This is a genomic window from Flavobacterium alvei (genome assembly GCF_002920895.1).
GTDB classification, from domain to species: Bacteria; Bacteroidota; Bacteroidia; order Flavobacteriales; family Flavobacteriaceae; genus Flavobacterium; species Flavobacterium alvei.
The window spans coordinates 173015-288357 of record NZ_PQVG01000006.1 but is presented as its reverse complement, the minus strand read 5'-3'; the positions used below and the strand labels follow the sequence as shown (position 1 = coordinate 288357).

Below are 115343 nucleotides of genomic sequence, written 5' to 3'. Positions count from 1 at the left end.
TATCGCTCTCGCAAGAAGCCGAGTGGGAGGAGTACTTCACGACAGAAGCCAAAAAAGTACTCGAAATCAAAACCCAAATCGACACCACCGACAAAGTCATAGACGCAATGGTTTATGAGTTGTATGGCTTGAGCAAGGATGAGATAGAAATTGTTGAAAAAAGTTAGTTATGGGTTGTGATATTTCCATATTAAGCAAACACAATTTGAATATTTCAAATGTAGAAACGTTAGCCATTGATTTATCAAACCGGTTTGGTTTCACTATCGAATATGGTTATTATGCCCGTACAGAATACAATCAATTGTTGCAAAATGGTTTAGAAGAAGATTTTATTTCATTAGGATTGATTGACAAACAGCCATTTGTAAAAAAGTACAAGTTGATAGATGAAAAATTTCAGCAAAAACAATTGTATAAAAAATTTGGAGAAAGCCTTTTTGATAAAAAAGAATATTGGTGGTGGTATGATGATGAAATGCCAAGCCAAGAAAGGATAACAGAAGAAAAAAAAGAGTTTCACATTACAAACTATTTTTTAGATATTCATTCTGAAACTGCAGAAAGTAGCTATTTGACCATTTATGATGAAATAGCTTCAAGCGATTTACATTATTATTCAAGATGGTGGCGTTTTTGTGATACGATACAATTACGAGATAATTTTGAAAATAGATATTTTCAAAATTTTAGAAAATCAGTAATGAAAGATACCTTGTTACTTGGTGGAGAAAAAGCCTATTTTGTAAATGACCAATGCAATCATTTAAAAGGAGTGGGGCAAGGAAGTGAAAACGAATACAATTGGCAAGAATTGGAAAATTATATCAATTCTATTGAAAGTTTAGAAGTGATTTCAATTTCAAGAACAGTTTTAGACCTCAATTACCAACTAAATGTAAGAAACAGAGAACAAAGAACACTCGCTTTTGTTGACGATTTCGAAGATTTACTTTAATCAAATAAGAAGAATTATGATAAAAGCAATAATAGGATTTTTTAAAAATCTGTATGAAAAAGAAATTGATTATGAATTTGAAATTGAATTTTCCATTTATGATGTAATAGCTGGAGTAGGAATAATAGTTTTTCTACTTTGGTTATTTTTAAAGTAAAATGTTAAACCATTTGTTTAATAACAAAAATGTTATTAATTTTGAAAAATCAAAATATGAATGATAAAGAACAATTCCAAATCGAGAAGAACAAAATTCAAAAAGATTTATTATTCTATCTGGAATTTTACAAAGAATTATCCAGTAGAAGTCCACAAATGAAAAAAGTGGTGGATTTAGAAATCAAAAAATTAGTTCAAAAACTAAAAGAACTTGGAAAGTAACATTACAATAATTTAAATGAGAAAGTTATGTTAGACGAAATCAAAAAATTAAAAGAAAAATATCAAAATACAGAAAACGAAAATGAAATCGCTGACATTCACAGTGAAATGAATTTGTTGTTTGCCGAAAATCCTGATACGTTTGCCGATTCATTATTGGAATGTATAAAAGAAAGCAATAAAAAAGCGGATGAATTGTTGTTAAAGCAAAAGTTAGAGGATATTTTGCCTGTAATATCAGTTTCTTATTTGGCTAAAAATTATTTCAAAAAAACACCACAATGGTTTTATCAAAGACTAAATGGTAATAATGTCAATGGCAAAGAAGCTCATTTTACGCACAAAGAATTAGAAACATTAGCCATTGCTTTAAAAGAAATAGGACAAAAATTAAGCACAACGGCATCACTCATACTCTGATAATTACAACTATAGATTCAAAATTTTAAAAGCTTTACTTCGGTAAGGCTTTTTTTATAGAACAAATTTTATAAAACGCTTAAATAATCTATATTTGTAATACAAAAAATAATCACACTAATTTTAGAATATGAAATTACTCGAAGGAAAAGTAGCCATCATCACTGGCGCAAGTCGCGGAATAGGAAGAGGAATCGCAGAAGTTTTTGCAAAACACGGTGCCAATGTGGCGTTTACTTACAGTTCATCTGTAGAATCGGCTCAAGCTTTGGAAAATGAATTGAATGCAATGGGTATCAAAGCTAAAGGATACCAATCCAATGCGGCCGATTTTAATGAAGCACAAACTTTTGTTGATGCCGTTTTGGCCGAATTTGGAACGGTAGATATTTTAATAAACAATGCCGGAATTACTAAAGACAATTTGCTAATGCGTATGTCCGAAGCTGATTTTGACCAAGTAATCAACGTGAATTTGAAATCGGTTTTCAATATGACCAAAGCTATTCAAAAAACGTTCTTGAAACAACGTGCTGGTTCCATCATTAATATTAGTTCGGTTGTTGGAGTTTCTGGAAACGCGGGTCAAACGAATTATGCCGCTTCCAAAGCAGGTGCCATCGGTTTTACTAAATCCGTAGCTTTGGAATTGGGTTCACGTAACATTCGTTGCAACGCTATCGCTCCAGGATTTATTGAAACTGAAATGACTGCAAAGTTAAGCGAAGAGGTGGTAAAAGGTTGGAGAGAAGGAATCCCGTTGAAACGTGGAGGAACGACTGAAGATGTTGCTAATGCTTGTCTTTTCTTGGCTTCGGATATGAGTGCTTATGTTACAGGACAAGTATTGAATGTTTGTGGAGGAATGCTTACTTAACAATTTAATGATTTTATGATTGAAAGATTTAAAGATTGTTGAAATTTTTAAATCTTTCAATTTTTCAATCTTTTAATCAAAAAAAATGACTACAAACACGATTCTATTACTATTGCTTTCTTTACTAATAGCAGGCGGTTTGTCGTTTTTTCAATATTATTACAAAGCCAAAACCAAGTCGAAAGTCAGCTTGGTTTTGGCTTTTTTGCGTTTTTTGTCCATTTTCGGACTATTATTGTTGTTGATAAATCCAATAATGAGTCGAAAAACATTGGAAACCATCAAAACACCATTGCCAATTGTGGTGGATAACTCCAGTTCAATTGTCGATTTGAAAGCCAAAGAAATGGCTTTAGAATTGTATAAAAAGCTTTCTGCCAACAAAGAATTACAGGAGAAATTCGAGGTTCAATCCTATCGATTTGACAGTGAATTTCAACAGTCAGACGAATTTGATTTCAAAGGAACTCAAACCAATTTAGATGAAGTAGCCAAAAGCCTGAAAAGCATCTATAAAAATACCGTTTTTCCAACGGTTTTGATAACTGATGGAAATCAAACCTCTGGAAATGATTATGTCTATTCTTTTGATGCTAATAATAAAATTTACCCTTTGATTGTTAGCGACACAACGACTTTTTTAGACTTAAAAGTAACACAGTTGAACGTCAATAAATATGCTTTTCACAAGAATAAATTTCCTGTGGAAGTATTTTTGAATTATTCTGGCAACAAAAACATCACGGCTGATTTTCGAATTTCGCAAGGGAATTCGGTTTTGGCAAAGCAAAGTATTTCTTTTTCTTCTTCGAAAAAAACGGCTATTGTAAACGTTTTGCTTCCTGCTGATAAAGTAGGTTTACAAGTTTTTAAGGCGACAATTTCTTCCAAAGAAAAAGAGAAAAATAGTTATAATAATACCAAGAATTTTGCCGTTGAAATCATAGACCAAAAAACGAATGTTGCTATAATTTCGGCAATAAATCATCCTGATATTGGAGCTTTGAAACGTGCGATTGAGTCTAATGCACAACGAAAAGTAACTGTTATTAAACCAAATTCAATCAATTCATTACAAGATTACAATGTTTTGATTTTGTATCAACCGACAAACGAATTTAAATCGTTTTTTGAAAAGAATAAAGTAGCTGGAATTAATACATTTATTGTAACAGGAAATAACACAGATTTCAATTTTTTAAACCAACAGCAACCCAATTTGGTTTTTAAAATGAGTGGTCAAAAAGAAGATTATTTGGCCGAATTTAATTCGCAATTCAATCTTTTTGCGATGGATGACATAGGTTTTGAAAATTTTCCGCCTTTGCAAAATCCTTTTGGAACGATAACCACAAACGGAAATGTTTCGACTTTGCTTTCGTCCAAAATCAGGAATATTAACACGAATGCTCCTTTATTGGCTTTTGCCGAAAATCAAGGCAAACGTTCGGCTTTTTTATTGGGAGAAAATGTTTGGAAATGGCGTTTACAAAGTCATATTGATCATCAATCTTTCGAAAAGTTTGATGTTTTTGTAGATAAGATCATCCAGTTTTTGGCTTCTAATGATTCCAAAAAATCGTTGGTGGTCAATCACGAAAGTTTTTATAATTCAGGAGAAGCCATCGAGATTTTAGCTTCTTATTTCAATAAAAATTACGAATTCGATGAGAAAGCGCGTTTGACTATTTCGGTAACGAATACCAAAACCAAGCAAGCCAAAAATTATGACTTGTTGAAAGGTAATAATTCGTTTAAGGTTAATTTAGACGGACTTTCGGCAGGTTCTTATAATTTTACGGTCAAAGAATTAATTTCAAAAACTAGTTATTCCAGTCATTTTGAAATTTTAGATTTTGATATTGAAAAGCAGTTCGTCAATCCTGATGTTCAAAAGTTAAACCAATTGGCTTCACAAACTCAAGGGAAAGTTTATTTTCCAGACCAAGTAGATTCTTTAATTAAAACACTTTTAGAAGATGAAAATTATAAAGCTCTTCAAAAAGAGATTAGTACCAAAACGCCTTTGATTGATTGGGTTTGGTTGTTGGTTTTGATAGCTATTATTTTGGCTGCCGAGTGGTTTTTGAGGAAATATAACGGGATGTTGTGATTAATTAATACAATATATTCAAGTTTTTTTCATTGTAGAAATAAACTAAAAGTCTAAATTATGAAAATTAAATTCTTATTTATTGCAGCAATTTTGACGGCTATTTTTTGTGCATTTTCATTTTCAAAGACAAATAATAGTGTCAAAAGCAATCTTTATGGGAATACCATCCAGCAACGTTTTCAGCCTCCAGTGGGATTTGTGAGACAAGCTGAATCTGAGTCTTCGTTTGGGCTTTTTTTGAGAAATCTTCCATTAAAACCTTTGGGATCTAACGTTTTGTATTTTGATGGAACAGAAAAATACAATCGAAATGTTTATGAAGCAGTAGTTAATTTACCCATTGGAAAACAGGATTTACACCAATGTGCCGATGCTGTAATGCGTCTAAGAGCGGATTATTTTTATAGTCAAAAGCAATATGACAAAATACATTTTAATTTCACAAATGGTTTTCGAGTTGATTTTAGCAAATGGGCGGCGGGTTATAGAATTGCTGTCAAAGGCAACAAAACGAGCTGGGTAAAAACGGCAAAACCGTCGGTTAGTTATGAAACGTATTGGAAATATTTAGAGACAGTTTTTATGTATGCAGGAACAGCTTCCTTAGAAAAAGAGCTAAAAGCAATTAAAGTTTCTGATGTGAAAATTGGTGATGTTTTTATAAAAGGAGGCTTTCCTGGTCATGCAGTTATTGTTGTTGATGTCGCCGTAAACCCTAAAACCAACCAAAAAGTGATGCTTTTGGCACAAAGTTATATGCCAGCACAGGAACTTCAAATATTGAAAAATCCCAATAACGTTTCAATAAATCCTTGGTATGATACCGATTTTGGTTCTACGTTGAAAACTCCAGAATGGACTTTCAATGCGTCACAATTAAAACGTTTTTAAATGAAACGATTCTTGATTTTACTCTTTATTTTCCAAAATGTTTTTCCGCAAGAAATTCCATTAAATGTACAAAAATTGATGAAAGTTTATCCGAATCAAATTGTTGGATATAAGGAAAACAAGATTATTTTTAGCGACAAATCCACTTTAATTTATGATGATTTTAAAAATAAAAATAATCAAGAATTAATCGACAATCCAGATATTGAGGATCAATTTAGGTTTGTTTACAGTAAAATAAACAAGAATTCAATGCCAAAAAAAGATCCAGGAAGAATTCGCAACGAAGTTTTTTTTAAGAAAATCTATGGAAATTCGAAATCCGAAGTAGAGTCGAAGTTGGTCGATATTATTTGGTGTCCCAAATTAGTTCATCAAAAAATAAAAGTAACTACGGTTAATGATATTGATAAAATTGTAACAAAACTATCGACTGAATTAGACCAACATCCAGAATTTCAAAAATACATTCAAAATATTGGAGGGACTTTTAATTGGAGAAAAATTTCAGGAACCAACCGATTGAGTATGCACAGTTTTGGAATGACTTTAGATATTAATATTAAAAAATCAAATTATTGGCAATGGGATTGTAAATGTACGAATGAAAATGCTACGCTTTCCTACCGCAATCAAATTCCTTTGAAGTTGGTCGCAATTTTCGAAAAGTATGGTTTTATTTGGGGTGGAAATTGGAAACATTATGATACAATGCATTTTGAATTTCGTCCTGAATTGTTGAATTAAAATTTGATAAGTCAATTATTTAAACGTTTTTCTCTTGATTAGATGAAACTTCAGACGCATATAATCATACCATTGTGCAATTAAGAGGAAGAAAGTAGCAATAAAAAGTGTTTTTATTTCCAGAAATTGGTAGATAATCCCACCCGAAAAACAGCCAATAAAAAAGAAGGTAATGATTGAAAAACGTAAAAATATACTAGATTTCAGTTTTTTAATTTCTTCTGGTTTTTTATAAAAAAACAATTGAGACAATTCGATTCCTAAATCAGTAAAAAGTCCTGTTAAGTGCGTGGTTCTAACTGTAGATCTTGAAATGTTGGTTACCAACGAATTTTGAATTCCCATTGCAAAAAGCATAAAAAAAGCAGTTAATTTACCTTCTAAAGTAAATAAACCAGTACTTGTTCCGAAGGCACCTACCGCAATCAAAATAATCATTTCTAGCGTAATGGGATATATATGAGACAAATCAGGATTTTTTATTGAAATAAATTCTTGTAAAAAACTAGAGAGAAACGAACCTAGGAGAAAGAAAACTGTAAAAACCAGAAAGGTAATTGCAGTAGCATAATTATGCTTCATTATTTCTTCGGCAAAAAAGGCAAAATGTCCCGTTACATTAGTTGTTAAAGTTTTCAAAGCCAAAACACCCGTAATATTGACTAATCCTGCTACAAAAGAAAGTAAAGTGGCCAATCTTAAATCGTGTGCAAAAGTTCTATTTTTACCTTTGTGCCGAAACATAATCTTTTTTGTTTGCGAATTCAAGTTATGAAACTAGACAAAATAGTAGTTTCTTGATGAATGTAAAATTACCTTATTTTTTTCAAAATTATGATTAACTATAGAAATAATAGTTGAATAAAATTAGCGTTTGTCAATTTATTTCAAACTTAATTTTGGCTTAATATTCTCTTTTAGAATTTTTGAAACACTTAATATAATAATTTTACGTTTCGAAATAGAACAATAATGGTGAAAATTTTAATAGTTGAAGACGAAATAGGAATAGCCAATTTTCTTAGACAAGGTTTGGAAGAAGAAGGATATTCTATTTTTGTTGCCAATGATGGAAAAACAGGTCTTGAATTGGCTTTAAGCCAAAAAGTAAATCTTATTCTTTTGGATTGGATTTTGCCACAAATGACTGGAATTGAAGTTTGCAATGCTATTAGAAAAACGGATGCCAAAACACCAATTATTTTTTTAACCGCCAAAGACACCGTTCAAGAAACCATCGAAGGACTCAAAGCAGGAGCCAACGATTACATCAAAAAACCATTTAGCTTTGATGAATTGGTCGAACGAATAAAAATACATTTCAGAAATCAATCTGAGTCAGAAATTCTAAAATTGGGTGGAATAGAAATTAATTTGACCAAACACCTAGTTACAGCTGGTGAAACAGAAGTTAATTTGACCCAACGCGAATTCGAATTGCTTAGTTATTTGATTCGAAACAAAGGAAAAGTGTGCACACGTAGCCAAATTATAGAAGATGTTTGGGACATTCATTTTGAATACGACACAGGCGTTATAGATGTTTTTATGAATGCTATTCGAAAAAAACTCAATCTCAACAAAGAAGAAGATTTAATCAAAACCATTCGTGGAGTTGGCTATATTGCGAATGATTTAAACTAATTGTATGTTTTCATTTTCCTTTAAAAACAGAATCGCTTTCAATTATATACTCAGTACCGCAATCTTAATTTCGGTGGTTTTTTTTGTGATTTATCAAATTACTTCTTTTAGCATCAACAAGCATATCAATGATGATATTTTAGAAGAATCGGAAGAATATTTGAAATTATTAGCCATTGACAGTAATAATTCTTTCTTGATTCAAGTAGATCAATGGCGAGAAAGAGACAATAATTCGGTAAAAGTGAATCCTGTTTTTGTCCAATTTTTTGATTACAACAATAAATTAATTGACAAATCTCCGAATCTGAAAGGGCTTCAACTTGAATTATACAGCGTTCAAAAAGACAATCAATTCGTAGATTCATTTTTGGATAAACAACCCATTAGGCAAATCCAAATTCCACTTTTAGCCAAAGGAAAAAAAGTGGGATACCTTTTTGTTGCAATGTCATTGGACGAGGCCACACTGATATTGACCAATTTGAGAACTACCCTTTATATTGCATTCCCGCTTATTTTAATTCTATTGTTCTTAATTGCGAGATTCATTGCGGGTAGAAGCATAAAACCCATCAAAATCATTACCCAAACTTCAAGCCAAATTACCAAAGATAATTTGAAAGAACGCATCGTTTTGCCTCAAAACAAAGACGAATTGTATGTTCTTTCGAAAACTATTAATGATTTATTGGATCGCATCGAAAATGCTGTAGAACGTGAAAAACAATTTACTTCGGATGCTTCACACGAATTAAGAACTCCACTGACCGTTTTGAAAGGAACCTTAGAAGTCTTGATTAGGAAACCCAGAACTCAGTCAGAATATGAAGAGAAAATTAGTTATGGAATTTCGGAAGTCAATAGATTAAATAATTTGGTTGATCAATTACTGTTATTGGCAAGATTCGAAAATCAGATTCAAAGTTTGAAAACCGAAAAAGTATATTTGAATGCCTTATTATTAGACATTTTAACAAGATATTCATTGAAGGCTAATGAAAAAAAGATTAGTATAAATCATCAATTTTTTGAAGAATATTATGTTCAATCAGATAGTTATTTAGTGTCAATTATTTTAAGTAATATCATTAGCAATGCCATCAAATATTCGAATGAAAATGGGGCGATTTCAATAACGCTTTCGCAAAATGAAACGACTACGATTTGCACCATTTCAGACAATGGAATCGGTATTTCGAAAGAAGATTTAGGTAAAATTGCAAATCCTTTTTATCGTTCGAACCCAACCAATCATCCTGAAATAAAAGGTTCAGGCCTAGGACTTTCCATCGTAAAGCGATTGGCAGAATTATTAAACATTCAATTTAAAATTCAAAGCGAAATCAATAAAGGAACTTCGGTAATTTTAAGTTTTAAATAATATAAAATAAGCATTATCTAAGTGTTAGTAGAATATTAATTAAATATTAAGGTTGTTTGTATTTTTGATTTGATTTAAATACCTATTTTTATAAATTATTAGTAAACTCCAGTTTTATATTATATAATGAAAAAAATAGACTTCCTTAAACCCATATTTAACTTCTTGTTTATTGGGTTATTCATTACCACTTTATCCCGAATTTTTTTATTCTTTCTATTTCAAGAAAGAGTATCACAAACTCCAAATTATTGGCATATTTTTCCTATTGGTTTGCGAATGGATTTGATTTTATTGTGTTACATTCTTTTTCTTCCAACGCTATTAATTTGCCTATTTCCGGATGCTTTATTGAAAAAAATAAGGGTGTTTTTTACTATTTATTTTGTTTTATTCTTGTCTTTGATTTTGTTTATGGAGTTGGCAACTCCCAATTTTATTGGACAATATGATACCAGACCTAATCAATTATTTATTGAATATCTAATTTATCCCAAAGAAGTTATTCAGTTGCTTTACAAAGGATATCTACTATCTATTATTGCTACTTTTATAATCATTACGGCATTTATTTATGTCTTGATAAAACGTAGAAAAAAACTTTTTGGGATAGTTCCAGCTGCATACAAAACCAAGTTGATTTTATTTCCTTTGATTGCTTTTTTATTGTTTTTTGGTGCTCGTTCTAGTCTAACTTCAAAAAGACCCATCAATTCCAGTAATGCCATATTTTCGACCGATCAATTGACGAATTGCATGGGATTGAATTCCTTTTATACGGTTGCTTTTGCTTTGTATTCAATTAAAAACGAAGGTAATAGTGATAAAGTTTATGGGAAAATGAATCCTGATGAAGCTATTGCTAGGGTCAAAAAATATATGAATGTTTCTGATAACGATTTTATTGATAAAGAATATCCTTTGCTACACAATCAATATTCGGATACTTTGGTTGCAAAACCGTATAATGTTGTTATTATTCTCGAAGAGAGTTTAGGTGCAGAATATGTTGGCTGTTTGGGTGGATTGCCTTTAACTCCTGAATTTGATAAATTGTCAAAAGAAGGTTTATTGTTTACTAATTTATATTGTACAGGAACCCGAAGTGTACGTGGAATTGAAGCTGTTGTTACAGGTTTTTTACCTTCGCCATCAGAAAGTGTTGTGAAATTAAGTAACTCACAAAGCGATTTTTATACTATTGCCAGCTTGTTAAAGTCAAAAGGTTATGATACTAGTTTTATTTATGGAGGTATGGATAATTTTGACAATATGGGGTCATTTTTTAACGGAAACGGATTCGATAATTTAATTGACGAAGAACATTTTGATCCAAAAAAATCAGTTTTTCATGCTACTTGGGGATGGTCTGATGAAGATGTAATGAAAAAGGCTAATGATTATTTTAGGTCATTAAAAACCAAACCTTTTGTTTCATTAATTTTTTCTTCCTCTAATCACGAACCTTTTGAATATCCAGAAGGAAGAATTAAATTGTATGACAAACAAAAAAATACGGTTAACAACGCAATGAAATATGCCGATTATTCTATTGGAAAGTTTTTTGAAATGGCCAAAAAAGAAGGGTATTATAAAAACACTATTTTCATTGTAATTGCTGACCACAATACTAGAACGTATGGAAAGCATTTGGTTCCGATTCACAAATTTCATATTCCAGCATTAATCATTGGACCAGGTTTTTCAAAAGGGGAAAAATACAGCAAATTATGCAGTCAAATTGATATGCAACCCACACTTTTAAGCAAGATTGGAATGAATGTTATTACACCAATGCCTGGAAGAAATTTGTTTCTCCTTCCTGAAAATACTAAAGGACGGGCAATAATGCAATTCAATGACATCAATGCTTTTAGAGTAGATAACCAAGTAATTATTATGCAACCCAACAAAGATCCTTTACAATTTAGGGTTGAAAAAGACACTATTTTTACTCCAGTAACTTTGAATAAAGAATTGGCAAAAGATGCTTTGGCACACGTGATTACCGCTTCTTATTTGTATAAAGAAAGAAAATACAATTTCAAAGAAAATAAGAAAAAATAGGCAGATTGCTGTATCTTTATAATGTATTCGAAATCAAAAAACCGTTGAATGAAACTACAATATTTTAAGTTTTTCGTAAGCATATCTTAAGTTGTTTTTAAGCATTTTGTCTTCTATTTCTCAATACTTTTGTGACATAAAATTAGAATTATATGTTGGAGAAAATTATCGCATTTAGCTTACGAAATAAACTAATCATTTTACTATTTACACTTTTGGTTATTGGATATGGGCTTTTTTCCATTACCCAAATTTCCATTGGCGCAGTTCCAGATGTAACCAACAATCAAGTGCAAGTAATCACGACTTCTCGCAATCTTTCGACCCAAGATATAGAGCAATTTATTACCTATCCTGTCGAAATTGAAATGGCTAATTTGCCTGGTGTCAAAGAAATCCGTTCCATATCAAAATTTGGGTTATCGGTAGTAACCATCGTTTTTGATGATGATTTGGGGACTTATCTTCCACGCCAACTTATTGCCGAAAAAATAAAATCGGCTTCCGAGAAAATACCTCAAGGTTTTGGAACCCCCGAAATGGGTCCCATTACTACTGGTTTGGGCGAAATATATCAATATACGCTGGAAGTAAAACCAGAATTCAAATCTCACTATTCCGTTACTGATTTGAGGACCATTCAAGACTGGGTAGTGAAAAGGCAATTATCTGGAATCAAAGGTGTTGTAGAAATCAATACTTGGGGTGGTTATCTCAAACAATATGAAATTGCCATCGTTCCCTCACGTTTAAAAGCAATGAATATCACAACTTTGGATGTATTTAATGCTTTAGAAAAAAACAACAGTATTGCAGGTGGTGCTTATATCGAAAAAACGAATCAAAGTTATTTCATTCGTGCCGAAGGAAAGGTAAAATCCATTCAAGACATCGAAAATATCGTGGTCAAAAACACAAATGGGTTGCCAGTTTATGTCAAAAATGTGGCCGAAGTTCGTTATGGAAATGCCAATCGTTTTGGTGCCATAACGGGTAATAGCGAAGGCGAAAAAGTTTTAGGTCAAGTGATGATGCTCAAAGGAGGAAACTCGAAACAAGTAATCACAGATGTCAAGAATAGGGTTGCCGAAATTCAAAAACGTTTACCAAAAGGCGTTTACATTAACGGTTTTTTGGAACGAAGCGAATTGGTTGGAAAAACTACTTTTACCGTAGCCGAGAACTTGATTTTAGGTTGTTTGATTGTTATTTTTGTAGTGGTTTTATTGTTAGGCAATTGGCGATCGGGTTTGGTTGTTGCATCGGTGATTCCGTTGTGTCTGCTTTTCGCTATTTCATTGATGAATATTTTTGGAATTGATGCTAATTTGATGAGTTTAGGCGCCATCGATTTTGGAATTATCATTGACGGAGCCGTAATTATAGTCGAGTTTATTGCATTCCAAATTGCTCACAAATCCAAAGGCTTGGAAGTTTTATCCAAACAAGATCGCCAGATAGAGATTGACCAAATCACTTATAATAGTGCTTCCAAAATGATGAATTCAGCCATTTTTGGGCAATTAATTATCCTGATTGTTTTTATACCAATTCTATCTTTGACGGGCATCGAAGGTAAAATGTTTAAACCAATGGGAATGACTTTTAGTTTTGCCTTATTGGGAGCGATGTTGTTTTGTTTTACCTATGTTCCCGTTGTTTCCTCACTATTTTTAAAACCAACCGAAGAAAATCCAAAGTCAATATCCAATAGATTAATTCAACTGATGCAATCTTGGTATTTGCCTGTAATTACTTGGGCTTTGGCCAATACCAAAAAGGTAATGTATGCAGCTGTAGGATTATTATTTATGGCTATGGGGTTGTTTGCAACAATGGGAGGAGAGTTTATTCCAACATTAGACGAAGGTGATTTTGTGATTCAACCCGTTTTAAAAACAGGAACTTCACTATCAAAAACTATTGCTACAACTACAAAAATTGAGCAAATTATTCTGAAAAACTTTCCCGAAGTGGAGCAAGTCGTGAGCAGAATTGGTGCTGCCGAAGTGCCAACCGATCCAATGAGTATGGAAGAAAGTGATATTATTGTCAAATTAAAACCCAAATCAGAATGGGTTTCCGCTTCTAGCAAAGACGAGTTGGCCGATAAAATAAAAACGGCTATTGCCAGACAAATTCCAAATATGGATATCGAATTTACGCAACCTATTGAAATGCGATTCAACGAATTGATTTCAGGAACACGTTCTGATGTGGCAGTGAAGATTTTTGGCGAGGATTTAGAAGTATTGGCTGAAAAAGCAAAAGAAATTAAAAAAGCCATTCAAAATATCGAAGGAGCATCGGATGTAATTATCGAAAAGACCGAAGGTTTACCTCAAATGGCAGTTAGTTATGACCGTTCTAAAATTGCTCGTTACGGTTTGAATATCGCCGATTTGAACGAAATAATTGCACTTGGTTTTGCTGGAAAAGCAGTTGGAAATGTGTTCGAAGGCGAAAAACGTTTCGATATGGTCATTCGTTTGGACAAAACCAATCGTCGAGATATTGAAGATTTACAAAATTTATATGTTTCGGTTCCAAATGGGGAACAAATTCCCTTGAGCGAATTGGCAAGTATCGAATATACTGAAGGTCCAGCAAAAATATCTAGAGACAATACCAATCGAAGAATTGTGGTGGGAATTAACGTGAGAAATCGAGATTTACAAAGTGTTGTTCTCGATATTCAGAATATTGTGGAAAATAAAATTAAACTCCCTGTTGGGTATTCTGTCAGTTATGGAGGTCAATTTGAAAACCTTCAAAGTGCCAAAGCTCGTTTGGCTATCGCCGTTCCAATAGCTTTGTTCTTGATTTTTATTTTGTTGTATTTTGCCTTTAGCAGCGTCAAAGAAGCCTTGATGGTGTATTCAGCAATTCCGCTTTCGGCGGTAGGTGGTGTGTTGTTTTTATGGTTGCGAGATTTACCGTTTAGTATCTCGGCAGGTGTTGGTTTTATTGCACTTTTCGGAATTGCAGTGCTCAACGGAATTGTACTTATTGAACATTTTAAAGAATTAAAACACAGCGGAATGGAAGATATGGACGAATTAATTTTAAAAGGAACAACCGATAGATTGCGACCCGTAATTTTGACAGCGGCAGCAGCAGCATTGGGATTTCTGCCAATGGCGATTTCATCATCGGCTGGTGCAGAAGTGCAACGTCCGCTGGCTACGGTGGTTATAGGAGGTTTGATTACAGCAACAATTTTAACGATGGTGGTTTTACCTATTTTGTACAAAGTTTTTGATGGAAAAGAATTCAAGAAAGCAAAATTTAAAATTCATAAAAAGAAAACTTTTCTTCTTATCGGATTGTTGTTTACTTCATTTGCTTTTTCTCAAAATGTAAGTTCAAATAGTGAACTCGACTCTTTGATTGCCAAGGCATTGGAAAATAGTAAAGGAATAAAAGCGGCTCAATTGCAAGTCGATAAAACAAAAGCGAACATCAATAATGCCTATTCGTTTGATAAAACCAATATTTATTACAGTTATGACCAAAATAATTTGGCTCAAAATAACGAACCTTTGAAGGTTTTTGGAATCCAACAACGTTTTGCTTTTCCAACGGTTTATGGAGCGCAAAAAAATGCCTTTACTGCCGAGTACGAGAAAGAAAAGGCTAGTTATGAAATCCAGAAAAACAGATTGACTCTTAATGTTTCCAATACATATTATCATATTGTGTATTTGCAACATCAAGAAAAATTGTATCGTTATTTGGATAGTTTGTACCAAAATTTCTCCAAAGCTAGCGATCGAAAATTTGAATTGGGAGAAACCAATTATCTTGAAAAAATTACGGCTCAAGCCAAGTTTAGAAAAATTAGCACCACGCTTTCACAAATTGAAAATGACAAAAAAGCGCAGTATGAAATCTTACAATCACTAGTACAATCAGAAGAAAAAGTAGTCATTTCAAGTCATAAAATTCAACCAATTGAAAAGATAACTAATGAAACAAGTAAGTTGTTGTATTCTTCTTATTTAGAAAGTGTTACTAAAAATTATAAAAACCAAATCAGTTTGCAAAAACAGCATTGGTTACCCGATTTAAACCTAGATTATTTTCAAGGAAAAAATAGTGGTTTATCCCAATCTATATATGGCTTTCAGGTTGGAGTTGGAATTCCACTGTTTTATTTTGGTAACAGAGCAAAATCGAAAGTTGCCCAATTGGAATTGCAATCTTGGGAGCAACAAAAGCAAAATGAAGAGCAAAAAATAGACAAATACATTAATCAAAAAATGAATGAATTGGCCAAGTTCCAAGAAGCGATTAATTATTACGATCAATATGGAAAAAAACTCTCGGAAGAAATTATCAAAGTGGGAAATAGAAGTTACCAACAAGGTGAAATAGATTTCTTTCAATACATTTTAAGCTTAGAAAACGCGACAGCCATTCAGGTGGATTATTTAGACAATGTGCTGCAATTCAACAAAACCCAACTGGATTTACAATACCTTAATTTTTAATATGTTACCTATGAGAAGAATCATATATAACTTCGCAATAATATCACTTTTATTTTCTTGTAAAGACGCTAAAACTGAAGAACCATTAACAAAAGATGGTGGGCTAACCACTGTTACAACCGCTCAATTTCAATCGTCGGGAATGGAAATTGCAAGTCCCGTTGAACAGGATTTTGATGTTGTTATCAACACTTCAGGAAGAATTGATGTGCCACCTCAAAATAGGGCAAAAGTGACTTCGTTTATTGGTGGATATGTCAAATCCACTACGCTTTTGGTTGGAGATAAAGTGACTAAAGGTCAGGCACTTTTAACGTTAGAAAATACTGAATATCTTGATATTCAAAAAGATTATCTAGAAGTAGCCGAGCAAATTAAATATTTAAAATCGGAATTCGAAAGACAAAAAACACTTTATGACGAAAAAATAAGTTCCCAAAAAAATTACCTCAAAGCGGAAAGTGATTATAGAAAAACTTTGGGAATATATCAAAGTTTAAGATCTAAACTGCAATTGTTGAACATCAATCCAAGCAATGTTGAGAAAGGAAAATTAACATCAATTGTTACTATTTATGCCCCAATTACGGGAGATATTGTCATTATGAATGCCAATGTTGGAATGCCAGTTGCTCCTTCGGATGTAATTTTGGAAATTGTAGATACCAATCATTTACATTTGGAATTAGCCGTATTTGAAAAGGACATTTTAAAGGTAAAAGAGAGGCAAAAGATTACTTTTACCGTTCCTGAAGCTACCAAAGAAGTTTTTGATGCAGAAGTACATTTGGTTGGAAAATCAATTGAAGGAAATGATAGAACCATCAATGTTCACGGACATTTAGATGATAAAATAAAACAAAAATTACTTACAGGAATGTTTGTTGAAGCCAAGATAAAAATCAATTCAAAACAAGGATTGGCGATTCCTGTAGATGCATTAATTATTGAGGGCAATAAAAACTTCGTACTTTTATTGGATAATGACAAAAACAATATTTATTCCTTTAAAAAAGTGGCTGTAACTGTTGGTGAAAAATCTGAAAAAACAATAGAAATTATTCCTGACGATCAAATTAATACTTCTTCAAAAATACTAGTAAAAGGCGTTTTTGATTTGGCAAACTAAAAATTATGCTTTTGAATTAAAGCGTTATAAACAGTAAAAAAATAACTTTAAATAAAAAATGATGAACGACGCACATTTACACATGGTAGTAAACCATTTTCCAATTATCGGGACGATTTTGGGATTAGGAATTTTAATTGCAAGTATTGTTTTTAAAAACAATTCGGTCAAAAACACGGCTTATGTTTTGTTTATTGTAGCAGCACTTTTTGCCGCATTTAGTATGGCAACAGGTGAAGGAGCAGAAGAAATGGTAGAAGATATGCCAAATGTTGGAAAACATATTATTCACGAACACGAAGAAATGGCAGAAAAAATGGCACTTGTATTGTATGTTTTGGGAATAATTTCACTCGCTGGATTATACTTGAACTATAAAAATCATGCTAAGGCAAAATTGGTTTCCTTCATAGCTTTGACCGTTGCTTTTATTGGAGTTTTTTTAGCGCAACAAACAGGAACAACTGGTGGAGAAATTCGTCACACTGAAATAAGAGCCAATTCAGTTTCAGCAGATGTTAAACAAAAATCGGTTAGTGGAGAAGAAGGAGAAAGCGAAGACAAGGAGTAAGAAATTATTTTTGTCAAGCAATAAATTATATGCAAAAAGAGAGGATAATATGAACTATCCTCTCTTTTTTATTTGAATTAGTTAGTTTTTTTTGATATTAGAAACAATATTCGTTTTCAGTTACTAATTTGGTTGTAATGGTTTCTCTTAAGCCAATGATATTAGGCATATTGGTGTATTTTGTAAAACGTCTTAATCCCATCAGCATCATTCGTTGTTCATCGCCTTCGGCAAAAGAAATAATGCTTTCTTTTCCTTTTTGAGTTATTACGTCAACAGCTTTATATAAATACAATTTAGCCATAGCTATTTGCTCTTGGACATTAGTTTCACCTTCTTTTTTAGCTAATTTTTCGGTTCTCAAAATGGTCGATTCTGCCATATAAATTTCGATCAAAATATCGGCAGCAGCCATCAATAATTGTTGGTGTCCCTCTAAATCGGGTCCGTATTTTTGAACGGCTCCACCAGCAACCATTAGGAACGCTTTTTTCAATTTAGCCAACATTTCTTTTTCTTCGGCAAATAATTCCGAATAATCAGGAGCGTCAAAAGACGGAATTCCCATTAATTCTTCTTGAACTTTAGTAGCTGGCCCTAATAAATCAACGTGACCTTTGAATGCCTTTTTAATCAACATTCCTACTGAAAGCATTCGGTTAATCTCGTTTGTACCTTCATAAATTCGGGCAATTCTGGCGTCACGCCAAGCACTTTCCATTGGGGTATCTTCAGAAAATCCCATTCCACCAAAAATTTGAATTCCTTCGTCAGCACAATTCTGAACATCTTCAGAAACCGCTACTTTTAGAATTGAACATTCGATAGCAAATTCTTCAACACCTTTCAATTCTGATTCTTGATGCGAAGTGCCTTCAGCTTCTCTAACGGCAATTCGATCTTCAATATCTTTGGCAGCTCTGTAAGTGGCACTTTCACCCGCATAACAAGAAGTTGCCATTTCGGCTAATTTCAACCGAATCGCTCCAAATTGAGCAATGGGCGTGTTGAATTGAATTCTCTCGTTGGCATATTTCACAGCACCCGAAGTTACTCTTCGTTGAGCGTCAAGACAAGCAGCTGCTAATTTAATACGACCTACATTCAACGCGTTCATTGCAATCTTGAACCCATTTCCTCTTTCAGAAAGCATATTTTCAACAGGGATTTTGGTTTCATTAAAGAAAACTTGACGAGTCGAAGAGGCACGAATTCCTAATTTGTGTTCTTCTTCTCCAAATGAAATTCCGTTATCCGTGGTGTTTTCTAGAATAAATCCTGTAATATTTTTATCATTTTCAATTCGTGCAAAAACGATAAATAAAGAACAAAATCCAGCATTGGAAATCCACATTTTTTGCCCCGTAATTTTATAATATGTTCCATCTTCGGACAAAACAGCTTTGGTTTTTCCAGAATTGGCATCGCTTCCAGCTCCAGGTTCAGTCAAGCAATAGGCTCCAAACCATTCTCCAGAAGCCAGTTTAGGAACGTATTTTTGCTTTTGTTCTTCGGTTCCATACAAAGTGATGGGCATTGTTCCAATTCCGGTATGAGCTCCAAAAGCAGTTGAAAACGAACCTGTAGCACCTGAAATATAGTCGCATACCAAAACGGTATTTACAAATCCCATTCCCATTCCGCCATAAGATTCAGGTACTGCCACACTCAGAAAGCCCATTTCTCCAGCTTTTTTCATAGTTTCTTCAGTAAAAGCATAATCTTTGCTTTCGAAACGATTTTTGTTAGGCCAAATTTCTTTGTCTACAAATTCTTTTACCGAATCACGCATCATAATTTGCTCTTCATTGAAATCTTCTGGAGTGAAGACATCTTCGCATTTTGTTTCTTTTACGATGAATTGACCACCGCGAGTTTTATCGTTCATATTTTTAGATTTAATGGTTGTTTAGATAAAAGGTGAAAGAATCAAGAAGAAAGATTGTTGTCTTACTTATTTATGAAACCTGTTGTCATCTTTTGAAATTCAATTATTTTGCTTTCTATTCCGGTTGTTTTTTCTTCTGATAGATAATTATTTTGAAAAGCAATCAACAATTGAGTTTGCAATTCAAATGATGAGCCTAAACTAATATTCAAATAATATTGAAAATGCTTATTTCCTCTATTTGAACCTTCTGCAATATTGGAAGGCATTGAAACCGAACAACGGTTCATTTAACTTGACAGACTATATACTTCAGATTTTGGAAAAGTTGAAGTTAGTTTGTAAATATCATTGGCAATATCCATAGCTAAAATCCAAATTTTCAAGTTCTTAAAATTATGCCTCATTTAAACTCTTGTTTCTTTATTCTTGTTTCTATTTTCTTGACTCTTTTTACAACAATTCATAAATCCCCGCACTGCCTTGTCCAGTTCCTACGCACATGCTCACTATTCCGTATTTATTATTTCTGCGTTTCATTTCGTCGAATAGTTGAACAGATAATTTTGCACCTGTACAGCCCAAAGGATGACCTAAGGCAATTGCACCACCATTAACGTTCACAATATCAGGATTGATGTTCAACTCCCGAATTACTGCTAATGATTGCGAGGCGAATGCTTCGTTCAATTCCACCAAATCAATGTCTTTCAATTCTAATCCAGCTTGTTTTAAGGCTTTCGGAATGGCTTTTACTGGACCAATTCCCATAATTCTGGGTTCAACTCCTGCGGACGCATAGCTAACCAAACGGGCAATAGGATTGAGGTTCAATTCTTTGACCATTTCTTCGTTCATAATCAAAACAAAAGCGGCTCCATCGCTCATTTGGGATGAAGTTCCTGCTGTTACACTTCCGTCAGCCGCAAAAACAGGTTTTAGTTTTGATAATACTTCCAATGAGGTATCTGCTCTTGGACCTTCGTCTTTATTGACTAGGTAGGTTTTCGTTTCTTTTTTACCATTTTCATTGATAAAAGTTTGCTCAATCGATATCGGAACAATTTGTGAATCAAATTTTCCTTCGGCTTGTGCTTTCAAGGCTTTTTTGTGGGAATTAAAAGCAAATTCATCTTGATCTTCTCTCGAAATGTTGAATTGTTTGGCCACGGCCTCTGCGGTCAATCCCATTCCCCAATAATAATCTTCGTTACCTGCTTTTGCGGCAGCGTAATCCGGTGTGGGTTTGTAACCACCCATTGGAATAAAGCTCATACTTTCAGCACCACCAGCAATAATACAATCTGCCATTCCCGATTGGATTTTAGCTGTTGCCATACCGATGGTTTCGATTCCTGAAGCACAATAACGGTTTACGGTCACGCCTGGAACATCAGTTACTTTTAATCCCATCAAGGAAATTAAGCGTCCCATATTCAATCCTTGTTCGGCTTCGGGCATTGCGTTTCCTACCATTACGTCATCGATTCTGGTTTTGTCGAAATCGGGCAATTGATTCATCATAAATTCGATGGTTTCTGCCGCCAATTCATCAGGTCTTTTGAAACGAAATACGCCTTTTGGGGCTTTTCCAACGGCTGTTCGGTAGGCTTTTACTATATAGGCTGTTTTCATAGTTTTTGTTTTTTAAGATGATAGACGAATAGATAATAGATTGATATACTTTTTGGAGTACAAATTTTGTCTATCATCTATACGTCTTTATATCTATTATCTAATTTCTTAAAGGTTTTCCTTTAGTCAACATAAATTGAATTCTTTCCAATGTCTTTCTTTCGGTGCACAAACTCAAAAACGCCTCTCTTTCTATATCCAATAAATATTGCTCACTTACCAATGTTGGTTCTGATAAATCGCCTCCAGCCATAACATAAGCTAGTTTGTTGGCGATTTTCTTGTCGTGTTCCGAGATGTATTTTCCAGCTTCCATTTGGTCAGTTCCAACTAAGAACATTCCTAAAGCTTGTTTTCCTAGAACTTTCACATCATTTCTTCGAATCGGTTGGGTGTAACCTGCTTCGGCTAGTAGCAATGCGTGTTTTTTGGCTTCTGCAATTTGGCGATCTTTATTGACAATGACAATGTCTTTTCCGTGTTGCAAAACGCCTAAATCAAAGGCTTCATAAGCCGAAGTCGAAACTTTTGCCATTGCCACGGTCAAGAAATATTCTTGCAACACATTCAATTCTACATCATTTTTGCGGAATAAATCCGATGCTCTCAAGGTCATTTCTTTTGACCCGCCGCCACCAGGAATTACGCCAACACCAAACTCCACCAACCCGATATAAGTTTCTGCAGCAGCAACGACTTTGTCAGCGTGCATACTCATTTCACAACCGCCACCCAAAGTCATCCCGTGAGGAGCAACCACAACTGGAATTCCTGAATAACGCACTCGCATCATCGTATCTTGGAACATCTTGATGGCCATATTCAATTCGTCGTATTCTTGTTCGACCGCCATCATAAATATCATTCCGATATTAGCACCCACAGAAAAATTAGCGCCTTGATTTCCAATAACCAAACCTTGGTATTCTTTTTCGGATAAATCAATGGCTTTATTGATAGCTTGCAAAACATCGCCACCAATGGTATTCATTTTCGATTGAAACTCTAAATTCAAAATTCCATCGCCTAAATCTTGTATGATGGCTCCACTATTACTCCAAACTTTTTTGCTTTCGCGAATGTTGTTCAGAATGATGAAGGCATCTTGTCCAGGAACTTTGGTTTGTGATTTATTCGGAATATTGTAGAAATAAGTAGCGCCTTCTTTAATAGAATAAAAGCTTGAAGTTCCAGAAGCTAACATATCAGTAACCCAAGTTGCTTGGGTTAATCCTTCGGCTTTCATTATTTCGATTCCGTCAGCAACACCAATGGCATCCCAGATTTCGAAAGGTCCATTTTCCCAACCGAAACCCGCCTTCATAGCATCATCGATTTTGTATAATTCATCTGAAATTTCAGGAACTCTATTGGAAACATAAGCAAATAATCCAGCGAAACTTTTTCTGTAAAATTCACCTGCTTTATCTTTTCCTTTTACCAATACTTTAAAACGATCAATAGGTTTATCAATAGTTTTGGTAAGTTCCAAAGTAGCAAAAGAAGCTTTTTTGGCAGGGCGATATTCTAATGTATCCAAGTCCAAAGAAAGAATGTCTTTGTCTACTTTTTTGTAAAAACCTTGTCCTGTTTTACTTCCGTACCATTTGTTTTCCATCATTTTGTTGATGAAATCTGGTAATTTGAAGAGTTCGTGAGCTTCGTCGTTCGGGCAGTTTTCATAAATTCCGTTGGCAACGTGTATCAAAGTATCTAAACCAACCACGTCAACCGTACGGAAAGTCGCTGATTTTGGTCTCCCAATAACTGGACCAGTCAATTTATCGACTTCTTCGATGGTCAATCCCATTTCTTTGACCAAGTGAAACAAACTTTGGATTCCGAAAATCCCGATTCTGTTTCCAATAAATGCCGGAGTATCTTTCGCCACAACCGAAGTTTTGCCTAAGAATTTTTCGCCATAAGTCGTTAAGAAATCCAATACTTCAACAGAAGTTTTTGGTCCTGGAATGATTTCGAATAATTTTAAATAACGAGCTGGATTAAAAAAGTGTGTACCGCAGAAATGTTGTTGAAAATCCTCGCATCTTCCTTCGCTCATAAAATGAATCGGGATTCCAGAAGTATTAGAAGTAATTAATGTTCCTGGTTTGCGGAATTTTTCTATTTGTTCGAAAACTAATTTTTTGATATCCAAACGTTCAACAACCACTTCGATAATCCAATCGACATTAGCAATTTTTGCTATATCGTCGGTAGTATTTCCAGTAGTGATTCGGCTAGCAAATTTTTGATGATAAATAGGCGATGGCTTTGATTTTAAGGCATTTTGGAGATGTTCATTCACCAAACGATTGCGAACTATTTTGTTTTCTAAAGTTAACCCTTTTTTGATTTCGGCTTCGGTGAGTTCGTTTGGAATTATATCCAAAAGCAATACTTCTACGCCAATATTGGCAAAATGACAAGCAATTCCCGAACCCATAATTCCGGATCCAATTACTGCAACTTTTTTGATAGATCGTTTCATTTTAAACGGTTTATGTTTTTTTTTGATTGTTGTGATTCTTGCAATTGACTTTTAAATAGGACAAGCGTTAATACACTTAAAATATTTTCTTTTCGATGATTAAGTCATTTATAATTTCTGAAACTTCCATAAAATGCTGCAATTTTTCAGCAGATACATTTTGTTTTACGGCTTCATTAAATTTCAACACGGTTTCCTTTGATAATTCTCTTTTTTCTTTTCCAAATTCGGTTAGATAAATCAATACACCTCGACCGTCAACAGGGTTGGGTTTTTTGTAAATCAGTCCTTTTTCTTCCATGTTTTTTAATGTTCTGGTTAGGCTCGTAGCTTCCATTCCCATCTTTGGCCCCAAGGCAGTTGATGGTGTTCCTTCCTCTTTGTCAATACTCAACAAGGCAAAACCAGTTGCCATTGTAGCACCGTATTTTGTAGCCTCTTCGTTGTACATTCTTGACACAGCTTGCCAAGTGGCACGAAGAACATAATCTATGGTTTTATCTTTCATATTTTTTTGGAATTTTCAAATGTAATAAAAAAATACTATGCACGCATAATAAATATGTTAATTTTTTAAAATTTGTTAATTTGGTATAAAAAACTCTTCAAAAATTGAAGAGTTTGAGTATTTAAATAATGATTAATTGTTTGAAAAAATAAAAATCATAAATGATAATACATACAATGCTAATTGTATATTTTATTATATAAATCAATATACTTTTCCATTACAATTTTCCGTCTAAGTTTTAGAGTAGGAGTGAGGTGCCCTCCGTCAATAGACCAAACATCTGGAGTTAATTCGAAACGTTTTATTTTTTCCCAATTTCCAAATTTTTCATTCAAAATATCCACTTCTTCCTGAATGCGTTCAATTACTTTTGGGTTTGAAATAATTTCTTCGTTGGTCGTACCCACTTGAATTCCGTGTAGTTTTTCCCAAGTCTTTACAAATTCAAAATTAGGCTGAATGAAAGCAGCTGGCATTTTTTGTCCATCGCCAATGACCATAATTTGTTCTATAAAACGGGATTGTTTCATAGCGTTTTCAAGTAATTGTGGCGAAATGTATTTTCCTCCCGAAGTTTTAAACATTTCTTTCTTTCGGTCGGTAATTTTAAGAAAACCTGCGCTGTCAATTTCGCCAATATCACCCGTGTGGAAATAGCCATCAACTAAGGCTTGTTTGGTCAATTCTTCGTCCTTGTAATAACCCAGCATTACATTGGGACCTTTGCAAAGAATTTCTCCGTCTTCAGCAATTTTGACTTCTACATTGTCGATTAATTTTCCAACAGTTCCCACCTTAAAACCAAAATTTCGCATATCATTCACAGCAATCACAGGAGAAGTTTCGGTTAATCCATACCCTTCTACTACAGGCATTTCGGCTGCGGCAAATACTCTGGCTAATCTTGGTTGAAGAGCAGCACTTCCTGAAACTAATAAATCTAAATTGCCTCCCAGACCTTCTTTCCATTTGCTGAAAATGAGTTTTCGGGCTATTTTTAATTGAAATTCATACCAAAAACCATTAGCTCCGTAAGGTTCATATTTTAATCCCAAATCTACAGCCCAAAAAAATAATTTTCTTTTTATTCCTTTTAACTCTAATCCTTTAGAGTAGATTTTGTCATATACTTTTTCAATAAGTCTTGGTACAGCCGTCATTACGGTTGGTCTTACTTCTTTGATGTTATCACTAATTTTATCAATCGATTCGCCAAAATATACCGAAACACCGTAAAACTGATAGATATATAAAACCATTCTTTCGAAAATATGGCAAATCGGTAAGAAGCTCATGGCTCTACTTTGGCCAGCTGTGAATGGAATTCTCGAAGCGCTATCCAACACATTAGAAACGATGTTTTTATGCGAAAGCATTACACCTTTTGGTTTGCCTGTAGTTCCAGAAGTATAAATTATAGTGGCTAAATCATCGGTTTGTATGCTATTTTTTCGTTCTTCGACAGCTTCTTGGTTGCTTTGGTCTTCGCCAAGAGTTAGTAGTTCTTTCCAGTTTTTGCAGCCTACAATTTCATCAAAAGAATAAACTCCTTTTAGATTAGGAAGATTAGGTAAAATGGAATTTACTTTTTCTAACACTTCAATATCCGATACAAAACAATATATCGAACCGGAATGATTTAGTATATATTCGTAATCTGTTTCAGATATAGTTGGATAAATGGGAACATTTTGTGCCCCAGTTTGCAATATTCCAATGTCCATAATATTCCATTCGGTTCTATTATTCGATGAAATTAAGGCAATTTTATCGTTTTTTTGAATTCCCATTTGCAATAAAGCTCTAGAAATTGTATTGGCTTTTGCGATGTATTCTTGGGTCGAAGTTTTTACCCAAACCCCATTATATTTGGTGACCAACGCATCCGAAATGTTATAATGCTCTAATTGGTAGTAAGGAAAATCAAATAATCGGGTGATTTTTTTCATTTGGAATAGTGTTTAATATTGCAAATTAGTAAAAAATATGATGTTTTTGTCTTTTTAACAAAAAAAAAGGAGTCGAAAAAAATCAACTCCTTAATGGAATAGTATTTATTTTTAGATTAATGCTTTTCAATCCACAATCTGGCATTTACAAAGGCTTCGTGCCAAGGCGTAACCTCGTCGTTTCTATCTTTTGGATAATTCGCCCAGTTCCATTGGAAAGTAGAACGCTCGATATGTGGCATCATTACCAAATGACGACCTGTTGTGTCGCAAAGCATTGCCGTATTAAAATCAGAACCATTCGGATTGGCTGGATAACTGTCGTAACCGTATTTTCCAACGATGTTGTAGTTTTCTTCGCCCATTGGCAAATTAAATTTTCCTTCTCCGTGCGAAACCCAAACTCCCAAAGTGCTTCCCGCCAAAGTCGATAACATCACCGATTTGTTTTCTTGAATTGTCACCGATGTAAAGATGCTTTCGTGTTTGTGGCTGTCGTTGTGCAACATTTTTCCGTGTACTTCGTGCTCTGGATTGATTTTTTCCAATTCCATCAACAATTGGCAACCGTTACAGATTCCCACAGAAAGCGTGTCTTCTCTTTTGAAAAAATTGTCCAAAGCGGTTTTGGCTTTCTCGTTGTATAAAAAGGCTCCTGCCCAACCTTTGGCAGAACCCAAAACATCGGAATTCGAGAATCCTCCAACAGCTCCAATGAATTGGATGTCTTCCAGATTTTCGCGTCCCGAAATCAAGTCGGTCATGTGGACGTCTTTAACGTCAAAACCAGCCAAGTACATTGAATTCGCCATTTCACGTTCCGAATTACTTCCTTTTTCACGAATGATGGCTGCTTTCGGTCTTGGTTTTGAGTTGTCAATAACAGGTGCTTTTCCAGTGAAATGTGTTGGGAATGTATAATTTAATGCTTGGTTTTTGTAATTGTCGAAACGTGCTTGGGCCGTTCCGTTTTTGGATTGTTTTTGATCCAACAAGAAAGAGGTTTTAAACCAAATGTCCCTGTATTTGGCAATATCCAATCCGCAAGGACCAAAGTCTAAAATACCATTGGTAGTGGCAGTCCCTAACTTGTAGAACGAAACGCCTTTGTTTTTCAGTACATTTTCTACTGATGCATCGTCTTTGGCTTGGAAAACCACCGCGATATTTTCGGAGAATAAATATTTGATGATGTCTTTTTCTTCGAAAACGGAGAAGTCAATTTTGGCTCCCAAATTATTATCAGCAAAACACATTTCCAATAATGTGGTAATCAAACCACCGCTTCCAATATCGTGACCAGCCAAGATTTGATTGTCCAAAATCAATTCTTGAATAGTATTAAATGCATTCTTGAAGAAAGCGGCATCTTTGATGGTTGGTGCTTCGTTTCCAATGGAATTCAAGGTTTGTGCCAAAGAAGAACCTCCCAATTTGAAATTGTCTTGCGACAAATTGATATAATAAATAGAACCACCGTCTTTTTGCAAAACAGGTTCTACCACTTTTCGAATGTCAGTACAATTTCCACCAGCCGAAATAATAACCGTTCCTGGCGCGATTACTTCGTCGTTTGGATATTTTTGTTTCATCGAAAGTGAATCTTTTCCGGTTGGAATATTGATTCCCAATTCGATGGCAAAGTCAGAACAAGCTTCAACAGCAGCATACAAACGAGCGTCTTCTCCTTCATTCTTGCAAGCCCACATCCAGTTGGCCGATAGGGAAATTCCTTTCAAACCGTCTTTAATCGGAGCCCAAACAATATTCGACAACGATTCGGCAATAGCTGTTCTGGTTCCCGCAACAGGATCAATCAAGGAGGCAATAGGCGAGTGTCCGATGGATGTGGCAATTCCTTCTTTTCCGGTATAATCCAAAGCGACCACACCACAATTGTTCAATGGCAATTGCAAAGGCCCTGCACATTGTTGTTTGGCCACTTTTCCGCCCACGCAACGATCGACTTTATTGGTCAACCAGTCTTTACAGGCCACGGCTTCTAATTGTAAAACTTGCTCTAAATAAGTAGAAATATTTTTTACGCTATATTCTAATGCTGGATAGTTGTAATCTACAGTTTTGTCCGTCATTACCGTTTTTGGTGAACTTCCGAAGAAATCTTCCAAAGCATAATCCATAGGTTTCAATCCGGTAGTTTTGGACTCGAATGTAAAACGGTGATCTGCTGTTACGTCACCCACTTGGTACATTGGAGAACGTTCCCTGTCAGCAATTTTTTGAAGCAAATCAATATCTTTTTGACCAATAACCAATCCCATTCTTTCTTGGGATTCGTTACCAATAATTTCTTTGGCCGAAAGGGTAGGGTCACCCACAGGCAATTTATCCAAATCAATCAAACCACCCGTTTCTTCCACCAATTCCGAAAGACAGTTCAAGTGTCCGCCGGCTCCGTGATCGTGAATGGAAACGATGGGGTTGTTGTCGCTTTCTACCAAACCACGAATGGCATTGGCAGCACGTTTTTGCATTTCAGGGTTTGAACGTTGCACGGCATTCAACTCGATTCCGGAACTCATCGCACCGGTATCGGCAGAGGAAACGGCAGCTCCACCCATTCCAATCCTGTAATTTTCTCCACCAAGGATAACAATTTTGTCGCCTTCTTGTGGCTTGTGTTTGATGGCTTGATCTAGTTTTCCGTAACCAATTCCTCCTGCTTGCATAATTACTTTGTCGTAACCCAACTTGCGGTTGTTTTCTTCGTGTTCGAAAGTCAAAACCGAACCCGTAATCAATGGTTGTCCAAATTTATTTCCAAAATCAGACGCTCCATTGGAGGCTTTTATCAAAATATCCATTGGCGTTTGATACAACCATTTTCTTTCGGCTACGGCATCTTCCCAAGGACGTTCTTCTTCCAATCTTGAATACGAAGTCATATAAACTGCAGTTCCCGCCATTGGTAATGAACCTTGTCCACCAGCTAATCTGTCTCTAATTTCTCCTCCCGAACCTGTTGCGGCTCCGTTGAAAGGCTCTACAGTAGTTGGGAAATTATGGGTTTCTGCTTTTAAAGAGATAACCGAATCAAATTCTTTTATTCCGTAAAAATCGGGTTTGTCGGCCGATTTTGGAGCAAATTGTTGCACTCTTGGCCCTTTCACGAAAGCCACGTTGTCTTTGTAAGCCGAAACAATATCGTTGGGATTTTCCTGCGATGTTTTTTTGATTAATTTGAAAAGAGAAGTTTCTTTTTCCACGCCGTCAATCACAAAAGTTCCGTTGAAAATCTTGTGGCGACAGTGTTCTGAATTGGCTTGGGAGAAAGCGAAAATCTCGGAATCAGTCAGTTTTCTGCCTAATTTGGTGGACAAATTATTCAAATATTCTACTTCTTCAACGCTTAATGACAATCCTTCCGATTGGTTGTAAGCAGCGATATCGCCAATGTTTAGTATGGCTTCCGGTTGAATGTGGATCGTGAAAATATCTTGATTCAACTCGGTATATTTTTGCGAAAGCATCGGGTCGAAATCAAAAGTTTCGTCAGTTGCTTTGTGAAATTCTTCAATTCGAATGATTCCGGAAATGCCCATATTTTGGGTAATCTCCACGGCATTGGTACTCCAAGGCGTAATCATTGTGGCGCGGGGACCAACAAAAAAATCCGACAATACGGATTTCTCTATTTTATGTGCGTCGGCAAAAAGCCAGTTGAGTTTTGAAATGTCTTCTGTCGAGATTTCGTTTTGTGTTTGAACTGCAAAAATAGTCTTGCTTTGGTTTTCAAAGAAATGGATCATTGTTGTGTAGTTTGTTGTATTGCGGTGCAAATTTAGGTAATTAAGACTTAAAAAAAAAGCGGCAAATTTGCCGCTTTAGATTTAGTTGATGATAATCTTTTCAGTCCTTGATTTGGAATCTTTAGTTACCTTTATCAAATAAGTGCCTTTTTGAAGATTGTTTACCAATATAGATGAGCCTTGCGTGTTGTTTTTTTCGAAAACTTTTTGTCCTAATAAAGAGAATATTTCAACAGAATGAGTACCATTGGAATCATCAAAAACAATATTAAAATCACCGTTTGATGGATTTGGATATATTTTAAAATCCTTTTGACTTAAACTTTCAAGCCCTAAACCAGAATAACAAGTCCAAGAGAGATCGTCGAAAGCAACACGATTTGTTGTTAGACTATTGTCTGTAATACTAATAACTACATCACCTGCAATATTGATTCCAGAAATGGTTGTGGTTGTTGATACACCTGTAGTGCTATATGGAATGGTTCCTACAATATTTCCATTAACACGAAGATTGAAAGTTCCGCTAGTTCCAGTAAATTTTAATTGAGTCGTAACGGTTAAACTTCCAATACCATCAGCTGATGTTGAAGCTGAAAGAGATCCGTTTTTTATACAAATGGCTTTTGTATTTAAAGTTTGATCAGTACGAGCATCTGTGGCAGTCCAATTTAAGCCAGAATCTCCAATCCAGGTTCTGGTAGCATAAGAGGAAGCCGTTGCGGGAATATTTTCAAAACTTTCGTTGGCACAAGAAGAAGTTAGTACTGTAGTCGTTCCGTTTATTGCATTACTTTGAAGGGAAGAATTTCCAGCAGCATCTTTAGCTACAACATAAAAAGAATAAGTAGTGGAGGGAGTAAGACCATTTACCAATGCAGTTGTTCCAGAAACTGTTGATTTGAAAACGGAGTTCACATAAACGTCATAGCTAGTTACTCCAACATTATCAGTACTGGCAGTCCAACTCAAAGAGACTGTACTTGAAGAACTTCCTGTAACGGCCAAATTGGTTGGTGCAGTTGGGTTTTGAGTATCAGGAATGGCAATCGTTGTTGTTCCATTTGCAGTATTACTCGCAGGAGATGAATTTACAGCAGCATCTTTTGCAATAACATAAAAAGAATAAGTTGTTGATGCTGTAAGTCCTGTTATTGTCGCTGTTAGATTTGAACTTGAAACCGAAGTTTTCAGAACGCTATTCATATAGATATCATAACTTGTTACAGCAACGTTATCAGTAGCGGCTGTCCAGCTCAAAGAAACCGTACTAGATGTAGTTCCTGTAACGGCTAAATTTGTAGCAGCGGTTGGCGCTACTGTATCGGCAGTTGGATTCCAAATTAATTGAACATATTCAGGATGATCAATAAATGGATTTCTATTGTTTTGACGGGCATAAATAGCATTGTTACGAGCAATTTCTCTTGCATTTACTGGGTCTTGTGCGTGCCAGGTCAATAACATACTTAAAAATTCTGGTGTAAAAACTTGATTACTTGTACCATTAAACATATCATAAGAATATCCAGCGACAGTATTTTCGTAACGAGTTGCAAAATAAAAATACATTCTCGCAATATCACCTTTGAATTCATCAATAGGTTCGAAAACAGTTCCTGAATATCCAGAAACACCACTAGTTCCTAGTTTGCTTCCGTTTAAAGTAGTTTTTGAAGCCGAAGCAACAATTCCGTGTGGATGATTACTTCTATAATTATTTACTATACCGTCTGTTGGCGTAATGGAATGTGCATCAGAAACCATTGGAGCATTTTTATTAAAAACAGATTGGGGGATGATGTGTTCTCTATTGTAGCAATCGCCTTCAGCAGAATAGCTACCACATCGCTGTGTAGATCCAGAAGAATAGTTATAAGGGTCAATTCCTGTTGGATTTTCAGAATACATATCTAAAACAGTTCCATCATTTTCATAATAATAATCCCTGTCCGAGGCTTGATAAGTCACATATAAACCATCATACCCATTGTCGGTGTGGCCTTTGATGATGTTGTATAAATTTGTCTTTAAAGTATAACCAGTTCCGGTTGCTGAATTGTAATATCCTGCGGGAATTTGTGCAAAGGAAAATAGTGAAAATAATAGTGAGGTAAAAAGTAATTTTAGTTTCATTGAATGCTATTTTATAGAATATTTTATTTTATTAAACGAAGTACAAACTTAGAAATAAGTCAGGGTTAAAAGATAATTCTGAAAGTTAATTTAACAACATTTATTTTGGAAAAGCTTTACTTTGATATGCTCCTATATCAGGTGTTAAAGACCTTGTAACTCCTAAAATATCTTTTGGTATACGATAGATAGTATTTCCTTTTTGGAAAGCTGCTGAAGTTTCATCAATATTTAATTGATTTAGATTGGCTTTATAAAACTTGGGGGTATTAATACCATCTTTACTTTTTATGTTTCCAGATTTTTCATTTCTTATAAAATCATAGAGTGCATAATTTGCTTCTCCAACTCTAATGTCATCGAACTTAATAAGACAATTATTGAATTGATACACAAAGCTAGCGTCAGGGTTTTTATCTAATATTAATTCATTCGAATACGAACCATAAATAATACAGTTATTGAAGGTGGCAGCTGTCAAATCTTTTACTTCTGGAACGGCACCAGTAAAATAATTATTCACCAAAAGTGCAACTTGATTCGAGCTATTCCAATTATTGTTGAAAGTACAATGTGTAAATTTATAATCTCCACCATAAGTACAAGCTAAACTGCCTAACCCTGCATTATTTATGACTAGATTTTCACCATTAATTTTGGCAGTTTGGGCAAGAATTCCATAATTAGACGAATTGTAAATTTGAGTATTTTTGATGTCAACTGTTGTCCCATTATTGTTTTGAATCAACAAACCAATCGCTGCATTTTTTATCGTTAAATGATTTATTTTATGATTAGTACTACCATCTGTGAGCCAAATTGCACCCCATTGTCCGGGAACATCTGCAAAATCAGGTTCTAATCGATCTCCTTCAAAAATTACTTCGTTCTCTAATTTATCGGTTGTCGAAACGCTTCCATTTACATTTATTGATGCGTTATTTGCTAAAATAAGTCCAGAATTGGCGTGAAAATGGACCCTTGCCCCAGGATCAAAAGTGACCGTTTTTCCAGACGGAACTGCTGCATAACCATAAATTACATAGGGTTTCTTATTGGTAAATTTCAGTTCGTTGCCATTTACAGGATCATTCGGGTCTAAATAAAAACCATAAATTTCTTCATCACCTATAGGAAGGGTTTCGGTGGTTCCATCACTATTTTTTTTGGGATAAAGAAAAACGGCATCCTGAATAAGTGTTACTAATTCTACCTTTTGAAGATTACTTCCTCCATCAAATTGAATTTGATCCGTATAAAGAAAATCGGTTGGGTTGGCATCGGCAATATTGGCGGTGGTTTCAATAAAAATATACAAACTATCTTTGGCCAAAAGATTCACATTATTAAATATTTTACCTTGATTGCCTTGCATTCCGTCAACTGTCATTCGGTATTTTGAAGCTAGTCCTTTTCCTAATTGAATGGTTGGAATTGTGATGTCATTTTTGCTATGATTGTACACTTTTAGCGTATAAGTACTCGAGCCAATGTTCGTAAAAACAGTATCTAAATAAATGGTGTCTTTTGAGAATTTTAAATCTCCTGTGCTTGGTATGGTTTCAAAATCTGTTCGGCATGAACTAAGAGAAATAAGGATTCCAATAAAAAAAAGAAAAGTAAACTGACGCATTTCGATTGAATTTTTTGTAAAAATAGCAAATTCTATTTGGAATAAAGAAGGTTTTTCAAATTTGAAGTTATAATAGCATTTGTTTTTACTCTCTTTTATCTAATTTTACACTTTAAAGCAAAATCAATGACATTCGACAAAGAAAAAATCCTTCATTATTGCAATTCAATTTCAGAAAATACTTTGATGCAAACGCTTAATATCAAATACACCGATGCTGGACCTGATTTTTTAGTAGCAACAATGCCTGTAAACCCTTCAGTTCATCAACCTATGGGATTGTTGCACGGCGGAGCTACGGTGGCTTTGGCAGAAAGTGTTGGGAGTGCGGCCTCTTTTTTATTTGTAAACGGAGAACAAAGCGAAGTTCGAGGAATTGAAATCTCGGCCAATCACGTCAAATCAAAACGAAATGGAATAGTTACGGCAACTGCTAGAATTATGCACAAAGGAAGCAGTATTCATCTTTGGGAAATTCGAATTACCGACGAAAATGAGTCTTTAATTTCTATTTGCAAATTGACTACTATGATACTTCCAAAGCGAAAAAGCAAAGATTTATAATGGAAAAAATTTTAGAAAAAGTCAAGACACATTATAATCAAAACTTACCTTTTGTAATCTACAACAAACCCAATACGGATAAGATTATAGGGCTTTTACAGCAAAACGATAACTTGTTCGAAGTTAAAGATTTCAACGAAAAAGGCTTTGTTTTTGCCTCTTTTGACGGAAACCAAACCTACATAATTCCTGAAAATCAGTCTGAAATTATTAGTGCTAATTTTCAAATTAAAGAAAACTCTATCACTAATATACAATTAAATTCACCTGATGCAACTGTTAAAAATCAGTTTGAAGATTTGGTTACCAAAGGAATTCAAGCCATAGCAAATAACGAATTCAAAAAAGTAGTTTTATCTCGAAAAGAAACCTTGAATTTGGTTGATTTTGATGTGATTGACACCTTTAAAAAATTGGTTCAAACCTATCCAACTACTTTTGTATATGGTTTTCATCATCCAAAAATAGGAACTTGGCTGGGTGCAACGCCCGAACAATTGTTGAAGGCCAATGAAGATGAATTTCATACTATGGCTTTGGCAGGAACGCAAAAAGATACAGGTTCCAATGAAGTTGTTTGGCCAAAAAAAGAACAAGAAGAACAACAATTCGTCACCGATTATATTGTAGATAAATTGAAAAGTGTGGCTTCGGAAGTATTAGTTTCAAAACCTTATAGTTTAAAAGCAGGAAGTATTTGGCATATAAAAACTGACATTTCTGGAACTTTAAAATCGAGTTCAAGTTTGCAACAAGTCATTCAATTATTGCATCCAACACCCGCCGTTTGTGGTTTGCCAAAACTTGAGTCTAAAAAATTTATCTTAGAAAACGAAAATTACTCCCGTACTTTTTACACTGGCTTTTTGGGAGAATTAAATATGAATAACAAAACCGATTTGTTTGTAAATTTGCGCTCAATGGAAATTAGCAATTCACAAGCTCATCTATTTATGGGATGCGGAATTACCAAAGATAGTATTCCTGAAAAAGAGTGGGAGGAAAGCATCAATAAATCGAGTACGATGAAAAAAGTTTTGTAAAATGGAACGCAGATAAAACGGATTTACTTCGTAAAGTCGCAGATAAAACGGATTTTAAAAATTATGTATGAGTTTAGTAACTATTAAAATCTGTTTCATCCGTATTTTCGCATAGCGAATCGGTGTTTATCCGTGTACTAATTAATATTAATAAAAAAAGAAATGAAATTAGATATATTAGCCTTCGGTGCACATCCAGATGATGTAGAATTAGGTTGTGGAGGAACATTAGCCAAAGAAATTTCGTTAGGGAAAATAGTGGGAATCATCGATTTGACTCGTGGTGAATTAGGAACTCGTGGTTCAGTTGAAATCAGGAATCAAGAAGCGGCGGATGCTGCAAAAATATTAGGCATTTCTATTCGGGAGAATCTGGATATGCGTGATGGTTTTTTTGTGAATGATGAAGCACACCAATTAAAAATTATTGAGATGATTCGCAAATACCAGCCTGAAATTGTAATTTGCAATGCCATTGATGACCGCCATATCGATCACGGAAAAGGAAGTCAATTGGTTTCAGACTCTTGTTTTTTGTCTGGATTAATGAAAATTGAAACGGAACACAAAGGTGATAAACAACAAGTTTGGCGACCTAAATTAGTCTATCATTACATTCAATGGAAAAATATAACACCCGATTTTGTAGTAGATATAACAGGGTTTAATGAGAAAAGAGTCGAAGCTATTTTGGCCTACGGTTCTCAGTTTTATAACCCCAATTCTAATGAACCCGAAACCTTGATTGCATCGAAAAACTTCTTGGAAAGTCTTAATTATCGCGCTCAGGATTTGGGAAGATTAATTGGTACTGATTTTGCCGAAGGTTTTACAGTCGAAAGATATTTGGCTGTCAATAGTTTAAGTGATTTGATGTAATTTTTTTATTTTTTTCTTTGCAAAAGCAAACTTAAGTATTATATTTGCACTCGTTAAAAAATGGTGGTTGTAGCTCAGCTGGTTAGAGTATTGGTTTGTGGTGCCGAGGGTCGCCGGTTCGAACCCGGTCAGCCACCCAGAACGCAAAAGCTTCGAAGAAATTCGAGGCTTTTTTTGTGGATTAAAGTTTATAAAAATGTTACTTATTTTTTATTCTTTGAATTTAGTATTGTTTTTTTATAATTTAGTAGCTGTAAGATATTTGCATTTCTAATTTTTGAGTAATAAATTAACAACAGATAAATTTTATGGGAACATTTTTAATTAGCAAAAGAAAAAACGATGAATTTCAATTCGTTTTAAAAGCAGGAAACGGACAAGTTATATTAGCAAGTGAAGGCTATACAACCAAAGCAGCTTGTGATAACGGAATAGAATCCGTTAAAAAGAATTCACAAGATGATGCTCGATTTGATAAATTAGAATCAAAAAACGGTAAATTTTATTTTAATTTGAAAGCTACTAATGGACAAATCATCGGCAATAGCGAAATGTATGAATCCATTGCAGCAAGAGATAACGGAATCGAATCGGTTAAGAAAAATGCCCCAGATGCGGATGTGAAAGAAGATTTGTAAAATATATTTCATTAAGAACAAAAGCCTCGGATAAAATTCGAGGCTTTTTTTTATTGAAGTAAGAATCCAAAAAGATTAATTTCCGCTTTTATCCACCACAGGACGATTTTCTCTATTAGCTAATTCCCAGGCTATTGCAAAGGCAAGTTGCGTTCTTTTGGCTAAAGCATCAAATTCAATTTTATCGACTTCGTCTGTAGGTTTGTGATAATCTGCATGAACACCATTAAAAAGAAAAACCGATGGAATACCGTGTTTGGCAAAATTGTAATGATCAGATCGGTAGTAAAAACGATTTGGATCGCTTCTGTCATTGAATTTATAATCTAAAAACAAATTGACATATTTTTTATTAACCTCTTCGCAAATGTTATACAAATCGGTCGAAAGATAATCGGAACCTATTACATACACATAATTATTTGAATCTTTATGCAAGTCATCACGGCGACCAATCATATCAATATTAATATCGGTTATGGTGTTTGCCAACGGAAATAAGGGGTTTTCAGAATAGAATCTAGAACCGTGAAGTCCGTGTTCTTCACCAGTTACATGAAGAATTAAGATAGAACGTTTGGGGCCGTGACCTTCTTTTTTAGCTTTGGCAAAGGTTTTAGCAATTGCTAATAAAGCTACAGTTCCCGATCCATCATCATCGGCTCCATTATATACTTCACCATTTTTCACGCCAACATGGTCATAATGTGCCGAAACAACGATTACTTCATTAGGTTTTTCTGATCCTTCGATATAAGCCCAAATGTTTTCGGAATCGGGCAAATTTTCGTTTTTCTTTGCATTCATAAAATCCGCAGGAACTTTTTGATAATAATCTTTGGCACCTTTTGGAAATGGAATTTTGAATGATTTATATTGATTGATAAGGTAATCTCCTGCTAATTTTTGACCAGCCGAACCCGTTTCGCGACCTTCCATTGCATCCGAAGCTATGACTTGAAGATACGTTTTTAAATCTGCTGATGTGATTTTATTTATATAATTAGTAGGTTCTACGGTACTAACTTTAGCTGTTTGACTCGAACAACTTATCGTCAAGAGTTGTAGGGTTGATAAAATAACAATTTGTTTTAAATAATTCATTTTGCTGAGTATTAAATTATAGTTTTGCTTTTATTTTTTGAGCACTTCATCCAAGAAAATTTTCAAATGTTCCCACGAACGTTGGGCAGCTTTTTCGTTATAAGCAGCACCTTTAGAATTGTCGTTTCCTGCTTCGGGATTGGTGAATGAATGCACAGCATTGGCATAATAAATCATTTGCCAATCGGCTTTGGTATCTCGCATTTCTTGTTGAAAAGTCGCAATTTCCTCTTTCGATTCATAGGGATCATCTGCTCCGTGACAAACTAAAACTTTTGCAGAGATGGGTTCTGCAACTCTTGTGCTATCTTTACCCAAACCACCATGAAAAGAAACAACACCTTTGACATTCAAATGAGCTCGTGCTACTTCAAGTGCGCCTGTTCCTCCAAAACAATAGCCAATAACTACTATGTTATCTGGATTGGCACCAGAAAGAATTAATTGTTCTAACGCTAACGAAATTCGTTTGTGATATTCTTTGTAATTGGTCTTGTAAAAACCTGCATTTTTGCCCGCATCTTTATAATCTTTTGGATAATTGCCTTCGCCATAAATATCAGCAACAAAAGCATAATAGCCTAGTTTAGATAAATTTTCGGCCGTATTTTTAGAAAGTTTGTCAATTCCCATCCAAGCCGGAAGAATCAATATTCCGGGTTTTTGAGTGCTTTTTTTCGATGGTTGAATGGCAAATCCGTTCAAAATTTGTGAACCATCCTTGTATTGAACAGGTTTCAATTGGGCAAACGAAACGCTAGAATAAGTTAGCATTGCCAAGAACAAATAGCTTATATTTTTCATAAATGAGATTGTTTTACACAAATATCTAAAATTAAACAGAATAGTTGGTTATAAACCACTGTTTTTTCAGAACAAAACTCAAGTTATTTAGTCACAGATTTGCTGAATTCTACTAAAAAGTGGGGTATAAAATGACCCAATTGGCATAATTACTCATAATTAGAATCTTTTGTTATCCAAAAAAAATAAAGAGAATAAGTTAAAATCAGCAAATCTGCGGCTATTTCAAAATTTTACATCTTTGACAGAATTGTTTCAGGGCATTCACTTTAAAAATTAGTTTTTCTTTTTACCACAAATTACGCAAATTTTCGCAAATCTGAGTTATTCCAACGCATTTACTCATTAATCATAACTAAACGGATGTCCTAATTTGTGGTTAATGTAATAATTAGTTATAAAGTTAAAGGCAAATGCCATGGGATTGTTTTTTATCTGATGCCAAAGTGAAAAAAAATAGTAATTTTGGAGTTCAAAATACTATCGAAAATTCAATTCCCATGAAACCAACAAATTCAACACTTTCTTCAAAATCAGAAGAAATGATAGCCAAAGAAAATCAATACGGAGCTCACAATTACCATCCTTTGCCGGTAGTTTTGAAAAGGGGAGAAGGTGTCTTTGTTTGGGATTTAGAAGACAAGAAATATTTCGATTTTCTGTCGGCTTATTCGGCGGTAAATCAAGGACATTGCCATCCCAAAATTGTGAATGCAATGATTCAACAAGCGCAAACCTTGACCTTGACTTCGCGTGCTTTTTATAATAACCAATTGGGAAATTATGAAGAATATGTAACTCATTATTTTGATTTTGATAAAGTATTGCCAATGAATACAGGAGCTGAGGCTGTGGAAACCGCTCTTAAATTATGTCGAAAATGGGCTTATGAAGTGAAAGGAATTCCTGAAAATCAAGCCCAAATTATTGTTTGCGAAAATAATTTCCACGGGAGAACTACCACTATTATTTCTTTTTCGAATGACGAAACGGCACGCAAGAGTTTTGGACCTTTTACTTCTGGATTTATCAAAATTCCGTATGACGATATCGAAGCTTTGGAAAATGCTTTGCAATCTACCCCAAATATTGCGGGTTTCTTGGTAGAACCTATTCAAGGTGAAGCGGGTGTTTACGTACCTTCCGACGGTTATTTGGCAAAAGCCAAAGCGCTGTGTGAGCAAAATAATGTTTTATTCATTGCCGACGAAGTGCAAACCGGAATTGCAAGAACCGGAAAATTATTGGCCGTGCATCACGAAAACGTACAACCCGATATTTTGATTTTAGGAAAAGCACTTTCGGGTGGCGTTTATCCTGTTTCGGCGGTTTTGGCCAATGATGCCATTATGAATGTTATTAAACCCGGACAACACGGTTCTACTTTTGGCGGAAACCCTATTGCTGCTGCTGTTGCCATTGCTGCGCTAGAAGTGATCAAAGTCGAAAAACTAGCCGAAAATGCAGAACGTTTAGGTATTATTCTCAGAAAAGGATTGAACGAAATTGCCCAACGCAATTCATTAATAACCTTAGTTCGTGGCAAAGGTCTGTTGAATGCCATTGTCATCAATTGCGACGAAGAATCCGATTTGGCTTGGGAAATTTGTATGAAATTCAGCGAATACGGATTATTAGCCAAACCCACTCACGGCAATAAAATTCGATTAGCACCACCATTGGTGATTACTGAAACCCAAATTCAGGAATGTTTGGTTATTATTGAGAAAGCATTGAATGATTTTAAATAATTTTAAATATTCAAATTTGACTAGTCCTGAATAATCGTTACAGATTATTTAGGACTAGCCTAAACATTTTTCTTAACTATTCAAAGGCTTCCAAAGTCCATAACCGCCATTCAGGTTTACTGAATAAATGTTGTGGTTCCTCAAGATGCGTTGAGCCAAATAACCTCTCAAACCAATTTGGCAATAAATCACATACTTCTTGTTTTTGTCAAAGAAATCCAAGTTGTCCCTCAATGTGTCCACATCCATATTGATAGCATTGGGAATCGCTCCATTTTCGAATTCGGTTTTGCTTCTCACGTCAATTAAAACCGCATTTTCATTCAACAGATAATCATCTAATTGGTCGTAATTGATGAATCTTACATCATCGTTCAGCATATTTTCGGCTACATAACCTAGAATATTCACAGGATCTTTGGCGGAATTGTAGGGTGGAGCATAGGCTATTTCTATTTCTTGCAAATCATAAATCGTCAAATTCCCTTTGATGGCAGTCGCAATCACATCGATGCGTTTGTCAACTCCTTCTTGTCCTAAAGCTTGTGCACCATAAATGGTTCCGTCTTCGCCAAAATTCATTTTCAAAACAATATTCGTGGCTCCGGGATAATAACTGGCGTGATTGCCTCGGGTAACAGTAACTGTTCTATACGGAATATTGTAGCGTTTCAATAATTTTTCGTTGAGTCCCGTAGCGGCAACCGTCAAATCAAAAAACTTAATGATGGACGTTCCCAAAGTTCCTTTATACGAAATTTTATTTCCTCGCGTAATATTGTCGGCCACAATTCTTCCTTGACGATTGGCAGGCCAAGCCAATGGAATCAATACTTTCGCCTGATTGATGTAATGAGAAACCTCGACAGCATCGCCTACTGCATAAATATTCGAATCGGAAGTTTGCATAAAATCATCTACAGTAATTCCACCAGTAACACCCAAATCCAATCCTGCGGATTTCGCCAAAGCATTTTCGGGCTTCACGCCAATGGCAAACACAACAGCATCAGCCAAAATAGTTGTGCCATTATTTAATTTCAATTCGATTTCATTTCCCTTTTCCTCAAAAGCTTCAACACCAGTATTTACGAGAATATTCAGGTTTTTGGCAGCAGCGTGATGTTGCACCATTTTGGCAAATTCATAATCCACGGGAGCCATCACCTGATTTCCCAATTCGATAACGGTGACATTCAAGCCTTTTTCGACCAAATTTTCTGCCACTTCCAAGCCAATGAAACCACCACCAACCACAGCAATATTTTTCAAATCCTTGGTTTTGGCAATAATTCGATCCATATCGGCCACGTTTCGCAATGTCATTATTTTATTCGAATTAATTCCGGGAATGTTGGGTCTGAAAGGTTCTGCCCCTGGAGACAACAACAATTTATCGTAGGATTCGGTGTATGTTTCTTTGGTAATCAGGTTGCTAACTTCGACTGTTTTTGCTTCTTTGTTGATTTTCAAAACTTCGTTAAAAACACGAACATCCAAGTTGAATCTTGTTTTCAGGGAAGTAGGTGTGTGCAACAACAATTTAGAGCGTTCTTCGATAACGCCACCAATATGATAGGGAAGTCCACAATTAGCAAAACTTACTTGTTCTCCTTTTTCAAAAATAATGATTTCATTTTCTTCACTCAGTCTTCTTAATCTTGCTGCAGCTGTTGCTCCTCCGGCAACTCCACCTATAATTAGTATTTTCATCTTTAGAATTGTATTTATTATGGGGCAAATTTCAGGAATAAGATTTTAACAATTTGTAGCTTTTGTTACATAAAGTGAAATGATTTTAAATAAAAATGATTCCATCAACCAAAAGATGTAAATAGTATGAGCTCAGACAAAGTGTTTGGTGTTTTATTGGTTAAAGTGGAAATTTTTAACGAATTTTACGTCCAATAAAATTCACAACCTAAATAATGAAAGAATTACTCCAACAAACTTACGGCTATCTATTTGAAGAAAAATTAATTGAAGAAATCGTAGCAACTTCTTTATTGAGAGATTTCAAAGAAGGAGATATTTTAATAGATTTTGGCGATTCGATTAGAAAGATGCCTTTGCTTATTTCAGGAGCTATCAAAATATTGCGTGAGGATTTTGATGAAGGAGAATTGTTGTTGTATTTTATTGAAAAAGGTGATACTTGTGCAATGACAATGGCTTGCTGTTTGGGTGAAACCAAAAGCGAAATTAGAGCCGTTGCCGAAACCAAAGGACAGTTAATTATGATTCCTGTCAACAAAATGGAAGAGTGGCTAGGCAAGTATAGCAGTTGGAGAAATTATGTTTTTAATAGTTATAACAATCGTTTAAAAGAAATGCTGTCAGCTATTGATAATCTGGCGTTTATGAATATGGACGAACGGTTATTGAATTACCTTTCAGAAAAATCAAAAGTGCTTAATTCTAATGAAATTCATTCTACTCATCAAGAGATTGCTTATGACTTGCATACGTCAAGAGTTGTGGTTTCTCGCTTACTAAAAGCATTAGAAAATAAGGGTAAAATTAGTTTGAATAGAGCTTCCATCGTAATGCTGAAATAAGTAACATTTGTTGCAAAAAGGGAAAAATTAATACTTTAATTTTGGGTTTATAAATTTTTATAAATGGAAATATCTCAACTTATTGGATATGTTTTAGCGGTATTTGTTGGGATGATACTCGGAATGTTAGGTAGTGGTGGTTCTATACTTTCAGTTCCAATTTTGGTCTATGTAATGGGAATCGAACCTACATTGGCAACAGCCTATTCCCTTTTTATTATAGGCACAACCTCATTAGTTGGTGGAATTCATAAAGCCAAAGAAAAATTAGTAGATTTCAATAAAGTGTTTTTGTTTGGTGTTCCTGCCGTAATTTCGGTTTTTGTTAGTCGAAAAATAATTATTCCAAACATTCCTGATATTTTGTTTTCGACCGATGATTTTACTTTGAGCAAATCGATTCTGATTATGGTTGTTTTTGCTATTGTGATGATTCTAGCTTCAGGTAGTATGATAAAACCTTTTAAAGAAAAAGTGATTTTTGAGAATGAAAAACTCAATTATTATAAACTAACATTTATGGGAATTTTTATCGGATTGCTTTCTGGATTTGTTGGGGCTGGCGGTGGTTTTTTGATTGTTCCAACCTTGTTGTTGTTCGCAAAAACACCAATAAAAATGGCTGTTGGAACTTCACTTTTTATAGTTTCATCCCAGTCATTAATTGGCTTTACAGGCGATGTTATGGGAAATCAAATCATTGATTGGGAGTTGTTGTTATTCTTTACTGCGGCATCAATTGTTGGTATTTTTATGGGGAATTTTATTTCCAAAAAGATAAAAGAAGAAAAACTTAAAATAGGTTTTGGTTGGTTTGTTTTGGCAATGGGAATCTTTATCATAACCAGAGAACTTTTCTGGTCTTAATAATTTCCTAAAATGTTGAAGTTGAAATTAGCTTCAATCAAAAAAAAAGATAATTTTACAGTATAAATACACTTTGGAAGATGAAAATAAAACAAATTTATACGGGTTGTTTGGCCCAAGGCGCTTATTATATCGAAAGTAAAGGAGAAGTCGCCATTATAGATCCATTGCGAGAAGTGCAGCCTTATATCGATAAAGCGAATAAAAATAACGCAAAAATCAAATATATTTTTGAAACGCATTTTCATGCCGATTTTGTAAGTGGTCATGTTACTTTGGCAGAGAAAACTGGAGCTCCAATCATTTACGGCCCTACAGCAGAAACCAAATTTAAGTCCCATATTGCTGCTGATGGCGATGTATTTAAATTGGGAGAAATCACTTTAACCGTTTTACACACTCCAGGACATACTCTAGAAAGTGTTTGCTATCTTTTGAAAGATAAAGACGGAAAAGATTATGCTCTTTTTAGCGGTGACACCTTATTTTTAGGTGATGTAGGACGTCCCGATTTAGCCCAGAAATTTGCTAATTTGAACAAAGAACAATTAGCAGGAATTTTATATGATAGTTTACGAACCAAGATAATGAACTTGGCTGACGATGTGATTGTTTATCCAGCACACGGAGCAGGAAGTGCATGTGGAAAAAATTTGAGCACCGAAACTGTGGGAACTATTGGCGAGCAAAAACGAGTCAATTATGCGCTTCGAGCCGATATGACCAAAGAAGAATTTATTCAAGAAGTGACCGATGGTTTATTGCCTCCACCGCTTTATTTCCCTTTAAATGCTCAGCTTAACCGAGAAGGCTATGAAAATGTAGAAGATATTATTCGAGATGCGATTGCCTATGATGTGAACACTTTTGAAATGGTGGCCAATAAAATTGACACGGTAATCTTGGATGTTCGCCATCAAGATGAATATGCCAAAGGTCACGTTCCTAGATCTATTTTTATTGGAATTGATGGAGATTTTGCCCCTTGGGTTGGAGCTTTGATTCCCGATATCAAACAACCAATATTACTGATAACACCTTTGGGCAGGGAAGAAGAAAGTATCTTGAGACTAGCAAGAGTAGGCTATGACAATACATTAGGATATCTAAAAGGAGGTTTCGATACTTGGAAAAATGAAGGTTTAGAATACGATACAGTCAATTCGGTTTCGGCTGTGATGTTAGAAGAAATTGTAGAAGAAGCCAAGGAAGAAAAAGAAAAAGTAATCATTTTTGATGTTAGAAAAGATTATGAGTATGAAAAAGAACATATTGAAGATGTTCCTTCAACGCCATTAGACAATATCAACGATCATTTAGCCGAATTTCCAAAGGAAGAAGAATTTTATTTGCATTGTGCTGGCGGTTATCGTTCTATGATAGCGGCTTCTATACTAAAAGCTCGTGGTTATCACAATTTAATTAACGTGGCTGGTGGATACAGTGCCATCAAAAAAACAGCCATCAAAACAATATACGGAATTCATCATTCTCTTTAAAAAAATGAAACAATTATTGTTTTCAAATTGGCATCTAATGCGTTGGGCTAGATTGGCTTTTGCGCTGTTTTTGTTCATTCAAGCTTACACAACCCGAGAGTGTTTTTTTATCGCTTTTGGTTTGTTCTTTTTGTTTCAAGCGATTTTTAATTTAGGCTGTGGTCCTAATGGCTGTACGGTTCCAAAGAATAAATATTCAAAAAAATGAGCACTAGTTTCGATACAATTATTCAATCTGACAAACCTGTTTTGATTGATTTTTTTGCTACTTGGTGTGGGCCTTGCAAAACACTTGCACCCATTTTGAAACAAGTAAAAGATAACTTAGGAGAAAGAATCACTATTCTAAAAATAGATGTCGATAAAAACCAACAATTGGCTTCGAAATATCAAGTTCGCGGCGTTCCAACAATGATTTTGTTTCAAAACGGAAAGCAATTGTGGCGTCAATCGGGTGTTATGTCAAAGGAAGAAATTGTAAAAACCATCGTAGAAAAAAGCAATTAAAATGACCAAAAAAGCACTAATTATTACGGGAATTGGAGTCGTTGTTGGAGCTATTGCTGGTTATCTCTATTATTTTTATGTAGGCTGTTCATCAGGAACTTGCGCTATAACTTCAAAACCATTAAATAGTAGTTTGTATGGTGCTGTTGTGGGCGGATTGCTTTTAAATATGTTCGTTAAATCATCCAAAAAATCTTAATTTGTAACCAATTAAATTCAAATAGTATGAAAAAAAACATGGGTTCGGCAGACAGAATTTCTCGTATTCTTTTTGCAATCGTTATTGGCGTTTTGTATTTTACAAAAGCTATAGAAGGTACAGCTGCGTTGGTTTTAGGTGCATTTGCAATTGTTTTTCTACTGACCAGTTTGATTAGTTTTTGTCCTTTGTATGTTCCGTTGGGAATTTCTACTTGCAAAAAGAAATAATAAATAATTGAAAACAAGATAAATAAAGGCCTGATATTAAGAGAACGATTTCATTTTATAATTGAAATGTTCTTTTTCATCAGTTCGTTTCTACTTTTTGTATTGGCGTTTTCAATTATTTCAAACATAAAAAAATGATCCACGATAGCGAAAAAAATATTAGTAATTATAAAATGGATTATGAGAAACAGTGAAAAAAGTTTAGACCAAGAATATTGGGAAAATCAATATAAAACCAAAGCTACTGGTTGGGATTTAGGCAAAGTTTCACCGCCCCTAAAAGAACATTTCGAAGTTATAGAAAATAAAGATTCTAGAATTTTAATTCCTGGTTGTGGCAATTCCTATGAGGCAGAATATCTGCTAAGCCAGGGGTTTACTGATATAACTGTTATTGATATTGCTCCAACTTTAATTGAAAGCCTTCAAGGTAAATTTGAAAACAATCCTAGTATTAAAATTATATTGGGCGACTTTTTCGAACATCAAGGCGAATATGATTTGATTATAGAACAAACTTTTTTTTGCGCATTACCGCCCAAAATGCGTGAAAATTATGTTTCGAAAATTCACCAGCTTTTATCTTCCAAAGGAAAACTTGTGGGACTATTGTTCAACAAAACATTTGAATCAGGACCACCTTTTGGCGGAAGCCAATCAGAATACGAGCAACTTTTTGAACCTCATTTCGAATTTTTACAAATGGATTTGTGTCAAAATTCAATCAAGCCACGAGCCAATTCCGAGTTGTTTATCGAGTTTCAAAAGAAAGATTTGAAATAATTCAAATAAATCACCAATTCATTTCACACAATTATTTCTTGTGTAACTTATGTTACCAACTGCTCTAAATCAATGAATTATATTTGGTAAAACAAATTATTCAATATGTCAAAAGTAGTTGTATTAGGCGCTGGAATTGCGGGTCATACTGCGGCCGCCCATTTAAGACGAAAGCTTTCCAAAGAACATCAAGTCGTGGTGGTTTCTCCCAATCGAAATTACCAATGGGTTCCTTCGAATATTTGGGTTGGAATTGGAAGAATGAAAGCTGAAGAAATATATTTTCCGCTGGAACCTCTCTACAAAAAGAAAGGAATTGGATACATTCAAGCCAAAGTCGTTTCTTTTCATCCCGAAGGCGATTCATTAGAAGACAAACCTTTTGTTTCGGTTGAATATCTTTACGGAGAAAAAGCTGGAACTCAAGAAAAAGTGACTTATGATTATCTTATCAATGCCACGGGACCAAAACTCGCTTTTGATTTGACCGAAGGATTAATTCCTGGCACCAACAAAGCTTTTTCGGTTTGTACCTACGATCACGCAGAACACGCTTGGCAGGGTTTGAAAGAGCTGATTGAAAAATTAGAATCTTCTAACGAAAAAGCGAAAATTCTTATTGGTACTGGACATTCAAAAGCGACTTGTCAAGGTGCTGCCTTTGAATATATTTTGAATGTAGAACAAGAACTTAATCGTCACAACGTTAGAGACAAAGTAGAGATTACCTGGATTTCGAATGAATACAAATTGGGCGATTTTGGAATGGACGGAATGTTGATGAGCGTTAGTGGAAAACCAATGCATTCCGATGAATTGGTAGAAATGGTTTTTGCTGACAGAGGCATAAAATGGATTTTGGGTGCCGGAGTTTCAAAAGTTGAAGATGGAAAAGCCCACTACGAAAATCTGGAAGGAGAATACAAAACTGAAGAATTTGATTTTGCAATGCTAATTCCAGCCTTTTCAGGTCACGGTTTCAAAGCTTTCGACAAAAGTAACAATGACATTACCGATAAATTATTCAAGGGTTTTATGATTGTCGATGCTGATTATACGCCAAGGCCTTATGATGAATGGACGGTTCAGGATTGGCCAGAAACCTATCAAAACCCTAGTTATCCGAATATTTTTGCGCCAGGAATTGCCTTTGCTCCACCACATTCTATTTCAAAACCTAGAAAAAGCAAAAATGGAACCGATATTTTCCCTGCACCACCACGAACAGGTATGCCATCGGGAATTACAGCAATAGTAGTTGCCGACAATATTATTGACAGCATAAAATCCGGAAAACCATCCTTACATCACAAAGGCTCAATGGGAAATATGGGTGCCGCTTGTATTGCTTCCTCTGGCTTTGGAATATTAAAAGGTAAAGGAATTAGTATAACCACTTATCCCATCGTTCCGGACTATGTTAAATATCCCAATTCTGGTGGTAGAGATTTGAATAAAACATTTGGAGCTTTAGGTCTGGGTGGACATTGGGTGAAATTAACCTTGCATTATGCTTTTCTTTACAAAGCTAAAATGAAACCTTTTTGGTGGTTAATTCCAGAATAAAACACAATATTATTAACCTAAAAATGAAATGAATCTCAAATAGTATAAAACACATATTATGGCAAAAAAAATCACGCGTTTTCAGAAATTTGTAATGCACAATCCGTTTATTCAGTTTTTTATGTTCTTGTATTTGAATATAAAGATATTGAGTGTCGTTGCTTTAAAGCACGGAGGAACAAGAGAAACTAACTATTAATTTTTTTATTTAAAGTATTTCTTGCAGGAATACTTTTTTTAGTTACCTTTGTCAACCAAATGGTTAAACCGTATGATTAAATAATATGGATAAAATGAAAACTGAAAATACAGAAACCGAAATATTAAATGCGGCAAAGGAAATTTTCCAGCAAAAAGGTATGGCTGGAGCCAGAATGCAGGAAATTGCAGATAAAGCCCAAATAAATAAAGCATTATTACATTATTATTATAGAAGCAAACAACTATTATTTGAGGCCGTTTTCAAAAGTGCTTTTATGCTATTAGCACCCCAATTAAACAAGGTATTAAATGATGACAGTGATTTATTTGAAAAAATACGAAGATTTACTGAAAATTATGTTTCGTTCGTAATCAAACATCCCTATTTGCCAAACTTTGTAATTCAAGAATTAAATAAAAACCCAGAATTTGTATTAAAACTTCAATCAGAAAAAAATTTTCCTTCTATTGATAAATTCAAGCTTCAAGTTAGTGATGCTGTCAAACAAGGAGTAATTATGCCAATTGAAGCAGAACAATTATTTATTAATATAATCTCTTTAAACATTTTTCCTTTTATAGGAGAACCTCTTTTAAAGGCTCTTGTTAATGTGGACAAAGAAAGCTACAATAAAATATTAGAAAATAGAAAAACTGAAGTGGCTGAGTTTATAATTAATTCTATAAAAAATAATAAAAATGAAAACTAAGTTAATCGTACTATTATTATTGCTTTTATCAATAAATTCAAATGCGCAACAAACTTTGACTTTGGAAGATTGCTACACATTAGTTGATAAAAATTATCCTTTATCAAAACAAGCTGCATTACTCCAACAAAAATCAAGTTATGAAATTGACGCGCTAAGCAAAGGCAAACTACCAAAAATTGATGTAAACGCTCAAGCAACCTATCAATCAGAAGTAATAGGATTACCTGCAACATTACCCGGAGTCCAATCTTTAAATAAAGACCAATATAGAGCGACTTTAGATGTGAATCAGTTACTTTATAATGGTGGAACAATTGATGCAAATTCTAAATTAAAAGAAGCACAAACTAAAACGCAACAACAACAAATTGAAGTCAGTTTATATCAATTAAAAACTCGGATAAATCAATATTTTTTTTCTGTTTTATTGCTTCAAGAAAAGACAGCATTGTTGTTGTCAAAAAAGGAGTCACTAACTACTAAAATTAAGGAGGTAAAATCAGGAGTGCAATTTGGTGCCATCCTCCCGTCATCAGAGCAGGTTTTAGAAGCTGAAATCATTAAAATTAATCAACAGTTAACGGAAATTAAATTTGAAAACAACAAATTATTAAATAACCTTTCAAAATTAACATTTTCAGAAATTGATACGGAAACAACTTTAATACAACCAATATCCTACTCAATTAATACCAATGTAACAAGACCTGAAATTGCTTTTTATGATTTACAAAAAGATCAACTAGAGTTTTCAAAAAATGTAATTTCCAAATCCATTCTCCCTAAAATAAATGCTTTTGGTCAAGCGGGCTACGGTAATCCGGGGTTAAATATGTTAGACAATTCTTTTCAAACCTTTTATATTGTTGGCTTAAAAGCGAATTGGAATGTTTTTGATTGGGGTAAAACCAAAACAGATAAAAAAGCATTGGATATTTCAAAAGATTTAGTTACAACTGAGAAAGAAACATTTGAATTGAACAACAAAATGCAATTAGAAGAGCAAGATTATGAAATAAAAAAAATAGAACAACTCTTGCTTTCTGATAGTGAAATAATTCAAATACGTGAAAAAGTTATTAAATCGTCGGATGCTCAATTAAAAAATGGGGTAATCACCACTTCAGAATATCTTGTAGAATTTACAAATCTATTTGAAGCTAAAAATATTTTAAAAATTCATCAGGTTCAATTAGCTGCCGCGAAATCAAATTACGAAATAATCAGAGGGAAATAAAAAAGTATAATAAAATTCTTTAAAAAATGAAAAAATTAAGCATTATAATTTTAGCAACAATAGGATTAATTTCCTGCAACAAAAACAACGACAAAGCCGATGGTTATGGGAATTTTGAAGCAACTGAAGTTACCATTTCGGCGGAAGCCAATGGAAATATCGAGTATTTAAAATTAGAAGAAGGTGATGTTCTAGAGCCAAATATTCAAGTGGGTTTGGTTGATACCACTCAATTGTATTTCAACAAACAACAATTAATTGCTTCAAAAAGCACCGTTTATTCCAAATCGGAAAACGTTTTGTCACAAATTAAAGTCTTGCAGGAACAACTCAAAACTACTTTAATTGAGAAAAAAAGAATTCAAAATATGTTTGCCGAAAATGCCGCGACCAAACGCCAAGTGGATGAAATTGACGGGAAAGTAAGCGTTATTCAAGAACAAATAAAAAGCGTTCAAACCCAGAATGCGCCGATCGTGAACGAAGTAAAATCAATCGATGTACAAATCGAAAAAATCAATGACCAAATCCAGAAAAGTAAAATCATCAACCCAATAAAAGGAACGGTTTTAGCGAAATATTCTGAACCAAACGAAGTGACCACTTTCGGAAAACCGCTTTATAAAATCGCCGATATTTCGGAAATGACACTTCGAGTTTACATCAGCGAAACTCAATTGTCCCAAATAAAAGTGGGTCAAAACGTTACCGTAAAAATTGATGCCGAAAAAGAAATGAAATCTTTTCCCGGAACGATTTCCTGGATAGCTTCATCTGCTGAATTTACGCCAAAAGTTGTCCAAACAAAGGAAGAACGTGTCAACCTGGTTTATGCCGTGAAAGTGAACGTAAAAAATGATGGTAGTTTAAAAATAGGAATGCCCGCCGAGATGTGGATTAAATAAATTAAGAAGTTAATGTGTTGTTAAATCTTTGTTTTACAGGGTTTTTTGTAATAAATGTTACACAGAATAAATGATTGTTTAAATAAGTTTATAGAATATAAATTCTAAAAATTAAAACGATGAAAAAAATTGTATTTGTTGCTTTTGTAACTGCAATAATGCTAAGCAACAGTTCCTATGTGAGCTATGACAAAGCTTTAGTTCCATTGAGTCAAGCGGAAATTAAAGATTTAAATTTTTTGAGGGAAGAAGAAAAACTGGCTCGTGACGTTTATTTGTATTCTTATGATAAATACCAATTAATGATTTTTGACAATATTTCGCAAAGTGAACAAAGACATATGAATAGTGTGCTGAATTTACTGAATAAATATGGAATTCCCGATTCAGCATCAACAGAAATTGGAGTTTTCAACAATCCGGATTTGCAAAAACTCTATAATAGTTTAACAAAACAAGCCGATATTTCATCAGTTGAAGCTTTAAAAGCTGGAGCAACTATTGAAGATTTAGATATAAATGACATAGATGATTTTACAGCAAATACTACTAAACCCGATTTATTGAATGTGTACGAAAATTTAAATTGTGGGTCAAAAAATCATATTCGTGCATTCACGAGATGGCTTGAAAACAATGAAGTTACTTATGCTCCACAATATATATCAGTTGAGGAATATACTATTATTTTGAGTAGTTCTAATGGCGGGTGTGGTAATAATAAATTAAGAAATTAAATATCAAATAGTATGAAAAAAATATTTTTTGCTGCTTTAACATTAATTATGTTCAGTAGCTGTTCCGACAATAATGAGAATGAAAACACTATTTTGCTTACTCAAGCAGAAAAAGATGATTTAATATTTTTAAGAGAAGAGGAAAAACTCGCTCGAGATGTATACATTTTTTCTTATAACAAATATCAAATTAGTGTTTTTAACAGTATTTCTAATAGTGAACAAAAACATATGGATAGTGTTTTGAGTTTGTTGAATAAATACGGAATTCCTGATCCAGCATCACCACAAGTTGGGGTTTTTGTAAACCAAGATTTACAATTATTATACAATGGTTTAACTGCTCAAGCTACTATTTCATCAATTGAAGCATTAAAAGTAGGCGCTACGATTGAAGATTTAGATATTAATGATATTGATCATTTTATTTCGAATACTACAAAAATAGATTTACTAAGTGTTTACGACAATTTGACTTGTGGCTCAAAAAACCATATTCGTTCCTTTACAAGTCAACTCACTTTAAATGGTGTTACATATGTTCCGCAATTTATTTCGGTTGAATATTATAATACTATTTTAAACTCACCAAGTGGAGGTTGCAATTAATAAATTAATATTATATCCAATGAAATCGCCATCATTCAAAAGCAAACATTAAAGAAGAATGACGATTACTAATTTAATAAATAAATAGTATAATCTAAAAATGAAAATAAATTCTATAATAATTGTATGTCTAGTTGTCCTCTTTACAAGTTGCAATAAACAAAAAACATCAGATAATTTTAATAAAGATGTAACCCAAAGTACTGAAGCTGATAATGCTGAAGGTCTAAAGTTATTCCAACAAAAATGTTATGCTTGCCATAGCGTTGCCACAAAATCCCACGATGAGATTATTGCTCCGCCAATGATAGCCGTAAAAAAGAGATATTCGATGCAATATGACAACAAAGAAGATTTTGTAAATGCCGTTGTTGCTTATGCAATTGATCCAAAAGCCGAAAATGCTTTGATGATTGGAGCCGTAAATCAATTTAAGGCGATGCCAAAACAAGCATTTTCCGAAGACGATTTAAAAAAGATTGCAACCTATATCTATGAGAATAAAATTGAAACACCGGAATGGTTTGAAGAACATTTCCAGCAAAATCATAAAAACGGTCAAGGAATGGGTCAAGGAATGGGCAAGGGAATGGGGAAAGCGCCAAATAATTAAAATACTATAATTTTGAAAAAATTACTTCCTTATTTGATCGCATTACCAATAGCCGCTTTTGGTTTGCTTACTTTGTTTTTAAGCACTTCCATTATTTTTGATTGGTTTGGCATCAGGGCTAAAGAAGGTAATTATGTATTATTTGTGGTTTGGGCAAATTTTATATGCAGTTTATTCTATCTTTTTTCAGCTTATGGATTTATAAAAGCCAAAAAATGGACTTTTTTGTTATTAGGTTTGGCTGCAATAGTACTGATAATAACCTTTGTCATTTTTAAAATTTATATTTATTCTGGTGGAATTTATGAAACTAAAACTGTTGAAGCCTTGATTTTTAGATTAATTGTAACATTGATTTTTGTAATTTTTGCCTATTTTACAATTGCCAAGAAATACAAAACCATTAAGATTAATTAGCAAGTATTTTAAATAGATAATCATTAAAAATTTGGGTTATGAATAAAATAAATGTATTCATTTTTATTGTATTGGGATTTTTAATTATCTCCTGCAACAAAAAACCGAAAGAGGAAACAACCGTAATTTCTAAAGATGTTAAAGAAACGCTTCAGAAATATGCGGTTGAGACCAAAGGAGTTTTAGGGAAGAATCTAATGAATGCCATCAATACTCAAGGCACCGAAAAAGCAATTGAGTTTTGCAGTACCAGAGCTATTGTACTAACGGATAGTATGGGTACAGCATTTAATGCAACACTAAAAAGAGTTTCGGACAAGCCAAGGAATCCTGTTAATAAGGCAAACGACAACGAAACAGCCTTCATCAATGAATTGAAACAAAAGATTTCGAAAGGCGAAAAAATGACACCAAAATTCTCGGAATCTGACGGCAAAATTACGGGATACTTTCCGATAGAAACCAATGCAATGTGCTTGCAATGCCACGGTTCAAAAGACTTGGACATAAAACCCAACGTGCTTAAAAAAATAGTCCAACTCTATCCAAATGATCAAGCCACAGGATATAAAGAAAATCAAATAAGAGGAATCTTTGTCGTAACCCAAAAACAGATAAAATGAATTTAAAAAACTTGCACACCGAAAGTAAACCCGTTCAAACTAAAGTATTATTTGAACCAACAGAATCTAAAGTAATTTCGTTGCAAATTGCGAAAGGCGAAACGCTCAAAGAACACGTTTCAAAAATTCCAGCATTGTTAGTTTGCATTTCGGGAAATGCTGTTTTTACTGACGAAAAAGGAACTGTAATAAACCTAACATCAGGTGTTTATGTTATGATTGAAGAAAACATAAAACACGCCATAAAAGCGATTGAAGAAAGTAATTTTATATTAGCAAAATAATGAGCATCGAAGTCCAAAACATCTCTAAATCTTACAACAAAATAAAAGCAGTTGAAAACATTACTTTTGACGTAAATGATGGAGAACTATTTGGTCTTATTGGTCCAGATGGAGCTGGAAAAACAACTATTTTCAGAATACTGACGACACTTTTACTAGCTAACGAAGGTTCGGCAACAGTCGCTGGTTTTGATGTTATAACACATCTTAAAGAAATTAGAAATTCTGTAGGATATATGCCCGGTAAATTTTCGTTGTATCAAGATTTAACGGTAGAGGAAAATTTAGATTTTTTTGCCACTATATTCGGAACCACGATTGAAGAAAACTACGATTTAATCAAGGATATCTACGTTCAAATAGAGCCTTTCAAAACGAGAAGGGCAGGAGCACTTTCGGGAGGAATGAAGCAAAAATTGGCGTTGTGTTGCGCCTTGATTCACAAACCAAAAGTATTATTTCTGGACGAGCCAACCACTGGAGTTGATCCCGTTTCCCGAAAAGAATTTTGGATTATGCTTAAACGATTGCAAAAAAAAGGCATTACAATTCTGGTTTCAACACCTTATATGGACGAAGCTTCGCTTTGCGATAGAATCGCTTTGATACAAAAAGGCAAGATTTTAAAAATTGATTCCCCAGAAAATATCATCAACAATTATGAAAAAATAATTTATGATGTACAAGCAAAAAACACGCACGGATTGATTCACGATTTGAAAAATTATCCGAATCAATACAGTGTTTTTGCCTTTGGCGAATTCATTCATTATATTGATAAAAAGGCAGATTTTAATCCAAATGATTTACACGATTATTTAAAAAATAAAAATCACACCGATATAGTTATTAAACCGGCAATAATAACGATTGAGGATGTTTTTATGGATTTGTAAATCATTTAAAAATTACGAATTAAAAATCTGTGAAAATCTGTGGCAAAAAAAGAGATTGCTTAGCAAGCTCGAAATGACAATATGGACAAAGAAAAAATTATATCTGTAAAAAATCTAACTAAAAAATTTGGCAACTTCACGGCGGTCAAAGGCATTTCCTTTGATGTGTATAAAGGGGAGATCTTTGGATTTTTGGGAGCCAATGGAGCAGGGAAAACAACGGCGATGAAAATGTTGATTGGAATTTCAAATCCCACTTCTGGGGAAGCTAATGTGGCTGGTTTTGATGTGCACACCCAAGCCGAAATGGTTAAAAAAAGCATCGGATATATGAGCCAGAAATTCTCAATGTACGATGATTTAACCATCAAAGAAAACATCACTTTTTTTGGTGGAATTTATGGTTTATCAAGAATTCAAATCAAACAAAAAATAGCCCAATTAGTTGAAGAATTACAGCTTCAGGATGTGGTGAATAATTTAGTGGGTTCGTTACCATTGGGTTGGAAACAAAAATTATCGTTTTCTGTAGCCTTGCTACACGAACCAAAAATTGTTTTTCTGGATGAGCCAACAGGTGGCGTTGATCCAATTACCAGACGACAGTTTTGGGAAATGATTTACACACAAGCCTACAAAGGAACTACCATTTTTGTAACCACACATTATATGGACGAAGCCGAATATTGCGACCGAGTTTCTATTATGGTTGATGGTGCTATTGAAGCGCTGGATTCGCCAAAAAAATTGAAAGAACAATTCAAAGTAGATTCGATGAATGATGTGTTTTTAAAATTAGCAAGGAATATTGAATAATATTTAGATACGAAATGACTCACTGCAACAACTTTGAACTTGAAACAAAATAACGAATGAAAAGATTTATCGGATTTGTAAAAAAAGAATTCTACCATATATTCAGGGATAAACGGTCCTTGTTTATTCTGTTTGGTATGCCCATTGCTCAAATTTTACTCTTTGGTTTTGCCATAACAAATGAAATTAACAATGTTGATATTGCCATTTTAGACCAGTCAAATGATGTTGAAACTCAAAAAATTATTTACAAAATAAAAGCATCACCCTATTTTAATGTTGAAAACCAAATTGATAAAGAAAGTGATATAGAATCGGAATTTAAAAAAGGAAAAATTAAGGCAGTACTAATTTTTGAACCTAATTTCAGTAAAAATTTAGAAACAAAAAAAGTAGCTATTATTCAAGCTATCACTGATGCAACCGAACCTAATGTAGCCAATACCATAGCCAATTATACTTCGGCAATTATTCAAAATTATCAAGCTCAAAAAAAGCAATCCAATAGCAATCAAGTAAAAGTTGAAGTGCAAACCAGAATGTTTTACAATCCAGAACTCAAAAGTGTTTTTAATTTTGTTCCTGGTGTTATGACCGTAATTTTAATGCTGGTTTCCGCAATGATGACCTCTATTTCTATCACACGAGAAAAAGAATTGGGAACTATGGAAATCCTTCTGGTTTCTCCATTAAAACCATTTCAGGTAATTATTGGCAAAGTATTTCCGTATATTTTTCTTTCGATTATCAATGCCATTGTAATTTTGACATTGGGCTATTTTGTTTTTAAAATGCCAATTAATGGAAGTATATTTTTGTTAGCTTTTGAAAGCATTTTATTCATCATTTCGGCTCTTTCGTTGGGCATATTAATTTCCACCGTTTCTAATTCACAACAAACCGCAATGATGCTTTCCTTAATGGGATTGATGCTGCCGGTAATCATTCTATCCGGATTCATTTTCCCTATAAATAGTATGCCTTTGCCAATGCAAGTTATCAGCAACATCATTCCTGCAAAATGGTTCATTATTATTGTAAAAGCCATTATGCTCAAAGGAGTTGGAATTCAATATATTTGGAAAGAAACCCTTGTATTGATTGGGATGACAACAATTTTTATTGCCGTTAGTATTAAAAAATATAAAATTAGATTAGAATAATTATTAGGAGCTATTTCCTGCTTTCCGCTACAATCTTTTCTTTTTTGGCAGCAAAAAAGAAAAGGATTTCCACTGCAATCAGGGCTAAAAAACACAAAATGAAAACAATATTATTCATCATACAAAAAGAGTTCAAGCAAATTTTTAGAGATAAAAGTATGCTCCAACTGATATTTATTTTACCCATTTTACAATTATTAATTTTGTCCAATGCAGCCACTTTCGACGTTAAAAACATTGCTATCACCTTTGTTGACAATGACCAAAGTCGTGATTCTAGAGATTTAATAAATGCTTTTAAATCCTCCACTTATTTTAAAGTCACAGAACCTCATTTTTCTGAAAAAGAAGCTGTCGAAGAAATGCAAAAAGGGAAAACAGATATTATTGTAAACATTCCTGTCCACTTCAATCGTAACCTCCAAAAAGAACAAAAAACAAGTATTTCCGTTAGTATTAATGCCATTGATGCCGCAACAGCTGGCGTGGAAAGTGTATATGTGACACAGATACTAAACACCTACAATCAAAACATTCAAATGCAATCAAAATACTTCTCCGAAAACAAAGAAGTGGCACAAAATATAATGGTTATTCCGTCCTTTTGGTACAACAAAACCTTAAATTACAAAACCTTTATGGTGCCTGGTATATTGGTTTTATTGGTTACGATGCTAACCTTATTTCTGTCGTCGATGAATATTGTTAGAGAAAAGGAGCTAGGAACATTAGAGCAAATAAATGTAACACCTATAAAAAAATATCAGTTTATTATTGGAAAATTATTTCCGTTTTGGGTTCTTGGATTAGTCATTTTAACGGTGGGTTTAGTAATATCCAAAGTAGTTTTTGACGTTCCTATGCTTGGCAATATTTTACTGGTTTATGGCTTCACATCGGTGTATTTACTTTTAATTTTAGGATTCGGATTGTATATCTCCAATCATACCGAAACCCAACAACAAGCGATGTTCATTGCTTGGTTTTTTATAGTAATTTTTATTTTGATGAGCGGCTTGTTTACTCCCATAGAAAGTATGCCGCAGTGGGCTCAAAAGCTTACTTTGTTAAACCCAATTCGCTATTTTGTAGAGTTTATAAGAATGGTGCTGCTAAAGGGGTCTGGATTTGCAGAGGTATTACCCAACTTGTTAATTATTTCAGGATTTGCAGTATTTGTAAATGGAATGGCGGTTTGGAGTTATAAAAAATTAAATTAAATGTTTTTCAGATACTAGAGCCAACTCTTTAAAACGTGATAACATTCGACTCTAATTTTTAAAAGTCTATTTATTCTTTTGACAAACTATCACAATGAAAAAAATTAATCTGCTAATCTTGTTTGGCATTCTAACATCAAATAGTTTGGCAGCCCAAACAGAAACCGACTCAATAACTTGTCTTAATCTGGATAAAATAGCCCAAATAAATCAGGGCGAAAGTTATGTGACTTTTCCTTTTGATATTGGAAATTTAGAACCTCTACTATTTGAAGCAAATGTAAGTCCTAACTTTAAAATTCGAGAACGTAAAGATTCAAGATTAATGGCAGTTTTTACTCCTCAAATTATTATACGGATGTTTGACGAACATTCAAATCCTGTGAAAACGCCCAGTTACATCCCTCAATTAGCATTATATTTTTTAATGGGAAATAAAGATGCACCTAACAAACAAACGTTATTTGGTAAAATAGCCCATCATTCTAATGGTCAACAAGGCGCTTTTTATGACGAAAATGGTGAAGTCAATTTGCAAACAGGAAATTTTTCTACAAATTATCTAGAATTCGGATTTTTGAAATCATCATTTAGTAACCAACTTAAAGCTTTCAAAACTATCAAAAGTTCTATTGAAATCCATCCAAAGGAATGGATGCTACAAGAACTTCACGGACAATATAGCGGACTTCGGTGGCACAATACTTTTTTAGCTTATAAACTTCCAATGAAAAGTAATTTTACAAATCGAAAAGATCAAAAAGCAAACTTCTCTCTAAAAGCAGAAACTACTTGGATGTTAGATAACATTAATAATTGGGATACATTTAATTTAAACAGACTTAATCTTAATTTAATTATTTATTATCATCCAAAATTTTTAGAAGATATAGGCTTCTTTGTTCAATTCTATCACGGAATGGATTACTATAATATTTATTTTCAACATCAAATTAGTACAATCCGTTTTGGAATAATGACTGAAGTATTACGATTTTAAAGATATTGGCGTAACTAGCAACTTCTATTTTAGAATGGTAATGCTAAAAGGAGCCACGTTTTCGGATATATCCAAACCGTTTTTTATGATTGTTGGTTATGCTTTTGTATTGAACGGAATTGCGGTTTGGAGTTATAAAAAAGTGAATTAAAAAATTAATAAAAGTCGTTGCATTACAAAACAAGGAGTGGAGCAATAATTCCAAAACTTAATTGACCTGTAGAAATGTCTTTTGCATTAAAATTGTTTTCTGCATAACTAGAGTAATCATACTTTTTTGCTATATATCCAACATAGAATTTAAGATTTAAATCCAAAAAAGGAGTGTATTCAATTGTTGGAATAATACCGTATGAAGTTAGTAAACGATTGCTTTTGTTAGGATCTGGATTTCCATTCCAATAGGAATTGTTAGTCATTAGAGAAAGTAATATATCAACTTTGGGTTGGATTTTATATTCAGCTCGTATCCAGTTATCAATATAGGAAACTTCTTGAGCAGCATAGCTGTATTTCGTTTTTACAGTATTTGTAATTACACATTTTTGGTCTAAATCTTCTTTACTATATTGAAAGTCATAAAAAAGAATCAGTTTTCCGGTTTTGATTTTATTTCCTAAACCAATATAATTTCTATTAGCATTTTCGGCATCAATGAAATGAGCAAAACTGTAAGTAGTTTCAAGTTTTCCATCAAAAAGATGCCCTTTCCAATTCGCAACCACACTCAAAGGTGTTTTTGTTTGAGTAATTCCAGGAGGCGCAGTAGTCCCGTATTGCTCTTGAAAAGTTTTAGTTCTAGCATTTAAAACTTGAAAATTAAAAGTATTTTTATGATCTAACAACGAATAAGTTAGGGCAGCACCAACCTGGAAATTATCTGATTTGTCGTTGATGACGTTATAAGACAAAATCTCAATTGGATTGGTCAAAAGCTCATAACCACCCCAATCTCCAATCATTTTTCCGAAAGTCAATTTGGTTTGAGGGGCAAGTTCTATGCTTAAATAAGCCAAATCAACAGCGCGACTAATGTTGTCGATAGTATTGGGATCAGGGATTTTGGTATAACGGTTTCTGAATCTAAAATATACTTTTTCGTGAACTTTTCCTTTGATTTCAAATCGAAGTTGATTGACCGAAAATTGAGAACTCATAGGCTCACTATCTACAAAATAATTGTCAAAAGCCATTCGGGTATTAAAGATTACATCTACATCTTTAAGAATTGCAATTTTAGATGATGGTAATACAGGAGTGCTTTTTATGATTGATTCTTGGGGTTGTTTCTGTCCAAATAATAGTAGAGGAGTTAAAACAAGTACAAAGTAGAAAAGAAAATTTTTCATTATTATTTGTTTGTCGCAAAGACAGTATTTATAATAGCACAATTAAATCTTGGTATTTTTATCGAAAGTCACTTTACCAGTTTCGATATCGTAGATAGCACCAACTATTTCAACTTTTTTTGTATCGTAAAATTCTTTTAGAATAGGTTCAGCCGTTTTTAAGAACAAAACTCCATGCTCGATATTGGCATCAATAGCTTTATCAATACTTAATTCGTGGTTATTTGCCAGTTTTTTTTCTTCGTTCTCGCTTTCGATGTATTCAATTATTTTTTTGATGTGATCCGAATGCTCGTAATGCCCTTTCGAATTGATAAATGCTTTTATTGCACCACAATCTTTGTGCCCCATAACAACAATTAGTTTGCAATCCAAATGCTCAACAGCATATTCAATACTGCCCAATTCGTAGTCTCCCATGACATTTCCTGCAGTTCTAATCGAAAAAATATCACCAAGACCTTGGTCAAAAACTAACTCCGCAGGCACTCTAGAATCTGAACAACTAACTACAATTGCAAAAGGGTGTTGTCCTTTTTTTAGTTCTCTTAATCTTTCTAGTGTTTCGTCTGGATGAACTGGTTTTCCAGCTGTAAATCGGTTGTTTCCTTCTTCGAGTTTTTGCAAAGGAGTTAATGAATCATCAGCAGTTTTAGTTTGACCGAATGCAAAAATAGAGCTGATAAATAGCAAACAGAGGAGTCTCTTTTTCATGATTAGTATTTTTTATTAAAAACATTAATAAGTCTATCTAAAGTTGGATAGCTTAACAAATGATAAGCAAATTTAGACAGTTGATACCGCTCAAATATTGATAATTATCATATTTTGAAGTTCATTTTATACAAGAATAAGTATTTTGATAATTCAAACGATATAGTTAATATCTTATCTGATTTCAGTAAAAAATAAGAATAATTGAACTCTGATTAAATAGCTTTTTTTATAATTTATTAAAAAAAACTACTTGAGAAATGCAATATTTTAAGATGTTGTAGCTTAAATTTACCTGCAAATTATCAGATTCCTTTTTATTCGGAAGATGTTTTACGCAAAAAAAATAAAATGAAAAATAATTAATAAATCAACAATGAACCAATTCAAAAAAATCCCAGTAGTTAGTAAAGAACTAGCCTTTCAATTTGTCATCATTACCATATTATTTGCCCTTTGGGGAATTGCAAATGAGTTAACCGCTCCAATGGTGTCCACCTTTAAAAAGTAATGCCCGAACTTTCTAATTTACAAGCCTCATTCGTTCAAATGGCGTTTTATTTTGGTTACTTTTTTATGGCTTTTCCAGCAGCTCTTTTTATTAGAAAATACAGTTACAAATCGGGAATTTTATTAGGACTTGTATTGTATGCAACTGGTGCCTTTTTATTTTATCCAGCTGCACATTACCAAAGTTATACTTTTTTTCTTATTTCATTATGGGTTATTACTTGTGGTTTGGCCTTTTTGGAAACCACATCAAATCCTTTAATTTTATTTCTTGGAAATAAAGAAACGGCTACACAACGTTTGAATTTTGCTCAAGCATTTAACCCAATTGGAGCGATAACCGGATTGGTGTTGGCGCAGGAATTGGTAATAGGCAGTATAAAATCAAATAAATATACTCCAGAAACATTCAAAACCTTGTCATCAAACGAATTAGCATCTATTAGAGAGCACGATTTAGGGATTATAAGTATTCCGTATATTGGATTAGGAATATTTGTGTTGGCTATTTTGATTATTATTTTATTTACTAAAATGCCAAAAACGGTTCACGAAGAAAAAATGTCAATCTCTGAATCCTTTAAAAAATTATGGGCCAATAAAAATTACAAATTTGGAGTTGTTGCACAAGCATTTTACGTTGGTGCTCAAATTTTGTGTTGGACTTTTATGTATCAATATGTTGATAATATTAATCACACATTCGGATTAAATATTACAGCAACCAACTACAATATTGGCGCAATGTTATTATTTTTAACAGGAAGATGGATTGGAACAGCTATGATGAAAACTATAAATCCTTCAAGAATGTTAATCTATTTTGGTGTTGGAGGAATGATTTGTGCTGCTGGAGCAATACTTTTGCAAGGAATGTCGGGCTTAATTTCCTTAATTTCGATATCTATTTTTATGTCAATTATGTTTCCAACGATTTACGGAATTGCACTAAAAGATATGGGTGACGAAGCTAAAATTGGTTCTTCAGGTTTGGTTATGGCTATTGTTGGTGGCGCATTAATGCCATTGCTGCAAGCTAGTGTTTTAGACTGGGGCGGTCCAGGATTTTCAGATTTGAAAATTTTCGGATTTATTCCAGAGGTTAATTTTTCGTTTATTTTACCATTAATTTGTTTGGGAGTTGTTACTTTATATGGTGTCAGTACTTATAAAACGGCTAAAACAGTTTAAATTTTAATGTTATTTTATTTTGAAACGAACAGTAGTTTTTTATTGTTCGTTTCTTTGTTTTATATTGATTTTATTGCAGTTTTAGACCAATCTATACTTGCTATTTAAATAATGTTTTTTGCACTATAATTTATATTATGTAAAATAGAATGTTTAGTTGTTTTACTGTTTGCAATAAAAATATATGACTGATAAATTCTTTTAAACTCTACTCTCATTATATAATTCAATAAAAAAGCATCTTCAAAAACTCTTGAAGATGCTTTAGTGAATATTTTGTAGAAATTTATTTTACAGTAAAAGGAATATTCCATTTTTCCCAACATAAAACAACTGAATTCTTGTTGATAATATAAATCAAACTTTCAGTATTCGAATCTGCTTTTTGCTGTTTTACAGTTACACGTAATTGATCTTCGGCTTGATTGTATTTATAAGCTCCCCATTGTTTAGCTGTTTTATTAAAAATTAGAACACATTCTTTTTCATTTGGAATAACAAAAAAAGAATATTTCCCTGCAGGCAATTTTGAGCCTTCAATAACTAGGTCTTTGTCTGTTTCAAATGTTGTAGCTTCATTAGCTCCAGCTCTCCAAACTGCATTATAAGGGACTAATTCACCCCAAATCACTCTCCCTTTTACGGATGGGCTGTTATAATTAATGCTAATTGTAGCATCATTAATTTTTCCTGTTGCTGTTGCTGCTGGACTTGCTGGGTTCTTTTGTGCATTAGCAAAAGCTATAGTCAAAAAAGCAATGCATAATAATTGAATTTTCTTTTGTAATCTCATAATTTTAAATAGATTAGTTTAATTCATAAAATTAGAATAACTTCATTATATTTATTGCAATTCGTGCATTTATTTAAGAAAATATTATGAATTTTACAAATAGATTGTTTTACTCTGTTAATGCTAGTATTATCATTTATTAATTTATTATTTTTACCTTCGACTATATCTTTTCAATATGAACACAATTGCTGAACACATTGCCGATTTTCTTAAAAAATATCCGCCATTTGATAATTTAACTTTTCAAGAGCTGACTGAAATATCGTTGAGTATTCGCGTAATAAATCTTGAAAAACATAAAGTGTTATTTCAAATTAACGATGCTTTACATGACAGTTTTTATGTTGTTGCTTCGGGTGTTATTAACCTTTCAGTCATAGCAGATGCTGAGGAAACCTTATTGAATAAATGTTATGAAGGGGATATTTTTGGTTTGCGCCCGTTTTTTGCCAAGAATAATTATATGATGACGGCTAAAGCCCGTGAAGAAACCATCATTTATGCCATTCCTATTGCTACTTTTCGTCCGTTTGTAGCCAATAATTCAGATGTTTTAGACTTTCTTTTGCATAGTTTTGCTTCTAACACAAGTAATCCAAGCGATAAAGAAAATACACGAGGTTCTCTAATATCAGATAATGTCTATTATTCAGAACAACAGTCTGAAATTCAGTATTTTCAGTCTTTAACTTATAATGTTACCCCAATAATATCAACTGCTTCGAGCATCATTCAAGAGGTAGCTCAATTAATGACTAATGCTCTTTCTACAAGTGCTGTGGTTTGCGAAAATACTTTTCCTGTTGGGATTGTAACAAATACTGATATGTGTGCCAAAATTGCTACAGGTAGAATTCCTATTTCATCTACAGTAGATAAGATTATGTCATCTCCTGTAGTTACTGTAGTTGAAAATGTTTCGTTGGCCGAAGCACAATTACTAATGCTAAAATACAATGTAACTCATTTGTGTGTTACTCAAGACGGAACGGATAAATCTGCTGTAAAAGGAGTTATTTCTGAACATGATTTAATCGTTGCTCAAGCTAGTAATCCTGGTGTCTTAATAAAAGAAATCAAACGTTCTCAAAATCCAAAAGATCTAAAATCAATACGAGAACGCTTGACCGAATTGATTCAAAAATCAATTCATAAAAACATTCCACTTTCTCATGTAAATAACCTTGCTAGCGAAATAAATCTAGCCATTATTAAGCGTTCAGTCGAATTATCGATTTTGGATTTAGGCTCCCCTCCTGCTCGTTTTGCTTGGTTATGTATTGGTAGTCAGGGACGAAAAGAACAATTATTGACAACTGATCAAGATAGTATTTTGATTTTTGAAGATGTAACAGCCGATAAATATAGAGATGTAAAAGATTACTTTTTAAAGTTAGGAAAAAGAACCACTTCAATTCTAGAAAAAATTGGATATGAACCTTGTCCGTACGGACATATGGGAAGCAATATGCTTTGGTGTAAGTCATTGACTGATTGGACAAATCAATACAACAGTTGGATGAATACTCCAGGTGAAAATAGCAATGAATTGAGTAGTATATTTTTTGATTTTGAAATTGTAATTGGCGAAAAAAAAATAGAAGAAGCTATAGAGAATGTGGTGTATAATAATTTAAGAAACAATACATTATTTTTTGATTTTCTTGGCAATGATGCCTTAAAAAGAAACTCCCCTTTAACCTTTTTTAAGAAGTTTAATGTCGAAGAAAAAGGACCCAATAAAGACAAATTTGATATAAAGACAAAAGCATTAATGCCATTGATTGATGGAGCACGTTTGTTTAGTTTAAGCCATTCTATGCGTGGCATAAACAATACTTATCTTCGCTTCAAACAATTAGCAATGGCCGATCCTAAAAACTCCGAAGTGTATCTTAACTGTGCTAAAGCATTTTTGATCTTATCGAAATACAGAACTATGGAAGGACTAAAAAATGACAGTTCTGGACAATATATAAATTTGCTAGAATTATCTAAAGCCGATAAGGAAATTATAAAAAGTGCCCTTGCTCCAATGGATGAATTAGAAGATTTAATTAAAAATAAATTTCAACTTACTCAATTTTCATAATGCTAGACTGGATAAAAAATATCAACAAGGAATATCCTGATTTTTGGAAAAGATACCTTTCTAAATTTGAAAAAAAATCAAATCGATTTGTGGTGATTTCTGCCGAAACGACTGGTTTGAGTCTTGAAAAGGATGTAATTGTATCTCTAGGCGCTTTTGCTATAATTAATAACAGTATTGTTATTAGAGATAGCTTTGAGACCGTTATTGCTCAATACAAATTCTTTCACGAAAATGGAATTTCGAATGAATTTACTATCGAAACTAAAATGAAAAAAATGGGAGAATATGAAGCAATTCAGGCTCTTGTTGAATTTATAGGAAATGCTGTTTTAGTAGGTCATCACATTGATTTTGATGTAGAAATGATTAATGTAGCTTTAGAACGACTAGATTGTGGAAGATTAAAAAATGAAGCCTTGGACATAGATGTGATGCATCGTAAGTTGCTTGATATTAATAACAAACAATTTTCTCTCGAAGAATTATGTAAAATTTATAAAATACCTGTTAGTGATAGAAATTCTTCATCCGAAGATGCTTATAAAATTGCTCTGCTTTTTCTTAAATTGAAATCAAGATTGGGATTGAATTAGATAAATACAACCTATTTAAATTCAGCTATTTATAAAGGTTAATATATTAAAAAAGCGAAATAGAAGTTCATCTATTTCGCTTTTATTTTTTAAAATGCCTAGGGATTATTTCACTTAACCATCAACTTGGGTTTCAAGTTAAGTGAATTTGATTTGACTGCATCTTATGTTGTTTTTTTTGTTCTAACTAATTCAAAAATATTATAAAAACGATACAATACAATAATCCCCAACTATTTTATTCTGTTATCCAATTTTTTTCATTGCAGTCATGGATTCTCTTAACCATGCTCCAACTTCTTCAACTGGGTGATTTCTGATGATATAATTTACATCAATCAATTCTTTATTATCTACACCATTATTTCCGTCATTGAATGGACGTCCTACTAAATTACTTGGTGCATTTTTCACATACTCAGCGATTAATGGTTTACAAGCGTGGTCAAACAAATAACACCCGTACTCAGCAGTATCAGAAATTACACGGTTCATTTCGAATAATTTTTTTCTTGCAATGGTGTTAGCAATTAATGGAGTTTCGTGTAATGATTCGTAATAAGCAGATTCTTCAATAATTCCTGAATCGGTCATGGCTTCGAAAGCTAATTCAACACCAGCTTTTACCATTGCCACCATTAACACACCATTGTCAAAATATTCTTGCTCAGAAATTTCAACATTTCCAGCTGGCGTTTTTTCAAAATTAGTTTCTCCAGTTGCAGCTCTCCAAGACAATAAATTTACATCATCATTAGCCCAGTCTTCCATCATAGTTTTAGAAAATTCACCAGAGATAATATCATCCATATGTTTTTGGAATAACGGACGCATAATGTCTTTTAATTCTTCTGAAACTTTAAAAGCTGTAATTTTAGCTGGATTAGATAATCTATCCATCATATTGGTGATACCACCGTGTTTCAAGGCTTCAGTAATAGTTTCCCATCCGTATTGAATTAATTTAGAAGCATATCCAGCATCAACACCTTCGGCAACCATTTTGTCAAAACACAAGATAGAACCTGTTTGCAACAAACCACAAAGAATAGTTTGCTCTCCCATTAAATCTGATTTTACTTCTGCTACGAAAGAAGAACGTAAAACTCCCGCTCTGTTTCCTCCAGTTGCAACTGCATATGCTTTGGCTTGTGCCAAACCTACTCCATTCGGGTCGTTTTCAGGGTGAACTGCGATAAGTGTTGGAACACCAAAACCTCTTTTGTATTCTTCACGAACTTCAGAACCTGGACATTTTGGAGCACACATGATAACGGTTAAGTCTTTACGAATTTGCATTCCTTCTTCAACGATGTTGAAACCGTGAGAATAAGCCAAAGTTGCTCCTTTTTTCATCAAAGGCATAATAGCTCCCACAACAGCAGTATGTTGTTTGTCTGGTGTAAGGTTACAAACCAAATCAGCAGTTGGAATTAATTCCTCATAAGTTCCCACTTTGAAACCATTATCAGCAGCATTCATAAATGAAGCTCTTTTTTGTGCAATTGCTTCAGCACGCAAAGCATAAGAAATGTCTAAGCCAGAATCTCTCATATTCAAACCTTGGTTCAAACCTTGAGCTCCACAACCTACGATAACTACTTTTTTCCCTTTAAGTGCTTCGATTCCATCTGCAAATTCGGATTGATCCATGAATTCGCAAACGCCTAATTGTTCTAATTGTAATCTAAGTGGTAATGAATTGAAATAATTTGCCATTTTTTAATATTTAATAATTGAATGATTTATAATTTTATAATTGTTTTTTTTTTTTTGCATTACAATATGAAATCTGCTTTCTGCTAACTGTAATCTATTTTAGTTCTTCTAATATTGTGGATATTTCCATTTTTTCTTTAGAAACTGAAATTCGTCCTGAACGAACAAATTGCATAATTCCATAAGGTTTTAATTTGTTGTATAAGTCATTGATTTCGGAGCGTTTTCCTGATTTTGATATCACAAAAAAGTCTCTAGATACAGTGACTATCTCCGAATGACTTTCTTTTATAATGTTTTGAATTTGTCTTTCGTCGAATAATAAGCTAGATTCAATTTTGAAAATTGCACTTTCAAGAAAGATAGTTTCTTCATCAATATGATAGAAAGCTTTGATAACTTCTATTTGTTTTTCGATTTGACCTACAATGTTTTGTACCCATTTTTCGGTAGTGTTTACCACAATAATGAAACGGGAAACATTTTCAATTTCCGATTCGGATACATTTAAACTCAATATATTGATGTGGCGTTTCAAGAAAATTCCTGAAATTCGATTCAATAAGCCAACGTTGTTTTCTGAATAAACAGAAATGGTGAATATTTTATTTTCCATTTTTTATTTTTTGTTTAAAGGTTTAATCGTTTAAAAGTTTAATCGCTTAAAATTCAATAACTTTAATCCTATAACCTTTTAACCTTTTAAACTTTTTAGGATAATCTCATATCAGAAACCGAAGCTCCTGTTGGTATCATTGGGAATACATTGTTTTCTTTCTCTACCATAACTTCCAAGAAGTAAGAATCTTTTGAAGCCAACATTTCGGCAACTGCAGCATCCAAATCTTCTCTTTGGCTAATTCTTTTCGATTTGATGTGATATCCTTCAGCAATGGCCACAAAATTTGGATTGATCATTTTGGTTGATGCATAACGATTATCGAAAAACAATTCTTGCCATTGGCGTACCATCCCTAAAAATTCATTGTTCAAAACCACAATTTTCACAGGCACTTGGGTTTGAAAAATTGTACCCAGTTCTTGTATGTTCATTTGAAAACCTCCATCGCCAATAATAGCTACTACTTCGCGATTGGGTTGTCCCATTTTGGCACCAATTGCAGCAGGCAAAGCAAATCCCATAGTTCCCAATCCGCCAGAAGTAACGTTACTTTTGGATGAATTGAATTTGGCATAACGACAAGCAAACATTTGATGTTGTCCTACGTCCGAAACCATTATGGCATCGCCTTTTGAGTGTTTATTAATCATTTCGATAGTTTCTCCCATCGAAATTCCTTTGCCATTTGTTGGAATCAATTCTTCGTTGATAACGGCATCAAATTCAATTTTATATTTTTCCTTAAATTCATTGTGCCAAGAATCGTGCGATTTTTTGTCAATTAAAGGAATTATAGCTGTCAAAGATTCTTTTACATCGGCTAAAACGGCAACATCTGTTTTCACGTTTTTATCCACTTCAGAAGGGTCAATTTCGAAATGAATTATTTTGGCTTGTTTGGCATAAGTAGCCAAATTTCCTGTAACTCGGTCGTCAAAACGCATTCCAAGTGCGATTAATACATCGCATTCATTAGTCAATATATTGGGGCCGTAATTACCGTGCATTCCCACCATTCCCACATTTAATGGGTGTTCTGTTGGCAAAGCTGAAAGTCCCAAAATAGTCCAAGCAGCTGGAATTCCTGATTTTTCTACGAATCTTTTTAATTGCTCTTCGGCTTGACTTAAAATAATACCTTGACCAAAAACGATGAATGGTTTTTTGGCATTATTAATTAAATCGGCTGCTTCTTGTACTTTTTGAAGATTCAAAATCGGTTTAGGAAGGTAACTTCTAATTCCCGTACATTTTTTATAATCAAAATCTAAAGTATCGAATTGAGCATTTTTGGTAATATCAATCAAAACCGGACCTGGACGACCTGATTTGGCGATATAAAAAGCTTTGGCAATGATTTCTGGTATTTCGTGAGCTTCGGTAACTTGATAGTTCCATTTAGTTACTGGCGTCGAAATTCCGATGATATCCGTTTCCTGAAATGCATCCGAACCCAATAAATGTTTTCCGACTTGACCTGTAATACAAACCAAAGGAGTCGAATCGATTTGAGCATCGGCTATTCCTGTAACTAAATTCGTGGCTCCTGGTCCTGAAGTAGCAATAGCCACCCCTACTTTTCCAGTAACTCTAGCATAACCTTGGGCAGCATGAGCCGCACCTTGTTCGTGACGCACCAAAACGTGGTGCAATTGATCTTGAAATTTATATAATTCGTCGTAAACTGGCATTATGGCTCCACCTGGATATCCATAAACCAAGTCAACACCTTCGGCTAATAAGCATCTAATAACCGCTTCTGCACCTGATATTTTATTATTTTCCATTATTGTTTTTTTTCCTTTCTCAGCCTTCTTATATTTAGGAAGCCGAGATTACTATTTTAATAGTATTACTTTTTTTTGCTTTTAAATTAGCATCTAATGATATCGCCTTCAATTTTACAGGCTTCAACAATTTGATGAATATCTGAATCTAAAACTTCTTTTTTAAGGTCTGCGAATTTCAAGAATTCGACATAGACAATATCCAATTGCACTTTTGTCAATTCATAACCCACTTTTTTAGCTCTGTAAGCCAATGCTGCTCTACCACTTCTTGCTGTAAGAATGATAGAAGATTCGGTGACACCCACTTCTAAAGGATCCATAATTTCATAGGTTTCCCTATTTTTTATAACTCCGTCTTGGTGAATTCCAGAACTGTGTGAAAAGGCGTTTGCTCCGACAATTGCTTTATTGGGTTGCACAATCATTCCCATACTATCTGAGACCAATCTACTCATTTCATTCAATTGTCGAGAATTGATACTGGTGTCTAAATTCAAATAAGGATGTTGTTTTAGGATCATTACCACTTCTTCAAGTGCTGTGTTTCCTGCTCTTTCTCCTATTCCATTGATAGTACATTCTATTTGTCTTGCACCATTTATTACTCCTGCAATAGAATTGGCAGTCGCCATACCTAAATCATTATGACAATGACAAGAAATAATTACGTTTTCAATTCCTTTTACATTTTCTTTTAGGTATTTTATTTTTGCACCATATTCTTCTGGCAAACAATATCCTGTTGTGTCTGGAATATTCAATACGGTAGCTCCTGATTTTATGACTTCCTCACAGACTCGTGCCAAGAAATCATTCTCTGTTCGGCCTGCATCTTCAGCATAAAATTCTACATCTTCGACATAAGATTTTGCATAAGAAACCGCATATTTTGCTCTAGCAATAATATCTTCTCTTGTGGTATTTAATTTGTGTACTATATGTGAATTTGATGTTCCAATTCCAGTATGAATACGTGGTTTTTTGGCATATTTCAAAGCTGCTCCAGCAACATCTATATCATTTTTTACAGCTCTTGTAAGTCCGCAAACAGTGGCATTTTTTACAATCTTGCTGATTTCAGAAACGGATAAAAAATCGCCGGGACTTGAAACTGGAAAACCTGCTTCAATAATATCAACTCCCATTTCGTCCAGTCGATTGGCAATAACTAATTTTTGCGCAGTATCTAGTTTACATCCTGGGACTTGTTCGCCGTCTCTTAAAGTGGTATCAAAAATTTGGACTTTCTCTCTATTCATTTTAAAATATTTAATGTAATTTCACATCTTTGAACAAAAATACATTTCATTACTCTATTACAAAATTCATTATTTAGGAATTATACTGTTTATAAGGAATATAAAAGCATTATAACTATCTTAATTACAACATATTACATTACTTTATTTTACAATGGCTAACCATCAAAAAGATTCTTTATTTGTTTTAATAAAATCACTTTCTAAGTCTGAAAAAAGGCAATTCAAGATTTTTGCGAGTCGTCTTGAAACGAGTTCGAATACAAAATTTATCGAATTATTCAATATTTTGGACAAATCGGAAGCCTATGACGAGAAACTTATTCTGAAAAGCGGTATCATCAAAAAAGTGCAATTATCCAATCTTAAATCGTATTTATACAAACAAATATTGGTGAGCATTCGCTTGAATATTCCTAGCCAAAACATTCGCTATCAGCTAAGAGAACAAATTGATTTTGCTGCCATACTTTACAACAAAGGTTTGTACAAGCAAAGTTTGAAAATCTTGGATAAAACCAAACAACAAGCTTTAGAGAATGACGAAAAATACATGGCTTATGAAATTGTCGAATTCGAAAAACTAATTGAATCACAATATATTACGCGAAGTATTCAAGGTCGAGCCGATGAATTAGTTATTCAGGCAAAAGAGCTGAATTATAAGAATACTATTTCGAGCAAATTATCGAATTTGTCTTTGCAATTGTACGGCATTATGCTGAAAACAGGTTATGTACGAAGTGACGAAGAGTACAAATACATAGATGATTATTTCAAAAAACACATCTCCAAATTTGACGAAAAAAAGTATGGATTCCGTGAGCGATATTGGTATTTCAATGCTAATCTTTGGCGAAGTTTCTTAGTTCAGGATTTCTTGTCGTGTTACAAGTTTTCGCATAAATGGGTTACGCTTTTTTATGACAATAGAAATATGATTTTCCTAAATCCAGTGTTTTTCTTGAAAGGAAATCATTATTTATTGGAATCGCTTTTTATGCTCAAATACAAGACCAATTTCAAGAAATATCTAGAAATGCTAGAAGAAACAATCAATGATCCTCAGTTTCCTGTCAATGACAATATCACTTCGCTTTCATTTCTGTATTTGTACAATAACAAACTCAATTATCACATCCTCGAAGGCACATTTGCTGAAGCTGAATACTTGATTCCAGAAGTGTTAGACAAAATAGATTTGCACAATGAGCATTTGGACGAGCATCACGAAATGTTGTTTTACTACAAAATTGCTTGTATTTATTTTGGCAACGAAAAATACAATGAATGTGTGTTTTATTTAGAGAAAATCATCAATAACAAAAACCTTTATGTTCGCGAAGATTTGGCTTGCTTTGCCCGATTGTTGTGTTTGATTGCGCATTACGAATCTGGAAAAGATTTCAACTTAGAAAATCAGTTGGTGAGCACCTATAAATTTTTAATCAAAATGAACGATTTGCATGAAGTACAAAAGGAAATCATTCGCTTTTTGAAAAAATTAAGCACCATTTATCCAAGTGACATCAAAAAAGAATTCATTAAGGTAAAAGAACGTTTTGTCGAATTAGAGAAAAACACCTACGAGAAAAGAGCGTTCCTTTATCTAGATATCATTTCTTGGCTAGAAAGCAAAATCGAAAACCGCAAAATTAGTGACATTATCAAGGAAAAAGCGAAGTTGAGTAATCGATAATAGGTAAAATATAACAATTAACAAATCAGTAACAAACGATATTCTCCTTCATTTTCTATGGGTGCTCTGTGAATACAAGGCAGAACCTCTTGTTTAGGATGATCCACGGCCAGACGCCATAGATGTCCCAACCCCAAATTAATGGGTGCGGCATTGGGGTGAGCCTGATAATGCAAATCGAAGAAATTTTCCTTTAAAAAGGTTTCAAATTCCTCTGATGGACCTTCATAAAGTGCTGCCAACTTCTTTCGAATTTCGGGAATCAGTATTTTTTGCTCTGCTTGTTCATTGGCAATAATGTCGCTTGCAGCTCCGTGATAGGTACACAAAAAAGTATCTGTTGCAATGGGTGAACGATCTACATGATACGAATACACATCGGTGGATATGAAATCGAATTCATCGTCACGCTCATAACATTTAAGCAAATTAAGAGAGGGCGAAGCTCCAAAATCGGACAATAATCGCCAATCATTCAAGATGATTTCCCTTGCCAATTTTCCTTTTTCCGATAGTTGAAGTGACAGTAAATCCTCAGGATCAACTTCGGTTATGTTTTCTTTTAGTTGCAGTTGGCCTACAATCTCCTTGAAATCGCCTTCCAAATTTCGGTACCAGCACAGGGCATTCCTTTCTTCCTTAAAATGGGTATTTACCAGTTCAGAAAAAGTGGTCACCACCCCTATTTGGCCGTTATCAGAAAATGGATTACTCATAAATATGCTATCAGAAACAGGTTCGTTTATTTAGTGCAAAATTATGAAATTAAAGCTCAACAACGACTCTATCAACTCAAGCTTACCAACAGACTTTAAATTTGTGAAAATTTGCGGAATTTGTGGCGAAAACTTTTGATAGCAAGCAGTAAACCAAACAAAAACAAGCGCATCACATACCTATTATGAACAAAATAAGTCAGTTTTATTCACAATATAAAGTAGTTAACAGAAACCCGTAGAAATCAGAATAAAAGACATTTTTCTTATCAAAAAACCATAAAATCTATATTAAAAAGATGTTGAAAAAATCGTGAAATACTTTTCTGATTTATGATAATTCATAACGCAAAAATTACGAACTTGCGAAAAATAGAATTGAATTATAAATGAAGTTAAAAGGAAAAATAAGTATTGACGAATTTGATGGCAAACGTTATCAAATAAGACTTGTTGAACCAAATGAAAATGGAAAAGCGGTTTTAACTCATTATTTGCACAACATTCATAACGGAGTTTCAAAGTATTATAAAGATGATGCTTTAGAAGTTTTAAATGATTTTGTAACTTACAAACAAGAAGAAGAAAAAGTTTCAATCGTTGCTGAAGATGCAATGCAACAACTTCTTTTTGAAGTTGAAAACGTTCCGTTTCCTACTCCAGAAAACTATACTTTTAAATTTATAGATTTATTTGCAGGAATTGGTGGTTTTAGAATTGCTATGCAAAATCTTGGCGGAAAATGTGTTTTTACAAGTGAATGGGACAAAGAAGCTCAAAAAACTTACAAAGTAAACTTCGGAGAAGTTCCATTTGGCGACATTACAAAACAACAAATTAAAAATTATATTCCAGAAGAATTCGATTTACTTTGTGCAGGTTTTCCTTGTCAAGCATTTTCAATTGCAGGAAAACGTGGTGGTTTCGATGATACAAGAGGAACATTGTTTTTTGATGTTGCTGAAATAATCAAAAAGCATAAACCAAAAGCAATTTTTCTTGAAAATTTAAAAGGTTTAAGAAGTCACGACAAAGGAAAAACTTTAGAAACAATTCTAAATGTTTTAAGAAATGATTTAGGTTATTATGTTCCAGAACCTCAAATTGTAAATGTAAAAGATTTTGGTGTCCCTCAAAATAGAGAGAGAATTTATATTGTTGGATTTCATAAAGATAATTTGAGCGTTACCCTATTGGGTCGGGATTTTCGTTCCAATCTTTTTGTTCGTTCCTCACAAAAAGGATTTCCACTTCAATCCCTAACGCAATCAGCAGCTTAAAAAAATATGGCAAGAGATAATTGGAATAAAGAGCAGTTAATTGTTGCATTAAATCTTTATTGGAAAATTCCTTACAATAAAATTAGTGGTAGCTCTAATTCTTTAATAAAACAAACAGCTCCAATTATTGATAGAACACCAGCAGCATTAGCTTATAAGTTGATGAATTTTACAAGCCTTGATTCAGAGAAACAAAAAATTGGAAATAAGGGAAAGAGTGCTGCAAGTTCTTCCGATAAAGAAATTTGGAACGAGTATTTTGGACAATGGGAAAAATTGGCACTTGATAGTTCAGCTATACTAGCAACTATTCAAAATAAGTCCATAGAAGATATACTTGAATTAGAACCAGAATTAAAATTTACGGAAGGCAGAGAAAAAGAAAGAATTGTGAAAACAAGAGTTAATCAAAATGATTTTCGTCAAAGAATTTTAGCATCATACAATGGAAAGTGTAGTATTACAGGAATTTCTATCACTTCATTATTAGTAGCAAGCCACATTATTCCGTGGTCAAAAAACATACAAGAAAGATTGAATCCTAAAAATGGTATTTGTTTAAATAACATTCACGATAAAGCATTTGATAAGGGTTTAATAACTATAACTTCTGATTTTAAGGTTAAACTATCTGATTCTATTTTAGAAAAAAGAAAAGAAAAAAACATTCAAAAATATTTTATTGAATACGAAAATCAGCCAATAGTCTTACCTGATAGATTTAGCCCTTCAATTGAATTTTTAGAATATCATCATCAAAATATATTTAATAAATGAAGTACTCTTTAAAAATAATATTTGGGAAAGAAGAAGTTGATAAATTTATTTCAAATATTCCCTTAACAAAAGATGAATTAGAAATTAATGTTAAAGAATTTTCTTTTGAAACGGAACTTGAATTAATTGCATTTAAGAAAGGCATCAATGAAGCAATAGGTTGGCAAGAATTATATCTTTTAGACAACGATTAAATCTCGAATCATTGTTTTAACCTCTTTACTTGAGTGCAAAAGTTGCATTTGTTCCAAATGTAATTTATGATTTAATGTTTTACACAACTGAACGAGGTCCAATTTGTTGGAGTGTTAAAACAAGTCTAAGAGAAAGATATAAACAAGCAGATTTAGAAGCAATTGCACTAAAATATGTTCATAGAAAAGCGTTGAGCTACTTGATAACACTTGAAGAAAATGAAGCAAGAAGCGTGAAAGCAAAAATTAAAAGTGGAGATGTAATTGGACTTGATGATGTGATTGTTGCGACATCGGAAGATTTTAACCAACTAATTTTTGAATTAAAAGAGTTTGAATTTTCTGAACCACCAACCGTGAAAGTTATTGAAAGTAATCAAATTATAACCGAAGAAAAAGTAAACAAAATAAAATAGAAAAAAGGGTGATTGCACAACCTCCAAAAAAGTGTCAGAATCAAAATAAAACCATAAACAAACCTCGTTTAAGCACATTTAAGCGAGGTTTATTTTTGTTCGTAAATTTGGATTTATAAAAGTAGAAGTTCAAAAACAACTCCTAATACTCCAACAATTCCAGCAACGCTGCCTCAAATCGTCCTTTCGGCAAATATTGGTCTTCCAAGGCTTTGGTAAACGGAATGGGACTGTCTAAACTTGCCACGCGTTTTACAGGAGCATCGAGATATTGGAAACAATTTTCCATAATTAAGGCCGAAATATCGCTGGCTATTCCGCCAAACATAGAGTCTTCTTGCAAAATAATAGCTCGTCCTGTTTTCTTCACCGAAGTATAAATAGCTTCAGTATCTAAAGGCTGTAAGGTTCTTAAATCCAAAACATCTGCTGATATTTCAGGATTTTTATCCAAAGTGTCCAATGCCCAATGCACAGCAGCTCCATAAGCAATAATCGTAACTTGGTTTCCTTCCTTCAACAAGGCAGCTTTCCCCAACGGAATTGTGTAATAATTCGTTGGCACCTCTTGATGAATGCTTCGGTACAATTGTTTGTGTTCAAAAAACAACACAGGATTCGGATCGTTTATGGATTCGTTTAGCAAACCTTTAGCATCATAGGGAAACGCAGGGTAAACTACCTTTAAACCGGGTGTTTTTGTAAACCAAGCTTCATTAGTTTGCGAATGAAAAGGGCCTGCTTGTGTTCCTGCACCACAAGGCATTCGAACCACAACATCGGCTTTTTCTTGCCAACGATAATGCGTTTTGGCTAATAAATTCACAATCGGATTGAATCCGGTAGAAACAAAATCGGCAAATTGCATTTCGACAATCGCCTTATATCCATTGATAGACAAACCCATTGCTGCCGAAACTACGGCGCTTTCGCAAATGGGTGTATTGCGAACGCGTTCTTTGCCAAACTGCTCGACAAAACCTTCGGTAATCTTGAAAGCACCACCATATTCGGCGATGTCCTGACCCATAATAACCAAGTTATGGTGTCGTTCCATCGATTGTTTCAAAGCATTGGAAACGGCATCAATAAATCGAATATTTTTGGTTTCTTCTGAAGGAATAACTTCTTGAAATTGAAATGGTTTGTAAACATCATTTAATTCATCGTCATAAGTAGCTTCTATTTCAGATTCGGTATTGGCAAGAGCCCAATTTTCATCAATTGCTGCTTTGATTTCGGTATGCAAAAGAGCATCTAAATCATCAGAAAGAATTTCGTTTTCAGATAAAAATTTCCTGTAATTTTCTACTGGATCTTTGGTAGCCCAAACAGCAATAAGTTCTTGAGGAACATATTTACTGCCACTCGCCTCTTCGTGTCCTCGCATTCTGAAAGTCTTGAATTCTAATAAAACAGGACGAGGATTTTTGACCATCGAAGCTTTCAATTCCGATAATTTATGATACACTTCAAGAATATTATTCCCGTCAATAATATGACTTTCTATACCATACCCCACTCCTTTGTCGGCTATATTTTCACAACGAAACTGCTCATTTGTAGGAGTCGAAAGTCCGTAACCGTTATTTTCAACAATGAATAATACAGGCAATTCCCAAACGGCTGCAATATTCAGCGCTTCGTGAAAATCACCTTCGGATGTAGCTCCTTCACCCGTAAAAACAGCTGTTACTTTTCCGTTTTGATTTAATTTATTGGCCAAAGCAATTCCATCAGCAATCCCCAATTGTGGCCCGAGATGCGAAATCATTCCAATAATTTTGAATTCTTGTGTACCAAAATGAAAACTTCTGTCCCGACCTTTAGTAAAACCATCGGCTTTGCCTTGCCATTGCGAAAAAAGTCGGTGCATCGGAATATTTCGTCCTGTGAATACACCCAAATTGCGATGCATAGGTAAAATATATTCATCGGCATCCAAAACAGCTGTAACACCAACAGCAATAGCTTCTTGACCAATGCCAGAAAACCATTTCGATACCTTTCCTTGACGAATGAGAATGAGCATTTTTTCCTCGATTAACCGCGGCATTAGTAAACTGGTGTACAAATACAACAATTGCTCGTTGGTGAGATTTTTTCTGTCAAAAGTCATTGGGATTATTTTTTATTGTGTTTCAAAAGTATAAAAAAATAACATTCCTAATTCGAATTGTTAGATTGTTTATCAGTAGCCATTTATTTATTTTAGGTGACCGCAGAAATATTACAAAATTTAATACATTTATAAAAAATTATAAACTAAACCTCATGAAAAAGAAACTGATTATTTTATCTATGCTTTTAGGCGGATTTGCCTATTCGAATGCACAAAGTATCGGAACGCTTACAAAAGCAGCTACTTCAAGCGCTACTCAACAAGCCACTTCTGCAGCAGCAAACTCTTTTGATGTTGCTGGAATTTCAAATCAAGTAATGGGAGTTATTTCGCCAAAATTAAAATTGACCGATGCCCAAAAACCATTGGTAAATTCATTAGTAAATGAAACTTTAAACAAAAAGAAAAGCATTTTACCGACTGCACTTTCAGACAAAGCAGGTTATGCGTCTAAAATGTTAGGAATCAGCAATGGTTTTACTTCAAAAATGAAAGGACTTATTAAACCTGAACAATACACAGCGCTTTTGGGTATCTTGCCAAAATCAGCTTCATCAACATCTGCTTTGGCAAAAATGTTGTTTTAGTATTAAAAAAAAATAGATTTCTATTTAAACCGAGACTTTGTTTCGGTTTTTTTTATCCAAAAACTTAAAGCGAAATAGTGAACTGACTATTAACCATAACTGTTTGAAGTCAAAACAAGAAAAGGAATGTTATAAATAAAAAGAGGATGCTAATTAAAACATCCTCTTCGGAGTAAATTAAAGTTAGAACAAATAATTTAATCTTTAACGCCTAATTTTTTCAAAATATCGTCCATCAAACACCACTTGGTGAGGGATGATTGTAATAAATTGGCTCCCACAAAAGCGGTAAACCACAACCAGTTTTGGTTGACATAAATTGCCAATAATAGGCTGGTCAGGATAAAAATTCCTGCAATTCCTCTGACGAATCTGTTTTTCATAATATATGTGTTTTTGGTTAATTCGTTTTTTCGATGTTAAGCACAGCAATATGGATATGCGACATCGTTTCTTGTTCTTTGTTAAATTCTTTGACCATTTCAAACAGTCCATCTACTTTATCTTTGTGAACAAAGGCATAAAACAAAACCGATTCCATTTCTTGCTCATTGGCAGCAAACCAATTGGCTTCTAAAGCGTCTTCGGAATTGTCCTTGAATCCATTTACGTCTTTATAAGAAAAGGATTTAACTCCAGCCTTTTTAAGCATCAGTTTGATGTCTTTTTCAAATTCCTTGACTGCGGTTATTAGTAGTAATTTCATATTTTTTTAAGTTTAAAGGTTTAAGAGTTTAAAAGTTTAAGGTGTCTAAAACTTGGAACCTTAAACTTGAAACTAATTTTTATTTCTCCCATTTTTTCCTCTCCGTGATGTAATAAATTATCGGCACGACCAGCAAGGTCAAAACGGTCGAAACAACCGCTCCAAAAACTAACGAAATCGCCAATCCTTGAAAAATCGGATCGAATAGAATAATGGAAGCACCAATAACTACTGCTCCAGTTGTCAATAAAATCGGCGTGGTTCGCACCGCTCCTGCTTCGATAATGGCTTGTTTTAAAGGGACTCCTTCGTTCAATCTGATTTCGATAAAGTCAATCAGCAAAACCGAGTTTCGAACCATAACGCCTGCCAAAGCAATCATTCCAATAAAAGAAGTCGCCGTGAAATAGGCACTCAACAACCAATGCCCAAATACAATCCCGATTAACGAAAGCGGAATCGCCAACATCATCACCATCGGTGTTTTGAAGTTCTGGAACCAACCCACAATCAGCATATAAATAATCACGATTACAACCAAAAATGCGACACCCAAATCACGGAAAACTTCCAATGTAATTTGCCATTCGCCATCCCATTTTACGGTAAAATCGCTTTCGTCCGTTGGTTGTTCCATGTACAATTCGTTGACTTTATAGCCTTTCGGTACGTTCATTTTGGACAATTTCTCGTTCATTCCCAAAATCGCATAAACCGGACTTTCCAAGGCTCCAGCCATATCGGCGGTTACATAAACCACACGCTTTTGGTCTTTTCTGTAAATGGTTTTCTGCAACGTATCTCGAACCACTTTTACCAAATCACTCACTGGAATCATATTCCCCTGACTGCCTTTGATTTTTAAACTTTGAATGTCTTGCAAACTTGTTTTGTCTTTGTCGTCCAGCGAAAGCACGATGCCCACATTGTCATTGGAATTCTCGTCATACAAATTCGAAACCGGATATTCTTTCAACAAATACGTCAGATTCCCAACCACTTGTTGCGGTGCAATGCCGTTGAGCATCGCTTTTTCTTTATCGACTTCCAGTTTGTACTCGGTTTGATTGTCCTCTACCATCCAATCGATATCGACAATATCCGAAGTGTTTTCCAAAATGGTTTTCACCTGATTCGCCACTTTGATTTGTTCCTTATAATCTGGTCCATAAATCTCGGCAACCAAAGTCGATAAAACCGGCGGTCCTGGCGGAACTTCAATAATTTTCACATTCGCACCATACTTCTTGGCAATCTTTTGGATATCAGGACGCATAGCTTTGGCGATATCGTGACTTTGTAAATCACGGTCTTCCTTATGCAACAAGTTCACCTGAATATCCGCCATATTGCTGCCACCACGCATATCGTAATGACGCACCAATCCGTTAAAAGTGATTGGAGCAGATGTTCCAATGTAATTCTGGTAATTCACCACTTCGGGTTTGGTCGAAAGATATTGTGCAATTTCTTTGGTCACGGCTGTAGTGCGTTCCAATGTGGTTCCTTCGGGCATATCAATCACCACTTGGAATTCGTTTTTGTTGTCGAAAGGCAACATTTTCACGACTACTGATTTGGTAAAAAACATCAAAACCGAACCGAACAACAACACCACGGTTACCGCCAAAAGGATTCTTCTTTTAGAGTTACTTTCCAATAATGGGCGTTCCAGTTTATTATAGATTTTATAAATATAGCTGGTTTCCATTCCCGCTTCGTGTTTGTGCTCTTGCTCCTCTTTTTCCTGCAACAAATGATACCCCAAATAAGGCGTCACGGTCAAGGCCACAAACAAAGACAACAACATAGCAATCGAAGCACCAATCGGCATCGGACTCATATAAGGTCCCATCATTCCCGATACGAAAGCCATTGGCAGAATAGCCGCAATAACCGTAAACGTGGCCAAAATCGTTGGATTTCCCACTTCGTTTATCGCATAAATCGCCGCTTGCTTGAACGGCAGTCGCTTCATCTTGAAATGCCTGTGCATATTTTCGGCGATGATAATACTGTCATCTACGACGATTCCCACCACGAAAACCAGGGCAAAAAGTGTGATTCTATTCAAGGTATAACCCAATAAATAATAAGCAAATAAAGTCAAAGCAAATGTCAGCGGAACGGAGAAAAACACGACCAAACCGCCTCTCCAACCCATCGCCAAAATAACTAAAATCGTAACGGCAATAATCGCAATACCTAAGTGAAGCAACAACTCTCCCACTTTGTGTGAAGCGGTTTCTCCATAATTTCGAGTCACCTCAACGTGAACATCATCTGGAATTAAAGTTTTCTTTAAATGCTCTACTTTATCTATGATTTTAGCCGAAATTTTCATCGCATCCGCCCCTTTCACTTTTCCGATGGAAATCGTTACGGCTGGATATTCGGATTTTGCAGTTTTGAATTTTTCATTGGCTTTGCCATACCCAAAAGATACATAACTTCTGGCTGTGGAAGGTCCATCTTGCACCGTTGCCACTTGTTTCAAATAGACCGGCATATTTTTATTCACGCCCACCACCAAGTTCTCTACATCTTCCGAATTCGATAGAAATTGTCCTGTGGTAACCAAATATTCTTGGTCGTTTTGCACAAAACTACCCGATTGCGAACTGCCGTTATTGGCTTGAATCATTTGCATAATGCCCAAGGCATCCACGCCGTTTTCGGCCATTTTATCTTTGTCCAAAATCACTTTCAGTTCGCGATTGTTGCCACCAATTTCTTTGGTAATCGCCACATCTTTCACTTTTTCGATTTCCGAAGTCACTTCTTCGGCAATTTGGCGCAACTGGAAATCATCTTCTTTTTCACTCCAAAGCGTCAATCCCAACATCGGCACATCGTCAATCGAACGGGTTTTCACCATTGGTTTGTAAACGCCTTTTGGAAACATATCTTCGTGTTTCGCCAATTCGTCGTACAATTTCACATAGGAACGCTCCACGTCCTGCCCCACATAAAACTGGACTATCAACATCGCCTGACCGTTCATCGCCATCGTGTGCACGTGCTCCACTCCTTTGATGTTCGAAATAATTTTCTCCAATGGTTTCGCCACACGGCTTTCGACTTCCGTTGGACTCGCTCCCGGATACCCCACCATTACGTCGGCCATCGGAACATTAATCTGCGGTTCTTCTTCCCTTGGAATCAAGAACGAACTGTACACGCCAATTATCATCAAGGCCACCATCAACAAAATGGTCAATTTCGAATTGATGAAAAAATGGGCTATTTTACCTGAAATACCTTCTTGCATAATTTTTTTGTTTATTGTTTAAGGTTTATAGTTTAAAGTTGTCCTCTAAACACAAATCTGCTGCTGAACACTGATTACTGAACACTAACTGTCGCTCCGTTATACAACTTCCCTTCAGCCGAAATGATGTATTGCTCGTTGGCCGACAATCCCGATAAGACTTCCACTTGATTGCCAAAGTTTTTTCCTGTTCGCAACCATCGCAAAATGGCGACATTCCCTGTTCCTATCGTATAAATTCCCGTTAGTTGTCCTTGTTTGACCAAAGCGGTTTCTGGCACCAATACCATTTCAGTTTTGGCAACTTGAACTTTGTTGGCAACAGGAAACTGCACGTTGACAAACATTCCTGACAGCACAGACGCATCGGTTTTGTTTAAATTGATTTTGACCAAATATTGTCCTCCCGTGTTGGTGGCCGAAGCACTCACTTCGCTTACTTTTCCAGTTAGATTTTTGTTGGATGATTTTACCAAAACTTTCACTGCCATTTCTTTTTTAATGGCGGCAATATTATTTTCCGAAACCATTGCGGTGACTTGCAAACGAGTAGCGCCTTCCACGCTCACCAAAGGCATTCCTGGATTGGCCATGTCGCCTTCTTTTACAAAAGTATTGGTCACCGTTCCCGAAAATGGAGCCGTGATATTTGAATACGAAAACTGCGCTAGTACTTCGTTTCGCATTTGTTTGGCGCCTTCCAAACCAGCTTTTGCCATTTCGTAACGAGCGGTCATATCGTCTAATTCTTTTTGCGAAGCCGATTGTTGTTTGAACAAATTCACGAAACGATCGTAGTCTTTTTTGGCATTGTTGTAACCCGCTGTTGCCTGCAAAATACTGGCATCTACTTGTGCTTTTTTGGCTTGCAAATCGGTGTTGTTGATGCTGACCAACAATTGCCCTGCTCCCACTTTTTGCCCCACTTTCACGTGAATTTTGGTCACATAACCCATCATTCGGGTGCTTAAATTGGCCGCGTTTTCGGCTTCAATTTTTCCGCTGGCGGTTACAAACGGACTGTTGTTGTTGGCAGAAATTCCGCTTACTTTTACCGCAATGGCTGGTTCTTGTTTGATGGATTCTTTTTTGTCTCCTCCGCAAGACGTTAGGAAAACTGCGGATATGGAAAGGATTGCGATTAACTTTTTCATATATTTCTTTATTTATTACTATTAACTATTGCCTTTTTCTACTTCGTCAAAAACTGCAAATATTCTTGCGTGAAATCATATTCGAAAACCGCTTGCAGCAACTTCAGTTCTTTCTGAAACATTTGGGTTTCGGCTTGCAACAAATCGGTGGTTTTTTCCAAGCCTTGTGTGAAACGGTTGCTTCTGATTCTATAGGCTTCTTGCGATTGTTGCAAGGCTAATTTTTCCAGATTTACCTTGTTTTCGGCGTCTTTCAACTGGCGATTCGTTTTGTTGAGTTCCAATTGGCTTTGCGATTTGTACTGTTGGTTTTCCACTTCCGCTTTTTGATATTCGGCTTTGGCTTTTTCCATTTTCCCGATGGATTTGTAACCATCAAAAACTTTCCAGGACAATTGTGCGCCCACCAAATAGCCTTGGGCATTGGTGCCAAAAAGTTTGTCGTCGTACATTTCGTAACTTCCAAAAGCGTTCAGGCTGGGCAAGAAATTCATCTTGCTGGATTGGTACATTTTGGCGTAAGCTTCAGATGATTTGTCCATTGCCAAAAGGTCTTTTCGATTGCCGGAAATAATTGCATTACTACTTGAAATAGCAATCGTATTATCTAACTCTTCCAAGGGTTTATAAATTTTGTTGGTGTTGTCTTCATTCAGAAGAAAAGCCAAATAATCCGAAGCGTTTTGCACGTTGCTTTTGGCGTATTGCAATTGGTTTTTGATTTCCCCAACACGAACTTGCACCGACAATACATCCGTTTTTTGAAGAATGCCTTGCTTGAAATAATTCTCGATTAGTTTCAAATTGGCATCGGCCGTGGCATTGGCTTTTTCCAAAACTTTTACGGCTTTGTAGGCTAATTGCAATTGCATAAAAGATTTGTTGACCTCCAAAGCTAAGTATTCTCCCGTGCGTTCGGTTTGCAATTGAAAGGCTTCCATTTTGGACTTGGCGGCTTGTCTTCCGTACAAACCATCCACGTTGATCAGCGGTTGCAAAACCTCGATTTTGGTGGCGTAATTTTGGGTTGCCGAAGGATTGTTCAACAAGGCGGGATTGAAATCCGAAGCGGTCAACACTTCCTGATTCAATTTCGAACCAAAAGCCATCAAGGGATTTGTGGTTGAAATCGCAGTGTGCGATGCCGTGATGCTTGGCAAAAACAAAGCATTGGATTGTCGGTAATCGGCTTGTGCCGATTTGAAGGCTTGATTCGCAATCTGGAGTTGCAGGTTTTTGTCGTTGGCTTTTTGTACAATATCTTTTTTGGAAATCGTCAAGGTGTCTTGCCCGAAACCCAAAGTTGATATGGAAAGCGTTCCAATGATGATTATAAAATTGATTTTCCTCATAATGATTGTTCTTGATTATGGGGCAAAGATATATTCGCGATATTTTTTGTTCAGTAACAAGTGTTACATTGATGGATAAAAATTGAATTAGTGCAATTTTTCTTTAAATTTAATTGTAGGATTTATTGTAGATGGGATAAAATGGGTATATTTGGGATTGAAAAAAAATGATGGTTATCATAGTTACAATAAATTATTTTTGATTTTAAAAAAAACATCTAAATATGATTGAAAACTTTAATCCTAACAATTCTTTTGAGATTAAAAATTCTAAAGACTTTTTTGAAAAGTTGCGTGATGAATATAATGATTTTGACAGAGCACATCTTAATCCTCGACATGCGATAAATTGTGCAATTACATCTTGGCATCTTACTGATTGGACTTACCAAGAATTTTTCAAAACAGATTCAAAATTCCAAGATTCAAAAGAAGGCAAGAAAAAAATATCTGGTTTATCAAAATATCAGGAACATCTGAAGACGCAATGTTTAGCATTGGAATATATGCGAATGATTACAAATGGATCTAAACATTGTAAAATAAATAAAGAAGATCAAACAGTAGTTTCATCGGGAGATTTTTCGCCATATGATTATGATAGAAATGATTATAATGTTCCTAGATTTATTATTGTCAACGACGTTAATAGTGAAGAACTTGATTTTGAAAGTTTATTACTTAAAACGATAGATTTTTGGAAAATTTTTCTTGATGATTTATACAATTAATCACGATAATATAATTGTATGATTAATAGATAATAAATTTAAAATTGCATAAAAAACAAATAAAAATCTTATCAAAATTTCTAATTATGGGATTATTCGATTTTCTAAAAAAGAAAGAGTTTGAAGAAATACGAATTCTTCAAGAAAAACTTCAAAAGTTTAAATCTATAACTGATATTCAAAACGAAGTTGATAATAAAAAGAATGAATTAGAATTACTAATTCAAAATAAAACTAATGAGATTTCAGAAAAAGAAAAAGAACTTAATAAAGTTATTTTAGACAAAGAAATTGAATTAAATTCAACTATTGAGAACAAAAAACAATCAATAAATTATTTACAAAAAGATTTTGACGAATTAAACCTAAATTATCAAACGGCACTCGAAACTTATACTCAACTTCGAAAAGATGTCAGTTTATATGAATCAAAATTAGATTTAATAGAATTTGGCATTTATGAACCTGTTTACGATTTTGAAAAATCAGAAGATTATCGAGCTGAACAAAATAGAATTATTGAAGAGCAAAAATTAATGATTCAATTAGAAACTGCCGCAACTTGCAATACAAATTGGACAATCGATGGAAGTCTTTCAAAAGGTAAAGCCTCAACAAAAAAGTTTATTAAATTAATCCTTCGTGCGTTTAATGGGGAATGTAATGCTCAAATTGGAAAAGTGAAATGGAATAACGTTAATCAAATGAAAGAACGTATTCATAAATCATATGAAACTTTAAATAAATTAGGAGAAGGAAGTGCGGTTATAATATCTTATGAATATCTTGAATTAAAAATAAAAGAAATCACTCTTGAATATGAGTTCCAAGTAAAACGCCAAGAAGAAAAAGAAGAAATGAGAGCTATTCAGGAAGAATTACGAGAAGAAGAAAAAGCAAGACGTGAATTTGAGCAAGCTCAAAGACAAGCTGAAAAAGAAGAAGAAACTTATCAAAAAGCATTACTTAAAGCAAGAAAAGAAGTTGAAAAAGCTACAGGTGAATTACAAGAAGAACTTAATTCTAAAATTTTGATTCTAGAGCAAGAATTATTATTAGCACAAGAGAAGAAAGAACGTGCAATGTCAATGGCTCAACAAACAAAACGTGGACACGTTTATATAATTTCTAATATTGGTTCGTTTGGTGAAAACGTATACAAAATAGGTATGACAAGAAGACTTGAACCAATTGATAGAGTTAAAGAACTTGGAGATGCTTCTGTTCCATTTCAATTTGATGTTCACGCTATGATTTACTCAGACGAAGCGAGAACTTTAGAAAATGAACTTCACAAAGCATTTTCTAATAAAAAAGTAAATATGTTAAATTACAGAAAAGAATTTTTCAATGTTAGTTTAGAAGAAATTGAAAAAAAAATAGCCGAATTAGGATTTGAAGCTGAATTTACAATTTTGCCAGAAGCAATGCAATATAGAGAAACATTAGCTTTATTAGAAAAAATGAATTCTACAGAAGGAATTAAAACAATTGAAGACCTTATAGCCGAAGAATATCCAACTAGTTTTAATAAGGCATAAAGAGGTTTTGCTTTAAATATACCCCGATAGCGCGGATTTGCAATCCGTGCCCATAATCGAGAGTAAACCAGCCCCCACAAACAAACTAACCCAACCCCAAAAAAAAATAAAACAAGCATTATTTACTTTACCTTCAAGCATAAAAACACGACTTTGCAACGAATAACTCATCTAAACAACGCAAAAAATGCAACGATAATTTTTTAAATGCGACGAATAAAGTGTATATTCGCCGTAAAATATGCAACGAATGATACGTTTTATCCATCAAAAAGACAATTGGCCCAATTTCACTTGGAATACTGATGAAATAGTTGGTTTGTTGAGTGAGGTGAGAAATTTGCAAGGAAGACTCATAGGGAAAATGGAATCTTTAGGATTCGACCTAAGAAGTGAAGCCTTGCTGGACACATTGACACTTGATGTATTAAAATCGTCAGAAATAGAAGGAGAATATTTAAATCCTGACCAAGTTCGTTCCTCTATCGCCCGCAGATTGGGGATGGAAATCGCCAGTTCTGTTGAGTCGGACAGGAATGTTGACGGTGTAGTCGAAATGCTATTGGATGCAACACAAAATTGCTTTAAACCAGTAACAACCGAAAGACTATTCGATTGGCAGGCAGCATTATTCCCAACGGGAAGAAGCGGAATGTATAAAATTACTGTTGGCGATTGGCGAAAAGATACCACTGGGGCAATGCAAGTGGTGTCGGGAGCTTTGGGTAAGGAGAAAGTACATTTTCAAGCGCCAGATTCGATATTGGTCGAAAAAGAGATGAATCAGTTTATAGATTGGTTTAATACTAATTCAACTATTGATTTGGTACTAAAAGCAGCTATTGCCCACTTATGGTTTGTAACCGTCCACCCATTTGAAGATGGAAATGGCAGGATAACAAGGGCGTTGACCGATATGTTATTGGCACAATCGGATAAAACGAATCAACGTTTTTATAGTATGTCTGCACAAATTCGAATGGAAAGAAAGCAGTATTATGAAATACTTGAAAAGACACAAAAAGGGAATCTTGATATAACAGAATGGATGAGCTGGTTTTTGAACTGCCTGATACATTCTTTAAAATCGACCGATGAAACATTAGTTAAAGTTTTATTCAAAGCCGACTTCTGGACTAAGCATTCCAAAACTTTGATCAATGAAAGACAGAAGAAACTTTTAAATAAATTATTAGACGGATTGGATGGAAAACTGACATCATCAAAATGGGCAAAGATTGCCAAATGCTCAAAAGATACTGCCATACGAGACATAAATGATTTGATTGACAAAAATATGCTGCAAAAAGAAACTGCAGGAGGAAGAAGTACAAATTATGAATTAAAGGAATGAAAAAAACAGAACCGGTAGCCCCGCTCCTCGAAGTCTTCCTTAAAAGAAAACCTTTTTTAAATTTTCGGAGAGTATAACTAAGTATAAATAATTTAAAAAATACATTATGAAAAACATTTTAATCTGCATTTCTTTCTTATTAGTATTGGTAAGTTGTGAAAAAGAGAACGTTCAAAGTGGAATTCAAACTAAAGTTTCAGGTACGCTAACAAATTATCTTGGTGCACCAATTGTAAATGCAAAAGTGAAAATTGGAGAATTTAAAAATCGTTTTGTATCTGATGGAGGAAGTACAGATTATTTCTCTAAATATATAGATTCGACTTATACCAACAGTTTGGGAGAATATGAAATAACATTTACAACAACAGGAGAGGGTTCTTCTTATAGAGTAATTATTGAAAATTCTCCAACTGATCAAAGTTATTATGGATTAAATGATTCGGTTGAAATTAAAAATCTGGGGGATTCTTTTGTATTTAATTCCATTCAATTTATAAAACTGTATCCTTGCGATGTAACTATAAATATGAATTCTATTTCAATTTTACCCATTAGCATTTACCATAAAACGACAAGACAACTAAGAAATCCCGAAATTATTAGTAACACAATGTTTCTGAAAAGAATTTATATAACAAATAATGAAATACAAAAATTAACCTTTCAACGAATTAAACCAAATGGAAAATATCAACAAGCTGTTTTTACTTTTCCTGCAAGTAATTCTGAATTATTAACAACTCAAAATATAACTTTGAATGAGTCCGATTTTATTGATCTTTAAAAGAATGACAAATAAAGCTTAACTTAATAACATTGGGCTTGAAAGTCTCGCTCGTGCCAACAAAGTTGCTCTTATTGATTTATAATTAATCCAACCAAAATAAATTCCAAAATGAAAAACACTTTACTCCTTTTGACTTGTCTGTTTGTAATAAACGCCTTTTCGCAAGACAAAAAATTATGGGCAAAATCGGTTATCAATCAAAAAGCACCCAAACTGGTTGTCGAAAAATGGCTTACAGACAAGCCTAATACTAAAGGGAAATTTGTACTCATCGATTTTTGGGCTACTTGGTGTGGACCGTGTAGAAGAGCCATTCCCGAGTTGAATAAATTCAGAACAGAATTCGAAAAGGACTTAATTGTTATTGGCATTAGCGACGAAACCCAAGAAAAAGTTCAAAGCCTTACGAATCCTAAAATAGAATATTTCAGTGCTATTGACACCGAAAGAAGAATGTATAATTCGCTGGAAGTACAAGGTATTCCACATTGTATTTTGATAGATACTAATGGCATCGTACGTTGGGAAGGTTATCCCATATTAACGGGTTATGAGTTAACATCGGAAGTAATTGAAGACATTATCGAAAAGTACAAAGGCAACACTCAGAATGACCAGATTTCGGATTATTCCAACTATACTTTGAAGGAATTGTCCAATCTAAAAACGGTCAAGGAACTAGAGCAAAATTATGTTTTGGTCAATCATTATTTAGAGCAAATCGAAAGAGGCGACATTGACCATATGGCATTGACTAAAATTGATATAGGTTTAGTAAATCCTTACTGGGAGAATGTTCCAGAATTGAAAATCTACAATGACAATTGGAAAAAAGCTTCGTCAGAGTTTGGTGATTTTATTAAAAAGAACGCTCCTGAAAAGAAAGAATTACTCGATCAATACCAAAAGAAAACTATCGATAAAGAAGAATATTTTAAAAAACATCGTGAAATAATGGCACGATTGCAAGCCGATTATCCTAATGAATTTCCGCAACTTTCAGAAAAGCAAATCAATAGTCTTAGAACAATGTGGAAACAAACCGGAAGATATATGTTGGAAGATTATAAAAAGAAAGAGAAAATTTTTCCAACCTATTGGATTCCAGAAAAAGATTTAGAAAACTCAAAAAAAACAAAGGAATACAAAACGATTAATCAAGAACTTTTGCTTGTAAATAATGAAATAATTAAGAAAAAAATATAATCTGTATGAGCACCAGTATTTTAAATTCGATATTGCGAAAATCAAAAGAAAACAAAGAAATCATTTCGATATGGTTATACAATACCGACAAAGGTTCATTTGTAGGTTACATCACCGAAATAAATGAAGAATATATCGGTTTTAGACATTTTACACGATTTGGAAAACAAGATGGAATTATTTTTATAAAAGTAGCCAACATTAAGAACATCGATTTCAATGACGATTACACCAAAGTGATGGAATGCCTCATCGAATATTCCGACATTATAGACAAACCTTCGGAATTTAGTATTTCGTTAAATCAATCTGAAAATTGGCAATTTGATGCACTTTTGCAACTTCATAAAGCCAAAGAGCAATTGGCTAGTATTGAAATCAACGGAAATGAATACTTTACAGGATTTGTCAAAGACATTTCAGACGAAGATTTTATCCTGAATTGTGTGGCCAAAAACGGAGAAGATTTAGGTACTTCGCTTTTCAAAATCGAAGATGTTACTGAAATTAGAGTCAATGATATTGATGATAGAAGACGATTATTATTGTACAAATGGAGAAAAGCTAGTTTGTAAAATAGTTTTTTAAGATGCCATCCATCCCTTCTCTTCAAAGTTGAGCAAACAAAAACAAACCTACTATAGATTTATACAATTGTCACTCTGGAAGCGTCACAACACACGAGAGAACTTATCCTAGACACTTCTAGCGTGACAAATAATATTGATTCCAACTAATCCCAAAAACCAGTTCAAAAAAAATCAAAAACTAAAATTATTTATTCAAAAACGTTTTGTAGATTAGCAAAATCAATAATCATCAGATTTAATTCATTATTATACAATGAATTACTGTTTAGCCCCAAATATACTATTGAACCAAAAGAAAGAATGATTTTAGATAGGTTTGTCTATCAAAATCAAATAATAACGTAAGTTAAGAAATCAATCTAAAGGTCAAGATTATGATAGAAAAGGACAAAAGAATTCAGATTTTTGATATTGCTAAAGGAATTAGTATTATTTTGATGACAGTGGGGCGCTATGACTTTACGGATATTTATCCCAATTTGTTAAAGTTCCAAAATGTAGCCGTATTTTTGAGAATGCCCACTTTTATTTTTATTTCAGGTTATCTCTTTAGCGAACGGTTAAATTTTAAGGAGTTTTTAAGCCATAAAATAGATGGATTACTCAAGCCTTTATTGGGTTTTATACTAAGTTTAACTTTACTAAATATCATTTTTGAGGCAGTTGCTTTAAATACATTCACTTTCAATAGTGTTTTTGTACACATTGCTAATATAGCTCGATACTTTTATCACGGCAGTTTTGATGTGATAAATGTTTCCTTCTGGTTTATAGGAGCGCTGTTTTTAGGTCAGGTTGCACTAAAAGGATTTTTGGAGATTAAAGGATTTAAAAAACCTTTAAATTATTTCCTGTTGGCGGCTTTTTTTCTGGTTTTATTCTTCATCAATACAATTAAATTCAAATTTTACTGGTCTGAATATATTCCTATTTTCTTTACCTATTTATTGATTGGCCACGGTTTTAAAAAATTCAGTACTCGTTTTCTTGATGGAACTGCTTTTTTTTACAGTAAGGCAATGATTGTTTTCCCTGTATTATTTTTTATGTCCGTCTTTCTATTGAATCAATTGGATATTAAAATGAATTTTAACTTAGCTGGACTCGAATTCAATTATCATTATCTTTTGGGATTATCTCTTCTTGGGGTCTTTACAGTGCTTTATTTCTGTCGTTATATCGAAAAAATACCGTTTCTAAATTCATTTTTGGTCTATTGTTCTAAAGCGAGTTTTTTTATTTTGGCCTATCATATTTTTATAAAAAATGTTTATAAAGTTGTCTTTGACATGAAATCTTATCATCCGGTATTGCATACTTTGTTGTTTATTTTAAACATCATATTGTGTTGTCTAATTTATAGATTCTTGCAAAAAGTGCCATTTGTTCGCCTTTTATTTTATCCTATCAAAGTAATTTCGTTGAATAATGCTGAAATCAACCTATTGAAATCCAAGTATATCAATAAATTTATTCCACAAGATGTTTCTCTTGGAATTGCTTAAAGAGAATAGCAAACAACTTAACAACTAAAAAATTATGGCACTTATCAATCCACACATTAACTTCAACGGAAATGCCGAAGAAGCATTCACTTTTTACAAATCAGTATTTGGCGGAGAGTTTGCCATGATTATGCGGTTCAAAGATTTAGAAAACCCCGAATTTCCAGTGGCTGAAAGTGAAGCACATAAAATAATGCACATTGCTTTACCCATTGGTCAAAATATTTTGATGGGCAATGATGTTCCCGAAATAATGGGACGAGTAAATGAAAATGAAAACAGGTCTAAAATAGCCATTAGTGCAGAAAGTCGTGAAGAAGCCGACAGGTTGTTTAACGGACTTTCGGCAGGCGGAACTATTGAAATGCCCATTGAAGACAGCCCTTGGGGTTCCTATTTCGGGATGTTTAGAGACCAATATGGCATCGAATGGATGGTAGATTTTGATCCAAAATACAAGGGTAAAATCTAAGAAACAAACAAAGAAATACCTAATATAAGGATTTCGTTGTTTGTTCAACGTCAACATTTAGGAGAATTTCAAAATCTTTATCCTAATTTAAAACCCCGATTTCTAAATCGAAACTATTCGGGTTTTGCTTCAACTTTTGATTTTTTGTCGGGTCTGATAATCATTCGCAAAGATTGGTCTTTCGAGAAATAGGCAATCATCCAATGGTAAAAAGTATTGATACGATTGCGATAGGTAATCAAAGACATCAAGTGAACAAACAACCAAATCATCCAAGCCAAAAAGCCTTTGAAGTGCATTTTAGGTTTGGGCAAATCTACAACCGCTTTGTTTTTTCCGATGATCGCCATAGAACCTTTGTCGTTGTATTTAAAGGGTTTCAACGGCTTGTTTTTTAGCATCAATTTGAAATTTTCGGCTAGATTTTCACCTTGCTGAATGGCAACTTGAGCCACTTGTGGATGACCTGATGGAAAATTTTCATCACTAAGTTGGATACAGGTATCTCCAATGGCGTAGATGTTTTCGGTAGTATTGACTTTATTGAAAGCATCGGTTAACATTCTTTTTCCACGACCATAACTTTCTGTTGGGATTCCTTCAAAAACTTTAGCAGAAACTCCAGCTGCCCAGATTAAATTTTTGGTTTGTATCGTTTCTCCATTTTCAAAATAAACGGTATCGTCTTTATAATCGACTACTCGGGTATTTAGTTTTACCAAAACTCCCAGCTTTGTTACTGCTTCAAGTGTATCTGCTTGCGATTCTTTGCTCATGGGCGACAAGAGTGCATCGCCACCATCGACCAAATAAATATTACTGGCAGAAGTTTCTAATTCGGGATATTCTTTGAGCAAAATGTTTTTTCGCATCTCGGCAAACATTCCCGAAACTTCTACTCCTGTTGGGCCACCACCAGCAACTACAATGGTTAAGAGCTGTCTTCGTTTGCGAATGTCTTTAGTTATTGCTGCTTTTTCTAGATTTTTCAACAATGTGTTTCGCATTTCGATGGCATCATTGAGCGTTTTCATCGGAATGGCATTTTTCTTGACATTCTCCATTCCGAAAAAGCTGGTTTCGGCTCCAGTGGCAAAGACCAATTGGTCGTAATGTAATTCGCCGTTGTTGAGAATGATTTTGTTTTCGGCAGGAATTACTTTTTGCAATTCGCCCAAACGAAATTGAAGGTTCTTTTTGCCCGCAAAAAATTTTCTAAAGGGATAACTAATACTGGAAGGTTCCAAAAAAGCCGTAGCTACTTGATAAATAAGGGGCGGAAAGAAATTATAGTTGTTTTTATCGACAAGAATTACTTCAATGCCTTTGTGATTTGATAAATCTTTGGCCAAGTTAATCCCGGCAAAACCTCCTCCTATTATTACTATTTGCATATTGAAAACGAATTTAGTGATAGCAATTACTCATTAGATAATTAATATCGCTAAAAGTACAATATAATTTTTGGCGCAAATATTAGTTTTTAAATTTTTTAACAGGTTTTTCTTTGTTGGAATCGGCTTTGCTTTGCAGCAATTGATTGGCCAATAATTTTTCGATTAATTCATCTTTGGTCAAATGATGAAAAATGGTTTTGACTTTGTTTTTAAATTCGGCCGAAACTTCGTGATTGGGTTTAGTTTTGAAGATTTGTTTGGCCCACAAAAGCGTGTTGTTTTCTTCAATATTCTCGGCAGTTGGTTTTTGAAATTTGGTAAATTTAATTCCCAATTCTCTTTCAAAATCAGCTATTTCAGCCACTTCTTCTTGCTGCAAAACCGTTAACGAAAGTCCCTTTGCTCCTGCTCTTGCGGTTCTTCCGCTGCGGTGAACATAGTTTTCATAGGTATCTGGCAAATGATAATTGACCACATAAGCCATTTCTTTTACGTCAATTCCTCTGGCGGCCAAATCGGTTGCTACCAAAATATGAATGTGTCCTTGACGAAATTGTTCCATAATTCGATCCCGAATGCCTTGTGACAAACTGCCGTGCAAAGCTCCTGACGAGAATCGGTTAATAGCCAAGTTTTTGGCTAATTTATTGACGGCGGCTTTGGTTTTGCAAAAAATAATGCCCCGTTCGCCCTCTTTTGAAGTTAGAAAGTGCATCAAAACATCCAATTTTTCGATGGGATCAACAACGATGTATTGATGGTCAATTCCTTGATTGCCTACAGTTTGCATATCGGCACTCACTTGAACTACATTTTTATTCAAATAGTTCTGAATCAATTGTTTGATAGTTCCAGGCATTGTTGCCGAGAAAAGAAATGTTCTACGGTTTTTGGGTAATTCGGCGATGATTTCATCTAAACCTCCTTTCAAAATTGCAACCATTTCGTCGGCTTCATCGAGTACCAAAAAATTTGTTTCTTTCAAACTGATGGCTTTGCGCTGAATCAAATCAATCAATCTTCCGGGTGTTGCCACTACGATATGGGTTGGCAAAGTCAGTCTTTCTATTTGAGGTTTTATTGGAATTCCACCGCAAGTTTCAGCAATAGAAATCTCGGGAATATACTTGGCAAAAGCTTCTAAATTAGTAAAAATTTGATGTCCCAATTCTCTTGTTGGTGCCAAAATAACAGCCTGAACAGCAGTAATTTTAGAATCAATTAATTGAAGTAATGGTAAACCAAAAGCAGCCGTTTTTCCAGTTCCTGTTTTGGCCAATCCAACAAGGTCGGTTTGGGTTGTCAAAAGCAAGGAAATTGTTTTTTGTTGGATTTCGGTTGGCACAACAATTTTTAAATCATCAAGTGCTTTTATAATAGATTCTTGAATACCTAAATCAGAGAATTGTTTTGACATATTGTTGATTTATTATTTATTTAATTGTTGTTTTGAAACGGATTCCTAGCCCCGATAGTAGTGAAAATCCTATTGTGCCGGTCTTCGGCACAATAGATTGTAACGAATGGCGGGAAATAGCTCCTGAAAATTAATCGGCTTCGTTCATAATTTTTTCGCGATACTTCTTCCCTATCAATAACAGCAATTTCTGTTTGTAATCATCTACCAACCATTCGCGGTAATTCTTGCTGCATTGGCTCAAACATTTGGAATAACGCTTCAAACGGCATTCGATATCGGGATCCAATTCTTTATACAATTCTTTGGCATCACGCAATTCTTCTGTATTGTCCACACACATTGCTGCATGTTGTTCCAAAGATTTGTCCAAGACAACCTTGGAACGCAAATTTTGGGCAATGGCTAGTTTATGTTCTTCATCGACATCAAAAGTTACGACTTCAGTTTTACTGAATTTAGCACGTAACTCTGGAGGCATCGTATATTTAAAATATAATTCAATTTCGGTATCGTCACGTAGATTTTCAAGATAAAACTCTGGCGATTTGAAAATGTGTTGCCAATTTACGGGCTCATTCCACAAGCCAAAACGAGCGGCATTGTTTCCTAAATCGATAACTGTAAATTCCTCTTTTCCAGGCAATTTTCGAGAACCACGACCAATCATTTGAAAATACAAAGTCAATGATTTTGTGGCACGATTCAAAATAATAGTTTCTACAGTAGGTTCATCAAAACCAGTGGTAAGGATTCCAACCGAGGTTAAAATAGCATCGGGAGTGTTTTTGAACCAATGCAAAATCTCTTTACGTTCTTCGGTACTACTAGTATTATCGAGATGTCGAATGCCGTATCCTGCTTCACGGAAAGTTTCATATACGTATAAAGATGTATTGATTCCGTTATTGAAAATCAGGGTTTTTTTACCCAAAGATTTCTCGGTGTAAGCGTGCAGTAATTTCTCTTGCATCGCCATATTGGTATATAAATCATCAGATGATTTCACGGTATAATCTCCATTGATTCCAACTTTCAAAGAGGTTAGACCAACATCATAACTATAAGTAATTGCTTTGGCTAAGAAGCCTTTTTCAATTAACGAACTAATGTTGTCTCCAACAATTAATTCATCATAACTTTCGTTCATTGGTAACTTGATATTCGAACTTAAAGGTGTTGCAGTAACTCCAAGAATAAAGGCATTTTTGAACGAACTTAATAATTTCCGAAAGGAATTGTAGTGTGCTTCATCGATAATTACCAATCCAATGTTGTCGAGATGCAATTTCTCGTCATTGATTCGGTTTTTCAAGGTTTCGACCATCGCTACAAAACAAGAATAATCGTTTTGGTCTGGAAGTTCTTTGACTTTGCTATTGATGATTTTGTTTTTGACATCAAAACCTTTGAGCATTTTTGAAGTTTGCTTGCACAACTCAATTCGATGGGTCAAAACGACTACTTTTTTATTGTGTTTTGATAAGTATTGTCTAACAATCTCAGAAAAAACAACAGTTTTTCCACCACCAGTTGGCAATTGATACAGTAAATGATAATTGGGAGACGCATTGTCTAAGCGCTCAAAAATGGATTCAATATCTCCTTTTTGATACGAATAAAGTTCTTTCTTATCTTCAATTTGTGTTTCTAGAGTGTTTTGAGACATTGTATTTATTGGATTTTTGCAAAAATACACCTAAAAAACAGTTAAACCACTAAATAATCGTGTAAAAAAAGAATTGGGATTAAATAAAATCGTCTATATAATTGAGAACTAGTATTCAAAACGTTCTAAAATGGCGTCAAATTCTTGGAAATTAAACCACTTTTGGTTAAAAGTCTCCTTGTTTATGGCGATAATTCGAGTTTTGAATTCGCTTAAAATTCCATTGGCAATCATAAAACTTACAGCCTGACTGAAAGAATTGAGCATACTTTTATAAAACAATTCCGATTTTATGATTTTTTCGGAGGAAAAAGTTTGAGCAATTTCAATTGAATAGAGCATTACATCAGCAATAATAAAAGGATCTACCCCCAAAAGTATAAATTGCTTGATGTATTTTTGAGCCACAGAACGGCGCATTTTGGGTTTTCGAGCTTTGCCAGAAGCAGCTCTTGCAGGAAAATATTCGTTCGAAATTTTAATTTTTGATTCCCTTAGTAGTGTGTCTTCTTTTGGATTAAAAACAAAATCATAATAGTTTTTTACAGGAACAAATTTTTCATACAACTCAATAATTTGCTCTTCGAGTTGGGATTTTGTGAGTTCGTTTAAGTATTTTTTTAAATCGCGTTTGCTCATGGATTTATAAATGCAAAATGTTAATTGTTTCAGAAATGACATTCTTAAAATCAACGATAATCATTAGTTTTGCCGTACCAAAAATTAAAAGTCATTTTATGCTAAAAGTATTCAAAAACATCGCCATCCTAGAAGGTATCTCTTATTTAGTTTTATTCTTTAATATGCTTTATATCAAACATTCTAATATTGAACTTTACCATAGTTTGTTGAATCCATTAGGGATGACTCACGGTCTGCTGTTTATAGGATATGTACTTTTGGCGGTTTGGCTAAAAAAAATCCAAGAATGGAATAACCAAACTTTGATTATTATTTTAGGAGCCTCACTACTTCCCTTTGCCACTTTTTATATTGAGAAAAAGTATTTAAGAAAAATATAACCCTCAAAAATTATTTTTGAAAACAGAATTGAAACAATTAGTCCTCTAGACGGTCTTTTACATATTCAATTTCTGTTTTTCCGTGCGCTTTTGGCTTACCATCAGGACCAAGGTTAACCATCGTGGTGCTCTCGATAGTAATAATGGTTTCGCGTGTCATCATATTTCGAGCCTCACAAATCAAAGTAAGCGAAGTTTTACCAAAACGAACCACATCAATTCCTATTTCGATAATATCGCCTTGACGGGCCGAGCTTCTGAAATTAATTTCAGACATATGCTTGGTTACAATTCTTGAGTTTTCCAATTGAATTATAGTGTATAAAGCCAATTCTTCGTCAATCCAAGCTAATAATTTTCCGCCAAATAAACTACCGTTTGGGTTTAAATCTTCGGGTTTTACCCATTTTCTAGTATGAAATCGCATATTGTTTTTTTTATATTGGCGAAAATAAGGTTTTCTATCTCTTTTTTTTTATTTTTAAAGAAAAAAAAGATGGATCAAAGAGATGTTTTTTTGAAAGAATTTAGAGGTGAAACCATTGGTATCGTAACTCCTCAATCCTCGGCAGATGAATTATTTCAAAACGAAGTACTTCGCCCTATTTTGAAGCTACAAAATGATTTGTTTATCGCTTCGTTCATCAATTATTTGGGTAAAAATCGAATTCATTTCGATACTTTTTCAGTTGAAAAAAAATTGACTGCCATCGAAAATGCGATTCAAAAAGACATCAAATTCCGAAATGCCTTGAAAGGAATGATTATCGCACTTTTCACCATCGACGAATATGCGCAGTACATCAAAAACTCTTCAAGCCTCAACAAAAGAATGATGGGAATGCTCATCGAAAGATTGAAAAGTCAAGTGCAGTTGTTTGAAGTTCAAGGGATTTAAGACTCAATTTTCAAAACATTCACATAAAAATCCTTATCCACTTCCAACTTTAAATTTTTAGAAGTTTGTGGCAGATTCGTCCATTCTGCTTGAGGTTTTAACCATTTTGTTTTTCCGTTTATGGTGACTTTTACTGGCATATCGAAATCAGGAACACAATTTGTCCAACGATAAGAAAGTTTACCTTTCAGAAACTTATATTCGAAAGTTGGAATTCTAATAGCTCTCAAATATTGATTGAAAAATGGATTCAAATCTAAACCGACAGCTTTACTCAAATAATCTTCAATTTGCTTGGTGGTAACAGTTTGATGGTAAAAAGTACTGTTCAAACCTCGTAAAATAGTTCTCCATTTTGGGGCATCATTTACAATTTGACGCAAAGTGTGCAGCATATTTCCACCTTTTGGATACATATCACCCGAGCCTTCATTGTTTACATCATATTGTCCAATGATGGGTTTGTCGTTTTTAATTCCTTTTCGGGTTCCTCTAACATATTCGGCTCCAGCTTCTTTTCCGTAGTAATATTCGACAAAAAGACTTTCTGAATAGTTGGTGAAACTCTCGTGAATCCACATATCGGCAATGTCTTTGTAGGTAATATTATTGGCAAACCATTCGTGACCCGATTCGTGAATGATGATAAAATCGAATTTCAATCCCCAACCTGTTCCGCTCAAATCTCTGCCTAAATATCCATTTTGAAAACCATTGCCATAAGTAACACAACTTTGATGTTCCATTCCCAAATAAGGCGCTTGTACCAATTTGTAACTATCTTCATAAAACGGATAAGGACCAAACCAATGTTCGAAAGCTTTCAACATTCGTGGCACATCTTTGAATTGAATTTTGGCTTTTTCTAAATCATCTCTCAAAACATAATATTCGCAATCTAAATCGCCTTTCTCTCCTTTGAAAACTTCTGAAAATGAAACATAATCCCCGATGTTGATATTCACTCCATAATTATTAATTGGGTTCGAAACATACCAATTGAAGGTTTTGGTGCCATCTTTCAAATCGATTATACTTTGCAAACGACCGTTGGAAACATCCGTTAAATTCTTGGGAACATTCACGCTGATGAGCATATTATCGACTTCATCATACATATGGTCTTTGCAAGGCCACCAAACACTGGCACCCAATCCCTGACAAGTCGAGGCAATAAAAGGTTTTCCGTTCTTGTCTTTGCTCCAGGTAATGCCACCATCCCAAGGTGGATTTACTGCAATTTTGGGCTTACCACCATAGAAAACAACAACTTCTTTTATGTCTCCAACATTTTGTGGTTCTACTAAATTGATATAAAAAACATTTTCGTCTCTTTCCAATTTTAACTCTTTGCCATCTTGGGTCACTTTGGAAATCTCCATCGGTTTTTGCAAGTCAATTTGCATTCGATTATAGGATTTCAAAACCTTATAACGAATGGTATTCGAACCCGAAATGGTACTATCGGTAGGATTAACTTTGACATCTAAATGGTAATATTTTACATCCCACCAAGCTCTTTCTTTAGTAATACTGCCTCTTAAAGTATCTTGTCTGGTGAATACCTCTGCTTTTCCATCAAGAAGATTTTGGGATTTTGCACTATAGAAAATCAGTAAGGAGAAACAAATTAGAGTTAAATAGGATTTCATATAAACAAACTTATTTACAAATTCTCAATAAATTTAGTCAATAAATGAACACCATAAGCCGTGGCGTGTTTGCTTTTGGCAAATTCGTCGTTACCAAACGCTACTCCTGCAATATCCAAATGTGCCCAAGCTTTATGATTATCAGTGAAATATTCTAAAAATTTGGCGGCTGTTATGGCTCCAGCCAATGGTTTTCCGCTATAATTCTTGACATCTGCAATCTCACTTTCTATATCGGATTTGTAGCAATCCCAAAGCGGCAACGGCCAAAGTCTTTCGCCAATGGCATCGCCTGATTCTTGCAGTTTTTTGGAAACAAGTTCATTATTGGTAAACAACGCCGCACATTCGTGACCAAAAGTTCCCATCGCACTTCCTGTTAATGTTGCAATATCAATAATATATTCGGGTTTGAAATTTTTGATTAAATATGACAATCCATCGGCTAAAACCAATCGCCCTTCGGCATCGGTGTCGATAATTTCTATCGAAGTTCCGTTATAGGAATGAATGACATCACTGGCTACAAAGGATTTGGCATCCACAGCATTTTCAGCACAAGGTACAATCGCAGTGACTTTTACAGGCAAATTCAAATCGGCAACGAGTTGCATAGCTCCAAAAACAGCTGCTCCTCCAGCCATATCACATTTCATATCCAGCATAGCCGAAGTCTTAATATTCAATCCACCGGTATCATACGTAATTCCTTTTCCCACCAACCCAACATGTTTGGTTTTGGCATTCACATTTTTAGGAACGTAGTTCATTATGACAAATTGAGGCTCGTTTTCGCTGCCTTTTCCAACAGCCAAAAAAGAACCTAAACCTGCTTTTTTACACGCCTCAAAACCTAAAGTTTCTACTGTAAAACCGTATTTTTCACCACTTTGATTCGCCCAATTCGATAGGTATTTAGGAGTAACAGTATTGGGTGGCAAATCGACCAAACGAAGCGTTTCTAATTGAGCATTGGCTATTTTTATCGCTTTAGAAATCGTGTTAGCTATATCTTTCTTGGAAATTAGGGCCAATTCAAAATTTTCATTTAAAAAGGGGTGTTTCTCTGTTTTTTTAAAATGTCCTAAATCATAACTTCCTAAATAAAGCCCAGAAATAGCGGCTTCTACTTGTTCAGGTGAAAATTGTTCTGGCAAAACTAAAGCTACATTAGTACCAAAAGATTCTTTTTGATTGTAAGCTATTCTTCGGAAAATAGTTTTCAAAGAGGAATAATCAATTTCTTTTCCTAAACCGATGAAGATATGTACACAATCATATTTTTCAATCATATAATGTGTATCTTTTTTTCCATAAAATACTTTAGAAGCAACCGAAACTCCCTGAAATTCAATTGGCACTAAACTTTTAGAATAAGTCTCGAAAACAGGAATTAAAACAGTTCCAGTAAAATTATTGAGGTTTTTAATTGTAGTTGTTTGCATCTTTTCACTCTATTATGTTACACTTTGTAATAATGAGTAAATATAGTGGATTGGTATTGGATATAAAAGAAAAACCCAATAGTAAATTCGCATTACTATTGGGTTTTTATTGCTAAAAATAGACTATTTTTTATTTTTGACGGCCTTTTAATACATTTATCACATCATTCAATTGAAATCCTTTGGCTTGCAAAAGAATCAAATAATGAAAAAGCAAATCGGCACTTTCATCCAAAAATAAATGGTCATTGTTGTCTTTGGCTTCAATAACCACTTCCACGGCTTCTTCTCCCACTTTTTGGGCAATCTTGTTGATTCCTTTTTCAAATAAAGAAGCAACATAACTCTTTTCAGAATCGGCATTTTCTCTGCGAGTTTTGATGGTTTTTTCTAATTTAGAAATAAATCCATACTCCTGATTGTTAGGCTCTTGCCAACAAGTATCTGCACCAGTATGACAAGTAGGGCCAACGGGTTTTGCCTGAATCAAAAGCGTGTCGCCATCGCAATCATTTTTAATATCAACTAGTTCTAAAAAGTTGCCACTCTCCTCGCCTTTTGTCCAAAGTCTTTGTTTGGAACGGCTGTAAAAAGTTATTTTTTGAGTTTCAATTGTTTTTTGAAGCGATTCTTCGTTCATATAGCCCAACATCAGGACGTTTTTGGTTTCTGAATCTTGAATTATGGCAGGAATTAATCCGTGTGCGCTTTTGATATCTATGTTCATTAGTATTTTAGATTTTAGAGTTCAGATTTTAGATTCTAACTTCTATGTTATTTTTTTTAAGTTCTTTTTTTAAAGTTTTGATTTCAATTTCCTTGAAATGGAATACACTTGCCGCCAAAGCTGCATCCGATTTTCCTTCGACAAAGGTATCAACAAAATGCTGAATATTCCCTGCTCCGCCCGAAGCAATTATCGGAATATTGACTAATTCAGATAATTTAGCCAAAGCTTCGTTGGCAAAACCATTTTTGGTTCCGTCGTGATTCATCGAGGTGAAAAGGATTTCTCCTGCTCCACGTTGTTCCACTTCTTGTGCCCAATCGAATAATTTAATTTCTGTTGGCACTTTTCCTCCCACCAAATGCACCATCCATTCGCCGTCAATTTGTTTTGCATCAATCGCCACAACCACACATTGGCTTCCAAATTTCTGTGCCAAATCGTTAATCAATTGTGGGTTTTTCACTGCCGATGAATTGATAGAAACCTTATCTGCACCGTTTTGAAGCAAAACTTCCACATCTTCAACAGCCGAAATTCCTCCACCCACCGTAAACGGAATATTGATTGTTGCGGCCACTTTTCGAACCAAATCAACCAAGGTTCTTCTTCTTTCTTCCGTTGCCGAAATATCAAGGAAAACCAATTCATCAGCCCCTTCATCCGAATAGATTTTGGCCAATTCCACTGGATCACCAGCATCACGCAAGTCCACGAAATTAACGCCTTTAACGGTTCGTCCGTTTTTGATATCGAGGCAAGGGATTATTCTTTTTGTAAGCATTTTTATTTCTATTACACAGAGATTCACAAAGGTTTCACAGAGATACGCAAAATTCTTTGAGAATCTTTGCGCATTCTTTGAGTTTCTTTGTGAAACAATCTATTTTATTATAAACTCTTCTAGTTGTTTCAACGAAATTCTTCCTTCATAAATCGCTTTACCGATAATAGTTCCTTCACAGCCCAATTCAGCTAATTTAGGCAATTCATCAAAAGTGGAAATTCCCCCTGAAGCGATTAATTTCAATCCTTCCGCTTGTTTTAAAATCTTTTCATACAAATCAAAACTTGGACCTTCCAACATTCCGTCTTTTGCAATATCAGTACAAATTACGTATTGAATTCCTTTATTTTGATACTCCTGAATAAACGGCACCAAATCTTCATTCGAATCTTCTAGCCAGCCTGAAACCGCTACTTTTTCGTTATTGGCATCAGCCCCCAAAATGATTTTATCTGAACCATATTCTGCAATCCATTTTTCAAAAATAGCACGATTTTTTACTGCAATGCTTCCACCAGTAATTTGATTGGCACCGCTTTCAAAAGCAATTTTTAAATCAGAATCGGCTTTCAATCCGCCACCAAAATCAATTTTTAATTTGGTTTGCGAAGCTATTTGTTCCAGTATTTTATAATTGACAATTTTGCTTGATTTTGCACCATCCAAATCCACCAAATGCAAATATTCGATTCCGTGGGCTTCAAATTCTTTGGCTACTTCCAGCGGATTTTCGTTGTATATGATTTTGGTATTGTAATCGCCTTTCGACAAGCGAACACATTTTCCTTCAATGATGTCTATTGCAGGTATTATTCTCATTCCATTTATGATTTTAGAGTTCAGATTTTAGATTTGAAATTGCCATTGAAATTGATTTTTGCTATTTAAATTTTAAAGTTTCAAGAAATTATCCAAGATTTTCTCTCCAACATCCCCACTTTTCTCAGGATGAAATTGCGTTCCGTAGAAATTATCGTTTTCCAATGCTGAGGAATATTCCAATTCATAATCTGTTGTGGCAATGGTTTCGGCGCAAATTGGTGCGTAAAAACTATGAACCAAATACATATATTCTTTTTCGGCAATTCCTTTGAAAAGATCTGATTTCAAGTTGTAAATAACATTCCAACCCATTTGTGGTACCTTGACTTTTTTGGAAAATTTGACCACATTTACATCAAAAATCCCCAAACCTTTGGTATCGCCTTCTTCCGAATGGTTGCACATCAACTGCATTCCCAGACAAATTCCAAAAACGGGTTGCTTTAATGTCGGAATCAAAGTGTCCAAACCGCTTTCTTTTAACATTTTCATTGCATAACTCGCTTCCCCTACACCAGGAAAAATCACTTTGTCGGCTGCTTTTATTTCGTCAGGATCGTTGCTCAAAACCGCTTTGTATCCCAATCTTTCGATGGCAAACATAATGCTTTGAATATTTCCTGCTCCGTAATTTATGATTACTATTTTCATTGTTTTTTAGTTGGAAGTTAGAAGTTGGGAGTTGGGAGTTGGGAGTTGGAAAAAGCATATTTTACTTCAAGCTTCCAACTCCAAGCTTCCTAATTTATAACATTCCTTTTGTTGATGGCAAAATCATCTTCTCAGTGTCGCGTTTTACGGCTACTTTTATTGCTTTGGCGAAAGCCTTGAAAATAGCTTCAATTTTATGGTGTTCATTATCGCCTTCGGCTTTAATGTTGATGTTGGCTTTGGCTCCGTCCGAAAAGGATTTGAAGAAATGATAGAACATTTCCGTTGGCATTTTGCCCACCATTTCACGTTTGAATTCCGTTTCCCAAACCAACCAGTTTCTACCGCCAAAATCAATGGCTACTTGGGACAAACAATCGTCCATTGGCAAACAAAAACCATATCTTTCTATTCCTAGTTTATTTCCTAATGCTTTGGCAAAAACTTCTCCCAAGGCAATTGCTGTGTCTTCAATCGTGTGGTGTTCATCGACTTCTAAATCTCCTTTTACCAAAATTTCAAGATCCATTTGACCGTGACGCGCAATTTGGTCGAGCATATGGTCGAAAAAAGCAATTCCGGTATCAATTTTACTTTTCCCGGTTCCGTCAAGGTTTAAGTTGATGTAAATATCGGTTTCGTGCGTTTTTCTGGTAATGGAAGCCGAACGTTCCTTTAATTTCAAAAACTCGTAAATGGTTTTCCATTCCGTGGTTTGCAAAGCAATAACGGCATCCAATTCGTGTCTTTTTGACGAAATTTCATCACTTCCCAACTCTTCGTCCGTGCTGATAAAAATAGCTTTTGAACCCAAATTTTTCGCCAATTCCACATCGGTTATTCTGTCTCCAATTACGAACGAATTTGCCAAATCATATTCAGGATTATTGATGTATTTCGTCAACATAGCAGTACCAGGTTTGCGGGTTGGCACGTTTTCGTGAGGAAATGTTTTGTCAATCAGGACATCGCTAAAAACAACACCTTCATTTTCGAAAGCTTTCATCACCAAATTGTGCACTGGCCAAAAGTTGGCTTCTGGATGTGAATCCGTTCCTAAACCATCCTGATTGGTCACCATCACCAATTCGAAATCCAATTCAGCAGCGATTTTTCCTAGATATTGAAAGGCTTTTGGATAAAATTCCAATTTTTCGAAACTGTCTAATTGATAATCGTTTGGCTCTAAAACCATCGTTCCGTCGCGATCTATAAAAAGTACTTTTTTCATTTTATAACTATTGTTTTTTTTAAATATGAGGGGGAGTGTTGTTTTTAATTTTTCTGTCAATTTCCTCAGTAAGAATGTTTTTTATAAACTTAATAAAATTGTCAATCGCATTAACATCTAATGGATTATGTTTTTTATATTCTTCTCTATTTTCTTTAATTGCTTCGAAAAATTTCCTTTGAGTATATTTTACTGCCATATTTTTGGTAACATTTTCTCTTATTGTTCCAATTATAGAAGTTATATCAATAGATAAAATACAAAACATTAATTCCATATCTTTCTCGATAGATTCTCCATCTTCGTCTACTTCAAATATTTTTTTTAATCTTTGATAATTACCCATTAAAGCAAAACATTTTTCAAATGTATCAACAGAATTAAGATGAGCAAATTTGTTCCTAATTTCCATAAATATCTGGAATTTTTCTCTTTGCAACTTGTCTAATTGATTAAGATCAAGCAATAAATTTGCTTTGGCATTAAAACTAAGAGCCTGACTAGAATTACCAAAAGAACGAGATTCTTCAGGCTTAATCCCTAATAATTTAGATAAAATAAGATTTACAGCCTCTTCAGTTTTAACAGAAAGTTCTATAACTAATCCTCTAGGTGTATGATTAATTTTGTCTAGCATAATTAGTTACCAATCTTCTTTAATGCTTCAATTAATTTCTTGTTTTCTTCTTTCGTTCCAATAGTCAAACGTAAAGTATTTTCACATAAAGGTTGAGTCGTTCTGTTGCGAATCACGATTCCTTTGGCAATCAATTCGTCGTATCGTTTGTTGGCGTCATCCACCTTTATCAAGATGAAATTGGCTTCCGTTGGATAGATTTTTTTAACAAATTTCACGTCAACCAATACTTTAAGTAATTCCTCTCTTTGTGCAATAATGGAAGCTATTTCAGATTTAATTTTATCGGTATCGCTCAATCTTTCCAAAGCTCTCAACTGCGTCAGTTCGTTTACGTTATAAGGCGGTTTGATTTTGTTCAAAACTGCAATTACCTCGGCAGAAGCATAACAAATTCCCAAACGAATTCCCGCTAAACCATAGGCTTTTGACAAAGTTTGTGTGACAATCAAATTCGGATATTGGTTTAATTTTTCTAACCAGCTTGCTTTATCTGAAAAGTCAATATAAGCTTCGTCAATCACAATAAAGCCATTGAATTTTTCCAATAAAGTGGTTACACTTTCTGTCGTAAAAGAATTTCCCGTTGGATTATTTGGCGAACATAAAAAGATAATTTTAGTATTTTCGTCAACAGCATCTAAAATTTTTTCTACTTGTGGCTGAAAATCTGTCGAAAGTAAAACTTCTCTGTTTTCAATGTTATTCAGGTTTGACAAAACGCCATACATTCCGTAAGTTGGTGGCAATGAAATAATGTTGTCAATTTTTGGCTCGCAAAAAGCTCTGAATAGCAAATCCAATACTTCGTCACTTCCGTTTCCTAACAAAATTTGATTGGTATTTACGTTTTTTTGTTTTGCCAAAACTACTTTCACGCTGCATTGTTGTGGATCTGGATAACGATTCACGCCATTCTGGAACGGATTTTCATTGGCATCCAAGAAAATCATATCCGCTGTGTCAAAATCCTCAAATTCGTCACGTGCCGAAGAATAAGGCTTCATCGACTTGACGTTTTCACGGACTAAATTATTTATATTAAAAACATTCATTACATTATATTTTGGACGCTGATAAAACGGATTTGCTAAAGCAAAAACACGGATAAAAGCTGATTTTATTTTTCAATTTTTAAATCTTTCAATCTCAAAGTAACTGCATTTTTGTGCGCTTGCAATCCTTCGACTTCAGCCATAATTTCTATCGCTTTGCCAATATTTTGAATTCCTTTTTCGGATATCTTTTGAAAGGTCATCGATTTGGTAAAACTATCCAGATTCACGCCGCTGTAATTCTTGGCATATCCGTTGGTTGGCAAGGTGTGATTGGTTCCTGAAGCATAATCTCCAGCACTTTCCGGCGTATAACTTCCAATGAAAACCGAACCTGCATTTCCTATATTACGTACATAAAAATCTTCGTCTTTGGTGCAAATAATGAAGTGTTCTGGACCATATTCATCGATTAATTCCAAAGCAGTTTTATCATTTTCGACAAAAATCAGTTTGGAATTAGCAATGGCTTTTTCGGCAATGGCTTTTCTTGGCAAAACTTCCAGTTGTTTTTGAATTTCTTTTTCCACTTTATCAATCAATTCCAATGAAGTTGAAACCAAAATAACCTGACTGTCGGTTCCGTGTTCCGCTTGCGACAACAAATCGGAAGCGATGAAAGCTGGAAAGGCAGTGTCATCGGCCACAATCAACAATTCAGAAGGCCCGGCCGGCATATCAATTGCCACACCATATTGAGTTGCCAATTGTTTGGCTACAGTCACAAACTGATTTCCAGGTCCAAAAATCTTGTACACTTTTGGAATTGATTTTGTTCCGAAAGTCATTCCTGCAATAGCCTGAATTCCGCCTACTTTCAATATTTTGGTCACACCACATAAATTGGCGGCATATAAAATCGCTGGATTAATGTTTCCGCTTTTGTCCGGTGGCGAACACAAAACAATTTCGTTGCAACCTGCGATATTGGCAGGAACGGCAAGCATCAAAACTGTTGAAAACAAAGGCGCTGTTCCTCCTGGAATATACAAACCAATTTTTTGAATTGGTCTTTTTTCCTGCCAACATTGCACTCCTTCTACTGTTTCTATTTCTACTCTAGCCGTTTTTTGAGCCGAATGGAATTTTTCTATGTTCGATTTTGCCAATTGAATGGCGGTTTTCAATTCGTCGGAAATAGTTGCAATGGCTTGCTCTATTTCTGATGGTGAAACTTCTATGTTTTCAAATAGAACACCATCGAACAGTGAAGTATATTTGGCAACAGCCTCATCTCCTTTTTTTTGAATTTCCTTGAAAATTTCTTTCACGGTAACTTCAATATCGTCGATGGTTTGAGTTGGTCTTTTTAGAATGGAAGACCAAGTTTCGGGTTTTGGATTGAATATTTTGTTCATTTTTTATATCATTAAGATAAATTCCAATATTTTTATAGTACCATTTTCTCGATTGGACAAACTAAAATTCCTTCGGCTCCGGCTTCTTTCAATTGGTCGATGACATCCCAAAAAGTGTCTTTGTCGATTACGGAATGAACGCTGCTCCAGCCTTCTTCTGCCAACGGCATTACTGTTAAACTCTTTAAAACAGGAAGAATTTTACCAATAGCTTCAATTTTGTCGTTGGGAACGTTCATCAAAATGTATTTTGATTTTCTGGCTCTCAAAACCGATTCGATTCGGAATTGAAGCGTGTCGATAATCGATTGAACTTCTGGAGTCACTTTTGGAGAAACCGCCAAAACAGCTTCGCTCTTGAAAATCACTTCCACTTCTTTCAAATTGTTTTTAAACAAAGTGCTTCCGCTGGAAACGATGTCCACGATTCCGTCGGCAAGACCGATGTTTGGCGCGATTTCAACCGAACCCGAGATTTGGTGAATGTCAACGGTCATTCCGAATTTGGCAAAATATTCGATAACGGTGTTTGGATAAGAAGTGGCGATACGCATTCCTTCCAAGTCTTTTATGGATTTGTATTCGAAAGCTTTTGGAACGGCTACGGAAACTTTGCATTTAGAAAATCCTAACTTCTGGATTACCTTGATGTTTTTTCCTTTTTCGACCAAAAGATTGTCGCCTACAATGGCAATATCTACCACTCCATCAATTAAATATTGGGGAATATCGGAATTTCTAAGATACAAAACTTCCAAAGGAAAGTTTGTTGCTTCGGCTTTTAATTGGTCATTTCCGTTGTTGATGGAAATTCCGCAATCTTTTAGAATTTGGATACTGTCTTCGTTTAAGCGTCCTGATTTTTGAATGGCAATTTTTAAAGTACTCATTTTTGTTGTTGTTTTTTGTTGTTGTTTTACAATTTTGTTTGAATACAACATTTAGGAAATAAAAAACCCGTTTGATGTACTCAAACGGGTTTTAAAATATGATGATTTACACACATACCATTAACACATCGCTTGAGAGCAATACTGTAAATGATGGTGATGCAATTGAATTGATAACATAACTTTTTTATTAAAAAATCCTTTTATTCGAGTGCAAATATACTAGAAAATATCTTTACAAAACAATTTTTAATTTAACTTAATACAAACAAATTGTTAAAAACCACCTGAAGAGTTGTCTAATTTAAAAACTACACTCGCAGATGGTTTAAAATTAGTACTAATTAGGGACTATTATACTTCTACAGCTTTTTCTTCTAATGAAGGGCCAGCAGCTACTAAACGTTTTCCTTCTTCATTACCTGTATATTGTTCAAAATATTTGATGTAACGAGCAGATAAATCTTTAGCTTTAGCTTCCCATTCACCTTCAGTAGCGTATGTAAATCTAGGATCTAAAATTCCTTCGCTTACATTTGGTAATGCAGTTGGGAAAGTTAAGTTCAAGAAAGGAACCGTTTTAGTTTCGGTTTTATTGATATCTCCATTGATGATTGCATCTATGATAGCTCTAGTGTTTTTCAAAGAAATTCTTTTTCCTGTTCCGTTCCAACCTGTGTTTACAAGGTAGGCTTTAGCTCCGTGTTCTTTCATTTTTCCAATCAATGTTTTAGAATATTGTGTTGGGTGCAAAGTCAAGAAAGCTTCACCAAATGCTGGAGAGAAAGAAGGTTCTGGAGCAGTAATTCCTCTTTCGGTTCCTGCTAATTTAGAAGTATATCCGCAAAGGAAGTGGTATGCCGCTTGATCTTCTGTCAAGATTGAAACTGGAGGTAAAACTCCAAAAGCATCAGCAGAAAGATAGATTATTTTGCTAGCGTGTCCTGCTTTTGAAGGTAAAACAATTTTACTAATGTGGTAAATTGGGTAAGATACTCTTGAGTTTTCAGTAATTGAATGATCGTAATAATCAATTTCTCCGTATTCATCTACGATAACATTTTCTAATAAAGCATCTCTTTTGATAGCTCTCCAAATGTCTGGTTCGTTTTGTTCACTAAGGTCAATTACTTTTGCATAACATCCACCTTCGTAGTTGAAAACACCATTATTATCCCATCCGTGTTCGTCATCACCGATTAAATATCTTTTTGGGTCGGCAGATAAAGTAGTTTTTCCTGTTCCTGAAAGACCGAAGAATACGGCAACATCGCCTTCTGGTCCAACGTTTGCTGAACAGTGCATAGAAGCCATTCCTTTTAGAGGCAAGTAGTAGTTCATCATAGCGAACATTCCTTTTTTCATTTCTCCACCGTACCAAGTACCACCGATTATTTGAATTTTTTCAGTAAGATTAAATAATACGAAGTTTTCAGAATTTAAACCTTGTTCTTTCCAGTTTGGATTAGTTGCTTTAGAAGCATTCATTACAATGAAATCAGGTTCACCAAAGTTTTCCAATTCATAAATTGAAGGTCGAATAAACATATTAGTTACAAAATGTGCTTGCCAAGCTACTTCCATTACGAAACGAACTTTAAGTCTTGTATCTACGTTTGTACCACAAAATGCATCTACAACATATAATTTAGGTGAAGTGGAAAGTTGCTCTAAAGTAAGAGCTTTTAAATCGTCCCAAACTTCTTTGGTTGTTGGATAGTTAGGAGAACTAATTCCTGACTCTTTGTCCCAGCAAATGGTATCTTTAGTTACATCATCTTTTACAATATATCTATCTTTAGGAGAACGTCCTGTAAAGATTCCTGTTTTTACGGCCACACATCCTGTATCTGTCAAAGCTCCTTTTTCGAAACCTTTTCTTTTATGAGATACTTCTGCTTGATACAACTCTTCATAAGAAGGATTATATGCAACTTCATGATACCCTGTAATTCCTAAATCGTGTAACTCTTGAATAATTTTAATGTTTTTCATAATTGTTATTTGTTGTTTATTGTTTTTGTTTTATTTCTTCTTCAAATTTACGAAATTCTTATCTAACAAACCTGATAATTATCATATTTTCAAAAAATCTACGAAAACGTTTTCTTTGTTTTCAAGGCTTCCCGAGGTTTTTTATATGATAATTATCATATTTCCTAAATAATAAATTACTAATTTTACAGTACAGAAATATATTAATTAAATATTAATTAACAAGATATGTTTGACGAACCGAATAAGTTGATTGAAGACAGGAAGACACAATCTGTTCTACATTTACTAACTGAAATTGGAGAGATGATGATTACTAGTGGAGCCCATACAGCTAGAATCATTAGAAATTTAGAAAGAATTGCTGTAGGTCTTGGTTATCATTGCGAACTAGTTTTAACATATACTGGATTTGTAATATCTGTTTACAAACAAAACAAATTTAAAGCGCATACTCTTGCTAAAACAATTA

107 protein-coding genes, 1 tRNA gene and 1 pseudogene (2 of these 109 running past the window's edge) are annotated in these 115343 nt (G+C 34.3%); 65 read left to right on the top strand and 44 right to left on the bottom strand.

Features of this window, described 5'->3' with window-relative positions; translation table 11 throughout:
* From C3L50_RS12190 to C3L50_RS12155, 9 genes are all read left to right on the top strand, one after another.
* Positions 1 to 167: the final stretch of an Eco57I restriction-modification methylase domain-containing protein gene (locus C3L50_RS12190; protein WP_243400378.1), read on the top strand. The gene continues 1987 nt to the left of window position 1, outside the view; the window shows 167 of its 2154 coding nt (coding positions 1988-2154); the start codon falls outside the window, past its left edge; it ends in the stop codon at positions 165 to 167.
* A 2-nt stretch (positions 168 to 169) separates the two neighbouring features.
* Positions 170 to 958: a hypothetical protein gene (locus C3L50_RS12185; RefSeq protein ID WP_103806447.1), complete on the top strand. Its 789-nt coding sequence runs from the start codon at positions 170 to 172 to the stop codon at positions 956 to 958.
* Between the two features lie 16 nt (positions 959 to 974).
* Positions 975 to 1115, top strand: coding sequence for a hypothetical protein (locus tag C3L50_RS16345; RefSeq protein ID WP_165784009.1), 141 nt, complete (start codon positions 975 to 977; stop codon positions 1113 to 1115).
* A 56-nt stretch (positions 1116 to 1171) separates the two neighbouring features.
* Positions 1172 to 1339 (top strand): hypothetical protein, encoded by a 168-nt coding sequence (locus C3L50_RS16340; protein WP_165784008.1) that lies wholly within the window; start codon positions 1172 to 1174, stop codon positions 1337 to 1339.
* 27 nt (positions 1340 to 1366) lie between these two features.
* Positions 1367 to 1759, top strand: a complete 393-nt coding sequence (locus C3L50_RS12175) for a DUF5053 domain-containing protein (RefSeq protein ID WP_103806445.1) — start codon at positions 1367 to 1369, stop codon at positions 1757 to 1759.
* Positions 1760 to 1889: 130 nt separating this feature from the next.
* A complete protein-coding gene (gene fabG / locus C3L50_RS12170; RefSeq protein WP_103806444.1) occupies positions 1890 to 2636 on the top strand; it encodes a 3-oxoacyl-[acyl-carrier-protein] reductase in 747 nt (248 codons plus the stop codon).
* 85 nt (positions 2637 to 2721) lie between these two features.
* Positions 2722 to 4749 carry a hypothetical protein gene (locus C3L50_RS12165; RefSeq protein WP_103806443.1) on the top strand — a complete coding sequence of 676 codons (2028 nt, stop codon included), beginning with the start codon at positions 2722 to 2724 and terminating at the stop codon, positions 4747 to 4749.
* A 60-nt stretch (positions 4750 to 4809) separates the two neighbouring features.
* Positions 4810 to 5643 (top strand): DUF4846 domain-containing protein, encoded by an 834-nt coding sequence (locus C3L50_RS12160; RefSeq protein WP_103806442.1) that lies wholly within the window; start codon positions 4810 to 4812, stop codon positions 5641 to 5643.
* Positions 5644 to 6390, top strand: a complete 747-nt coding sequence (locus C3L50_RS12155) for a M15 family metallopeptidase (RefSeq protein ID WP_103806441.1) — start codon at positions 5644 to 5646, stop codon at positions 6388 to 6390.
* A gap of 15 nt (positions 6391 to 6405) precedes the next feature.
* Here C3L50_RS12155 and C3L50_RS12150 read toward each other — a convergent pair whose 3' ends face one another.
* The gene (locus tag C3L50_RS12150; RefSeq protein WP_103806492.1) at positions 6406 to 7134 is read right to left on the bottom strand and encodes a YoaK family protein; all 729 of its coding nucleotides are present in this window, start codon (positions 7132 to 7134) and stop codon (positions 6406 to 6408) included.
* A gap of 231 nt (positions 7135 to 7365) precedes the next feature.
* Here C3L50_RS12150 and C3L50_RS12145 point away from each other — a divergent pair, with 231 nt between their 5' ends.
* The 6 genes from C3L50_RS12145 (at position 7366) to C3L50_RS12120 (ending at position 17678) form a co-directional block, all read left to right on the top strand.
* Positions 7366 to 8034, top strand: a complete 669-nt coding sequence (locus tag C3L50_RS12145) for a response regulator transcription factor (RefSeq protein WP_103806491.1) — start codon at positions 7366 to 7368, stop codon at positions 8032 to 8034.
* Positions 8035 to 8038: 4 nt separating this feature from the next.
* On the top strand, positions 8039 to 9418 hold the full coding sequence (locus C3L50_RS12140) for a sensor histidine kinase (protein WP_103806440.1): 1380 nt from the start codon (positions 8039 to 8041) through the stop codon (positions 9416 to 9418).
* A gap of 126 nt (positions 9419 to 9544) precedes the next feature.
* Positions 9545 to 11485 carry an LTA synthase family protein gene (locus C3L50_RS12135; protein ID WP_103806439.1) on the top strand — a complete coding sequence of 647 codons (1941 nt, stop codon included), beginning with the start codon at positions 9545 to 9547 and terminating at the stop codon, positions 11483 to 11485.
* A gap of 152 nt (positions 11486 to 11637) precedes the next feature.
* Positions 11638 to 15978, top strand: a complete 4341-nt coding sequence (locus tag C3L50_RS12130; protein ID WP_103806438.1) for a CusA/CzcA family heavy metal efflux RND transporter — start codon at positions 11638 to 11640, stop codon at positions 15976 to 15978.
* 10 nt (positions 15979 to 15988) lie between these two features.
* On the top strand, positions 15989 to 17107 hold the full coding sequence (locus C3L50_RS12125) for an efflux RND transporter periplasmic adaptor subunit (RefSeq protein WP_103806490.1): 1119 nt from the start codon (positions 15989 to 15991) through the stop codon (positions 17105 to 17107).
* Between the two features lie 58 nt (positions 17108 to 17165).
* Complete coding sequence (locus C3L50_RS12120; protein ID WP_243400377.1) at positions 17166 to 17678, top strand: hypothetical protein; 513 nt, start codon at positions 17166 to 17168, stop codon at positions 17676 to 17678.
* Positions 17679 to 17775: 97 nt separating this feature from the next.
* Here C3L50_RS12120 and C3L50_RS12115 read toward each other — a convergent pair whose 3' ends face one another.
* The 9 genes from C3L50_RS12115 to C3L50_RS12075 form a co-directional block, all read right to left on the bottom strand.
* Positions 17776 to 19566 (bottom strand): acyl-CoA dehydrogenase family protein, encoded by a 1791-nt coding sequence (locus C3L50_RS12115; protein WP_103806436.1) that lies wholly within the window; start codon positions 19564 to 19566, stop codon positions 17776 to 17778.
* 62 nt (positions 19567 to 19628) lie between these two features.
* Positions 19629 to 19856: a four helix bundle protein gene (locus tag C3L50_RS12110; protein WP_449528504.1), complete on the bottom strand. Its 228-nt coding sequence runs from the start codon at positions 19854 to 19856 to the stop codon at positions 19629 to 19631.
* Positions 19857 to 20019: 163 nt separating this feature from the next.
* Positions 20020 to 21201, bottom strand: coding sequence for an acetyl-CoA C-acyltransferase (locus C3L50_RS12105; RefSeq protein WP_103806435.1), 1182 nt, complete (start codon positions 21199 to 21201; stop codon positions 20020 to 20022).
* A 100-nt stretch (positions 21202 to 21301) separates the two neighbouring features.
* Positions 21302 to 23692, bottom strand: coding sequence for a 3-hydroxyacyl-CoA dehydrogenase/enoyl-CoA hydratase family protein (locus C3L50_RS12100; RefSeq protein WP_103806434.1), 2391 nt, complete (start codon positions 23690 to 23692; stop codon positions 21302 to 21304).
* Positions 23693 to 23768: 76 nt separating this feature from the next.
* Entirely contained in the window at positions 23769 to 24200 is a 432-nt protein-coding gene (locus C3L50_RS12095; RefSeq protein ID WP_103806433.1) for a MarR family winged helix-turn-helix transcriptional regulator, read from the bottom strand.
* Positions 24201 to 24379: 179 nt separating this feature from the next.
* The gene (locus C3L50_RS12090) at positions 24380 to 26152 is read right to left on the bottom strand and encodes an AMP-dependent synthetase/ligase (protein WP_103806432.1); all 1773 of its coding nucleotides are present in this window, start codon (positions 26150 to 26152) and stop codon (positions 24380 to 24382) included.
* Positions 26153 to 26268: 116 nt separating this feature from the next.
* Complete coding sequence (gene purL, locus C3L50_RS12085) at positions 26269 to 29922, bottom strand: phosphoribosylformylglycinamidine synthase (protein ID WP_103806431.1); 3654 nt, start codon at positions 29920 to 29922, stop codon at positions 26269 to 26271.
* An 81-nt stretch (positions 29923 to 30003) separates the two neighbouring features.
* On the bottom strand, positions 30004 to 32058 hold the full coding sequence (locus tag C3L50_RS12080) for an endonuclease (protein WP_165784007.1): 2055 nt from the start codon (positions 32056 to 32058) through the stop codon (positions 30004 to 30006).
* A 100-nt stretch (positions 32059 to 32158) separates the two neighbouring features.
* Positions 32159 to 33691 carry a hypothetical protein gene (locus C3L50_RS12075; protein ID WP_103806430.1) on the bottom strand — a complete coding sequence of 511 codons (1533 nt, stop codon included), beginning with the start codon at positions 33689 to 33691 and terminating at the stop codon, positions 32159 to 32161.
* Positions 33692 to 33817: 126 nt separating this feature from the next.
* On the opposite strand from C3L50_RS12075, the gene C3L50_RS12070 reads away from it, so the two are divergent.
* From C3L50_RS12070 to C3L50_RS12050, 5 genes are all read left to right on the top strand, one after another.
* The gene (locus C3L50_RS12070) at positions 33818 to 34255 is read left to right on the top strand and encodes a PaaI family thioesterase (protein WP_103806429.1); all 438 of its coding nucleotides are present in this window, start codon (positions 33818 to 33820) and stop codon (positions 34253 to 34255) included.
* Positions 34255 to 35298, top strand: a complete 1044-nt coding sequence (locus C3L50_RS12065) for a chorismate-binding protein (RefSeq protein ID WP_103806428.1) — start codon at positions 34255 to 34257, stop codon at positions 35296 to 35298. Before C3L50_RS12070 ends, C3L50_RS12065 begins: the two co-directional genes overlap by 1 nt.
* A 162-nt stretch (positions 35299 to 35460) precedes the next feature.
* Positions 35461 to 36177: a bacillithiol biosynthesis deacetylase BshB1 gene (gene bshB1, locus C3L50_RS12060; RefSeq protein ID WP_103806427.1), complete on the top strand. Its 717-nt coding sequence runs from the start codon at positions 35461 to 35463 to the stop codon at positions 36175 to 36177.
* Positions 36178 to 36240: 63 nt separating this feature from the next.
* A tRNA-His gene (locus C3L50_RS12055) sits at positions 36241 to 36314 on the top strand.
* 171 nt (positions 36315 to 36485) lie between these two features.
* Complete coding sequence (locus C3L50_RS12050; protein WP_103806426.1) at positions 36486 to 36815, top strand: YegP family protein; 330 nt, start codon at positions 36486 to 36488, stop codon at positions 36813 to 36815.
* A 75-nt stretch (positions 36816 to 36890) separates the two neighbouring features.
* Here C3L50_RS12050 and C3L50_RS12045 read toward each other — a convergent pair whose 3' ends face one another.
* Together C3L50_RS12045 and C3L50_RS12040 are read right to left on the bottom strand one after the other, a co-directional pair.
* A complete protein-coding gene (locus C3L50_RS12045; protein WP_103806425.1) occupies positions 36891 to 37919 on the bottom strand; it encodes a M28 family metallopeptidase in 1029 nt (342 codons plus the stop codon).
* Positions 37920 to 37949: 30 nt separating this feature from the next.
* Positions 37950 to 38723 carry a dienelactone hydrolase family protein gene (locus C3L50_RS12040; protein WP_103806424.1) on the bottom strand — a complete coding sequence of 258 codons (774 nt, stop codon included), beginning with the start codon at positions 38721 to 38723 and terminating at the stop codon, positions 37950 to 37952.
* A gap of 500 nt (positions 38724 to 39223) precedes the next feature.
* Between C3L50_RS12040 and rocD the strand changes: the two genes are divergently transcribed.
* Positions 39224 to 40474: an ornithine--oxo-acid transaminase gene (gene rocD / locus C3L50_RS12035; protein WP_103806489.1), complete on the top strand. Its 1251-nt coding sequence runs from the start codon at positions 39224 to 39226 to the stop codon at positions 40472 to 40474.
* A gap of 72 nt (positions 40475 to 40546) precedes the next feature.
* Here rocD and C3L50_RS12030 read toward each other — a convergent pair whose 3' ends face one another.
* Positions 40547 to 42187: a CoA-disulfide reductase gene (locus C3L50_RS12030; RefSeq protein ID WP_103806423.1), complete on the bottom strand. Its 1641-nt coding sequence runs from the start codon at positions 42185 to 42187 to the stop codon at positions 40547 to 40549.
* 215 nt (positions 42188 to 42402) lie between these two features.
* On the opposite strand from C3L50_RS12030, the gene C3L50_RS12025 reads away from it, so the two are divergent.
* The 24 genes from C3L50_RS12025 (at position 42403) to C3L50_RS11915 (ending at position 60117) form a co-directional block, all read left to right on the top strand.
* Positions 42403 to 43032, top strand: coding sequence for a Crp/Fnr family transcriptional regulator (locus tag C3L50_RS12025; protein WP_103806422.1), 630 nt, complete (start codon positions 42403 to 42405; stop codon positions 43030 to 43032).
* A gap of 63 nt (positions 43033 to 43095) precedes the next feature.
* Positions 43096 to 43899: a sulfite exporter TauE/SafE family protein gene (locus tag C3L50_RS12020; protein WP_103806421.1), complete on the top strand. Its 804-nt coding sequence runs from the start codon at positions 43096 to 43098 to the stop codon at positions 43897 to 43899.
* A gap of 80 nt (positions 43900 to 43979) precedes the next feature.
* The gene (locus tag C3L50_RS12015) at positions 43980 to 45398 is read left to right on the top strand and encodes an MBL fold metallo-hydrolase (protein WP_103806420.1); all 1419 of its coding nucleotides are present in this window, start codon (positions 43980 to 43982) and stop codon (positions 45396 to 45398) included.
* 4 nt (positions 45399 to 45402) lie between these two features.
* Positions 45403 to 45606: a hypothetical protein gene (locus C3L50_RS12010; protein ID WP_103806419.1), complete on the top strand. Its 204-nt coding sequence runs from the start codon at positions 45403 to 45405 to the stop codon at positions 45604 to 45606.
* Entirely contained in the window at positions 45603 to 45905 is a 303-nt protein-coding gene (gene trxA / locus C3L50_RS12005) for a thioredoxin (protein ID WP_103806418.1), read from the top strand. Before C3L50_RS12010 ends, trxA begins: the two co-directional genes overlap by 4 nt.
* Before the next feature lies 1 nt (position 45906).
* The gene (locus C3L50_RS12000) at positions 45907 to 46104 is read left to right on the top strand and encodes a DUF6132 family protein (protein ID WP_103806417.1); all 198 of its coding nucleotides are present in this window, start codon (positions 45907 to 45909) and stop codon (positions 46102 to 46104) included.
* 26 nt (positions 46105 to 46130) lie between these two features.
* Positions 46131 to 46334: a YgaP family membrane protein gene (locus tag C3L50_RS11995; RefSeq protein ID WP_103806416.1), complete on the top strand. Its 204-nt coding sequence runs from the start codon at positions 46131 to 46133 to the stop codon at positions 46332 to 46334.
* Positions 46335 to 46514: 180 nt separating this feature from the next.
* Entirely contained in the window at positions 46515 to 47117 is a 603-nt protein-coding gene (locus C3L50_RS11990) for a methyltransferase domain-containing protein (protein ID WP_103806415.1), read from the top strand.
* A 105-nt stretch (positions 47118 to 47222) separates the two neighbouring features.
* Positions 47223 to 48683, top strand: coding sequence for an NAD(P)/FAD-dependent oxidoreductase (locus C3L50_RS11985; RefSeq protein ID WP_103806414.1), 1461 nt, complete (start codon positions 47223 to 47225; stop codon positions 48681 to 48683).
* A gap of 58 nt (positions 48684 to 48741) precedes the next feature.
* Positions 48742 to 48882 carry a hypothetical protein gene (locus tag C3L50_RS16335; RefSeq protein WP_165784002.1) on the top strand — a complete coding sequence of 47 codons (141 nt, stop codon included), beginning with the start codon at positions 48742 to 48744 and terminating at the stop codon, positions 48880 to 48882.
* A 94-nt stretch (positions 48883 to 48976) separates the two neighbouring features.
* Positions 48977 to 49594 (top strand): TetR/AcrR family transcriptional regulator, encoded by a 618-nt coding sequence (locus C3L50_RS11980; protein WP_317044964.1) that lies wholly within the window; start codon positions 48977 to 48979, stop codon positions 49592 to 49594.
* Complete coding sequence (locus tag C3L50_RS11975) at positions 49584 to 50834, top strand: TolC family protein (protein WP_103806412.1); 1251 nt, start codon at positions 49584 to 49586, stop codon at positions 50832 to 50834. The genes C3L50_RS11980 and C3L50_RS11975 overlap by 11 nt, the downstream gene beginning before the upstream one ends.
* A gap of 26 nt (positions 50835 to 50860) precedes the next feature.
* Positions 50861 to 51739, top strand: a complete 879-nt coding sequence (locus C3L50_RS11970; RefSeq protein ID WP_103806411.1) for an HlyD family secretion protein — start codon at positions 50861 to 50863, stop codon at positions 51737 to 51739.
* A 119-nt stretch (positions 51740 to 51858) separates the two neighbouring features.
* On the top strand, positions 51859 to 52476 hold the full coding sequence (locus C3L50_RS11965; protein ID WP_207764331.1) for a DUF2202 domain-containing protein: 618 nt from the start codon (positions 51859 to 51861) through the stop codon (positions 52474 to 52476).
* Positions 52477 to 52488: 12 nt separating this feature from the next.
* On the top strand, positions 52489 to 53085 hold the full coding sequence (locus C3L50_RS11960; RefSeq protein ID WP_103806410.1) for a DUF2202 domain-containing protein: 597 nt from the start codon (positions 52489 to 52491) through the stop codon (positions 53083 to 53085).
* A 100-nt stretch (positions 53086 to 53185) separates the two neighbouring features.
* Entirely contained in the window at positions 53186 to 53698 is a 513-nt protein-coding gene (locus tag C3L50_RS11955) for a c-type cytochrome (RefSeq protein WP_103806409.1), read from the top strand.
* A 12-nt stretch (positions 53699 to 53710) separates the two neighbouring features.
* On the top strand, positions 53711 to 54115 hold the full coding sequence (locus C3L50_RS11950; RefSeq protein ID WP_243400376.1) for a hypothetical protein: 405 nt from the start codon (positions 53711 to 53713) through the stop codon (positions 54113 to 54115).
* Positions 54116 to 54153: 38 nt separating this feature from the next.
* The gene (locus tag C3L50_RS11945; protein WP_103806407.1) at positions 54154 to 54738 is read left to right on the top strand and encodes a Tll0287-like domain-containing protein; all 585 of its coding nucleotides are present in this window, start codon (positions 54154 to 54156) and stop codon (positions 54736 to 54738) included.
* Positions 54735 to 55022 (top strand): cupin domain-containing protein, encoded by a 288-nt coding sequence (locus tag C3L50_RS11940; RefSeq protein ID WP_103806406.1) that lies wholly within the window; start codon positions 54735 to 54737, stop codon positions 55020 to 55022. Before C3L50_RS11945 ends, C3L50_RS11940 begins: the two co-directional genes overlap by 4 nt.
* On the top strand, positions 55022 to 55918 hold the full coding sequence (locus C3L50_RS11935) for an ABC transporter ATP-binding protein (RefSeq protein ID WP_207764330.1): 897 nt from the start codon (positions 55022 to 55024) through the stop codon (positions 55916 to 55918). Before C3L50_RS11940 ends, C3L50_RS11935 begins: the two co-directional genes overlap by 1 nt.
* 81 nt (positions 55919 to 55999) lie before the next feature.
* Complete coding sequence (locus C3L50_RS11930) at positions 56000 to 56734, top strand: ABC transporter ATP-binding protein (RefSeq protein WP_103806404.1); 735 nt, start codon at positions 56000 to 56002, stop codon at positions 56732 to 56734.
* A 56-nt stretch (positions 56735 to 56790) separates the two neighbouring features.
* Positions 56791 to 57897 carry an ABC transporter permease gene (locus C3L50_RS11925; RefSeq protein ID WP_103806403.1) on the top strand — a complete coding sequence of 369 codons (1107 nt, stop codon included), beginning with the start codon at positions 56791 to 56793 and terminating at the stop codon, positions 57895 to 57897.
* A gap of 98 nt (positions 57898 to 57995) precedes the next feature.
* The gene (locus tag C3L50_RS11920) at positions 57996 to 59117 is read left to right on the top strand and encodes an ABC transporter permease (protein ID WP_103806402.1); all 1122 of its coding nucleotides are present in this window, start codon (positions 57996 to 57998) and stop codon (positions 59115 to 59117) included.
* A gap of 94 nt (positions 59118 to 59211) precedes the next feature.
* Positions 59212 to 60117, top strand: coding sequence for a hypothetical protein (locus tag C3L50_RS11915; protein ID WP_103806401.1), 906 nt, complete (start codon positions 59212 to 59214; stop codon positions 60115 to 60117).
* Positions 60118 to 60290: 173 nt separating this feature from the next.
* Here C3L50_RS11915 and C3L50_RS11905 read toward each other — a convergent pair whose 3' ends face one another.
* Together C3L50_RS11905 and C3L50_RS11900 are read right to left on the bottom strand one after the other, a co-directional pair.
* On the bottom strand, positions 60291 to 61466 hold the full coding sequence (locus C3L50_RS11905; RefSeq protein ID WP_103806400.1) for a porin: 1176 nt from the start codon (positions 61464 to 61466) through the stop codon (positions 60291 to 60293).
* 42 nt (positions 61467 to 61508) lie between these two features.
* Complete coding sequence (locus C3L50_RS11900) at positions 61509 to 62180, bottom strand: carbonic anhydrase (protein WP_103806399.1); 672 nt, start codon at positions 62178 to 62180, stop codon at positions 61509 to 61511.
* Positions 62181 to 62556: 376 nt separating this feature from the next.
* Between C3L50_RS11900 and fucP the strand changes: the two are divergent.
* Positions 62557 to 63881 (top strand): annotated as a pseudogene (gene fucP / locus C3L50_RS11895) (L-fucose:H+ symporter permease).
* A gap of 286 nt (positions 63882 to 64167) precedes the next feature.
* Here fucP and C3L50_RS11890 read toward each other — a convergent pair.
* Complete coding sequence (locus C3L50_RS11890) at positions 64168 to 64674, bottom strand: DUF2911 domain-containing protein (protein WP_103806398.1); 507 nt, start codon at positions 64672 to 64674, stop codon at positions 64168 to 64170.
* Between the two features lie 178 nt (positions 64675 to 64852).
* Between C3L50_RS11890 and C3L50_RS11885 the strand changes: the two genes are divergently transcribed.
* Positions 64853 to 66769, top strand: coding sequence for a DUF294 nucleotidyltransferase-like domain-containing protein (locus C3L50_RS11885; RefSeq protein WP_103806397.1), 1917 nt, complete (start codon positions 64853 to 64855; stop codon positions 66767 to 66769).
* Positions 66769 to 67365, top strand: a complete 597-nt coding sequence (locus C3L50_RS11880) for a 3'-5' exonuclease (protein WP_103806396.1) — start codon at positions 66769 to 66771, stop codon at positions 67363 to 67365. Before C3L50_RS11885 ends, C3L50_RS11880 begins: the two co-directional genes overlap by 1 nt.
* Before the next feature lie 246 nt (positions 67366 to 67611).
* Here C3L50_RS11880 and ilvC read toward each other — a convergent pair whose 3' ends face one another.
* From ilvC to C3L50_RS11860, 4 genes are all read right to left on the bottom strand, one after another.
* Complete coding sequence (gene ilvC, locus C3L50_RS11875) at positions 67612 to 69084, bottom strand: ketol-acid reductoisomerase (RefSeq protein WP_103806395.1); 1473 nt, start codon at positions 69082 to 69084, stop codon at positions 67612 to 67614.
* Positions 69085 to 69178: 94 nt separating this feature from the next.
* Positions 69179 to 69700 (bottom strand): acetolactate synthase small subunit, encoded by a 522-nt coding sequence (ilvN, locus tag C3L50_RS11870; RefSeq protein ID WP_103806394.1) that lies wholly within the window; start codon positions 69698 to 69700, stop codon positions 69179 to 69181.
* A gap of 95 nt (positions 69701 to 69795) precedes the next feature.
* Entirely contained in the window at positions 69796 to 71493 is a 1698-nt protein-coding gene (gene ilvB, locus C3L50_RS11865; protein WP_103806393.1) for a biosynthetic-type acetolactate synthase large subunit, read from the bottom strand.
* Between the two features lie 86 nt (positions 71494 to 71579).
* On the bottom strand, positions 71580 to 72755 hold the full coding sequence (locus C3L50_RS11860) for a 2-isopropylmalate synthase (RefSeq protein WP_103806392.1): 1176 nt from the start codon (positions 72753 to 72755) through the stop codon (positions 71580 to 71582).
* 154 nt (positions 72756 to 72909) lie between these two features.
* On the opposite strand from C3L50_RS11860, the gene C3L50_RS11855 reads away from it, so the two are divergent.
* Entirely contained in the window at positions 72910 to 74454 is a 1545-nt protein-coding gene (locus tag C3L50_RS11855; RefSeq protein WP_103806391.1) for a hypothetical protein, read from the top strand.
* Positions 74455 to 74471: 17 nt separating this feature from the next.
* Here the strand turns inward: C3L50_RS11855 and C3L50_RS11850 are convergent, their stop codons facing one another.
* On the bottom strand, positions 74472 to 75170 hold the full coding sequence (locus C3L50_RS11850; protein ID WP_103806390.1) for a DUF1826 domain-containing protein: 699 nt from the start codon (positions 75168 to 75170) through the stop codon (positions 74472 to 74474).
* A 389-nt stretch (positions 75171 to 75559) separates the two neighbouring features.
* On the opposite strand from C3L50_RS11850, the gene C3L50_RS11845 reads away from it, so the two are divergent.
* From C3L50_RS11845 to C3L50_RS11830, 4 genes are read left to right on the top strand one after another with little or no spacing between them, the layout of a single operon-like run.
* Positions 75560 to 76450, top strand: coding sequence for a DNA cytosine methyltransferase (locus C3L50_RS11845; protein WP_243400375.1), 891 nt, complete (start codon positions 75560 to 75562; stop codon positions 76448 to 76450).
* A 6-nt stretch (positions 76451 to 76456) separates the two neighbouring features.
* Entirely contained in the window at positions 76457 to 77227 is a 771-nt protein-coding gene (locus tag C3L50_RS11840; protein WP_103806389.1) for an HNH endonuclease, read from the top strand.
* On the top strand, positions 77224 to 77421 hold the full coding sequence (locus C3L50_RS11835; RefSeq protein WP_103806388.1) for a hypothetical protein: 198 nt from the start codon (positions 77224 to 77226) through the stop codon (positions 77419 to 77421). The genes C3L50_RS11840 and C3L50_RS11835 overlap by 4 nt, the downstream gene beginning before the upstream one ends.
* A gap of 29 nt (positions 77422 to 77450) precedes the next feature.
* The gene (locus C3L50_RS11830) at positions 77451 to 77837 is read left to right on the top strand and encodes a hypothetical protein (RefSeq protein WP_243400374.1); all 387 of its coding nucleotides are present in this window, start codon (positions 77451 to 77453) and stop codon (positions 77835 to 77837) included.
* Positions 77838 to 77979: 142 nt separating this feature from the next.
* Here the strand turns inward: C3L50_RS11830 and C3L50_RS11825 are convergent, their stop codons facing one another.
* Positions 77980 to 79956, bottom strand: coding sequence for an alpha-ketoacid dehydrogenase subunit alpha/beta (locus C3L50_RS11825; protein ID WP_103806387.1), 1977 nt, complete (start codon positions 79954 to 79956; stop codon positions 77980 to 77982).
* Between the two features lie 155 nt (positions 79957 to 80111).
* Between C3L50_RS11825 and C3L50_RS11820 the strand changes: the two genes are divergently transcribed.
* The gene (locus C3L50_RS11820; protein WP_103806386.1) at positions 80112 to 80546 is read left to right on the top strand and encodes a hypothetical protein; all 435 of its coding nucleotides are present in this window, start codon (positions 80112 to 80114) and stop codon (positions 80544 to 80546) included.
* Between the two features lie 197 nt (positions 80547 to 80743).
* Here C3L50_RS11820 and C3L50_RS11815 read toward each other — a convergent pair whose 3' ends face one another.
* The 5 genes from C3L50_RS11815 to C3L50_RS11795 all read right to left on the bottom strand — a co-directional run bounded on the left by C3L50_RS11815 (position 80744) and on the right by C3L50_RS11795 (position 87029).
* Positions 80744 to 80929 carry a YgaP family membrane protein gene (locus C3L50_RS11815; RefSeq protein ID WP_103806385.1) on the bottom strand — a complete coding sequence of 62 codons (186 nt, stop codon included), beginning with the start codon at positions 80927 to 80929 and terminating at the stop codon, positions 80744 to 80746.
* A 17-nt stretch (positions 80930 to 80946) separates the two neighbouring features.
* Positions 80947 to 81252, bottom strand: a complete 306-nt coding sequence (locus C3L50_RS11810) for a hypothetical protein (RefSeq protein ID WP_103806384.1) — start codon at positions 81250 to 81252, stop codon at positions 80947 to 80949.
* 79 nt (positions 81253 to 81331) lie between these two features.
* A complete protein-coding gene (locus tag C3L50_RS11805; RefSeq protein ID WP_103806383.1) occupies positions 81332 to 84523 on the bottom strand; it encodes an efflux RND transporter permease subunit in 3192 nt (1063 codons plus the stop codon).
* 74 nt (positions 84524 to 84597) lie between these two features.
* Entirely contained in the window at positions 84598 to 85677 is a 1080-nt protein-coding gene (locus C3L50_RS11800; protein WP_103806382.1) for an efflux RND transporter periplasmic adaptor subunit, read from the bottom strand.
* A gap of 38 nt (positions 85678 to 85715) precedes the next feature.
* Positions 85716 to 87029: a TolC family protein gene (locus C3L50_RS11795; protein WP_103806381.1), complete on the bottom strand. Its 1314-nt coding sequence runs from the start codon at positions 87027 to 87029 to the stop codon at positions 85716 to 85718.
* A 224-nt stretch (positions 87030 to 87253) separates the two neighbouring features.
* On the opposite strand from C3L50_RS11795, the gene C3L50_RS11790 reads away from it, so the two are divergent.
* The 8 genes from C3L50_RS11790 (at position 87254) to C3L50_RS11755 (ending at position 95218) form a co-directional block, all read left to right on the top strand.
* Positions 87254 to 87760: a hypothetical protein gene (locus tag C3L50_RS11790; protein ID WP_103806380.1), complete on the top strand. Its 507-nt coding sequence runs from the start codon at positions 87254 to 87256 to the stop codon at positions 87758 to 87760.
* A gap of 86 nt (positions 87761 to 87846) precedes the next feature.
* Entirely contained in the window at positions 87847 to 89301 is a 1455-nt protein-coding gene (locus C3L50_RS11785; protein WP_103806379.1) for a DUF4041 domain-containing protein, read from the top strand.
* Between the two features lie 250 nt (positions 89302 to 89551).
* Complete coding sequence (locus C3L50_RS11780) at positions 89552 to 90655, top strand: Fic family protein (protein WP_103806487.1); 1104 nt, start codon at positions 89552 to 89554, stop codon at positions 90653 to 90655.
* A gap of 106 nt (positions 90656 to 90761) precedes the next feature.
* Positions 90762 to 91442 carry a peptidase associated/transthyretin-like domain-containing protein gene (locus tag C3L50_RS11775; RefSeq protein WP_103806378.1) on the top strand — a complete coding sequence of 227 codons (681 nt, stop codon included), beginning with the start codon at positions 90762 to 90764 and terminating at the stop codon, positions 91440 to 91442.
* A 111-nt stretch (positions 91443 to 91553) separates the two neighbouring features.
* The gene (locus tag C3L50_RS11770) at positions 91554 to 92651 is read left to right on the top strand and encodes a TlpA family protein disulfide reductase (RefSeq protein ID WP_103806377.1); all 1098 of its coding nucleotides are present in this window, start codon (positions 91554 to 91556) and stop codon (positions 92649 to 92651) included.
* Between the two features lie 5 nt (positions 92652 to 92656).
* Positions 92657 to 93226: a hypothetical protein gene (locus tag C3L50_RS11765; RefSeq protein WP_103806376.1), complete on the top strand. Its 570-nt coding sequence runs from the start codon at positions 92657 to 92659 to the stop codon at positions 93224 to 93226.
* 389 nt (positions 93227 to 93615) lie between these two features.
* On the top strand, positions 93616 to 94746 hold the full coding sequence (locus C3L50_RS11760) for an acyltransferase family protein (RefSeq protein ID WP_103806375.1): 1131 nt from the start codon (positions 93616 to 93618) through the stop codon (positions 94744 to 94746).
* Between the two features lie 34 nt (positions 94747 to 94780).
* Positions 94781 to 95218 (top strand): VOC family protein, encoded by a 438-nt coding sequence (locus C3L50_RS11755; RefSeq protein WP_103806374.1) that lies wholly within the window; start codon positions 94781 to 94783, stop codon positions 95216 to 95218.
* A 113-nt stretch (positions 95219 to 95331) separates the two neighbouring features.
* Here C3L50_RS11755 and C3L50_RS11750 read toward each other — a convergent pair whose 3' ends face one another.
* The 4 genes from C3L50_RS11750 to C3L50_RS11735 form a co-directional block, all read right to left on the bottom strand.
* On the bottom strand, positions 95332 to 96612 hold the full coding sequence (locus tag C3L50_RS11750) for an NAD(P)/FAD-dependent oxidoreductase (RefSeq protein WP_103806373.1): 1281 nt from the start codon (positions 96610 to 96612) through the stop codon (positions 95332 to 95334).
* Positions 96613 to 96694: 82 nt separating this feature from the next.
* Positions 96695 to 98032, bottom strand: coding sequence for a DEAD/DEAH box helicase (locus C3L50_RS11745; RefSeq protein WP_103806372.1), 1338 nt, complete (start codon positions 98030 to 98032; stop codon positions 96695 to 96697).
* 130 nt (positions 98033 to 98162) lie between these two features.
* Positions 98163 to 99701, bottom strand: a complete 1539-nt coding sequence (locus tag C3L50_RS11740) for a DEAD/DEAH box helicase (protein ID WP_103806371.1) — start codon at positions 99699 to 99701, stop codon at positions 98163 to 98165.
* A gap of 108 nt (positions 99702 to 99809) precedes the next feature.
* On the bottom strand, positions 99810 to 100340 hold the full coding sequence (locus tag C3L50_RS11735) for a DUF6155 family protein (RefSeq protein WP_103806370.1): 531 nt from the start codon (positions 100338 to 100340) through the stop codon (positions 99810 to 99812).
* Between the two features lie 98 nt (positions 100341 to 100438).
* Here C3L50_RS11735 and C3L50_RS11730 point away from each other — a divergent pair, with 98 nt between their 5' ends.
* Complete coding sequence (locus tag C3L50_RS11730; protein ID WP_103806486.1) at positions 100439 to 100723, top strand: DUF3817 domain-containing protein; 285 nt, start codon at positions 100439 to 100441, stop codon at positions 100721 to 100723.
* Between the two features lie 37 nt (positions 100724 to 100760).
* On the opposite strand, the gene C3L50_RS11725 is transcribed toward C3L50_RS11730, so the two are convergent.
* Positions 100761 to 101150: an acyl-CoA thioesterase gene (locus tag C3L50_RS11725; protein WP_103806369.1), complete on the bottom strand. Its 390-nt coding sequence runs from the start codon at positions 101148 to 101150 to the stop codon at positions 100761 to 100763.
* A gap of 69 nt (positions 101151 to 101219) precedes the next feature.
* Between C3L50_RS11725 and C3L50_RS11720 the strand changes: the two genes are divergently transcribed.
* A complete protein-coding gene (locus C3L50_RS11720) occupies positions 101220 to 101621 on the top strand; it encodes a glyoxalase (protein ID WP_103806485.1) in 402 nt (133 codons plus the stop codon).
* Here C3L50_RS11720 and C3L50_RS11715 read toward each other — a convergent pair.
* From C3L50_RS11715 to pckA, 12 genes are all read right to left on the bottom strand, one after another.
* Entirely contained in the window at positions 101618 to 103273 is a 1656-nt protein-coding gene (locus C3L50_RS11715; RefSeq protein WP_103806368.1) for a M1 family metallopeptidase, read from the bottom strand. The genes C3L50_RS11720 and C3L50_RS11715 overlap by 4 nt on opposite strands.
* Positions 103274 to 103287: 14 nt before the next feature.
* Entirely contained in the window at positions 103288 to 104718 is a 1431-nt protein-coding gene (locus C3L50_RS11710) for a leucyl aminopeptidase family protein (RefSeq protein WP_103806367.1), read from the bottom strand.
* A gap of 130 nt (positions 104719 to 104848) precedes the next feature.
* The gene (gene hisIE / locus C3L50_RS11705) at positions 104849 to 105451 is read right to left on the bottom strand and encodes a bifunctional phosphoribosyl-AMP cyclohydrolase/phosphoribosyl-ATP diphosphatase HisIE (protein WP_317044965.1); all 603 of its coding nucleotides are present in this window, start codon (positions 105449 to 105451) and stop codon (positions 104849 to 104851) included.
* 22 nt (positions 105452 to 105473) lie between these two features.
* A complete protein-coding gene (gene hisF / locus C3L50_RS11700) occupies positions 105474 to 106229 on the bottom strand; it encodes an imidazole glycerol phosphate synthase subunit HisF (RefSeq protein WP_103806365.1) in 756 nt (251 codons plus the stop codon).
* A gap of 99 nt (positions 106230 to 106328) precedes the next feature.
* Entirely contained in the window at positions 106329 to 107051 is a 723-nt protein-coding gene (gene hisA / locus C3L50_RS11695; protein WP_103806364.1) for a 1-(5-phosphoribosyl)-5-[(5-phosphoribosylamino)methylideneamino]imidazole-4-carboxamide isomerase, read from the bottom strand.
* Between the two features lie 72 nt (positions 107052 to 107123).
* Entirely contained in the window at positions 107124 to 107705 is a 582-nt protein-coding gene (gene hisH / locus C3L50_RS11690) for an imidazole glycerol phosphate synthase subunit HisH (protein WP_103806363.1), read from the bottom strand.
* 94 nt (positions 107706 to 107799) lie between these two features.
* A complete protein-coding gene (gene hisB, locus C3L50_RS11685; RefSeq protein WP_103806362.1) occupies positions 107800 to 108936 on the bottom strand; it encodes a bifunctional histidinol-phosphatase/imidazoleglycerol-phosphate dehydratase HisB in 1137 nt (378 codons plus the stop codon).
* A gap of 19 nt (positions 108937 to 108955) precedes the next feature.
* Complete coding sequence (locus C3L50_RS11680) at positions 108956 to 109573, bottom strand: hypothetical protein (RefSeq protein ID WP_103806361.1); 618 nt, start codon at positions 109571 to 109573, stop codon at positions 108956 to 108958.
* A 2-nt stretch (positions 109574 to 109575) separates the two neighbouring features.
* Positions 109576 to 110628 (bottom strand): histidinol-phosphate transaminase, encoded by a 1053-nt coding sequence (hisC, locus tag C3L50_RS11675; protein WP_103806360.1) that lies wholly within the window; start codon positions 110626 to 110628, stop codon positions 109576 to 109578.
* A gap of 65 nt (positions 110629 to 110693) precedes the next feature.
* A complete protein-coding gene (gene hisD / locus C3L50_RS11670; RefSeq protein ID WP_103806359.1) occupies positions 110694 to 111986 on the bottom strand; it encodes a histidinol dehydrogenase in 1293 nt (430 codons plus the stop codon).
* Positions 111987 to 112018: 32 nt separating this feature from the next.
* Complete coding sequence (gene hisG / locus C3L50_RS11665; RefSeq protein WP_103806484.1) at positions 112019 to 112876, bottom strand: ATP phosphoribosyltransferase; 858 nt, start codon at positions 112874 to 112876, stop codon at positions 112019 to 112021.
* Between the two features lie 354 nt (positions 112877 to 113230).
* The gene (pckA, locus tag C3L50_RS11660; protein ID WP_103806358.1) at positions 113231 to 114871 is read right to left on the bottom strand and encodes a phosphoenolpyruvate carboxykinase (ATP); all 1641 of its coding nucleotides are present in this window, start codon (positions 114869 to 114871) and stop codon (positions 113231 to 113233) included.
* Between the two features lie 228 nt (positions 114872 to 115099).
* Here pckA and C3L50_RS11655 point away from each other — a divergent pair, with 228 nt between their 5' ends.
* A protein-coding gene (locus C3L50_RS11655; RefSeq protein WP_103806357.1) for a threonine/serine exporter family protein crosses the window boundary here: on the top strand, positions 115100 to 115343 show its 5' end (the start). It continues 1133 nt past the right edge of the window; only the first 244 of its 1377 coding nucleotides appear in the window; the start codon lies at positions 115100 to 115102; its stop codon lies off the right edge, out of view.

Excerpts from the sequence above, each read along its gene's own strand:
- C3L50_RS12185 (WP_103806447.1), top strand. The coding sequence starts at position 170 with ATGGGTTGTGATATTTCCATATTAAGCAAACACAATTTGAATATTTCA.
- C3L50_RS16345 (WP_165784009.1), top strand. The coding sequence starts at position 975 with ATGATAAAAGCAATAATAGGATTTTTTAAAAATCTGTATGAAAAAGAA.
- C3L50_RS16340 (WP_165784008.1), top strand. The coding sequence starts at position 1,172 with ATGAATGATAAAGAACAATTCCAAATCGAGAAGAACAAAATTCAAAAA.
- C3L50_RS12175 (WP_103806445.1), top strand. The coding sequence starts at position 1,367 with ATGTTAGACGAAATCAAAAAATTAAAAGAAAAATATCAAAATACAGAA.
- fabG (WP_103806444.1), top strand. The coding sequence starts at position 1,890 with ATGAAATTACTCGAAGGAAAAGTAGCCATCATCACTGGCGCAAGTCGC.
- C3L50_RS12165 (WP_103806443.1), top strand. The coding sequence starts at position 2,722 with ATGACTACAAACACGATTCTATTACTATTGCTTTCTTTACTAATAGCA.
- C3L50_RS12160 (WP_103806442.1), top strand. The coding sequence starts at position 4,810 with ATGAAAATTAAATTCTTATTTATTGCAGCAATTTTGACGGCTATTTTT.
- C3L50_RS12155 (WP_103806441.1), top strand. The coding sequence starts at position 5,644 with ATGAAACGATTCTTGATTTTACTCTTTATTTTCCAAAATGTTTTTCCG.
- C3L50_RS12150 (WP_103806492.1), bottom strand. The coding sequence starts at position 7,134 with ATGTTTCGGCACAAAGGTAAAAATAGAACTTTTGCACACGATTTAAGA.
- C3L50_RS12140 (WP_103806440.1), top strand. The coding sequence starts at position 8,039 with ATGTTTTCATTTTCCTTTAAAAACAGAATCGCTTTCAATTATATACTC.
- C3L50_RS12135 (WP_103806439.1), top strand. The coding sequence starts at position 9,545 with ATGAAAAAAATAGACTTCCTTAAACCCATATTTAACTTCTTGTTTATT.
- C3L50_RS12130 (WP_103806438.1), top strand. The coding sequence starts at position 11,638 with ATGTTGGAGAAAATTATCGCATTTAGCTTACGAAATAAACTAATCATT.
- C3L50_RS12125 (WP_103806490.1), top strand. The coding sequence starts at position 15,989 with ATGAGAAGAATCATATATAACTTCGCAATAATATCACTTTTATTTTCT.
- C3L50_RS12120 (WP_243400377.1), top strand. The coding sequence starts at position 17,166 with ATGATGAACGACGCACATTTACACATGGTAGTAAACCATTTTCCAATT.
- C3L50_RS12115 (WP_103806436.1), bottom strand. The coding sequence starts at position 19,566 with ATGAACGATAAAACTCGCGGTGGTCAATTCATCGTAAAAGAAACAAAA.
- C3L50_RS12110 (WP_449528504.1), bottom strand. The coding sequence starts at position 19,856 with ATGAACCGTTGTTCGGTTTCAATGCCTTCCAATATTGCAGAAGGTTCA.
- C3L50_RS12105 (WP_103806435.1), bottom strand. The coding sequence starts at position 21,201 with ATGAAAACAGCCTATATAGTAAAAGCCTACCGAACAGCCGTTGGAAAA.
- C3L50_RS12100 (WP_103806434.1), bottom strand. The coding sequence starts at position 23,692 with ATGAAACGATCTATCAAAAAAGTTGCAGTAATTGGATCCGGAATTATG.
- C3L50_RS12095 (WP_103806433.1), bottom strand. The coding sequence starts at position 24,200 with ATGAAAGATAAAACCATAGATTATGTTCTTCGTGCCACTTGGCAAGCT.
- C3L50_RS12090 (WP_103806432.1), bottom strand. The coding sequence starts at position 26,152 with ATGAAAAAAATCACCCGATTATTTGATTTTCCTTACTACCAATTAGAG.
- purL (WP_103806431.1), bottom strand. The coding sequence starts at position 29,922 with ATGATCCATTTCTTTGAAAACCAAAGCAAGACTATTTTTGCAGTTCAA.
- C3L50_RS12080 (WP_165784007.1), bottom strand. The coding sequence starts at position 32,058 with ATGAAACTAAAATTACTTTTTACCTCACTATTATTTTCACTATTTTCC.
- C3L50_RS12075 (WP_103806430.1), bottom strand. The coding sequence starts at position 33,691 with ATGCGTCAGTTTACTTTTCTTTTTTTTATTGGAATCCTTATTTCTCTT.
- C3L50_RS12070 (WP_103806429.1), top strand. The coding sequence starts at position 33,818 with ATGACATTCGACAAAGAAAAAATCCTTCATTATTGCAATTCAATTTCA.
- C3L50_RS12065 (WP_103806428.1), top strand. The coding sequence starts at position 34,255 with ATGGAAAAAATTTTAGAAAAAGTCAAGACACATTATAATCAAAACTTA.
- bshB1 (WP_103806427.1), top strand. The coding sequence starts at position 35,461 with ATGAAATTAGATATATTAGCCTTCGGTGCACATCCAGATGATGTAGAA.
- C3L50_RS12050 (WP_103806426.1), top strand. The coding sequence starts at position 36,486 with ATGGGAACATTTTTAATTAGCAAAAGAAAAAACGATGAATTTCAATTC.
- C3L50_RS12045 (WP_103806425.1), bottom strand. The coding sequence starts at position 37,919 with ATGAATTATTTAAAACAAATTGTTATTTTATCAACCCTACAACTCTTG.
- C3L50_RS12040 (WP_103806424.1), bottom strand. The coding sequence starts at position 38,723 with ATGAAAAATATAAGCTATTTGTTCTTGGCAATGCTAACTTATTCTAGC.
- rocD (WP_103806489.1), top strand. The coding sequence starts at position 39,224 with ATGAAACCAACAAATTCAACACTTTCTTCAAAATCAGAAGAAATGATA.
- C3L50_RS12030 (WP_103806423.1), bottom strand. The coding sequence starts at position 42,187 with ATGAAAATACTAATTATAGGTGGAGTTGCCGGAGGAGCAACAGCTGCA.
- C3L50_RS12025 (WP_103806422.1), top strand. The coding sequence starts at position 42,403 with ATGAAAGAATTACTCCAACAAACTTACGGCTATCTATTTGAAGAAAAA.
- C3L50_RS12020 (WP_103806421.1), top strand. The coding sequence starts at position 43,096 with ATGGAAATATCTCAACTTATTGGATATGTTTTAGCGGTATTTGTTGGG.
- C3L50_RS12015 (WP_103806420.1), top strand. The coding sequence starts at position 43,980 with ATGAAAATAAAACAAATTTATACGGGTTGTTTGGCCCAAGGCGCTTAT.
- C3L50_RS12010 (WP_103806419.1), top strand. The coding sequence starts at position 45,403 with ATGAAACAATTATTGTTTTCAAATTGGCATCTAATGCGTTGGGCTAGA.
- trxA (WP_103806418.1), top strand. The coding sequence starts at position 45,603 with ATGAGCACTAGTTTCGATACAATTATTCAATCTGACAAACCTGTTTTG.
- C3L50_RS12000 (WP_103806417.1), top strand. The coding sequence starts at position 45,907 with ATGACCAAAAAAGCACTAATTATTACGGGAATTGGAGTCGTTGTTGGA.
- C3L50_RS11995 (WP_103806416.1), top strand. The coding sequence starts at position 46,131 with ATGAAAAAAAACATGGGTTCGGCAGACAGAATTTCTCGTATTCTTTTT.
- C3L50_RS11990 (WP_103806415.1), top strand. The coding sequence starts at position 46,515 with ATGAGAAACAGTGAAAAAAGTTTAGACCAAGAATATTGGGAAAATCAA.
- C3L50_RS11985 (WP_103806414.1), top strand. The coding sequence starts at position 47,223 with ATGTCAAAAGTAGTTGTATTAGGCGCTGGAATTGCGGGTCATACTGCG.
- C3L50_RS16335 (WP_165784002.1), top strand. The coding sequence starts at position 48,742 with ATGGCAAAAAAAATCACGCGTTTTCAGAAATTTGTAATGCACAATCCG.
- C3L50_RS11980 (WP_317044964.1), top strand. The coding sequence starts at position 48,977 with ATGAAAACTGAAAATACAGAAACCGAAATATTAAATGCGGCAAAGGAA.
- C3L50_RS11975 (WP_103806412.1), top strand. The coding sequence starts at position 49,584 with ATGAAAACTAAGTTAATCGTACTATTATTATTGCTTTTATCAATAAAT.
- C3L50_RS11970 (WP_103806411.1), top strand. The coding sequence starts at position 50,861 with ATGAAAAAATTAAGCATTATAATTTTAGCAACAATAGGATTAATTTCC.
- C3L50_RS11965 (WP_207764331.1), top strand. The coding sequence starts at position 51,859 with ATGAAAAAAATTGTATTTGTTGCTTTTGTAACTGCAATAATGCTAAGC.
- C3L50_RS11960 (WP_103806410.1), top strand. The coding sequence starts at position 52,489 with ATGAAAAAAATATTTTTTGCTGCTTTAACATTAATTATGTTCAGTAGC.
- C3L50_RS11955 (WP_103806409.1), top strand. The coding sequence starts at position 53,186 with ATGAAAATAAATTCTATAATAATTGTATGTCTAGTTGTCCTCTTTACA.
- C3L50_RS11945 (WP_103806407.1), top strand. The coding sequence starts at position 54,154 with ATGAATAAAATAAATGTATTCATTTTTATTGTATTGGGATTTTTAATT.
- C3L50_RS11940 (WP_103806406.1), top strand. The coding sequence starts at position 54,735 with ATGAATTTAAAAAACTTGCACACCGAAAGTAAACCCGTTCAAACTAAA.
- C3L50_RS11935 (WP_207764330.1), top strand. The coding sequence starts at position 55,022 with ATGAGCATCGAAGTCCAAAACATCTCTAAATCTTACAACAAAATAAAA.
- C3L50_RS11930 (WP_103806404.1), top strand. The coding sequence starts at position 56,000 with ATGGACAAAGAAAAAATTATATCTGTAAAAAATCTAACTAAAAAATTT.
- C3L50_RS11925 (WP_103806403.1), top strand. The coding sequence starts at position 56,791 with ATGAAAAGATTTATCGGATTTGTAAAAAAAGAATTCTACCATATATTC.
- C3L50_RS11920 (WP_103806402.1), top strand. The coding sequence starts at position 57,996 with ATGAAAACAATATTATTCATCATACAAAAAGAGTTCAAGCAAATTTTT.
- C3L50_RS11915 (WP_103806401.1), top strand. The coding sequence starts at position 59,212 with ATGAAAAAAATTAATCTGCTAATCTTGTTTGGCATTCTAACATCAAAT.
- C3L50_RS11905 (WP_103806400.1), bottom strand. The coding sequence starts at position 61,466 with ATGAAAAATTTTCTTTTCTACTTTGTACTTGTTTTAACTCCTCTACTA.
- C3L50_RS11900 (WP_103806399.1), bottom strand. The coding sequence starts at position 62,180 with ATGAAAAAGAGACTCCTCTGTTTGCTATTTATCAGCTCTATTTTTGCA.
- C3L50_RS11890 (WP_103806398.1), bottom strand. The coding sequence starts at position 64,674 with ATGAGATTACAAAAGAAAATTCAATTATTATGCATTGCTTTTTTGACT.
- C3L50_RS11885 (WP_103806397.1), top strand. The coding sequence starts at position 64,853 with ATGAACACAATTGCTGAACACATTGCCGATTTTCTTAAAAAATATCCG.
- C3L50_RS11880 (WP_103806396.1), top strand. The coding sequence starts at position 66,769 with ATGCTAGACTGGATAAAAAATATCAACAAGGAATATCCTGATTTTTGG.
- ilvC (WP_103806395.1), bottom strand. The coding sequence starts at position 69,084 with ATGGCAAATTATTTCAATTCATTACCACTTAGATTACAATTAGAACAA.
- ilvN (WP_103806394.1), bottom strand. The coding sequence starts at position 69,700 with ATGGAAAATAAAATATTCACCATTTCTGTTTATTCAGAAAACAACGTT.
- ilvB (WP_103806393.1), bottom strand. The coding sequence starts at position 71,493 with ATGGAAAATAATAAAATATCAGGTGCAGAAGCGGTTATTAGATGCTTA.
- C3L50_RS11860 (WP_103806392.1), bottom strand. The coding sequence starts at position 72,755 with ATGAATAGAGAGAAAGTCCAAATTTTTGATACCACTTTAAGAGACGGC.
- C3L50_RS11855 (WP_103806391.1), top strand. The coding sequence starts at position 72,910 with ATGGCTAACCATCAAAAAGATTCTTTATTTGTTTTAATAAAATCACTT.
- C3L50_RS11850 (WP_103806390.1), bottom strand. The coding sequence starts at position 75,170 with ATGAGTAATCCATTTTCTGATAACGGCCAAATAGGGGTGGTGACCACT.
- C3L50_RS11845 (WP_243400375.1), top strand. The coding sequence starts at position 75,560 with ATGAAGTTAAAAGGAAAAATAAGTATTGACGAATTTGATGGCAAACGT.
- C3L50_RS11840 (WP_103806389.1), top strand. The coding sequence starts at position 76,457 with ATGGCAAGAGATAATTGGAATAAAGAGCAGTTAATTGTTGCATTAAAT.
- C3L50_RS11835 (WP_103806388.1), top strand. The coding sequence starts at position 77,224 with ATGAAGTACTCTTTAAAAATAATATTTGGGAAAGAAGAAGTTGATAAA.
- C3L50_RS11825 (WP_103806387.1), bottom strand. The coding sequence starts at position 79,956 with ATGACTTTTGACAGAAAAAATCTCACCAACGAGCAATTGTTGTATTTG.
- C3L50_RS11820 (WP_103806386.1), top strand. The coding sequence starts at position 80,112 with ATGAAAAAGAAACTGATTATTTTATCTATGCTTTTAGGCGGATTTGCC.
- C3L50_RS11815 (WP_103806385.1), bottom strand. The coding sequence starts at position 80,929 with ATGAAAAACAGATTCGTCAGAGGAATTGCAGGAATTTTTATCCTGACC.
- C3L50_RS11810 (WP_103806384.1), bottom strand. The coding sequence starts at position 81,252 with ATGAAATTACTACTAATAACCGCAGTCAAGGAATTTGAAAAAGACATC.
- C3L50_RS11805 (WP_103806383.1), bottom strand. The coding sequence starts at position 84,523 with ATGCAAGAAGGTATTTCAGGTAAAATAGCCCATTTTTTCATCAATTCG.
- C3L50_RS11800 (WP_103806382.1), bottom strand. The coding sequence starts at position 85,677 with ATGAAAAAGTTAATCGCAATCCTTTCCATATCCGCAGTTTTCCTAACG.
- C3L50_RS11795 (WP_103806381.1), bottom strand. The coding sequence starts at position 87,029 with ATGAGGAAAATCAATTTTATAATCATCATTGGAACGCTTTCCATATCA.
- C3L50_RS11790 (WP_103806380.1), top strand. The coding sequence starts at position 87,254 with ATGATTGAAAACTTTAATCCTAACAATTCTTTTGAGATTAAAAATTCT.
- C3L50_RS11785 (WP_103806379.1), top strand. The coding sequence starts at position 87,847 with ATGGGATTATTCGATTTTCTAAAAAAGAAAGAGTTTGAAGAAATACGA.
- C3L50_RS11780 (WP_103806487.1), top strand. The coding sequence starts at position 89,552 with ATGATACGTTTTATCCATCAAAAAGACAATTGGCCCAATTTCACTTGG.
- C3L50_RS11775 (WP_103806378.1), top strand. The coding sequence starts at position 90,762 with ATGAAAAACATTTTAATCTGCATTTCTTTCTTATTAGTATTGGTAAGT.
- C3L50_RS11770 (WP_103806377.1), top strand. The coding sequence starts at position 91,554 with ATGAAAAACACTTTACTCCTTTTGACTTGTCTGTTTGTAATAAACGCC.
- C3L50_RS11765 (WP_103806376.1), top strand. The coding sequence starts at position 92,657 with ATGAGCACCAGTATTTTAAATTCGATATTGCGAAAATCAAAAGAAAAC.
- C3L50_RS11760 (WP_103806375.1), top strand. The coding sequence starts at position 93,616 with ATGATAGAAAAGGACAAAAGAATTCAGATTTTTGATATTGCTAAAGGA.
- C3L50_RS11755 (WP_103806374.1), top strand. The coding sequence starts at position 94,781 with ATGGCACTTATCAATCCACACATTAACTTCAACGGAAATGCCGAAGAA.
- C3L50_RS11750 (WP_103806373.1), bottom strand. The coding sequence starts at position 96,612 with ATGCAAATAGTAATAATAGGAGGAGGTTTTGCCGGGATTAACTTGGCC.
- C3L50_RS11745 (WP_103806372.1), bottom strand. The coding sequence starts at position 98,032 with ATGTCAAAACAATTCTCTGATTTAGGTATTCAAGAATCTATTATAAAA.
- C3L50_RS11740 (WP_103806371.1), bottom strand. The coding sequence starts at position 99,701 with ATGTCTCAAAACACTCTAGAAACACAAATTGAAGATAAGAAAGAACTT.
- C3L50_RS11735 (WP_103806370.1), bottom strand. The coding sequence starts at position 100,340 with ATGAGCAAACGCGATTTAAAAAAATACTTAAACGAACTCACAAAATCC.
- C3L50_RS11730 (WP_103806486.1), top strand. The coding sequence starts at position 100,439 with ATGCTAAAAGTATTCAAAAACATCGCCATCCTAGAAGGTATCTCTTAT.
- C3L50_RS11725 (WP_103806369.1), bottom strand. The coding sequence starts at position 101,150 with ATGCGATTTCATACTAGAAAATGGGTAAAACCCGAAGATTTAAACCCA.
- C3L50_RS11720 (WP_103806485.1), top strand. The coding sequence starts at position 101,220 with ATGGATCAAAGAGATGTTTTTTTGAAAGAATTTAGAGGTGAAACCATT.
- C3L50_RS11715 (WP_103806368.1), bottom strand. The coding sequence starts at position 103,273 with ATGAAATCCTATTTAACTCTAATTTGTTTCTCCTTACTGATTTTCTAT.
- C3L50_RS11710 (WP_103806367.1), bottom strand. The coding sequence starts at position 104,718 with ATGCAAACAACTACAATTAAAAACCTCAATAATTTTACTGGAACTGTT.
- hisF (WP_103806365.1), bottom strand. The coding sequence starts at position 106,229 with ATGCTTACAAAAAGAATAATCCCTTGCCTCGATATCAAAAACGGACGA.
- hisA (WP_103806364.1), bottom strand. The coding sequence starts at position 107,051 with ATGAGAATAATACCTGCAATAGACATCATTGAAGGAAAATGTGTTCGC.
- hisH (WP_103806363.1), bottom strand. The coding sequence starts at position 107,705 with ATGAAAATAGTAATCATAAATTACGGAGCAGGAAATATTCAAAGCATT.
- hisB (WP_103806362.1), bottom strand. The coding sequence starts at position 108,936 with ATGAAAAAAGTACTTTTTATAGATCGCGACGGAACGATGGTTTTAGAG.
- C3L50_RS11680 (WP_103806361.1), bottom strand. The coding sequence starts at position 109,573 with ATGCTAGACAAAATTAATCATACACCTAGAGGATTAGTTATAGAACTT.
- hisC (WP_103806360.1), bottom strand. The coding sequence starts at position 110,628 with ATGAATGTTTTTAATATAAATAATTTAGTCCGTGAAAACGTCAAGTCG.
- hisD (WP_103806359.1), bottom strand. The coding sequence starts at position 111,986 with ATGAACAAAATATTCAATCCAAAACCCGAAACTTGGTCTTCCATTCTA.
- hisG (WP_103806484.1), bottom strand. The coding sequence starts at position 112,876 with ATGAGTACTTTAAAAATTGCCATTCAAAAATCAGGACGCTTAAACGAA.
- pckA (WP_103806358.1), bottom strand. The coding sequence starts at position 114,871 with ATGAAAAACATTAAAATTATTCAAGAGTTACACGATTTAGGAATTACA.